Raw genomic sequence first — 115,343 nt, 5'->3', positions numbered from 1 at the left:
GCCTCTTCCAGCGAGTCATTGATGTTGTATTTAATAATTTCATCACCCTATTTTTTGTCGGCTAACAACCCACAGTTTTGTGTCTGGCTATCCAATATTTCCTGAATTGATTCGAAAAAAAACATCCGTTTGATCTTCAAAATATTGTGATCGCAGGTAAAGCGAGGATTAAAGTTTGGCAGAGGAGAGCTAGCTTCCAACACATGAACCAGCTTTTTTTACGCAATCGTTGCCGGGATCGATCCCGGCAACGATTGCGTAAAAAAAGCCAATTAAATCTTGACAAAATAAAATAACGAGGTCTATCTTGCATTGATAAATAGCGATAAAGTAAGAAATAATTGACCCTTACCAAGAGTTGATAAGCGTGTTGATTTTATCCTTTTGGCCGATATATTTCAAAAAAGCGAGACACCTATACTGGTTGGAATGAAGCAGAAATCGTGATAAAAATCTAGTATACCTGCACACCGATTAAGGATTATGATTAAAAATTGGCTGGTAAAATAAATAGTAGCTGATGAAAATACGGCTTAAAAAAATTAGATATAAAATACCAGATCTACATCGGTTTATTGGCAGGACTGATCTTGTTAAATTAAACAATAAAATAATGTTCATTGCGGAATAATTAGCAATTTCTATTACCGAGATTATAGCTAAAATATCAATTATTATTTTGTTCCTTCGACTTTTTTAGGATGCAAACTCTGGCCTGTCGGACAATTATATTGATCACAAATACTTTCAAAAAGATTACTATTTTAAATATGCAATTTTATGAGACAATCAAAATTCTACAATTTCCATCGCTTCATGCTACTCTGTATCTTACTGCTCACCCCTTTTCTTCTGTTGGCACAAATGAAGGGGGTTTCGGGTACGGTGACTGACGAAAATGGGCAAGGGATGCCGGGCGTCAGTATTGTTGTAAAAGGTACCACACGGGGCGTGCAGACCGATGTTGATGGGAAATATACCATTCAGGCTGAAGCTGGGGAGGTGCTAAAATACTCGTTCATCGGCTATAAAAATGCCGAAGTTCAGGTAGGTAGTCAGGCTGTTTACAATATAGTCCTGGAAAGCGAAACAGCTTTGCTGAATGAAATTGTGGTAGTTGGTTACGGTGAACAGAAGAAATCGGATGTGACCGGCTCCATAGTCAGTGTAAGTTCAGAACAATTAAATGAAAGGCCCGTGGCGAACGCCCTGCAAGGGTTGCAGGGCCGGGCTGCCGGAGTTGACATTTCCTCAAATGAACGCCCGGGGCAATTGGGAAGTATCAATATCAGAGGTGTTCGTTCATTGACAGCTTCCAATTCTCCATTGTATGTCGTAGATGGTATCCCTCTGATTTCAGGAGGTATTGATAACATCAACCCTAATGATATTGAATCGATTGACGTTTTAAAAGATGCATCGGCAACGGCTATTTACGGTTCACGCGGAGCAAATGGGGTTGTAATAATTACGACTAAAAGAGGTAAGAATGGCAAATTTACGTTGAGCCTTAACTCAGCAGTAACGACCGAAACACTGCAAAACAGGTCGCAGTTGATGAATGCTGCTGAATATATCGAATACAGAAGATGGGCAAAGTATTATTCGAACCCAGCGGTTTTCCCTCGTGGCGACCAGCCTACACAAACCAATGACTTTACAATATTCTTAGGTTCGTCGGACCCTTCCGCCTGGAACAATATCCTGAAAGGCTGGGCAGGTGGGACCTGGGATGCCTCGAAGGTTGAAACAACCGATTGGGTTGACATTGTAACCCAAACCGCCATTACTCAGCAACATACGTTGAGTGCCAGCGGGGGTACCGAAAAAATGAAAGCGTATGGTTCTTTTGGTTACCTAAGTAATCAGGGTACTATCGTTGGGCAAGGATATAACCGGTATACTGGAAAAGTAAGTGTTGATATCAAAGCAACCAACTGGTTGAATTTTGGCGGAAGTTTGAGCACTACCTATGGTGTAAACGAATACGGACAGTCAACGGTCGGCAGAAACTCCTTAGTAAATACGGCAGGTTTATATGAAAGTGCAAGGGCTATTTTCGCTTATACTGTGCCGTATGATGCGGATGGCAATAGAGTTGAATTCCCGGGTGGGGACATTGCGGTAAAGACAGTGGTCGACGAAGCCATGTATTCGCAAGATCAGCGTGTAAATATCAGAGCTTTTGGAAGTTTGTACTCTGAAATAAATTTCGGCTCTTTCGCGAAGTTTTTAGAGGGTTTGAAATACAGAATGAATTTCGGGCCGGATCTTTCCACAAATCGTGATGGTGTATTCCTCGATTCGAAATCGGTTGTCAGGGCGGGTTCAAGCTATGCTTCCTTAGCAAAAGAACAGTCTTTGTCATATACCTTAGACAATATACTTTATTATAACAAAGTATTCAATAAGCATCAGATTGGAATCACTGCGCTGCAAACGCAAACACAATATCGCTTCGAATCGAGTTCGATGGGAGCCGATAACATTCCGTTTTCCAGCCAAAAATGGAATGCTCTTTCCACTAGCAATTTAGCTCTTTCATCCTGGAACTCAGGATTGGTAGAACGTCAGTTACGTTCGTATATGGGGCGTGTAAATTATGACTTTGATGGCAGATTCTTAGTCACTGTATCTGGGCGTTATGACGGAGCTTCTCAGCTTTCTGCTGGTCATAAATGGGCATTTTTCCCAAGTACTGCTTTGGGTTGGAGATTGGACAGGGAAAACTTCTTTTCGGGCATGAACTGGATAAACTTACTTAAACTGCGCGCTGGTGTAGGGGTGACGGGTAACGCAGCCATTGACCCTTATTCTACAAAAGGTGGTTTAAGTCCGTTATTCTATCCATTTAATGCAACGTTGGGAGCCGGTGTCGCAAACTCTTCCACGATGGCAAATCAGGATTTGACATGGGAAAAAACAAAGCAGTATAACTTTGGCACAGACTTCATTCTATTTGGAAAAAGAATTTCAGGTAGTTTGGATTACTACACTTCTCAAACAACCGACTTATTATTAAAGAAAACGATTCCTTCTGTAACGGGCTTTATTGATACTTATGCAAACGTAGGCAAAACAGCCAGCCAAGGCATTGACTTGACGTTGAATACGCTTAATATCAGTAAAGGTGGTTTTGAATGGAATACTACATTCAATGGTTCATGGCAGGACAACCATATCATAACTTTGGCGAATGGTCCACAAGACGACATCAACAATGGCTGGTTTATTAATCAAAGTCAGAGTGTTATTTATGGGTATGAATCGAATGGAATCTGGCAGGAATCAGATGCCGAAGAAATGGCAAAATTCAATGCCAACGGACACAATTTTTCAGCGGGTAATGCAAGACCTGTTGACCAAAACGGCGATTATAAAATTGATGCGAATAATGACCGTGTGATTATAGGAAGTACAATTCCGAAGTTTTTGCTCGGTCTGACCAATTCTTTCGATTATAAAGGTATTTCTCTTTCCATTTTCTTGTATGGACGTATGGGTTATTATTATGATACAGGAGGTGAGGGGCTTACCGGTCGTTTCAACCAGCGTTTGGTTGACTATTATACAATTAATAATACCAATTCAGACTATCAAAAACCGATATATACCGAAGCATCAGGCGACCCATTCTATCCTATCCTGGGCTATAGAAGTGGCTCGTTCCTCAAAATCAGAAATATTTCTCTAGGCTATTCAATTCCGGATAAAATTTCAAAAAGCATTGGATTGAGCCACTCTCGTATTTATGTGCAAGCTTTAAATCCAGGTATGGTTTTCAACAAAGTTGACTGGATAGATCTTGATCTGAGAAGCTCTGCGTGGAATAGAGGCTTTACAGCGGGTATTAACATTGAGTTTTAATCTATAGGTAGCTGACAGCTATTAGCCTCATAAAACTCAATGAGAAGTATTTTATAAAAATTTCAATGCAAACCAGGTTTGCTTCAGTCCTTTAAACATCGAAATAATGAAGAGAATATTCAATAAAAACATAAAAGCAGGGATGATAGCAATGGCTTTGCTGGCTATGACTTCCTGCAATGATGACTTTCTGAACGAAGATCTTACGACCCAACGAAGCACCGATTTTTATAATACAGAAGCAGGTATTCAGTCTTTGGTAATAGGTGCCTACAATAAAGTTTTTGCCATCCCTTTTAGTAATGAGGTGCAATTTGCTACAACTAATTATGGAACCGACGAGTTTCATGTGGGTGGTGACGGCTCAAATGCGCCCTGGAACAACTACGACGGAGCCTTTCAGTCTATCGTAACAACCACCAATTCGAATACTGTTGCAGCTAATGCTGCCTGGGATAACTATTACGTAGGTATAAGCCTTGCCAATCAGATCATAAAAGCAGCAACCGAAATTAACTCTACCAGCAATGCCATCAAAAAAACGGCATTGGGAGAAGGCTATTTTATGCGTGGATTCAATTACCTTCATTTGGTGCGTCAATATGGAGGGGTACCCTTGAAATTGGATGTAAGTACTACCGTAGAATTGGAGTTTACCCGTGCCACAGCCGAAGAGGTTTACAAACAGGTAATTGCTGACTTGACACAAGCCTACGAGCTTTTGGATAATACGGCTGGGGCTCCCGCCAGAATTACAAAAGATGCAGCAGCTCACTATTTGGCAAAAGCCTTACTTTCCAGAGCCAGTGAAATAAACGATTCGTGGAATTCTTCGACTAAGGCCGCCGACCTCGCCAAAGTAGTAAGTTTAGCGGATGAAGTGATTGCCCACCACCCACTGGCTGCAAATTTTGGTGATATTTGGAATTATACAAAACCAAATGGGACTAATGAAACCTTGCCTGAGCTCATACTTTCAGCCCAGTTCACAAGCGACCTTTCTTCCACTACTTTCAACTTTTCTCACGTTATATTTACCGCTCGTTACGATGATCTGCCTTATATGCAGCGCGATTTGACCGGGATGCGTCCATATAGTAGGTTATCCCCCACGTACTTCACGTACGACATTTATAATCATGTGAATGATTCTCGTTTTTGGAAAACTTTCAGGACAAAGCATAGACTGAATAAAGGAAGTGGTATTTATGCAAATGGTGATTTAGGTGTTATTTATATTATCAATAGTAAAAATGATACCCGTTTTGCTAAAACCAAACTTTCAGGAGAGTACGTTTATGAAAAGACAAAAAAGACTGTCCCTAATGCTTATGTGGCTTATGCTGCTGACGGAATTGGATTAATGGTCGAACCTCGTTTCCCTTCATTGACCAAGCACTTCGATGCAGCTCGCATTGCTATTAATGACAATCGTGGGATGCGCGATGAGATCGTGGCCCGTTCGGCTGAAACCTATTTAATGGCTGCCGAAGCAAAAATTCGGCTTGTCAAGCTTGGTCAGGGTTCATACAGCGATGCACTGCCCTATATCAATGCTTTGAGAAAAAGAGCGGCCTATAAGTCAGGTGAAAACAGATCTTCTTATACCGATGGTGCTGCTGCTTATGTAGTTTCTCCACTAAATCAAAACGTAGATCTGAATTCATTTATGACTGAAAATTCATACTATGAATCAAATAATATCCCTGTAACTACTGCGGCAACTGATTTGGAAATTTCAAGCATTTCAAATCTTCCAGAAGAAGACCAAGCTGTAATTACAAAACTGGGTTTATCTAGCGATTATGACAAGATGCTTGCCCTTATTTTAAATGAACGTACACGAGAACTTTGTGGAGAATTTCATCGCTGGGAAGATTTGAGTCGTACGAAAACATTAGTATCAAGAGCCAAAGCATATAACCCTGGAGCTGCTCAATATATTAAAGATTATCATGTTTTAAGACCCATACCGCAAACGTTCCTTGATGCAATTTTCAGTAATGGAAATGCGCTGACTTCAAGTGAAAAACAGAATATGCAAAATCCTGGATATTAAAATAGAATAGTCAGAAAAATCTTTAACAAGGTTGCCCCAATTGGGTCAACCTTGTTTTTTTAAAAACTATACTTTTTCGATTGTAATAGTAAAATTTATAATCGAGGTTTTGGATCTAATAAATCTAGATATTAGTATGTATCAATTCTGCTCAGAACTACTAAAACCCGTCCACCCGAAATCTATACACTGATGCCGCTTTGGCCACTTACAAATGGGAAACTTGCTTTTTTTACGCAATCGTTGCCGGGATCGATCCCGGCAACGATTGCGTAAAAAAAGTCAATAAAATCTTTCTTTAATCAAAGAATGGCGTCCATCTTGCGTAAGGAATAAACATCCGTCAGACTCTTGGAAGGTAGTTGTTTTTTGTTTCTAGTTTCTCTGGAAAGTAGAAAATCCGGAGCGTAAATGAACATTACGGGGGCCCATTTCGAATGCTCTTTAAAATTCCGGGCTGTGGCTTCCCTCAACAATTATTGTTTAGATTATTTCTCCGTATTTAATAACTCCAAATGCCTGACCGCAGCAGGCAATCCTGGCCAGATACCGGCGACCTTAAAGCTTTGTGTCTTTCTATATTCCGTACACTCGTTATCCAGTAAAAATAACAACTACTATCAATTCAACTTTTAACATCTACCTAGCATGAGTAAACCTTGTCCTTACCTGAACAGGATTGCTGCTGTGGCAATTTTGTTCTTATTAATTCTTCACACTCCCGATATGGCACTGGGGCAGGGCAAAGTGAGTGGTCTGGTGACCGACTCACAGCGAGAGGGACTTCCCGGAGTTTCGGTCCGGGTTAAGGATACAAACGTGGGCGTCATTACCGACGTAAACGGAAAGTATCAGATTACGGCCTCCGGCAACGCAGTCCTCGTTTTCTCGTTTATAGGAATGGTTTCAAAAGAGGTACCCATCGAAGGCAAATCGATCGTCGATGTAGTGCTGGAAGCTGATGTGAACAATCTGGAAGAAGTGGTGGTGGTTGACTTTGGGTATGGAACCGTCAAGAAAACGGACATGACCGGTTCGGTAGCTACCATGGGGGCCCGCGAACTCAAAAATATTCCCGTAGCCAACGCCGCCCAGGCCATGACCGGCCGCATGCCAGGGGTAAGTGTTCTTACTTCCGACGGATCGCCCGATGCCGAAGTCGTGATCCGCGTCCGGGGCGGAGGCTCCATCACACAGGACAATTCACCTTTGTACGTAGTGGACGGGTTCATCGTCAGTAGCATTCGGGATATTCCTCCTACGGATATTCAGAGTATCAACGTTCTTAAAGATGCGTCGGCCACTGCCATTTATGGAGCACAGGCCTCTAATGGCGTAATCGTTATTACCACCAAAAATCCGACCGCCGGCAAAGTGTCGGTGTCGTACAATGGCTTCATGCAGTTCAAACAATTACCGAAAAATCGCAGCTATAAGGTACTATCGCCATATGAGTACGTATTGGTCAATTACGAAAGGGCCAAACTGCGTTCGCAGTCCGACGTAAACTCTTTTGAAAAGTTTTTCGGCAAGTACCAGGATTACGATCTGTATCAGGAAAAGAAAGGTACTGACTGGCAGGAAGAATTATTCGGTAGCCCGCGGACTTCGCAGTACCACAACCTGAGCCTGAGCGGCGGCACCGAAAAAACCAAGCTAAGCCTGAGTCTCACCAACAACACCGACGAGGGGCTGTTGATCGGCTCCGGATTTACGAGAAATGTACTCAACTTCAAGCTAAACCAGAATATTTCCAAGAAACTGACTTTTGAAGCTTTTACCCGGATTACCAATACGGTGGTCGATGGGGCGGGTACCTCCGGCAATGCCCAGATTAACATTAAAGATGCGGTGCAGACCCGGCCAGTCAACGGTGTCGCCGACGAATTGGAGATCGACCTGACCAACATAAACAGCGACGACGACTACCAGTCGTTTTTGCTCAGCCTGGTGAGCCCGGTGAAGCTGGCCAAGCAGGACTGGCGGGAGCGAACTACTAATGATTATATTCTGAGTGGCGCCCTGAACTGGAATATCCTTACGAATCTGGACTTCAAAACTACCTTCACGTCTTCCCAGTCTTTTGACAAGAACCTTCGTTATTATGGCCCGCTCACCGGCGAATCGTTCAATAACGGCAGTAGCCTGCCGCTTGGGGAGAAAACGGAAAATGAATCGTTCTCCTATCGCTGGCTGAATACGCTGAATTACAAAATGCCGGACATGGGAAGTCACCGACTCGACTTCCTGTTTGGGCAGGAGCTTTATGCTTCTGGCGGGGATTATAGTTTTGTCCGGTCGGAGGACTTCCGCGAATCGATCACGCCGCAGGAACTGTTTGCGAATATGACGTTTGGCCGTACCGACCGTCATGAAACCCGCGAACTTACCAACTCCAACCGAATGTCGGGCTTTGGTCGGGTAAATTACCAATTGAAAGACAAGTACCTGGCTACGGTAACGTTTCGGGCCGATGCTTCCAGCAAGTTTGCCAAAGAAAACCGGCTCGGGTTTTTCCCGGCTGCCGCGCTTGGCTGGAAGATTTCGGAAGAACCTTTCCTGAAACAGTTCAATGCTATCGACGAACTTAAACTGCGCGTTAGTTATGGAGCTACGGGAAATGACCGGATCGACGCCACCGCCACCCAGTTTCTGTTTCAGGGATCGACGTTGCGGGGACCGGGATTTGGCAATTTTGACAATACCTACTATACCCCTTCGGGATCGACACTGTACAATCCTAATCTGGTTTGGGAAACGACCATTAACCGCAACGCCGGAGTCGACTTCTCCTTTTTCGAGCACAAGCTGGAAGGTAGTATGGACGTGTATCACAATACGACCAAAGACTTGCTGCTCCGATCGGTCATTCCTTCGAGCACCGGATTTACTACCCAATGGAACAACGTGGGTGTTACGTCGAACCGCGGTATCGAGCTTGGTCTGACGGCTTATCTGATCGATCGTCCTGACTTTATGTTATCGGCGAATTTTAACGTGGGTCGGAATAAGGCAAAAGTGGAAAAGCTCGATGGTACCGAATCCCGGTTTTTCCAGTCCAACTGGGCAAGCACTGATTTGCGGGATCAGGACGACTTCTACGTGAAAATCGGGGGTACCCTGGGGGATATCTACGGGTATGTCACAGACGGCTATTACAGTGTTGACGATTTCTCGGCTTACGACGAAGTATCAAAAAAATACATTCTGAAAGAGGGGGTACCCAATGCCGGTGGCGTGGTAGGTAACACCAATTTACGCCCTGGCTTCCTGAAATTGAAAGATCTGGATGGCGACGGCATCATTAACAGCAACGACCGCCAAGTGATCGGCAATACCCTACCGCAGGCGCAGGGAGGCTTCGGGCTCAATTCGCGCTACAAGGGTTTTGACTTTTCCTTATTCTTCAACTGGTCGTACGGTAACGACGTGTATAATACGGGCAAGCTGCAGTATAATCAGTTCAGAAGGGTAACCTACGGCAACCTGCTCACTTCCATGTCTATGGAAAACCGGTTTACCTACCTGGACGTGGACGGTTCGTACACGGGTACCCCAGGGGGTATCGTGACCGACCTGGGCCAACTGGCGGAACTGAATGCCGGGAAAAATATCTGGTCTCCGCACGGACTAGGCGATGCCCAAACCGTTATTCATTCCTGGGCGGTGGAAAACGGCTCTTTCCTTCGTTTGAACAACCTCAATATCGGCTATTCTTTCCCTAAAGAATGGATTTCCAAGCTGAAAATGTCGCAGCTACGGGTGTATGCGACCGGGAATAACCTGCACTTGTGGACCAAGTACTCAGGCTTCGATCCGGAGGTAAGTACCTCACGAAACACGGGTTATCAGGGGCTCACGCCGGGCGTTGACTACTCTTCTTTCCCCAGAAGCCGCTCGTATACCTTCGGTGTGAACATCACTTTTTAATTCTCAAAACAATGAAAAAAAGAAATATAATATTTTCCCTGGCGATCATCTGCGCTTTGTCTTCCTGCAAGGACTTTCTTGATCCGGTATCGCTTTCGACCTTTAACACGGCCTACATCTATTCCAACATTGATGATGCCAGGAAAGGGGTAAATGCAGCCTACGTCTCCTTCGGTACTGATGGTTTCCGTTCAAGGCTTTCCAACAACATGACTGGAAATACCGACATCGAACGCCAGAGCGGTTGGGGCTCTACGGGCGACCGCCATCAGATCTGGAACCTGAATGCGGTACCGGGCAACGGCGACTTGCGTCAGTTCTGGAATGCAGCCTATACATCCATCCGCGATTGCAACATTGCCATCGAAGGTATAGAAGCAAGCAGTGTGTTACAGTCATCCGATGCGGCCTCAATCAAACAGATGAACCACATGCTGGGCGAGGTGTACACCCTGCGGGCTTACTGGTACAGCATGCTGATTTATTACTTTGGCGATGTACCCAACGTGCGGGAAGCGCCGAAAGCGGGCCAGGATTTTTACCTGACCCGGGAAGACCGGAATCTGATTCTTACGCAGGTCATTGACGACTTGATCAACGTAGAAGAAAAAATGCTGTGGGCCGATCAGGCTACCTACGGCATCGAGCAAGTCAACCGGGAATTTACGTTGGGTATGATCGGTCGGCTTGCCCTGCAACGCGGGGGGTACTTTCTTACCCCGGAACTGAAAATGGAGCGGAAAGCTGATTATCTGGAGTACTACGAAATAGCCCGGAAATACACCGAAAAGCTGATCACGCTCAAAGACCGCGAGTTACCGAGAGATTTCCGCCAGGTTTTCCTGAATGAAAGCAAATTCATTACGCCCGTAAACAGTGACGTACTTTTCGAAATTCCTTTTGCCCTCGGTAACGGTGACGTTGCCTGGAACATCGGCATCACGGTGGACGGAGGTACCACGGCGGCCCACAGCTACGGTTCAGGTAATAACTACATGGGGATTCCGGTCACGTATTACTTCTCCTTCGATACCACGGACGTGCGCCGTGACGTGACGTGCGCACTTTATAAAATCAACACCAGCTTCCAGAAGGAATTTATTTCGAATGTGAATAACATTGCCCAGGGAAAATGGAGCCGCCACTTTCTTGATACCCCTCCCGGCCCCTCTACCGCCAAGGGTACCGGCATCAACTGGCCCATGATGCGTTACCCTGATGTACTGCTCATGTACGCTGAAGCCGAAAATGAACTCAACGGACCTACGGCAAAGGCGCAGGACGCTTTGAAAAGAGTCCGTCAGCGCGCGTTCGATCCCGGCCAATGGAACACAAAAGTGGATCAGTACGTGCAGGGCATTTCGGGTAGTAAGCAAGATTTCTTTAACGCCCTGGTAGACGAGCGGGCCTGGGAATTTGGCGGAGAAATGATCCGCAAGTATGAGCTGATCCGCTGGAACCTATACTCGGATAAAGTGAAGGAGACCGTGACGGAATTGAAGAAAATGGCCGACGCCGCCTTCACCGGAACGGGTGAGTACTCCAATCTGCCGGACTATATGTATTGGAAACGTAACTCAAGTGGCGAATTCGTTGTGCTGAACCCCAACCGGAAGTACATTGGTGCTCCCGATGAAAGCTGGAATCGGGTACCTTTTCTGGCTGGTTTATCCAACAGCGTAACTACCTACGCCGAATGGATTCTGAAAGACTGGGAGAATTACTACAATGGCCCCCAACCCGGCGTGGCCAGGTACATCTTCCCCATCCCGGCGGAAGCCATCACCAACAGCCAGGGTAAGCTGGACAACAGCGGCTACAGATTTCAATAAGACGGCATTTTTAAATGTATATGAAAATGAAGAATAAAAATTTTGTACACAGTTTTTTCATAATCCTGGTTGGATGCTGCCTTTTGGTAGGTTGTAAGGAAGATGAGGTATTCAAGCAGACACGGCTGTTTAGCCCGGTCCTGAACAAGGAGCTCAGCTCCGAGCTAAATACGATCATCGTGAATATGGGCAAAATGAAGCAGGTGGATTCCTACACGATTGAGGTAAGCCGCGATACCTTCCGGACGGTAGATTACACGATTACGGTCGACACCAACTATGTGGTGCTGGATGAAGCAACGCTGAACGGCGATCCGCTGTTCTGGAATACCTTGTACCAACTACGGGCCAAGGCCCACGCCTCAGATCCTCAATATGACAGCAAAGTGTCGGATTTGGGGAATGTAAGAACCCAAAAGTTTCCCAGCGTACTGCTGACTCCGGCCAAATACGATGTGATCGACAATGCCGCCAAAGTACGGTGGCAGGTGGCTGGTTTGCCGGTTACTGCCATCAAGGTATTTGCCGGTACCGACCTAAAACTCACCAAGCCCCTGCGAACCGTACCCGTGCCGGAGAGTAATCAGAAGGCGGGCGAAATTATCATTGAAGGGCTGGACCCGTTGTCGTCCTACCAGCTGGCCATTTACAGCGGTAACGAGCTACGTGGCTGGGAAGTGTATAAAACCATGAAACCCGCCGTGGATCTGACCGGTCCGAATGTGGTCGATCTGTCGAAATCCAACGATTCCACCGCTTTGGCAACTGCCGTTTCCACAGCCGCCGAAGGTGCGATCATCGTTCTGAAAAAAGGGGTACGGTACCTTACGCCCACAACGCCCCTGAACAAGTCGATCACCATCACGTCGGCCTATGGTTTTGGGGAAAAACTGGCTACGATGGTCAACTGCAACTGGAATATTGCAGACGGCTCGAGCCTCAATACGGTAAAATTTTCGGGTATTGAAATCATCGGCGGGGGAATTGGCAGCAGCTATATTTTTAACCCCAACCCGTCTGTGTTAACTACCCTGGAAAACCTGATTATTGAAGACTGCATCGTAAGTGAGTTACGGGGTGTGCTGCGGATAAGAAGCAAGATGTTTATCACCAATTACACCATTCAAAATTCCATCATCCACCGCATAGGCGGCTACGGTATCCTGACCACCGACACGGATGGTGAAGGCATGGCAGCGGTAGATAATATCCTGCTTGAAAGCAGCACTTTCAGCAAGATCAATATGTTCATGACCTCGCGGCAGAACACCAAAACGATCAAGATCAACAACTGTACCATGAGCGAGGTAGGTACCAGCGGGGGTACCCTTTTCAACTGGCGTGGTACCGCCGGTGTGCGCAGTAACGTAACGGGTGGCATCAGCATCACGAACACCGTTTGGGGCCACGCCTGGGATGAGGCCAATACCAAAAACTTTGCGGTCAGAGGCATCGCGGGTGGCCTGGAAGCGACCAACTTCTCGATTATCAACACCTACGCCACATCTGACTTTGCCTTTGTGGCGGGTTCGGAAATCGCCGGGTTCCCTTCAACTACCTATAACAAGAAGGCCGAGGAACTCTGGATAAGCCCCTACACGGGCCTCAACTTCGGTTTTAAAGATGCCGCATTTCCCGGCCGACGGGCCGCAGGCGACCCACGCTGGAGAATACAGTAAATAAAATCATTTTCACAACCAACCATATCCGGTACTCGCCGGGTGTGGTTGGTTCACTATGTAGTATGCAAAATCGTTCACTTTCCCAATGCCTGGCCCTGCTGATACTCACAGTAGCTTGCGCAAAAGCGCAGTCTCCGTCACCCTATAGCTGGACGAACCTACCCCAGGTAACCGAACCTACCTTTCGTAAGGATACTATCAATATCATGCAGTTTGGTGCCAAAGGCGATGGCGCAACCCTCAATACCCAGGCGATCAATTCGGCCCTCGTTTCATCCAGTAAAAAAGGGGGCGGTGTGGTACTGGTGCCACCCGGCCTGTGGTTAACCGGACCCGTTGCGCTGCAAAGCAATGTCAATCTACATCTCCAAAGAGGCGCTATCCTGCTTTTTACCCCCGATAAAAGCCAGTACGCGCTGGTGGAAGGTATTTATGAGGGCAAAAGGGCAGCCCGCAACCAGTCGCCGATTTCGGGTACCAATCTGGAAAACATCGCGATCACAGGCCAGGGAATCGTGGATGGCAACGGCGACGTGTGGCGGGCGGTGCACAAAAGTCAGCTCACTGAGAGTGAATGGAAGGAAAAGGTAGCTTCGGGCGGCGTTCTGAAAGACGACGGCAAGACCTGGTACCCGAGCGCGCAATTCAAGTCGGCTAGTGTGGAGGGCAAGAGCATGCTAATCGGCGAAGGGCAAAAACCGCGGGACTTCGCCGGAATGAAAGATTTCCTGCGTCCTAACCTGCTGGTGTTGAATGGCTGCAAGAAAGTACTGCTGGAAGGCATCATTTTTCAGAACTCTCCGGCCTGGTGTCTGCATCCGCTCATGTGCCAGGACCTGACAATCCGTAAAGTCACCACCAAAAATCCCGATTACGCTCACAACGGCGACGGGATGGACATCGAATCCTGCAAGAACTTCCTGATCGAAGGCTGTACCCTGGACGTGGGTGATGACGCCATCTGCATCAAATCGGGCAAGGACGAGGAAGGCCGCAAGCGGGGCATGCCTACCGAAAACGGCATCATCCGCAACAATACCATCTATAAAGGCCATGGCGGTTTTGTGGTAGGTAGCGAGATGAGTGGCGGCGCGCGGAATATATTTGTCGAGAACTGTACTTTCATGGGTACCGACAAAGGCCTGCGTTTCAAGTCGGTTCGGGGACGCGGCGGTGTGGTCGAGCACATTTACGTCCGCAATCTGTACATGAAAGACATCGTGCAGGAAGCCATTTTCTTCGACCTGTACTATTTTGTGAAATTTGCCACCGACGGCGAGCGCGACATGCGCCCGGAGGTGAACGAAGGTACCCCCATTTTCCGCAACATGCACTTCGAGAATATCGTCTGCAACGGAGCTCAAAAGGGCGTTTTTATTCGTGGATTACCCGAAATGCCGGTTTCAAATATTACCATGGAAAATATGGTATTACAGGCCGAGAAAGGAATCGAACTGATTGATGCGAGCGATATTAAGATCATCAATACCGATCTGATAACCAAAGAAACCCGACCCGTCGTGCTGGTGGATAACAGTAGCCAGCTACGTTTCGACCGTCTTCAGTACAATGCTGACACCGAAGTACTGTTCAAGATCGACGGTGCCCGCAGCCAGGCCATTGAGGTAGTCAACACCGATACGAAAAAGGCAAAAGTAAAGGCGACGTATGGTCAGGGCGCAAAAGATTTGAAGTTATAAATGTGGTACGGCCGGCCCGGCCGTCCTTCAAGATCTGATTCAAAATATCAATGGTAAAAAAATTGCTTATAGTCGCCTGTTTGCTGGCTAGCATTCAGTCAATCCGTGCCCAAACCATCCCCAACCATACCTACCCCGCCACTTTCACGGTAGCGCAGGATGGTAGCGGCGATTTCAAAACCATTCAGGAAGCCGTCAATAGTTTTCGGGACCACTCCCAGGAGCGGGTGAAGCTGTACGTCAAGAATGGTACTTACGCCGAAAAGCTGGTGATTCCTGCCTACAAACCCAATATCCACATCATCGGTGAAAGCCGGGATGGCGTCATCATCACCTGGGATGATTATTCGGGCAAAGCTTACCCGTCGGGAGTAGTGGATCGGTTTGGCAAGTCCGTGCATAGTACCTATACTTCCTATACGGTCCTGGTGGAAGCGCCCGATATAATCCTGGAAAACCTGACCATTCGCAACACGGCCGGACGCGTAGGACAAGCCGTGGCGCTCAATGTGCAGGCGGATCGGTTTGTGTGTCGAAATTGTGCCTTACTAGGCAATCAGGATACCTTGTACCCCGCCGCCGAAGGAACCCGGCAGTACTACGACAACTGTTACATTGAAGGTACTACCGATTTTATATTTGGAAAATCCATCTCGGTTTTTCAGTCCTGCACCATCAAAAGTCTGTCGAATTCGTACATCACGGCGGCGGCTACTCCCGTCTATCAGTCTCACGGATTTGTATTTTTTGACTGCAATCTGATTGCTGCTCCCGAAGCCACCAAAGTGTACCTGGGGCGTCCGTGGCGGCCCAATTCCCATACCGTATTCATCCGGTGTCAGATGGCAAACCATATTGTACCGGCGGGGTGGGACAACTGGGGGAATCCGGCCAACGAAAAGACGGCCTTCTACGCCGAATACCAAAGCACCGGACCGGGAGCGGCTCCCGACAAGCGGGTAACGTGGAGCCATCAGTTTACCGAAAAGCAGGCAAAAGAGTTGACGCCCGAAAAAATTCTTTCCATGGATTCACCCGTTTCCACCCACGAAGCAGACTGGTTTAAACCGGGTAAAACAATGAAACAATCAGCAGCAAAAAAGTAGCATGAGAAAATTTTGGCTGATTTTCATGGGATTGGGGCTGTTTTCTATTACAGCCCAAGCGCAGTCGGTACCCGCCAATATTTCAAAAGTCTGGGTGTCCGATCAGGGAGATGGTACCTATAAGAATCCGGTGCTCCACGCCGACTATTCCGACCCGGATGCCTGCCGCGTGGGCGACGATTATTACATGACGGCGTCGAGTTTCGACGCCGTACCGGGACTACCCATCCTGCATTCGAAAGATCTGGTCAACTGGACCCTGATCGGCCACGCGTTGAAACGACAGCCCCCCATTACGCATTTTGAGAAGACACAGCACGGCAACGGCGTCTGGGCACCCGCGATCCGGTACCACAACAAAGAATTCTATCTCTATTATCCTGATCCCGATTTTGGCATTTATCTGACTAAAGCTACCAATCCCGCCGGTCCCTGGTCCGAGCCGATACTGGTAGAGGGAGGCAAAGGTCTGATCGACCCCTGTCCGCTCTGGGACGACGATGGGCAGGTGTACCTGGTGCACGGCTGGGCCGGGAGCCGGGCGGGGATTAAAAGTATCCTCACCATTAAGAAACTGAACGACGAGGGTACCCAAGTAGTGGATGAAGGCGTCATCGTGTACGACGGCCACGAAAAAGACCCTACCGTCGAAGGCCCCAAGATTTACAAACGCAAAGGGTACTACTACCTGTTTGCGCCGGCGGGAGGAGTATCCACTGGCTGGCAGCTGGTACTGCGGTCGAAAAATATCTACGGCCCGTACGAGCGGAAAGTAGTGATGGATCAGGGAACTACCCCAATCAACGGACCTCATCCGGGAGCCTGGGTGGATACAAAACCCATAAATGGCAAGCCCGGCGAAGACTGGTTTCTGCATTTTCAGGATAAGGAGGCCTACGGGCGGGTAGTGCACCTGCAACCCATGAAGTGGGTGAACGACTGGCCCGTGATTGGGGTAGATATTGACGGAGATGGCAAGGGCGAACCGGTGCTTAGCCACAAAAAACCAAATCTACCCGTTTCGGCGAAAGCTACTCCCCCCGAATCAGACGAGTTTGAGACAACCAATTTGGGCTTGCAGTGGCAATGGCAGGCCAATCCGAAAGGTACCTGGCACACCACCAGCAACCTGGGGTACCTGAGGCTTTATTCGTACAAAGCCCCTGACGAAGCGGTAAATTACTGGTTTGTACCCAATCTATTGCTGCAAAAGTTTCCGGCCGAGACATTTATGGCTACCACCAAACTGACTTTTCACCCCAATCCCAAACTGGAAAACGAGCGTGCCGGCCTGATCGTCATGGGACAAGGCTACGCCGCGCTGGTGCTGCGGAGTGAAAAGGACGGAGTTAAGCTGGTACGGGTAGTTTGTAAAAAAGCCTACGACGGAAACCCTGAAGAGGAAGAAGTTATCAATTCCATGGCTGTCGGCAGTGAGGTGTACCTCCGGGTAGCAGTGACCGAAGGCGCCCAATGCCAGTTCAGTTACAGCCTCGACGGGCAAAAGTACACCAAAGTCGGGGCACCTTTTCAGGCCGAGGTGGGGCGCTGGATCGGGGCCAAGCTGGGGATTTTCTGCACCCGCACTACCCAGACCAACGACTCAGGCTACGCAGACTATGACTGGTTTCGGGTAGAGCCTATTGCTTCTGCACTTCGTTAATCTTCTCCCTCCTTTTTCCTGTGCAACTTGGTGATGCTTTATTGTCGTCGGGGATCAAAAGCAATCCTGAGCTACCCAACATGCTTTTATTATCATGTGTGGTGACTGGAAAATGTGATGCACTATTCCTTGCCCATAACCTAGAATAACAGGGACCGGCCGATTTCTCAGAAATCTAATCCACATCTTCGTCGGATTTTTTCTGCAATTATCTATTTGGTTATTCCTAGCGCCCGCAGTTCATGTTCTGCTCCTGAGGAAATAGGGTAACTACACTCTCTTCACAACCGAATCAAAAGGCCCTAATTATCACTAATTAAATAACAAAGTATAACTTTTAAATAATATTTGCAACATATGCTTTTGCCATTTATTATTGTTTGGTCGTTGGTTCATTTCGCAAAATAATAGTTGTTAATTATACAAGGAGTTAATACTATCTATTAGGAAATAGCAAAAATATTTTAGTAAAAAAATAAAACTTGACCATACCTTCTTTACTACTTTGTATGAACTATTTATATTGATACGAATAGTTAGCACATAGTTAATGCCAATAGCACTTATTACCTACGTCAAGTGTTAGCAGATTCCTCACCTACCCGTAAGAACTAAGAAAAATTTCCCAGCTTTTAATTTTAGTTTAGTATAGCGCTACTGTTATATAAATATTTAATCTATAATAATCACCCTAGTATTCATGCAGAAATTGTGAGGATTATTAATAGTATCTATTTAATAATCAGTATATTACATTTTAATTCTTTGCTTATCCATACGAAATTCCAGAAAATCAAAGGTTTGTCTGCAAGCTATTTTTGACCGCTATGCTTCCATGATAATCCATGGTTTATACGATTCATTTTACCTCGTTTTAATAAAGTAATTAAAGGAAAAGTGAATAATATATTTTCAAATCAATAGTATCGAGTTCAGTTCTTACTTACTTTTTTTCTAGTTCTTAAAATCTGGTAAAATAATAAAATCCACTATGTGGAAAATAGATCAGAAGATTTTATACCCAAGAAATGATACCTACTAACTATTGATTACTATGATGAAAAGAACACTACTCAAAAAGATGGTTGTACTTTCATTTTTTGTGGCAGGCAGTATGGAAGCCTTTGCCCAGGAAATGAAGCTGTATGCTTATCTTGACAAACCGGCCGCCGGCCGCCCGAAGTCCGTCATCTTGAAATCTCAACCCAAGCATTTGGGGGAAGTTTTTCAAATGCTGGAAAACCGCTACAAAGTTCATATCACCTCCGAAGAAGAGGGCATTTTCACAAAACGTATAGTACTACCGGTAGATGATTTTTCAAGTATTGAAACTACCCTGCGCCACGTGTTATCGCCCCTTGATTTGACCTACCGTAGGGCAGGAAACACCTATGTGATTCAGAAAAAGCCCAAAACACCAACGGCAGCCAGGGCACGACAGGTTGAGATCATGATTAAGGGACGGGTGATCTCTAAAGAAGATGGTCAGGGCTTACCAGGCGTCAATGTCATCATCAAGGATTCACAGGTTGGTACGAGTACCGACGCGGATGGTACCTACTCGATAGCGGTTCCCTCGAAGGATGCCACGTTGATATTCTCCTACATTGGCTACAACACGCAGGAAATACAGGTGCTAGACCAAACGACCATCAATGTTTCCCTCTCGACGGATACCCGGCAACTGAGCGAAGTGGTGGTAACGGCATTGGGTTTCAAGGAGAATAAAGATCGGCTGGGCTCTACCTCTTCTACCATCAAGGCCGATGATATTGTGCGTTCGGGCGAAACAGGCGTCATCAACGGACTTACCGGCCGGGCGGCCGGGGTGCAGATTTCGCGCTCGACGGGCGATCCCGGAGCGGGCTCCAATATTCAGATTCGGGGGCAGAATACCATCACGGGGTCTAACCAACCCCTCGTCATTATCGATGGCATCCCCATGAGCAACAGTACCCTCGGCGATGCCCGGGGAGGTGTGGCGCAGCAGTCGCGCCTGAACGATATCAATCCCGAGGACATCGCGTCGGTGCAGGTATTGAAAGGAGCATCGGCAGCGGGACTATGGGGATCGAGGGCAGCGAATGGGGTGATCATGATTACGACTAAAAAGGGAGCAGATGATAGTAAGATCAATATCAGTTATTCATCCACTGTTTCATTTGACAAAGTGAACGTATTGCATCCCTTGCAGGAAACCTACGGCCAAGGTACCAACGGTGCCTACACCCCTACGACTCAGTACTCCTGGGGCGATAAAATAGCGGATCGTACGGGTGGTGCCGACGAAGTAAATATGAACGGTGCCCGTTTCGAGTCGTATAATGGTCCTACCTTTTACCCCATCATTACCAAAAATTCCAAAGAAACCTACAACGATGCCCGGCGGGATGCGGTGTTCAGAACAGGTACCTACTTCGACAATAACATCAGCTTGAGCGGCGGCAACGACAAAGGCAATTTTTACCTGAGCCTCGGTAATCTTGATCAGAAGGGGATATTTGCGGGGCAAAGCGATTACAAGCGGAGTTCGGTCCGCTTCAATACGACCCGCCAGTACAACGACATAATACGGGCTTCGGCCAATGCCAACTACGTGAGAACTACCTCCAACCGGATTCAGAAAGGCGATAATACCAGTGGCCTGTACCTGGGAATGCTGCGGTCTTCGCCCGACTTCGACAGCCGTTACTGGAAGGGCTCTTACTTTGCCTCGCCCACCGCTTCGGCCATCACCAACCGCCAGCGGTCGTACCGTAATTACCTGGGTGCTTCGGCCAATCCGTCTTATAATGATCCTTTATGGACCATCAATGAGTTGACCAATTTCTCGGAGGTCGATCGGTTCATCCTTAGCTCTGAGCTCGTGATAAGTCCACTCAACTGGTTCAATATCACGGCCCGGGGAGGACTCGACACCTATACCGACCGCCGGGTGACGAACAACCCGGTATCATCGGTAGTCAATTCGGGAGCGGGGCAATACGAGCAGGAGATGATCAAAGAAATGGAGATGAATCTGGATATAATCGGGCGGGCTACCAAAAACTTCGGCTCCAACGTCACAAGTACCCTGATTGTCGGCTTCAATGTCAACGACCGGAAATACAACAGTCTGGGCGGCATCATGAATAACTTTATTCTGGAGGAGGCACCCCCCAATTTCAGCAACTCCATCAACGCCAACAACTACCCCTACAACCGCGAAACGCACCGCCGGATGGCGCGTCTGTATTCAACGCTGAACTTGGGTTTCTACGATCAGCTGTATGTGAATTTATCGGCAGCGGGTGAAGCGGGTTCCACGTTTGGCAGTGAATCGAAGTCGACGTTTTACTATCCCTCGGCCGATGTAGCGTGGCAATTCACCCACCTACCCCTGTTTGCCAGTTCAGCGCTATCGTTTGGAAAGTTGCGGGCTTCCTACGGAATCGTGGGTATTCAGCCCGAAGCATACCGGAATACCACGCCCTACGTAACAGCCTCGTTTGGCAGCTGGGCTACCAACCTGACGGGTTCGGGCTATGGCGGTGCGTACGTGCAAAGCACCAGCCAGGGTGATCCTTACCTGAAACCCGAACGGAAAACCGAATGGGAAATCGGGACTGACCTGCGCTTTTTCGACAGTAAGCTTTCCGCCGGATTCACCTACTACCAAAACCGAATTGTCGATCTGCTCCTGCAGGTTTCGGCGGCGGGTTCGTCGGGATTCAGTCAAAGGTACACCAACGCGGGTACCATGGAAAACAAGGGGATGGAACTTGACCTCAACTACAATGTGCTACAGAAAGGCGACTGGGAGTGGAACGTATTTGCTAACTGGAGCCGCAACCGAAACGAAGTCACTGATCTGGGAGGCACCGAAATCGTGACTTTCACAGGCGGGGCACTCAGCACAGTAGCCAGCGTAGGGTACCCTCTTTCGTCTTTTTACGGGGGTGTGTACAAGCGCAATGCCGACGGCACCAAAGCGCTTACCGAAAAAGGCTTCCCCATTCTTGACACTGAACTGCAGATCATCGGCAATCCGAATCCCGACTGGCGTGGTGGTTTTGGCACGAAGGTAGGCTACAAGAATCTTTCCTTTAATCTGCTGTTCGAAACATTCCAGGGCGGTGATTTTTACGAAGGTACCCGTGGGGTATTGGTCAACTTCGGTACCTATGGTGACGTAGGAAACGAAGTGACGCTGAGTCAGGACATGTATACCTACGCCGGTAAACTGATTCCGGCGGGAAGTACCGTGCGGGGTAATGTAGCCGATTTCGGAGGCGGTCCCGTGCTGTTGGAGCAGTCGTATTATACCTCCATCGGAGGGCACTCGGGGCAGCTGGCCGAGCAGTTCGTGAAGGATGGCAGCTGGACGCGGGTACGGGAAATATCGCTGGGGTACAGCCTGCGCACAGCTGGTTTTCGCCAGAAAACCAAGCTGCAATCCATCGACTTCACGGTCACGGGTCGTAACCCTTTCCTATGGACCAAAATTGTGGGGGTCGATCCCGAAACCAACGTGTCGGGCGTAGGGAATGCCCGCGGGGTAGATTACTTCAATAACCCCAACACCAAGTCGCTGGTATTCAGCCTCAAAATAAATTATTAATCGTCCAAATCTGATTCAAACATGAAAAGGATCCATAAATCGATTCTGGCCCTGATTATTGGGTTTCACCTGATGGCCTGTGAAAAAATCGTCGAGGGACTGAATACCGACCCTAACAATGCTACGGATGCTCCGGCCAAATACGTTTTCACCGGCACGCAAATCGCCAATATGGCCGCTCAGGAGGGACTGGCCAGTCGGTTGGCCATTGTCTGGACCGGCTACGGAAAAGGTACCTTTCAACAACTGGGTACCTGGTACCTGTACCAGATTACGGCCAATAATTTTGACGACGACTGGAACATTTTCTTTACCGGCGTAAACAAAAACGCGCTCATTACCATTGAAAAAGCCGAAGCCATCGGTAACCGTAAAATGGCAGGGATTACCAAAATCATCCAGGTAAATGCCCTGGGTACCGCCACCGAATTGTGGGGCGAGATCCCTTTTGAAGAGGCTGGTAAGACCGCCGAATTTCCCAACCCGAGGTTTGAGACCCAGGCCGAACTCATCCCCAAACTGGTCGCCCGTCTCGACGAAGCCATTGCCGATCTTGAATCGGGTGTGGGTACGGTAGGTAGCGAAGATGTGCATTTTGGTGGCGATGCTACCAAGTGGAAGCAGGTAGCCTACACGCTCAAGGCCCGGCTGCTGGTGGACATCAAGCAATACGACGACGCCTATACGGCCGCGACTTCGGGCGTGAGTACCTTTGCCAATTCACTTTATTCGCCCCATGGTACCATTGCTAGCACCAACGAAAACGCCAATTATAGCTTCCTGACCAACGTGCGGGCGGGTAGTATTACCGGCGAAGATTCGTACAATACCTTCATTCTGAATCCGGCCAATGCCTTGTACCGGGGTAATGCCAAGACCAATGAAACCGCGCGGTTTAAGTTTTATTACCTGGAAAAAGGGGTGAACGCGCCGGGCGTGATCGAGCCGAATACCACCACGACCACCACCAGCCGGGCTTTCTTCGCCCGGGATGCCAGTTTTCCACTCGTAACCTACCAGGAAAATCTGCTTACGCTGGCCGAAACGGCACTTCGGGCCGGGAAAGGATTTGATGTAGCCTTAGGCCATCTTAATACCTATCGTAGTTTTCTTAACTCAGGGGGGTACCTGCACGCCACTTTCAAGGTAGCGGGTACCTACCAGTACCTACCCTACGTAACGGCGGATTTTGAAGCGGGTGGGATGGAAAACAAAGATGGTATTTCGGCAATGGATGCCTTGCTGCGCGAAATTCTGGAAGAACGGTACGTTACCTTCTACGGCCAGCACATGGGCTGGAACGACGAGCGCCGGACACGCACCGAAGCTGTGGGCATAAAACTGACGCCCAACAATGGCACCCAACTACCGTGGCGTTTCATTTATTCGCAAAACGAGCTGAACTCCAATACCAACAGCCCCAGCCCCGCTCCCGGTCTGTTCGATTCGATCCCGATTTATAAGTAGGTGTTTTCTCGATGCTGGCTGATGAACTACCTGGGGTTAGTCGTCGGCCAGCATTTTCATTATATTTAAGAAAATAAAGTCCCTGATTCATGAAATCCAGATTTGGAATATTATTTATAACAGCCGCCATAGGTCTGCTGGCTTTTCCCGTTATGGGCCAAAAGCTGAGCAAAACCGAACTGGCCATTGCCAAAAACGTCGAAAAAAACTACCCCGAATCCATCCGTTTTCTGGCAGAAACGGTCAACATCAACAGCGGCTCGCAGAATCCGGCGGGCGTCAGGAAAGCGGGAGCACTTTATAAGAAATTACTGGAAGACCTAGGCTTCACGACCACCTGGGTCGATATGCCCGAATCCATGAACCGGGGTGGGCACCTGATCGCCGAGATTAAAGGTACCAAAGGAAAACGACTGCTGCTGATCGGGCATATCGACACTGTTTTCGAATCCGACAGCCCTTTCCAGAAATGGGAACAAAAGGACTCTATTGCCGTAGGGCCGGGTAGTTCCGACATGAAAGGCGGCAATATGGTGCTGATCTACGCCCTGAAAGCCCTACGCGAAGCAGGACAGCTTGATGACCGGCAGATTGTGGTGATCCTGCACGGCGACGAAGAAAGTCCCGGCTCTCCCCTCGAAACCAGCCGGAAAGACATTGTCGACCTGGCCAAACGCAGCGATATCGCGCTGGGGTTTGAAAACGGCACCGGGTTTAACTACGCCACCGTGGCCAGGCGCGGAAGCAGCGGCTGGTCACTTTCAGTCAGCGGCAAACAGTCGCATTCGTCGGGTATTTTTAGCAAGAATTCCGGCGCGGGCGCCATTTACGAAACTGCCCGGATTCTGAATGAATTTTACGCGGAATTGCAGGAGCCCAACCTTACCTTCAGCCCGGGGCTTATTCTGGGGGGTACCACGGCGCAGCTGGAAGCCTCGGGTATACAGGGCATGGCGTCGGGCAAGAGCAATCTGGTGGCGAACACGACACTTGTGAAAGGCGACCTGCGCTTTCTGACCAATGAACAGAAAGAACGCGCGCGTGAAAAAATGCGCGCGATTGTAGCCCGGAACCTACCGCTGACGCAGGCCGAAATCACCTTCACCGATGGGTACCCTGCCATGCCTCCCACCGAAGGCAATATGGCTGTCCTGAATATACTGAACCAGGTGAGCCTCGACCTGGGACAGGGCGAAGTAAGGCCCTTCGACCCCGGGCGGCGGGGCGCCGGTGATATTTCGTTTGTGGCCGAGTACGTGGACGGGCTGGACGGCCTTGGCGTGCAGGGGTCGGGCGCTCACGCCCCGGGCGAGTACGTCCACCTGACCTCCATTCAGCCCATCGTAAAGCGCACCGCCGTGTTAATGTACCGACTCACGCGTGATTCATCGAAAACTACCGCCGAATGAAAACCGTCCTTTCCCTTCTCATCCTGATTATTTTCTCGTTCTCCGGTCTGGCTCAGTCTTTTTCTCCTCAGGAAATCACGGCGCTCAGAAAACAGGCGCAGCAGGTTACCATCATCAAAGACAAATGGGGCGTTCCGCACGTGTATGCCAAAACCGATGCCGGAGCGGTGTTTGGCATGATGTACGTGCAGTGCGAAGAGTTTTTTGAAAAAGTAGAAGGTACCCTTATCAGCCGGCTGGGCCGGCAGGCCGAAGTGGAGGGCGAAGAGGCATTGTACAAAGACCTGTGGGCCCGGATGTACATTGATTCTACGAAAGCAAAAGCTTTGTACGGTCAAACGCCCCGCTGGCTCAAAAAACTGTGCGTCGCCTACGCCGACGGGATCAACTTTTACATGCTTTCTCATTCCGAGAAAAAGCCCAAACTCATTCAGCGGGTCGAGCCCTGGATGGTACTGATGAATAACATTCCTTCCATCGGTGGCAGTAATATCGACGAGGACGAATTCATCAAATTTTATGCAGGCTACGCCGACAAATCCCTCTCCTATCTACCCCCTCAAAAAGAAAAGGGAGACACCTGGGAGCCCGCCGGATCCAATGGCTGGGCCATAGGCCCCTCGCGTACCGCCAGTAAAAATGCCATGCTGCTGATCAACCCCCACTCCGAATTCTACGGTCGGATCGAGATTCAGGTTGTGAGCAAAAAAGGATTGAATGCCTACGGCGCGCCTTTTCTGGGGCAGTTCAATATTTTCCAGGGATTCAATGAATACTGTGGCTGGATGCATCCCGTGTCGCTTTCCGATGCCAAAGATTTGTACACGGAGCATATTCAGAAAAAAGAGGGGGGTACCTTTACGAATACGACGGAGCATGGCGTCCGGTGGATAGTACCAGGATTACCCTGCGCTACAAAAAAGGGAATGAACTACTCACCAAAACCTTCACGACCTACCGCACCCACCACGGCCCCGTGGTATCGGCTTACGACAACCAGTGGATTACGCTGAAAACCATCGATGCCAACATCGATCTGCTGGCCATGCATTGGAAAAAAATGAAGGCCACCAACCTGAAGGAATTCAAGGCGGCCCTAAATACCCGGGTCATGGTCGGCAGCAACATCATTTATGCCGATCGCGCTGGTAATATCGCCTACTGGCACGGCAACTTCGTCCCCAAAAAAGATCCGGCTCAGGATTGGAAACACGCGGTAGAAGGAAGTACCCCCACTACGGAATGGCAAGGTACCTACGCCCTGGACGACCTCCCCCAGTACATCAATCCCGGAAACGGCTGGGTCCAGAACTGCAACTCTACCATTCTGTACGGTACCGGCGCTTACGACTCTACCATGCGCGCCACCAAACCCCTCTACATGCTGCCCGACGGGCAAACGCCCCGCGCCTCCAGTGCGATTAGGGTACTGGAAAAACTTGAAAATGCTACGGTGGACGATGTCATTTCTGCGGCGCACGATCATTACCTTTCCGGCGCGGCCCGCCACATTCCGAACCTGCTCGCCGCCTACCAGAAGCTACCGTCGCCCCCCACACAACTCGCTTCACCCATTCAGACCCTTAGTAGCTGGAATTACGAAAGTGACACCGCTTCGGTAGCTACCACACTGGCGGTGTTGTGGATCGAAAAACTGATTCCCCTGAATCTGGCCCGGTTGCAGAAACCGTATGTCAACGAGGATCGGTACTCCATTACCAACGGCGCTACTATCGCCACCGACTTTATCCCCGCCGAAAAGCAGGTCGAATTGCTGGCTCAGGTAATCGCCGAGTTGGAAAAGGAGCACGGTACCTGGCAGGTACCCTGGGGTACCCTCAACCGTTTTCAGCGTAATGCCGACGGAGTCGCATTCAGCGACAGTAAACCCAGTTGGGCCGTACCCGCTACGCCAGGTTTCATGGGCTCGCTCAACGCCTACGTGAGCCGGAAGGTACCCGATGCCAAAAGACGCTACGGCATTACAGGGAATACGTTCGTGGCGGTAGTGGAATTTGGGAAAGAGCTGAAAGGCAAGTCTATTCTGACGGGCGGGTCGAGTACCGATCCTGCCTCCCCGCATTTTACCGATCAGGTACCCGGCTACATCAACGGCAAGTACAAAGACATTATTTTCTATAAAAAAGATGTACTCAACGGAGCCGAAAAAACCTATCATCCGGGCGAGTAGCTACCTGCCAGGCACCAACGGTTTGGCATTTCATTTGTTTAAAAGACATACGCATGAATAGAAGAAAGTTTGTTCAATTATCAGGGCTTGGCCTGGGGTCGGCGCTGCTGGTACCGGGTTTTGCGGCCGGAAAAATAATCCATCCGGAAGAGTTTATGAGTCCGGGACTGCCTCCGGCAACCAAGAAAATGTTGGCCGATGTGGCGCTCAACACTGCCACCAGCAAAGGCGCTACCTATGCCGATGTGCGAATTGGCCGCTACCTGCGGCAGTACTTTTTTACCCGGGAAAACAAAGTAGAAAATATTGTCAACTCCGAGTCGTACGGCGTAGGCATCCGGGTCATTGCCAATGGTACCTGGGGCTTTGCGGCCACGAACAATGTAACGGCGGAAGGCATTGCCAAATGCGCCCAAACGGCCGTAGAAATTGCCAAGGCCAACTCCGAAATTCAGACCGCGCCCGTTGTTCTGGCGCCTCAGAAGGGGGTAGGTGAAGTAAACTGGAAGACGCCCATCAAAAAGAATGCCTTCGCGATCCCGGTCAAGGATAAGGTCGATTTGCTGATGACGGTCAATGACAGCGCGCTCAAAAACGGGGCCGCCTTCGTGACCTCCAATCTGTTCTTTGTCAACGAGCAAAAGTACTTCGCCTCCACCGACGGCTCGTATATCGACCAGGATATCCACCGGATGTGGCCTACCTTTACTGTGACGGCCGTTAACAAGCAGGCAGGTCGGTTCAAATCCCGCGATGCACTTAGCGCGCCCATCGGTATGGGTTATGAATATCTGGATGGTCTTGATTCGGAGAAAAAGTCGGTAGTGGGTGGACCAACGGTATACCGCTATTCCTATGACATGGTGGAGGATGCCATCCTGGCGGCTAAGCAAGCGCAGGAAAAGCTGGTAGCCAAGTCGGTACCCGCCGGAAAATATGACATGCTGCTGGACCCTTCCAATCTGGGTCTCACGATTCACGAGTCAGTCGGGCACCCACTGGAACTCGACCGGGTATTGGGTTACGAAGCCAACCTGGCCGGTACCAGCTTTGCCACCATGGATAAATGGCGCTCGAAAAACTTCCAGTACGGCAGCGACATTGTAAATTTCCTGGCCGATAAAACGCAGCCCAACACAATGGGACGGGTGGGATTCGACGACGAAGGGGTACCGGCTAAAGAATGGAATCTGGTCAAAGACGGCATTCTGGTCAACTACCAGGCCACCCGCGATCAGGTGCACATGCTGGGTGAGAATGCTTCCCACGGATGTAGCTTTGCCGATAGCTGGGATTCTGTCCAGTTCCAGAGGATGCCCAACGTATCCTTACAGCCCGGAGCCGGAAAGTACGCCATCACTGACATGATCAAGGATGTAGAAAAAGGTATTTACATTTTGGGGAGAGGTTCCTCGTCCATCGATCAACAACGCTACAACTTTCAGTTCAGCGGCCAACTTTTCTACGAGATCAAAAATGGTGAAATAGCAGGTATGCTCGACGACGTGGCATACCAATCGAACACCCAGGAATTCTGGAATTCGTGCGCGGCCATTTGTGATGAGGACGACTACAGGCTGTTTGGTACCTTCTTCGATGGCAAAGGGCAACCCGGCCAGGCCAGTGCGGTATCGCACGGTTGTCCAACCAGTCGGTTCAATGGAGTCAATGTGATCAATACGGGACGGAAGATTTAGTTGACGGTTGATGGTTGACAGTCGACAATGATTGTTTGTTCATAAAACATAATCAGCGGCTTACACGCGTCAGCCTCTCATCACTTATCATTAAAAAACATGCTTACCAAAGAAGAAGCGAAAAAGATCATTGATAAGGTACTGGCTTATTCCAAAGCCGACGAAATGAGTGTGCAGTTTACGGGTACCCGGACCGGCAACATCCGGTTTGCACGAAACACGGTTTCCACGACCGGCGAAACTGAAAACCTGTCCCTATCGATCACGGCAGTACTGGGTAAAAAAGTCGGTACCTCCACCATCAATGAATTTGACGACGAATCGCTGGAAAAGGCCGTACGACGGGCCGAAGAAATCGCCCACCTGGCCCCTGAAAACCCCGAATACGTGTCTATGCTAGGCCCGCAGACCTATCAGCAAACCACTGGTTTTGTGGAATCCACTGCCGAAATGGGCCCACGCAAACGCGCTTTATTAGCCGTGGACAGCATCAAGCCCATCAGTGAAAATAAACTGTCCGGAGCAGGATTTCTGGAAGATAGCGCCCGTTTCGAAGCCCTGGGCAATAGCAAGGGGCTTTTTGGGTACAACAGGGAAACTTCGGTCAATTTTTCGGTGACCGTCCGAACTGAAGACGGCACCGGCTCGGGCTACGGGTCAGCCGACTTCAATGACGTATCCATACTTGACACCCGAACCGCCACCAACATTGCCATTCAGAAGGCCATCGCTTCCCAGAATGCACGGGCCGTAGAACCCGGCAAGTACACCGTCATTCTGGAACCGCTCGCGGGGGGCGAACTGGTGCAGTTTATGATCCGCAGTATGGAAGCCCGTACGGCCGACGAAGGAAGAAGTTTTTTGAGTAAAAAAGGCGGCGGCGTTCGGCTGGGTGAAAAACTCCTCGACGAGCGCGTCACGATTTATTCCGACCCCATGGATAGTGAAATTCCCGGCTCTCCTTTTTCGGAGGAAGGGGTACCTTATGGGAAAGTGTATTGGTTTGACAAGGGCGTGGTCAAAAACATGGTGTACTCGCGCTATTGGGCTCAGCAAAAGAATGTTTCTCCGCTGGCGCTTCCCGGTGGTTTTACGATGCTGGGCGGGGAAGATTCACTGGCAGATATGATTGCAGGTACCGAAAAAGGCATCCTCGTTACGCGGTTCTGGTACACCCGCTGGCTCGATCCTCAGACCCAACTGTACACCGGTCTGACCCGCGATGGTACCTTTTATATCGAAGACGGTAAAATCAAATACCCCGTCAAAAATTTCCGTTTCAACGAAAGTCCGGTGATCATGCTGAATAATCTGGAAGCCCTGGGAAAACCCGTGCGGGTGCGGGGTAATATGGTACCCCCAATGAAAATCCGGGACTTTACCTTCTCCAGCCTTTCCGATGCGGTGTAACGAACGGTTTGAAGAGGATCATTTTAATACACTCAAAATATCTTATTCCGGCCCCAACCATTTTTCGTATTTATAAGTACCCAACACATGCGCCGACAAATCTTTACCTTCTTTTTACTGCTGCCATATGCCAGCGCTTTTGCCCAGAACATTCCCACTCCCAAAGAACATTTCGGCTTTGCCATCGGCGACGATTACCATCTGACCAACTTCACCCAAACCGAACGCTATTTCAAGAAACTGGCGGCGGCTTCCGACCGCATGAAACTCACGACCATCGGACAGACGGAAGAAGGCCGGAATCAGTACATGTTTATCGTTTCTTCGCCCGAAAATCTTAAAAACCTGGCGCGATACAAGGAAATCTCCCAAAAACTGGCCCATGCCGAAAACCTAACCGAGGCCGAAGCCAGGGCCCTGGCCAATGAGGGCAAGGCCATCGTATGGATCGACGGCGGACTGCACGCGACCGAGACAGTGGGCATTCACCAGCTGATCGAAACGGCTTGGAATCTGGCTAGCCGAAAAGATCCCGAAACGCTGAACATTCTGGATAATGTAATCATACTGTTGACTCACGCCAATCCGGACGGTCAGGAACTGGTGAGCAACTGGTACATGCGCGACTCGGACCCCAAGAAACGTTCGCTCGAATTTTTGCCCCGTCTTTACCAGAAGTACATCGGGCACGACAACAACCGGGATTTCTACATCATGAATATGAAGGAATCCCAAAACATGGGGCGCCAGCTTTTTGTTGAATGGATTCCGCAGGTCATGTATAATCACCACCAGCGCGGTCCGGCGGGCTCGGTACTGGCGGGTCCGCCCTACCGCGACCCGTTCAACTACGTGTTCGATCCCCTGATGATGACGGGTATCGATGCCCTCGGGGCCGCGATGTACAACCGGTTGAATGCGGAAGACAAGCCGGGATTTACCCGCCACGATGGCTCAACTTTTTCGACCTGGTACAACGGCGGCCTGCGTACCACTACCCATTTTCACAACATGATCGGCCTGCTGACCGAAATCATTGGCAATCCTACCCCCGATACCATTCCGTTGGTCCCTGAGCGTCTGATTCCCAACAATAACACGCCCAACCCGGTGCTACCCCAACCCTGGCATTTCCGGCAATCCATCGACTATTCCCTGTCACTGAACTGGGCGGTGCTTGACTACGCTGCGCGCCATCACGATCAGCTTTTATACAATATCTACCACATGGGGCGCAGCTCCATCGAACGAGGCAGTAAGGACTACTGGACCCCTTACCCCAGCCGGATTGCTGCCATCACCGAGGCCATCAATGCCGATAAGAAAGATATGCGAACTGCGCAGTCTCCGTCACTGAGTTATTACGATGCCGTGCTGAAAGATCCCAAACTCCGCGACCCGAGAGGGTACGTGATTCCAGCGGATCAGACCGATTTTCCCACCGCCGTGACATTTGTCAATGCCCTGATCAAAACGGGTATTCAGGTTCATAAAGCCACCTCTCCTTTTACCCTAGCCGGAAAAAATTATTCGTCGGGCTCCTACATCGTTAAGTCAGCCCAGGCCTTCCGTCCGCACATTCTGGATATGTTCGAGCCGCAGGATTACCCCAACGATTTTCAGTATCAGGGCGGTCCGCCGGTACGTCCCTACGATGCGGCTGGCTGGACATTGGCTTACCAAATGGGCGTGAAGTTCGACCGGCAGCTCGATGATTTTACGGGACCCTTCGAGGTGATTCCGTACGGGGAAATTCAAAGGTCACAGGGTACCATGCCGACCGCCAGAACCAGCAACGGCTACGAGCTAAGCGCCGGAAGCAACAATTCGTTCGTGGCCGTAAATGACCTGCTGGCTGCCGGAATTGGGATCAGTCGCCTCACGGCTCCCGGGCCGAATCAGGGCGATTTTTATGTGCTGGCGAGCGCCAAAGCCACCACCATCCTGGAAAAATCGGCCAGGGAACTTGGCCTTAAGGTGGAGGCTGTGGCTAAAAAACCCGCTGCAACTTCCTTAGCAGCAGTCAAACCCCGCCGTATTGCCCTCTGGGACGGCTACGGCGGTTCAATGCCTTCGGGCTGGGTACGGTGGATTATGGAACAATATCATTTTCCGATCCGGCAATTATTTGCTAAGGAAATCGACGCGGGCGATCTGCGCCAAAAATACGATGTCATTGTGTTTGTGACCCGCGCCATTCCGGGAGTTACGGGCCAGTCGGTTGGGCGGGGATACTCCCGTCGTGAGCCCAAGGAAGAGGAAATCCCGGCCGAATACCATGCGACTATGGGGAGTATCTCCGCCGGAAAATCCATTCCCCAACTGAAAAAATTTCTGGAAGCGGGCGGTACCATCGTCACCATCGGGAGCAGCGCCAATCTGGCTTTTCAGCTGGGACTACCCGTGCGTGACGCGCTGGTAGAGATGACCAGCGCTGGAAAAGAGCGGCCGCTGCCCGGTGAAAAGTACTACATTCCGGGTAGCATCCTGCAGGTAGAAGTCGACACCACCCAACGCGCTGCCTGGGGTATGAATGCCAAAACGGATGTGTACTTTGACGACAGTCCGGTTTTCACGATTTCGCCCGATGCCCTGTCCAAAGGTACCATCAAGCCGCTGGCCTGGTTCCCGACCGACAAGCCGCTGCGTAGCGGCTGGGCCTGGGGGCAGGCCTACCTTCAGGGCGGCGTAACGGCCTTTGAAGCCTCGGTGGGTGCGGGCAAACTGTACGTCTACGGTCCGGAGATTACCTTCCGCGCTCAGTCGCACGGTACCTTCAAGCTCATGTTCAATCAACTGTACTCCACGGCCGATTAACGGCAAAGTACCAGGTACCTTTTTTTCAAACTTTTCTCCGATTCATGAAAAATCTAGTCGTACTCGTTTTTGCCCTGGCGCTGGGTCAGGTCAGCCGGGCTCAGGACAAATCCTCGTCTTCCCTCGAACAACAGGTAGCCGATTTACAACGGCAGGTGGAAGGCATGAAGCATAGCTTTGACAACCTGGACAAGGCCATCGACGACGTATCCTGGCACCAGCGGCTCGCCGATGTAGCCTATGTAGATAAAGTAATCATTACGGGTCCGCCCCCGGCGGTCGTAAAAAATCCGACGGGTCAGGGAGCCAAAAACCCAGTCCGGTTTTCTTCCTATGTCTTTATACCCGCCAAGCTGGACCTTAAAAAGAAGTACCCCTTACTGGTACTTCCACACGGTGGGGTACATAGTAATTTCAACACGGCCTATGCGCACATCATCCACGAACTTGTGGCGCAGGAATATATCGTGGTAGCGCCCGAGTACCGGGGCAGTACGGGCTACGGCGCGGGATTTTACCGGATGATCGACTACGGCGGACTGGAAGTGGAAGACGTGAACGCCAGCCGGGATTACATCCTGAAAAACTACGATTTTGTCGACAAGGACCGGGTCGGAATTCTTGGATGGAGCCACGGCGGCATGATCACCCTGCTCAACCTTTTCGAACATCCTGACGATTACCAGGTAGGTTACGCCGGGGTACCCGTGAGTGATCTGATTGCCCGCATGGGATATAAAAGTCAGGGATACCGCGACATGTACTCCGCTGATTATCATATTGGTAAATCGGCAGACCAAAACGTGAATGAATACCGCCGCCGCTCACCAGCCTGGAACGCGCACAAATTAAAAACACCGCTGTTGATTCATACCAATACCATCGATGAAGATGTAAACGTGCTGGAGGTAGAGCACCTGATCAAATCCTTAAAAGCGGAGGGCAAAAAATTCGAGTACGAGATCTATCAGGAAATACCCGGCGGCCACACCTTCGATCGCATCGATAATTTCGGAGCCAAGGAGATAAGGCTTAAAGTATACGAGTTTCTGGCTCAGTACCTAAAACCCAACAAGCGGTTCAAGAATGTGAATGAATTGATCATGACAGGGTACTTTCCCAAACAGTAGCAGACTTTGGTAAGGTACCCAGGTCTGCGGCCTTAGAATTTACCTCATTCTCTTGCTATTCGCTGCGCAGGCTCTTCACCGGGTTCATCAACGCAGCCCTGACGCTCTGGAAGCTGACTGTCAGCAGGGCAATGCCCACCGCCAGAAGGCCAGCCAGCGCAAAGTACCACCACGCCAGGTCGATCCTGTAGGCAAAGCCCTGCAGCCAGCGACTCATGGCGTACCAGGCCAGGGGAGAGGCAATGATCAGGGCAAGAATAACCAGCCTCAAAAAATCTTTCGACAATAGTACTACCACACTGGTAATCGATGCGCCCAGGACTTTACGCACGCCAATTTCCTTTGTCCGCTGATGGGTTGTTAGTGCTGCCAGTCCGAACAAACCCAAGCAGGCAATCAGTACGGCTAAGCCGGCAAAAATACCCACCAGTCGGCTAAGACGTTGTTCGGACTGGTAGATGGTGTTGAAGCGTTCGTCCAGAAAGGAATACTCAAACGGACTGTCGGTCTGCGCTTTCCATCGCTGCTCAATCGTATGCAGGAGGCCGCTTATATCGCTCGTTTGGATACGTAAAGCCAACTGCCCATTCTCGTGACCATAAAACACGACCAGAGGAGCTATGTGCTGCCGCATCGATTCGAAATGAAAATTCTTTACAACGCCCACGACCGTGTAGGTACGTTTGCTGCCCTCAGTGCCATCGCCGATTATGGAAATCTGTTCCCCGATGGGATTTGTGAAGCCATAGGCTAGGACCGCCGCTTCGTTAATCAGGACTTTCGACTCTTCGGCAGGAGATGTCCCCGCAAAATTTCGTCCCTGTACCAGTCGAATGCCTAGCGTAGGTAAATAATCTTCATCGACATAATACCCTTTGTTTCGGTACGTCTTGACCTGTGAACCGTTTCGAACCTGAATCCCATCGACACTTTGGTTGGATGCTCCAGCCGGCAGGAAACCCGCCATTGCTACCCGGTTGATCGAGGCCATTTTGGATAGTTCTTCCTTAAAGGCATTCAGTTTTGGCCCCATTACGTACGTATCGTGCAGGATAAGCAATTGTTCTTTGTCAAAACCAAGCTTTTTATGCTGAATGAAATGGAGCTGCTGGTTGGCCACGATGGTGGCAACAATCATGGTAATCGACACTACAAACTGAACCGTAACCAACGTGCTTCGTAACCAGCCACTTCGTGGGCCGGCTGACAAACCGCCTTTCAAAACCGCTATTGGACGGAACGACGACAGCACAAAAGCGGGATAGCTGCCCGCCAATAGGCCAATCGCCAGACAGGCCAGCACGATGCCCGGCAGCATCCTGCCACTGATGACTGCACGGTACGTGAAGTGTTTGCCGGCCAGTTCATTGAAGCTCGGCAGTAGAAATATGACGAGTACCAGGGCCAGGCCCAGCGCCAGAAACGTTACCAGAATCGACTCGGCCAGGAATTGATTGATTAACTGCTTCCGAATGGAACCGAGCACTTTACGAATGCCCACTTCTTTCGAACGCCCGACCGATCCGGCAGTGCTTAAATTCATGAAATTAATGCAGGCCAGCAGGAGAATAAACAGGGCAATAGCCGAAAAAATATAAAGATATCTACTTTCACTGTTGGCCTCCAGCTCATCGTCCAGATTGGAATGCAGGTGAATGTCGGTCAGAGGTTGGAACATAAAGCCAAACCGATTGCCTTTTTGCAAAAAATCATCCAGGGTAATTCCGAAGAACTCCTTAATTTCCGAGGCCATGTATTTATTTAGAAACCCCTGACTGACTGCCTCTACCTGACCGATAGGGTAGCCATCCCGAAGCCGCAGATACGTATACGCTCCACTAGCCATCCATTTACTGCCTGTCTTAACCGAAGGAAGGGAGGCAAACATATCGTACTGAAAATGTGTATTGGAAGGCACGTCGGCGCAGACGCCGGTTATTCGAAAAACTCCCAGATGACCCATCGTGAGCGTTTTGCCGATCGGATTGGCCTGGCCAAAATATTTCCGGGCGCTTGTTTCGGTAAGCACCAGCGTGTTCGGCTCGACCAGGGCTTTCGTCCGGTGGCCTTTCAGCATCGGAATTGTGAAAACCGAGAAGAAATTGGAATCGACAAAAGCCACGTGTTTTTCTTTGATGACATCGCGGCCGTTCTTAACCAAAAAATCGCCCTCCTTACGGAGTCGGGTTACCATTTCTATGCCCGGACAGTCGCGCAGCAGCGCTTGCCCGGCCGGTCCGGGAGCATAGGCCAGTTGCATGTCTTTTTCATCCACATGGCCATACAAGGTCATTCGGTAAATGCGGTCGGCGTGGGCATGATAGCGATCATAACTCAATTCGTGGTGCACGAAGAGAATAATCAGCAGGCAGGTGGCCAACCCCACAGCTAAACCAACCATGTTGATCGCTGTGAAAGCCTTATGATGCCACAGATTTCGAAAAGCGACAGTCAGATAATTGCGTAGCATATCCGTAGTGTTTGGGGTTGAGTAAATGGATTTGGGTCGGCGGATGAAGCGGGGTTTGACAAATCCCAGTACCTCGCGCCAGTAGCGCCAGCGGGCCCGTTTTTCCCCAACCCGTCCGACTTGGTAGTCGAACTCCTCGTGCAGGTCGCCCAGCAGGGATTCCAGCAGTTGCGGCGCTACCAGCCATTGCAGCAGGCGGTCAGCCAGGCGGGGTGGAACAGGCTTCATGGTTTATTCCGAACGAAGTGATTTGACAGGGTTCATCAGAGCGGCTTTAATGCTCTGAAAGCTCACAGTGAATAGCGTAAGGGCTACTGCTCCCGCACCCGAAACCGCAAAAATCCACCAGGATAATTCTGTGCGATAGGTGTACTTCTGCAGCCACCCCTCCATGAAATACCAGGCCAGCGGCACGGCGATTAGTAGGGCGATGAGCACCAGAAACACAAAATCTTTCGACAGCAGCCGCCACAAACTGGCCACGCTCGCACCAAGTACCTTGCGGATGCCGATTTCTTTGGTGCGTTGCTCGGCCACGTAGGAGGCCAGGCCGAACAGCCCCAGGCAACTGATCAGAATGGCAAGCAGGGTGAACATCCCTGCCAGCTTCCCAATGCGCTCCTCGGCGGCAAATTTGGCAGCGTATTCTTCATCCACAAACTTGTACTCGAAAGGTAATTGAGGGAAGTTTTTCTTGAAAACGCTTTCGACAGTAGCGATGCTTCTGCTGGCACTTTGATTGGGAGTGAGTCGGAGATGGTAAAAGCGGACAGGCCCCCTGTTAAAATCATACACTGAGGGCTTAACAGGTTCGTAGGGAGAGTCCATCACTATGTCGTCCACGATACCAATCACTTTCATCCCCCTGCCGCCCTCTTCCCGTAGTGTTGTACCGACCGGGTCTGAAAGCCCCATGTATTCCACAGCAGTTTTGTTCAGCAGTATTGCGTTGGAGTCGGATGGGAAGTCAGGCGAAAAGTCCCGGCCTGCGATAATTTTCATGCCAAGCGATTTAACATAGTCGGGCGAAACCCAGATCCAGGAGAAACTAGCCTGAAAATCGTCCGGCATGCCTGCCCACTTGAAGCCGCCGCGACCATAGTATACCTCCGTCGTCGGGTTGCTGGTCGCGGACATATCTACGACAGCCCCAGAATTAATGAGTTCGTTGCGGATGAAGGCATATTTTCCACCGAATGCGCCCTCAGTCAACGGGATTTGCACCAGTCCGGCACGGTCATAGCCGATGGGACGGTTTTTGGTAAACTGAACTTGCCTGAAAACCGTCACCGTGCCTATAATCAAAGCCACCGACACCGTGAATTGCAGCACGACCAGCACTTTGCGTGGTAAAGCAGCGTAGCGACCTACTCTAAAAGTACCCTTCAAGACTTTTACGGGCTGGAAAGAGGATAGGTACAAAGCCGGGTAGCTGCCGGACAGCATCGCCGTGACAACAATGAAGAACAAGGAAATACCCCAGAAATAAAGATTTTCCCAGGGAAAAGTAATTTGTTTGTCCGCCAAAGTATTGAAAGCAGGAATAGAAAGAAGTACCAGCAGCACAGCGATCCAAAACGCTAGTCCGACCACCAGAAACGATTCACTCAGAAACTGGCTCACCAACTGCGAACGTACTGACCCCACCGCCTTGCGGATGCCGACTTCCCGCGCACGTTTCTCGGAACGGGCAGTGCTGAGATTCATAAAATTGATGCAAGCCAGCAACAGGACAAACGCCCCGATGAATCCGAACAGCCAGACGTTTTCAAATCCCCCACCCGACTGCACACCGTTCTCGAATGTGGATCTCAGATGCCAGTCGTTCATCGGCAGTAGGAGGAACTGCGGATTTTGGTCAGCGAGTTCGGGATTAGCCTTTAATTTTATATCTTTTATCTTGGCACTTACTTCCGACATTGTCGCATTATCGGCAAGCTGCACAAATAGCCGGAACGAATTATTACCCCATTGGTCAGCAGCGTTCCTTATCCATTCGGTATTGGCCACTAGATGCTCCCAGGGAATGATAAAGGTAGTTTCGTTGAAAGAATCGCTGGCTGGAATATCGGCAAAAATGCCCGTCACTTTCAAGTTATGCTCGTTGTCGAACCTCACGATCTTCCCAATCGGGTCTTCATCGCCAAAAAGCCCCTTCGCCGTGGAAGCTGCCAGCATGATCGAGTTAATCTCCTGTAAGCCGTCCTTTTGACCCGCCAGGATTTCCAGACTCAGCATCTCGGGAGCGGCAGGTTGCATATAGTTGCCTTCTTTCACTAATTGTGTATTGCCATACGCTACGACTCCGCGTAGCGTCCAGCTACTCATCACGATATGGTCGAAATAGTCGGAATACTCATTGCGCAACGACATTTCCAGCGGTCTCGGTACGGTGATGCGCGTTGTTATTTCGCCATTGCTAGTGCGGCTCTGCCATACTTGCGCGATACGGTCGTGGTTTTCATGGTAATGGTCGTACGTCAATTCATCCCACACCCAAAGGCCGATGAGCATCGCGACGGCCATACCTACGGCCAATCCACCAATGTTGATAGCCGAGTAGGCTTTGTTCTTAACCAGGCCCCTCAGGGCGATTTTCAAATAATTGCGTAGCATGTCTGTAGGGTTTGGGGTTGAATGAATGGATTTAGGTCCGCGGATGAAGCGGGGTTTGACAAAACCCAGTACCTCGCGCCAATAGCGCCAGCGGGCCCGTTTTTCCCCAACCCGTCCGACTTGGTAGTCGAATTCCTCGTGCAGGTCGCCCAGCAGGGATTCCAGCAGGTGTGGGCCCACCAGCCATTCCAGCAGGCGGTCGGCCAGGCGCGGGGGTTTGGGGGTGTTCATAGGTTTAAGGCTGGATGGAAGGGTACCTGCATACGGCTCCAAAGGCTTTCGCGGACGGCCTGAATATCCCGAAGGGTACGCTGCCCGTAGGCCGTGATATTGAACAGCCGCTTGCGTCGGCCACCGCGCTCGGGCGTTGGTTCGCCCATGTGCGATTTCACCATGCCTTTGTCTTCCAACCTTTGCAGGGCCGCATGCACCTGATTCAACCGGACCGAGCGGCCCGTTTCCTCGATAATCTCGTGGGTAATCGCAACACCGTAAGCATCGTTTTGCAAGGCCAGCACCGCCGCTGTCAATAGTACTATTTCTTCAAATTCGCCCAGATATGTCCGTTCCATTCGCAAACCATTAGTTCTACTTTTGCTGATCAAATGTAATGCCAGCAAATGGAAAATGTGTTTCAAGCATCCTGAGCCCTTTTTAGTCTGAACGAACATGCCGAAACTGTCCGATAGCGGACAGTGGATGTACGCTTTAGAACGGCACTAATGAAGATAATGGAGTAGGTGGGAATCGGAATATTTGTCCCGAATAGCACACTGGACGGATGACAGGTCCTTCCTAGGTACTAATACCCAGGAGGTCTATTCGCTCTGTTCGCGTTTTTGCCGGATGAAGTACTCGTTATTGTCGTAGGCAGAAGCGGCCGCCCATTTGACATTCACCGCGGGTAAAAACTTTTTGAGCCGAGCTTTCACCGGGGCGTATTGGGGTTGGTCGGCTACATTCTGCCATTCGTTCGGATCGCTTTTCTCCAGGTACAGTTCCTCGGTCCCGTCTTCGTAGCGGATGTAGCGATAATCTTTGGTTTTTATCGCATGATTATTCCGGCCCCAGGTTGTAACGGTAGGATACGGCCAATTGGTCCGGGGCTGTTTCAACAACGGTTGCAGGCTGCGGGCCTCGAGATTTGGGGCGGGAGCCAGTCCGCACAGGTCCGTGAGGGTGGGATAAATGGAAAAGAGCTCAATGGGCGCAGCAATGCGGGTGTTTTGTGGCAAGCCAGGACCGGCGAAAATTAACGGGGCCGTGGTGGCCCGGTCCCACAGGCACACTTTGGCGAAGGTACCTTTCTCACCCAGCCGGTACCCATGATCCGACCAAAGCACGACGATAGTATTCCGGGCGTGTGGACTCTTTTCCAGCGCATCCAGTACCTCACCGATGTAATGATCCACGAACGAAACACTGGCCAGGTACCCCTGAAGAATATTCTTCCACTGCTGGTTTTCGATGGCCCAGTCGGTAGTGGGCATCATGGGCAGGTCGTCGATGGCCAGGGCTATGGCGGGCAGGTCCTCCCGGTCCGATTTCAGGTAGGGTGGCAAATGCAGTTTATCCGGATCATACAGATCGAACCACTTCTGAGGTACGTACCAAGGTACGTGCGGCCTCAGAAAACCTACCGAGAGAAAGAACGGCTTATCGTAGGTCCGGCCAAGCCGCTCGATGGCCCACTGCGCCGACTTATAGTCGGGCATCTGCTCATCCTGCAGCGGAAAAGCGCCCCAATCCGTAGAGGTACCCTTTTTGTTCCAGTGGAAGTGCCGGGCTGGCGAAGGACCGAAGCCCGGTACGCGCCCGCCGCTTTCGTCCAGCTGACCTTGGGGAGCATGCTCATGGAAAAGCTTGCCGACGCCCATAGTATAGTAGCCCTGCGACTTAAAGTACTGGTACATCATATCCGTACGCCGGGTAGCCGCGTTGGTTTCCTTGACCAGGTCATCGTCGATAAAACCATAAATTCCCGTTGTGGAAGGACGCAGGCCGGTCATGATGGCTGCCCTCGACGGACTACACATAGGCGATTGGCACTGGGCGTTGGAAAATAACACGCCCCGACGAATCAACTTATCCAGATTGGGCGTGATGGCGTCGGGATGGCCCATAGCGCCGATAAAATCGTTCATGTCGTCCACAGCAATCATGAGTATATTGGGTGGCCCGGACTTTTGGTCCTCGGCTTCCTGTGGACTACCGGCCGCCAGAACCAGCAGTGCTGACAGTAAAAAAAGAATCGGTTTCATAGGCACTTCACGTATTGCGTCAAATTGGTCTACAGATCAGGAAAATTTCAGGTACCCATCCACCGGTTAAGTAAAAATCACCTAGGTTCTTCCTGTTCAGCGCGGGTCAGGGCCTGGCTACGCTGAATGTAAATTCGTGCTTACCGCCCAGGGCGCGAGATTTTGCTACCAACGCCAGACGGTAAATCGCCTTTTCCCAGTTTCGGGTCTCGCCACTCTCTCGCCTCAACTCGTCTTCTTATAATTCAAAACCGCCCAGCCGTTGAATAGTAGCGCAAAGCCCGTTATGACCAGGAAATGAAGTTTGATGTCCGAAAACCGGCTTCCTTTCAGCACTAACATCCGCATCACATCGATGAAGTAGGTGACCGGATTGCCATACGCAATCACCTTGGCCCAGCCGGGCATACTGTCGATTGGGGTGAATAGCCCGCTCATCAACAGGAAAATCATCATAAAGAAAAAAACCACGGACATGGCTTGTTGCTGCGTGTCGGCATAGGTTGAAATCAGCAAGCCAAAACCTAGCATGGCTACCAGATACAGGGCCAGAAAACTATATAATAACGCCACGCTGCCTAACGGCACGATGCCATAAACCAGGCGTCCGACGATGAATAATCCAACGGAAAACACAAACATGCCGATCACCCAGAAAGGAATCAGCTTACCCAGGATGAAGTGGTACTTGCGAATGGGCGTGACGTTGATCTGCTCGATGGTACCCACCTCTTTTTCCTTCACGATATTGAGCGAACACATATAGGCACAGACCATCGTGACCAGGATGGCCAAAATGCCGGGTACCATAAAAAAACTATAATCCAGGAAGGGATTGAACCAGTTGGATGAAGCTACCTGGATCGTGGGCATGGGCGCAAAACGCTGTGGCGGAATCCAGTCCAGCCGGATGTCGGCGTTGAAATCTGCGATAATCCGACCCAGGTACGCCCCGCCCAGATTGGCCTTAGTACCATTGATGGCGTTGACGGCGATGAACAGTTTCTGCTTATTCTCCCGCACCAGATTTTTCTCAAATTCGGCCGGAATTTCCAGAATCAGGTCGGCTTTGTCTTTTTCAATTTGTCCATACGCCTGTTTATACGAATGCCCGTAACCCGCCAGCCGGAAATAGCCCGAAGCGGTGATTTTGGAGGTCAGTTTTTGGGAGTAGGGCGAGCGATCGTGGTCCACGATGGCGATGTTGATGTTTTTCACCTCGTAGTCTGCCGCCAGGGGCATCACCAATAATTGGATAATGGGCATGGCGAAGATGACCGGCAACAGCGATTTGTTACGAAAAATCTGCCGGAATTCTTTCTGAAGTAAGAATTTGAGTGTACGCATGGTACTTAGGATAATCTGATTTTGAAGCGCTTGAAACTTATTACCAGCAGGAACGTAGTCATACCCGCCAGAATGAGGGTTTCTTTCCAGATGGCCCCGAAACCAAGGCCCTTGATCATGATGGATTTTACGATGATGTAGTACCATTTGGAAGGTACCGCGTTGGCGATGACCTGCAACGGCAGGGGCATGTTTTCCAGCGGAAACATGAAGCCCGTAAATAGCATGGTGGGAATCAGCATGCCCATGAGTGAAATGAGCATGGCGGATTGTTGCGAATCGGTGCTGTTGGAAATCAGCAGGCCCAACGAAAGCGACGTCAGGATCAGCAAACTGCTTTCAGCAAAGAGCAATAATACGCTCCCGTTGAAAGGCATATCGAGCAGAAAAACACTAAGTAGCAAAATGACCGTAAGATTCACCAGCGACAGCGCAAAATAGGGTACCGCTTTGGAAATAATGACCAGAAAAGGATTGAAGGGCGACACCAGCAATACTTCCATGGTACCCAGTTCTTTCTCGCGGACAATGGACACGGAGGTCATCAGCACGCACACCAGCATGAGTACCAGTGCCATCACGCCCGGTACAAAGTTCGTAGCACCTTTCAGCTCGGGATTGTACAGCATCCGGGTTTCAGGGACGATCTGGTAGGGCAGCGGATTAGTCGGAGCAAGCTCTTTCTGGTAGTCCAGCACAATGTTGTTGACGTAATTGGTGAGCGTGGTGGCCGTGTTGGGGTCCGATGCGTCGGCAATGACCTGGATTTGGGCTTTGTTGAAACGCTGCAAATCATCGTTGAAGCCATCCGGAAATACCACCACCAACTTTATGGTACCTTGCCGAAAAGCATCCTCGATTTGGCGGTGGCTGAGCAGGGATTGCTCGATTTCGAAACTACTGCTCGCTTCCAGGGCCTGAATAATGCGCTGCGAGGCAGCATCTTTGGCGTAGTCGCACACCACGATTTTCGAGTTCTTGATCTCATTGGTCAAGGCAAAACCGAAGAGTACAATCTGAACGATTGGCAGTCCAAACAGCATCAGCAGGGTCTTCCGATCCCGGAAAACATGATAGAATTCTTTTCTTACGAAGGCTAAAAACTTTTTCATTTTTCTTACGCTATTAGCTAAAAACAGCTATTCCCCCCTCACGGCACCACGCGCCAGTTCATAAAAGACCTCATCCATGGATTCGGCGGAAAATTGCTTTTTCAGATTTGTCGGGGTGTCGAGTGCTTTCATCACGCCATCTACCATCATCGAAATACGGTTGCAATACTCGGCCTCGTCCATGTAGTGCGTGGTAACAAACACGGTGATTCCCCGGCCAGCGGCATCGTAGATCAGATCCCAGAATTGCCTTCTCGTGACGGGATCGACGCCGCCCGTCGGCTCATCCAAAAAAACAATTTTCGGCTCGTGCAGTATAGCCACCGAGAATGCAAGCTTTTGCTTCCACCCCAGCGGCAGCGAACCCACGAGTTTTTTAGCTTCCTGATCCAACCCCAATTGCCGGATCAGCACTTCGCTTTTCTCGTCGATCTGGGCGTCGGATAATCCGTAAATACCGCCGAAAAAAGTAATATTTTCCCGCACGGTCAGGTCTTCATAAAGCGAAAATTTCTGGCTCATGTAGCCAATGTTTTTCTTAATCTGTTCGGTCTGTTTGTACACATCAAAACCGGCAATGCTAGCCTCCCCCGACGACGGTGTCAGCAATCCGCACAGCATGCGCATGGCGGTGGTTTTTCCGGCTCCGTTAGCACCCAGAAATCCGAATATTTCGCCCGCATACACCTCGAACGTGATGGCATCCGTCGCTACGAAATCACCGAAGCGTTTGGTCAGTTTGTCGGTTTTGATGACGATGTCGTTCATTTGTTTAGTGGACAATTGACGGTGGACAGTTATTTTTTTATTTGGGTACCCAATTAGTTACCTTCCATCAGATCAATGAAGCAATCTTCGATGGTCGGGGTGGTAGGCTGTATTTCCAGATTTTGGTGGCCTTTTGTTTCAAGGTACCCCAGCAACTTTTCACTTTCTCCGTCGCTATCGTCTTTGAAGGCAATATGGTGGTACTCACCAAAGGCATTGCAGCTTTTGATGGCTTCGTACTGCCGCAAATCGTGCAGCAGTTTGCTCATGTTTTCGGCCTTGATGGCATATAGTTTTTCGGGATACCGCTTCGTGATATTTGCGGGCGTATCGATGGACATAATCCGCCCCTTCTGGATCAGGGCGATGCGCTCGCAGAGGGTAGCTTCGTCCATGTAGGGGGTCGACACCAGGATGGTGATGCCCTGCTGTTTCAGACGTTTCAGCATTTCCCAAAACTCCTTCCGCGACACGGTATCTACCCCCGTGGTAGGTTCATCCAGAAACAGTACGGTAGGTCGGTGGATCAGCGCGCAACAGAGCGCGAGTTTCTGCTTCATACCGCCCGAAAGCTTGCCCGCCCGCCGGGTTTTGAAAGGCTCGATCTGCACGTAAATTTCCTTGATAAGATCGTAGTTTTCGGCGATCGTAGTACCGAAAATAGTTGCAAAGAAATTCAGGTTTTCCTCCACGGATAAATCCTGATACAGCGAGAACTTACCCGGCATGTACCCCACCTGACTCCGGATAGCTTTGTAGTCTTTTACTACATCCAAACCATTTACGGTGGCGCTTCCGCCATCGGGTAACAAGAGCGTTGTCAAAACACGAAAAATGCTCGTTTTGCCCGCTCCATCCGGCCCGATCAGCCCAAAGAGCTCACCCTTTTCTACCGAAAAAGACACGCGATCCACCGCGAGGGTACCTCCGTCGTTGTAGGTTTTCGATATGTCGGTAAGCGCAACCATTTTTTTAATTGATACCGGGTCGCCGGTGCGATGGATTATTGAAAAGATTTTAAGTTGTGTAGTCGGAGGTGCGCTTTGCTTTTTACATATTTATCAAGATGTTAGTGAATTTCTCACTGTCAACCGTCAACTCTCCACTGTCAACTAAAACTTAACTTCTCCGTACATGCCAATCTTGAAGGTACCGTCGTTGGGTACCTTGATTTTGGTGGCGTACACCATGTTGGCGCGTTCGTCTTTGGTCTGGATGGTTTTGGGCGTAAATTCTGCCTTATCGTTGATCCAGATAATAGTACCCTGAGTCTGAAGGTACCCCCCTTTGCCATCGTCGGTCAGTACCGTCACTTTTTGGTTCAATTTGACCACTGGCAACTGGTTGCCCGTGATGTAAGCCCGCAGAATCATAGTAGACAGGTCGGCGATTTTGTAAAGCGGCTTACCGGGCGAGGCCATTTCGTTAGCCTCGGCGTATTGCGTCAGCACGGTACCTTTCATGGGGTTCACGATCCGGCACTTGGCGAGTTGGTCATTCAGCTGGTCGATCTGCGCCCGCAAGGGCAGCACATCGCTACTCAGCGACGACGACTGCGTGCGCAGGGCCGATACCTGCGCTTCTTTCTGACGACTGATAACCAGCAGTTCTTTCTGCGCTTCATCGACCTGGGCGTTGATGTCGTCGAGTTGCTTTTGGGTGGCGGCATCGGCTTTCACCAGACTTTCAAATCGTTGCTGTTCTTTCAACAGATTGTTGAGCCTACTTTGGGATACGGCAGCCTGCTGGGCATAAAAACCCGTTTGGGCTTGTATGTCGGGCGTGCGGCTGCGGGTAGCTTTCACCTGGGCTTCCAGTTGCTTCTTTTTCAGGAACAGCTGTGTGCTGTCAATGTACCCTACCACCTGCCCTTTTTCCAGCACCTGCCCCTCTTCAATAGCAAATTGCAGAAGCGCACCGGCGGCTTCCGCCGAGATGATGGTTTCCTCCGCTTCAAACGCTCCCGAGGCATCGAAGTCGTTCTCATCTTTGTTACAGGAAAATAACAGGACAGCTAGTAGCTGAGAACTAATCGCTAATAGCTTGGTACATTGTTTGAGTTTTTTGGAGGACATATTCGTGATCGTTTTTCTTTTTCAAATCTTTAAGTTCAACAGGCTGATTTTATTAATAATGGGCGTTTGCAACACGAATTCGCCGCTGCTGACGGGTCCAAAATTCACTGTCACCTGATCAATTTCCCGTCGTCACCGCGTACGCGTACTGCGCCATCAATAGCTGGATCTGATGGAGCAGCAAATTCTGGCGGGCCTGATCCTCGGCATTCAGGTAGGTGAGGTAATCATTGACCGTCAGCGTCCCGAATTCCAGTTGGGTGTTGGCGGTGGTTTTCACCTGGTCGCGGAGGGCGATAATCCGGTTATCGGTATCGATCAGGGCTTGATATTTATTTATCTCGCTACCTTGTTGCTTCAGCGAAATACGGGTGTTGAACAAAAACGTTTCGCGCTGTAAATCAACGGTGCTGCGGTTGATGGTCAACAGTTCACGGTCGTTTTTCAGGGTATAAAATGCGTTTAAGTTCCAGTTGAGACGTACCCCGCCCAAGGCATAAAAATCGAAGGTATTGCTCAGCAGATTGAGCGCAGGACGGCCATAGCCACCCTGCACGAACAAGCTAAGCCGCGGATTGAGCCGGGCCGAAAGCAGCCGGTTCTGTACCTCGAAACTCTTTTGCTGTACTTCGTATAAACCCAGTTCAGGACGGTTTATATCCGGCGAAAGTCCGGGCACGGGTGGGGTTTCCAGCACCGTGCTTTCCTCCACAGGCTGGTTGATCAGCAGCGCCAGCATATCCGCGTACCCCTGGCGATTGGCCCGCAACTCGATGCGCCGCTGCTCGGTTTTCAACAGTTCGGCGTTCAGAATATCGGCGTTACTTTTTAGGGCGGTGCCGTTGGCAATGGCGGCTTCGGTTTTATTCAGACCTACCCTGATGTCGTTTTCCAGCAATTCCGTTTGCTTAATCTGCGCTTCCAAGAGCAAAATGCCGAAGAAAAGCTGGTTCACCCGCTCCCTGAGCTTATAGAGTTCCACTTCCACTTTCTGAGTTTCGGCGGCGGCACTCACGCGCGCCAGTTCCTTTTGTTGGCTTACGACCGGCCCGTCGGTCAGCGACTGGCTGATTTCCCCAAAAATCTTGTATTGATCCTTGCTGAGGGTAGGTATGTCCAGGCCGGGTACCTCGATCGGAATCCGGGTCACCGCCGATTGGTAGGTCGCCTGCCCGCCCACGCTCAGCTGCGGCAGGGTACCTTTAGCGGCATTGCTTACTGTAAAGTCCCGCATTTTTTCGATGAGCGCCCGTTGTTTTACCATCGGATAGTTCTGCCGGACCAACGTATAGCATCCTTCCAGCGTCAGCACCTGAGCCGAAATCCTAGGTACCATCAGGCCGAAGATTATTAGCTGACAGCCAACGGCTTTTATGATTTTAGTGGCGAGCTGCTTTTTCCACGTATTCATTTATTATTTTGATTTAAAAATTTGATTAAACATCAAGCAAAAAAATAGCTACCCCACAGCCATGATCGCTTTTACCCACTTCGGAACCAGCGCTTTCCGCTGCTCTACCAGGCGATTAAAGTCCTCATCCGACAGGTCTCCCAAATGAGAAAGAATGGGCTTGGCGATGAACGGGAAAACGGTCAGGCCCATGATATTCATGATAAAATGCAGAGGATTGATGGGCGCGATTATACCCTCTTCCACGGCCTGTTGCAACTGTTTCATCAGGTACGATTTCATCAAAACTTCTTTCACCTTTATTTTGGATACGAGTTCCTGCGGATTATTCCTCAACTCACTCAGAATGAATAGCGGAATGTCCGGTTCTTCGGTCAGCAGGTCGATGTAATTACTGACCAGCAGTTCAATTTTTTTTTCCAGTGACGTTTCGCGATCATTGAACATGCCCGTCATGGACGTCAAGAATTGCTGCATACTTTCCAGCATGATCAGGTCGAAGAGCTTTTGCTTGCTCCGGAAATAGTAATTGAGCAAGGCGAGGTTCAAGCCCGCTTCCTCAGCAATGTCCCGGGTTCGGGTAGCGGCGAAGCCTTTTTTATGAAAAATCGTCCGCGCCGCGCTCTTGATTTTCTCCTCCGTACTGGAATCAGTTTCCTCCTTGGCTTTCTTTCCGGTCATCCGCTAGTCTGATTGATGGACAAAGATAATAATACAAACGATTTAATCAAATGATTAATAAAAAAAATAAGAAGACTCACTTCTTTTTAACTCACAGGGTACCCTGCACGCCTACCCACGCTCCAACGTAAATACGGTAATTTCCGGCCTGACGTTGAAGCGCACCTGAATCAGATGCCCCAGCGCCCGATTGATATACAGCGTACGTCCATCTTCCAAGTCCTTCCGCCCCTGGTCGTACCGTTTGTTATTTACCGGCAATAAAGGTGCGCGCAAAAAGGGCGGCTTGCACTGTCCGCCGTGGGTGTGGCCCGACAAAATCCAGCCCCGGTAGCCATTCCAGACGGGTAGGTCGGTCACGTCGGGGTTGTGGCAGAGGACTACGTGGGGTAGGTTGGGATCGAGGCCGCTGAGTACCGATTCAGGTTTAAAATTGGTCGCCCAATAATCATCTAGCCCGACGATATTGAGACCTCTGACGGTAGCCTGCTGGTTCCGTAATATCTGGATTCCCTTCCCCGTCACGATGTCCGTTACGCGATCGGCCACCTGATCTTCCCGCCAATCTTTGCCATAATCGTGGTTACCCAGAATCCCCAGGGTACCTAGCTTGCCGTGCACGGCGTGGTCATACACCTCGCTGAGCTGATCAAACTGGGATTTGTCTTCATAATTCACAAAATCGCCCGTGTACACCACAAAATCGGGATTCATGGCCTGGGCTTTCTGAAACGACTCGACGAGGTAGCTACGGGGAAAGCGGGTACCTACATGCGTGTCACTGATTTGCATGAGCGTTTTGCCCACGAGCTCCTCCGGTAAGTTGCGGACCGGCATCGGGTGCTGGGTAAATTCCAGCCAGAAAGGTTCTACTTGCCAGGTATACAGGCCGGTAATCACTCCGGCCCCGCCCGCCGCTGCTATTCCTTTTAAGAAGGTTCTTCTTTTCAAATCTGCTTTATTTTATCAACAAGCCCTGTCTTAGTAAGTACGAATTTTCAAATGTAAGCCGAAGCAAGGTACCCCGGCCCGATCAGGGCGTAGATTTTTGTTTTTTATAAAAGGGAGAAGGCAAGGGTTTCTTTTTGAAGATAAACCGCAACCAATCCACATAGGTGGCCGGGTACACCAAAACCCTCAGACGGCCATAGGGTCCACTCAGATTTTCGGCCGCAGCAAAGCGAATGAGGTTCTGGCGGTAGCCTGCCTGCAAACCGATGCCTACCCAGCGGGTAGCTTTCCACTCTCCATAACCCGCCAGCTGCAGAGGCAGAATGGTAGAGGTAAGTGCCTCGGCCGGAAGGGGTTCATCCAGCAGTGAATGGGGGCGGGCGGTAGCTTTGCCCACACCCAGTTCGATGGGAAAACCCCATTTCCAACGCCGGGTGTTATGCACGATGTGCCAGTACCCCACATTCACGAAGCCCGCTTGTACGGAGTTATAGGAATCCAACGCTGATTCGCGGGCTAGTTCCTTTTCAATTTGGCCCAATTGCCGATTGCCGCGCGCACCCAGCCAATGGTACCCTACGGTCAGCTCGCGCTCGTAAGGCCCCCATACATAGCCTGCGCTCACCCCCCAGGTTCCTACCAGTGAGCCTTCGGCCAGCGAAAACCGCGATTGCAGGTGTAGTTTCCAGGGAAATAGTTTGGTGGAATCGCCTTGGGCGCTGGCTACTCCGGTAGCCACGGTACCCAGGAGGATGAGAAACGTGCGAAGTAGTACACAATATTTTTTCATGAAGAAAGTTTTCGGGCAAATAGCAAATTCTTGAAGTAAGAAAGCCGTACCGAACCCTTTTTCATATAAGAATTGTACCGGGCCTTTATCCCCAACTTTCCCATGCAGCGTCGCGATTTCATTCAAATCAGTACCCTTAGCGTGGCCGGGCTCCTGGCCATTCGACCCGATTGTAAGGGTACCCCTCCCCTTAAAGGTATCGCCATAATCGATCCCGCAGGGGTCGCTGGAAGCAATCAAGGCAGTTCGTACCCGTCGGAAGCCACTGCGGGTGCCGCCGTAATGCTGCGGGAAAGCGGGCTTTCGTTCGAGGTTGTCAATCAGACCGCCCACTTTTCTTCGTACAAAGTACTTATTCTTCCCGATAGCGTACTGTTCAGCCCTATTTTTACGAAAAAAATCGAGACCTACCTACAGCAGGGCGGAGCCATGCTGGCCTCCTGGCGGTCGGGCTTGACACCCGATGGCGCGCAGTTTGCGACGCCTGCTTTTGGCATTCAACGGGTAGGAGAAGCTCCGTACAGTCCCGATTTTATCGACACCAGAAACAGTGAAATTGGGCAGAATCTGGCGAGCAGCGAACTAGTCATGTACCTTAGAGGTATCGAAGTACGACCCAGCAATGCTACGGTACTGGCCCCTACCCTGCCTCCTGTTGTGGGCACAGACCACTACCCCGCCGTTACAGAAAACGGGAAAGTCATCTACTTCATGCACCCGATTTTCACCCAATACCACCGAAGCGCTCCCCGCTGGTGCCGGCGACTAGTACTAAATGCCCTGGATAGACTTGCACCGGACGTTGCCGCATCTAAAACTGGCGGCATCCACCCGGGAATCGTGAGCTGATACAACATTGGTCACCCTGGGCAAGTTATAGGAGGGATGAAAACGCACCCAATGAAACGATTTCTCCTGCCGCTAATTCTTGCATTAATACTCTGTGTACCTCGCATCCAGGCGGGGATTATTATCACTTCCCCTGCCCAACATACCGTAATTCAACGGGACCAGGACAATCAGGGGCGGCTACAGATCAGTGGGATCTATACTATTCCGTACCAAACCCTGGAAGCCCGGCTTATTTCGCTTCCCGAGCAATCGGAAGGTACAGGTACCTGGGTACCTTTAGATGTTCCCGGGCAGCAGGGAATTTTTCTAGGTACGCTGGTAGCACCCGGAGGCTGGTACCGGCTGGAAGTCAGGGGTATTATGCCAGATAATGAAGTAGATACGGTTTCGGTGCAGCCCGTAGGTATTGGGGAGGTGTTCCTGGTGGCCGGGCACTCCAACGCCATGGGGTTGCCTGATCTGGGCGCCAAATCTCCCTCCGAACGGGTGATATCCTTCAATGCTCTGAACAAATACCTCAACGGCGATAACATCACCGTAGCGCCGGACATCCCGATGCCGATTCCACATTTTGAGCCACTCAAAGCCGAGAACCGGATTTTTCCCTCGGGCGAATCGGCCTGGTACTGGGGAGAACTGGGCGCGAAGCTGGTGGCACGGCTGGGGGTACCCGTCCTGTTTATGAATGCCGGCTGGGCGGCAGCCAATTCGATCAACTGGCGCGAGAGCGCCGAAGGCCGCAACACGCTGAACATCTATGTAGGTAAGGATTGGCCCAACCGGCAGCCCTATTCAAATCTCATCAATACGCTGCGCTCCTACCACTCGTGGCTGGGCCTCCGGGGGATACTTTGGTTTCACGGAGAAAATGACGCCGCCCATCTTAAAATTTCGCAAGCCGACTATTACAACAATCTGCATCGGATGTTCCAAATCGCCCGGCACGATTTCGGGTATCCCCTCAACTGGGTGGTGGCGCTATGTTCGGTGAGTTTTATCATCGATCCCTATCTGCCCGTACTCGATGCCCAAATTCAGCTTGCTGCCGAACTAGGCAACTGGCGCGGTCCCTACACCGACACGATTCAGGTACCCCGCCCCGATCACGGGCACTTCGAGAATGTCCCGGGAGGTACACAGGGCCTCACCCAAATGGCTCAGGCCTGGAACCGGGCGCTGTCCGATACATTCTTCGCGCAGCGGCCGGCCTACACTCCTACGGCCTTCATCAATACCGGCTTGGTACCGCGGGAGGCAGCGCCGGGCCAGTCTTTCCTGCTGCCTTATGAAGTGATTGGCCAAATACCGGATACCGCCAAAATCGCTGTCCAATTGCTGGATTCTCAGGGAAATTTCCTGGCGACAGTCGGCTCCGGCCTGCAAAGTCCGGTGCGCGTAACCCTACCTACCCCCTTGCCCGTGGGCGGCTACCGACTCCGGGTGGTGGCACAAAATCCTGTTCTGGTGGGAACGGCCTCGGAAGTTCTGACCCTAAAAAACGGCTTGGGTACCCCCCAGGTGATCCGGTCGCTGGAAGCGCGGGTGCTGGATCATTCCATCGAGATACACGCCTTGGCAGCCCCCACCCCAGGTACCTTATCGATTACCCTGGAACGCAGCGACGACCGCGCGGCTTTCCAGGCGGTGGGCACGGTTCCCGCTTTTGCGGATGACCGTTCGTCGCAGCTGTATTCTTTTATTGATACAAACCCTTCCCCCCAAACCGCCTACTACCGCATTCGGCTGGATTATCCTGATGGCACCAGCCAGTATTCGCCGCTGGTGGCCGTTTTTCGGGGCGAAACGCCGTCGGTGCTTACTGCTTTTCCCAATCCGGCATCGTCCGGTGCTCCCATTTACCTGCGTACCGATTTTGAAGAACCATTCCGTTACCAGCTGTTCAACGCGCAAGGGCAGCTTATACCCGCCGAGATCGGCGACAGTGGCATCCGTGGGCTATCCGTTTTACAGACTCCGAACCTTCTGCCGCCGGGTGTATATTTATTAAAAACAGAACGGAATGGGACGAGGCAAACCCAGCGGATCATGGTCCGTTAACAGGCTCAACAAGAAAAAGCCCGAGGGTACCCTCGGGCTTTTATTATATTATATAGGTAGTGGCAGCGGTATATAGGCTACACCTTACCCATCACATACATTTCTTCCATGGTCGGATTGGGGCTTCCGCCTTCTTTCTCTAAGGTAATCGCAAAGGCCACGGCGTTGGGGCTGCTGGATTTCATATGGAGCAGCCGGTTGGAAAATTCCTGATCGAGCATCCCCATATCCACGGGTTTACCATCCACAATCGTCCATAGCTGGTACTGCTTCCCGGCGGGAGCAACGGGCAGATTCTGTACGTCCAGCAGTACGTCGTTGGTTTTCTGATTCCACAGGGCCACCACGATGCTTTCGGGCGCTTTATCAAGACCCGGCATTCTGACCACCTTCACGTCTGGATTGCGATAGTTGGCCGCCAGGGCTTCGTTGTACTCGGCACGTTGCCTCAGCTCCGACATTTCGGCGGCCAGCTGGTCGTTCTGTGCACGGGTCTGGCTCATCTGGTAGGCTGCCCAACCGGCAAAAATTGCCAGAAGCACCGATGCGGCTACGGCCATCATGGCCCATAGAGGACGCACCGCCGCAGTAGGCCCGGGCTGGATTTCCGTACTTCCGCCCGGCATAGGCCTCACGTAGGTTTCCTGGATATCAGCAGCTTCCTGGGGTTCAGCTATGGAGCCAAATGTCATCTGGGCAAAAATATCGTTCTTCAACCGGGCTGGAACCGGAGTTTGGTGCAGCAGCGCGTACTGTTCGAGTGTTTCTTCCAAACGAGTCAACTCCGCTTTTACCTCTGGGTAAACTTTGGACAGGCATTCAACCTCTTGCCTCTCCTGGGAAGAAACTGCACCCAGCACATATTCTTCTAGTATGCCTGACTCTATGTAGTCTCGGGTATTCATAGTTTAAAATAAAGTTTAAGATCCTGCAACGCGGTCCGAATGCGCGATTTAACGGTACCCAGAGGGATGTCCAGTTCTTTGGACGCTTCCTCCTGGGTATAGCCCTGGAAGTACACCAAATCAACCAGAACTTTACGTTCGGGGCGCAGGGTGTCAACCAGTGCTTTCAGATCTAACGTAGAGGTGGAGGGTTGGTACGTCGCGTTTTGGTCCGTACGGTCGGGGTTCTCGGTAATGTCATCCATACCCGGTTTCCGGCCCTCCGACCTGACGGCGTCAATAGCACTATTCCGTGCTATGTTCAGCATCCAGGTGAACAGCCTTCCTTTGGCAGGGTCATAGGACGTAATGCTTTTCCAAATCTTTAGAAAAGCGTCCTGTAAGACATCTTCCGCTTTCTCATTGTCTCGTAAAACCTTGCAAATCACATTAAACAGAGCTCCGGAGTAATGGTCGTATAGATACTCAAATGCTACGCGATCATTCTGTTTAAGCGATTCTACCAGGTCTTCTTCCGAATAGTTGGGTCTTTGGGTCGCCAATGGTATGATTATTTTTTTGGAGAGGGGCAAGCTACTAATTTTTTCGAAAGGAATAAATCAGTCAGCGGCAATTTGTTCTGAATTAGAGAATGAAGTTTAGGCGACATGCTTCCTTCTCCGCTTTGTTTTTCGAAATACTGAAATGTTACATTGGCTATCTATTTTGTGTGCATAGAAAGTGGCCCGCTTTCTCTTCCATATACGTCGCTCCATTTGGTTTGGATTATGGTAATAAAATTAATTTGCCGAATTCTGTCGAATGAACGTTGCCGATTGGGCTGATAATCCCCTGTGAATTGCGTCCGCCTACTTTCTTCCTGTTGAAAAATGGTTTTATTTGTGCGCTCTATCTGATTTACTAACCTAAACGAACATCTATGAGAAACTTTACGCTGGGATTACTCTGCATTCTCCTCAGTCTGGGCACCACCCACGCCCAACGTACGCTGCTGCACTGTGGAAACCTACTCGATGTCAATAAGGGAGAGATGCGTCCCGAGATGACGGTCATTGTCGAAAAGAATAAGATTACCGCGGTTGAAAAAGGGTACGCTCAGGCAAAATCGGGCGATAAAGTCGTCGATCTTAAAAAGAGTTACGTACTGCCTGGCCTGATTGACATGCACGTGCACCTGGAAAGCGAAACCCGCCGCGGCGGTGCCTACGACCGCTATACCCAGAATCCGCCCGATGTAGCGTTCCAGGCGGCCAAATATGCCAAGACTACCCTCATGGCAGGCTTCACCACCGTCCGCGACCTGGGAGGCAGCGGCGTGAATGTAGCCCTGCGCAATGCCATCAACAAAGGCATTGTCGATGGCCCCCGCATTTTTACAGCGGGCAAGACCATCGCCACCACCGGCGGCCATGCCGACCCCACCAACGGCTACCGCCGCGACCTCATGGGCGACCCCGGCCCACTGGAAGGAGTGATCAATGGCGTGGACGATGCCCGCAAGGCGGTGCGGCAGCGCTACAAGGATGGCTCCGACCTGATCAAGATTACCGCCACCGGGGGGGTACTTTCCAACGCCAAGGATGGTCAGGGACCGCAGTTTACGGAAGAAGAAGTGAAGGCTATTGTAGAGACTGCCAAGGACTATGGCTTCACTGTGGCCGCCCACGCCCATGGAGCCGAAGGCATGAAGCGGGCCATCCGGGGCGGGGTGCAGACGATTGAACACGGTACCCTAATGGATGATGAGACTATAGAACTGTTCAAGCAGTATGGTACCTACTATGTACCTACCATCATCGCCGGGCGCACCGCCGCCGATTCGGCCCGGATTATGGGATATTACCCTCCCCTGGTGACGCCCAAGGCGCTGGCCATCGGGCCCAAAATCCAAGCCACATTTGCCAAAGCGTATAAAGCCGGAGTCAATATTGCTTTCGGTACCGATGCGGGGGTTTATCCGCATGGCTACAATGCCAAGGAATTCGAGTATATGGTGGAGGGCGGTATGCCGGCGGCGGAGGCGATCCGGTCGGCCACGGTGACCAATGCCATGCTGCTGGGTATGAGCGACTCGCTGGGCAGTCTGGAAATCAATAAACTGGCCGATCTCGTAGCCGTGGAAGCTAATCCTCTCCAAAATGTTAAAACGCTGCAAAATGTAACGTTTGTCATGAAAGACGGCGTAATCTATAAGAATAAAAACTAGCGCTTGCTGCGTTGTTTTGTATCCTGCTCATTTTCCTGCACACATGCGAGGACCTAGGCTTCTGTTTAGGTCCTTGTATGTTTATTGTCCCAGGTACTCTCTGACGTATAGGGTACCTGTGCTTTCCATTTATTCCACTACGTTCCGGTATTATCTCCAACTGGCCTCCTGAACGGAACCTCTTAGACCACGCTTCCCATCTCATTGGCGTTCTTCCACTTTTTTTCAAAATTTTATATTATCAGTAACTTTTGGCATCAATATTGCCAATAATTCATTTACAAATCTAGTATAGATTAGCACTAATTAGTATTGTATATGATTTTTATGAGTAACTTTTATTACTTAAAATAAAATGAATCATACTCCAACAAGGTTCTCCTACTGGGACCGAGTGGGTTTAAGTATTTTAGCTAGCAAAATTGAATCTGTTTCACATTATATCAGGCTCTTATCATTAAATACAGCTTATTGACAAATATTTTTAGCAAATGATTTTACGCAGAGAGGCCCAGGCGTGGCACTATTTTTATAGGATTATAAGGCATCAAATTGCGCTTAAAGTCAGGTAGTGTAAAGAAAAAGAGTAATGACAAATGATCGTAATTTAAATAGTGTAGTAACATTAAAATATTTTGTATCCATTAATATTATTTAATCACTAATAATTTAAATTAATATGTCACTGATTTTGTAATTCAAATTTTCGTTTTGTATGTTTGACCATAATTCAGTGTAACTATAACAACTACGCTGTTACTCCTCCCCTCCCTCGATAGAAAATTACCGAATTCGAATCCACCTAAATTCAGTTCCTATACTCAACCTTTACTTGTATAATCATGATAAGTCTTGCACCGCAATCCCGGCGAGAGACCCATACTCTGTGGGTTCGCATCCTTGCCTTCCTTATTAGTCTCTATTCTTTTAATTCATTTGCTCAAAACGGTGCACCTTGCTATAAGCCACTGATTGGGCCAGGCACCACAGCAACAGCTGTACAGGGTAGTGGGATCACGGTAGGTTTCACAACCGGAAACGGCGTTGAAAACCTAAACAACGGCAACACGGCCGATTATGCGGAAATTGCTAGTACGCTGTCACTTGCCGCGGATCAGGGTGTGAGTGTCACAGACTCTATTAATACTTATCCGGCTGGCTACTACGCAGGTTACGTTGTGGAGCTCGATAATAACCAAGGCACGAGTGCCCGTGTCCTAGAAGGCATTCAGGTACAGACCTATAATAATGGGACTTTGGCCGAAACCCGTACATTTTCCAACGGTTTGGGGACAGCCTTGCTTTCCGATGACTCTACCAGAATATACCTTACTTTCAAGACCACTCAACCATTTGACGAGATCCGTCTAATTAGAAGTACGCTAGTTAATTTATCTGTTGATAATTCTCTCAGGATATACTATGCCACGGCTTTTGATCCCGCCTGCGGTACTCTCGACGTCAATGGAATCTGTGAAGATCAAATAGCGGGCAATCAGACGGTAGTGAATTATAATCCGGGAGTTTTAAACGCGCTGACTACACTAGAAGATCCTGAGAATATAGTAGATGGGGATAAAAGTACCTTCGCTACTCTAATATTACCCGCAGGTACGAATTTGGTTTCTTCTCCCCCCTTCGTGGGCGTCAAAAGCCTACAAACGATTTATCCGGCAGGCGGACGAGTCGGCTTTGTCATTCAGCAAGCTGGTGGTCTTTTAACTACCAACGTTCTAGGTCGATTGCGTATTCAGACGTACTTACATGGCGAATTGCAGGATAGTGTCCGTCTGAATGACAATGCAGTCTTGGTTGGAGCTACCTTACTGGGTGGTACAGATCCAGCCCAAAAGGTATCGATCACCACCACCCTACCGTACAATGAGGTTAGGCTGGTATTGGCACAAAATGCGTCCGTAAATGTGGGTACCCTACGGATTTATTATGCCTTTGAAAGCGCAGCCTCCTGCACGGAATGCAATGATCTGCTCACAGAAGGCCGTGCCTACCCTGATGCGAGTATCGTAGGGGACCGCACCGGTGGCGGATTGTGTGGGCTAGCTACCGTCAACGTAAATAACGCGGTCCGTGTTACGGATGCGGATACCACAAACTTCGCCAGAATTAATTATACAGGTACTGTAGGCATAGGCTGTGAAGGCAGTATCTCAGTACGCACCACATCTAGCGCTCCTTATACTGTAATTCCCGCCAATGCATTCGCTGGCTTTGTGATCAGTAAGAATAACACTCTGGCCGATTTGGCTTTGTTGGGGGGACTACGGATCAGAACTTACCTGAACGGAACGCTGGCCGACGACTCCGACGAAGCAGGTATTTCCCTGGTGGGGTTATCGCTCTTTACAGGAGGCAATGCCCGCACCAAAGTAGGCATTCGGACCACTCAACCTTTTGATGAAATTCGAATTACCGCAGATTTCGGAGTGCTCAGTACCTTCTTAACTACTGATGATCTTCGAGTATACTATGCTTTCGTACAACGTGACGACGACAATGATGGGGTACTGGATTGTAATGAAGTGTGCGGGCTAGGACAGGATGACTCTATCGACTCTGATGGTGACGGCACTCCTGACGCCTGCGACGCCTGTAGCACCGCAAATGATAAATCTGCCTCAGTAGATACCGACAGCGACGGCCTATTCAACAACTGCGACCCCGATAGCGACAACGATGGCATTCCCGACGTGGTGGAAGACACCAACAACGATGGTGATCCCAACAACGACGACCAGGACGGTGACGGCATACCTAACTACCTTGACCTCGACAGCGACAACGACGGCATCCTGGATCTGTACGAATCGGGCCTGACGCCTGCCCAAATTAGTGCCAATGATCCGGATGGAAACGGAGTACTGAACGGACAGAATCCAATATCAGTTACAACTCCAAGAGATACAGATGGCGATGGTGTGCCAGACTACCTAGATCTGGACAGCGACAATGACGGAATCAAGGATCTGACCGAAAGCGGTCGAACAGGCCTTACCGATGCCAATAACGACGGAGTAGTAGATGGTCCCGATACCGACAATGACGGCGTACAAAACAGCGCAGATGGCGCTCCCACTCTCTTTGGTTCACCCGGCACAGGGACGATCCGCAATACCGATGGCGATAATTCTCCCGATTACCGTGACCTCGACAGTGACAACGACGGCATCAAAGACCTGACCGAAAGTGGCATTACCGGTGCCACCGACGCCAATAACGACGGTGTGGTAGACGGACCCGATGCTGACGGAGACGGTATAAGAGACAGCGTAGACAGCGATGATGTCATCTTTGGTTCACCCGGTGTTGTTGTACTCACCGACACTGACAGCGATACGGTACCCAACTATCTTGATCTCGACAGCGATAACGACGGCATCAAGGATCTGTACGAGAGCGGTCAGACTGGATTTGCTGATACCGATGGCAATGGAGTCCTGGACACGGGAGCAGGCACCGACGACGACAATGACGGTATTCAGAACAGCGTCGATACTGAGGATGGTACTTTTGGTTCGCCCGGTGGCCCTGCCCTGAAAGATACCGACAGCGACACGGTACCCAACTACCTCGACCTCGACAGCGATAACGACGGCATCAAGGATCTGTATGAGAGTGGCGTACCCAACCCAGGTGCCGTTGATACCGATGGCAATGGTGTGATTGACACGGGTGCCGATACGGATAAGGACGGTGTTCAAACCAGCGTGGATTCCAATGACAATCTGTTTGGTTCAACGGACCTGGCAGCCCCCTCGATACGGATGGCGACAACGTACCGGATGTGAACGATCTGGACAGCGACAACGACGGCATCAACGACATCATAGAGAATGGCGATCCCGCCATCACCGATGCGGAAGGAAACGGCATGGTAGAGGGTGCCGATAATGACAAAGACGGCATTCTGGGACCTGCTGATACCAACGATGGTGTATTCGGCTCACCAAATGGTCCCGCTCCGCTGAATTCGGACAATGATCCCTTGCCTAACTTCCAGGATCTGGATAGTGACAACGATTCCGTGAGTGACCTGGTGGAAAGCGGAGATCCCAATGCTGTCGACAACTCGCCCGAAGATGGAGTAGTAGACGACTCCCCTGATACGGATGGCGACGGTATTCAGGATAGCGTGGACAATGCACCGGGTACTTTCGGCGACAATGGTAGCCCAGCTCCTCAGAATACGGATGGCGCGGATACCCCCGACTACATTGACACCGATAGCAACAACGATAGTACCAACGACATCGTGAGTAATGGCAACGGCGGTCTCGACGGCAACAATGACGGCATGGTGGACAACCCGACTGACCCCGACAATGACGGCATCGCCAACAACGGCGGGCTGGATGAGAAGCCTACCGAATTTGGCGGACTGAGCCAGCAGGCTGGTACTCCGGATCTGACGCCATCGGTATTCTCGAATGGGGGAACCTATAATGTCAGTGAGCAGAAAGATATCGTGATTGTTATCTACAATACTGGAGACGGAGCTACCTCAGGTCCGGTTACCTTTGAGCTCAACAAGCTGACTCCATCGTTCACCATAGCCATAGATCCGAACGCTACTACCACTAATGTGACAGCGCCTGCCGCAACGATGCCGCCAACGGTCAACAATAGTGAATGGACATTTACGGAGCAAGCCACACGCTATGTAGTGACTCTGAAAGATGGCTTCTCGATTCCGGCAGGGAGCAACAAGAAAATTGTGATTCAGGTCACTGCGACCAATACTCCCAATGCGGCGGCCACCATTACGGCCAGGGTCTTCAACGGAACCGGCGGGGGCGAAACCCCAACCACCAACAACAGTGCCGTGTATCGGATAAGTATCAATGATTCAAACAATTAATTCACGTCTAACGATAATCAACATGAGAAAGCGTATTTTAAATTATATGCGGCTGGCTGTGTTCATCAGCGCATTTGCCTCTGCGGGTGTTACTCTGGGGCAAGATGTGGTGGACCCCCAGATTGCTGCCATCCAGGTGGCACCGAACGCCATCCCCGTTGGAACAACGGCCACGGCCTCTGTAAACTTCTCCGTGGGGGGCAGGGGAACACCACCGCTCCGGTTGGTTCGGTTATTATTCAGATTTCATTTCCGAACTCCTACAGGCCGGTACCCGAGGGCACTCCTACCATTACGCAGACCACTCCGCTGTTTACCTTTACCTACGATGCGCTAAACCGTACGTTTAACGGGACAAACAGCGTAGCTCTGGCACCTGGGGACGGCACTCAGATCGACATCACTGTCGGGGGGTACACAGCTACGGCCGGCGCGACTACTGTGGCCAACCTTTCGTACGCCCCCCAGCCCCCAGGCAACATTACCGAGAATGACAACCGCTCGACCACGGCAAGCGTCACGGGTGCCCCGAACCCCGTTTCCCTGATCAGCTTCACCGCCCAGAAGGAGGCCCAGACGGCCGTCCTGAGCTGGGCCACGGCCGAGGAGGTCAACAGCGACCGCTTCGAGGTGGAACACAGCCTCAACGGCAAGAACTGGCAGATGATCGGCAGCGTTGCCGCCAGAGGCAACAGCAAGAACACGCAGTGGTACACCTTCACGGACGCCAACCCGGCCGACGGCTCCAACCTCTACCGGCTGCGGATGGTGGATAGGGACGGTACCTTCGATTATACCCGCGCCAGGAGCCTGGAATTCGACATCAAGCTCGAGACGGCGCTGTACCCCAACCCCGTGTCCGAGCGGCTGCTTTTGAAGGCGGGCGACCTGAGCCAGATCCGCCGGGTGGAGCTCTACAACGCGTCTGGGAAAAGCGTGCTGGAGTCGGACAGCGTTACCGCCAGCGGCATCGATGTGAAGGGCCTGCCCACGGGCTTCTATGTGGTCAGGGTTACGCGTACCAATGGCAGTACGGACACATTCAAGGTTCTGAAGCAGTAGGGTACCCTATACGCAGCTGTTAATCCCATTCATCTCCTAAAACAGACATTCCCATGAACGCATATACATCCAAGAACGCAACGACGCCCGGGGGCAAGAAGTCATACGTGAAGCCGACGCTGAAGAAGATCGGCTCGGTGGCCAGGCTGACGCTGAAAGGTGGATCGCAGACCGATGCCTTTTCTACCTATACGCCTTAATACGTCCGTAGGTACCTCAGCAAAAAAACCAGTCTTCCTCGTGGCAGGCTGGTTTTTCAATTTAAATTCAGTGTTCATTTGGCCCAATCACTATGAATACCTCCTGCCTCATCACCCCACACTTTTCGGGTCTACTCCGTTTCGGTCCGGCGGGGTACCCTCCCCTACCCACTCGTATGGAAGAATCCTCCGGCCAACGGTTCGAGTTTTCCGGAGGCAACCTGACCGCCAGTTCATCAGAATCCGTCCTGATCGATACCGATCTGCTCGTGGTGACCGACATCCACTTGCATAACGAACAGGAAATTCGTTCCCGACTAGGTGGCTCGGGGCAGGAATACAGCGATGCCCAGCTTATCGCCCGGGCCTACCAGCAGTGGGGCGAGAAAATCTCGGAACAACTCACGGGTGAGTTTGTCTTCCTGATTTGGGATCGACGAACCGAACAACTACTTGTCTCGCGTGACCGCTTTGGGTTCAAAAGTTTTTATTACGATTATCGGCCCGGTGCCTATTTTGCCTTTGCCAATCGGATCAGTCACCTACCTACCTTCAATCAGTCGATTGATTACAGCAAAGTCCGTGATTTTCTGGTACCTCAAAATGCACATCGCAGTTTTGAAGACCGCACATTTTACAAGAACACCAAAGCCGCTCTGCCCGCTCACCAGCTGACGATCCATCAGGGCAAGCTAACGCAGCGATGTTACTGGCGGGTCAATCCAGACCGCTATCGGACCATCCGCCGGGAGGAAGAGTACATTGAGTTATTCCGTTCCTATTTTTTCGATTCCGTTAGGAAATGTACCGAAGGCTATGATATGCCGGGCGCGCACTTAAGCGGCGGCCTCGATTCGTCATCGGTTGCCTGTACGGCCCACCATTTCGGGGGAGAAATTGCCACCTTTTATGTTAATCCCGACCTTAAAACCACCGATGAAACATCCTTTGTCCGGGCAGTACAGCAACGGATTCAGTCCCGGCATTTCGAGGGACGCCCTGATGCGGATGTGTACGGATCACTGGCCCGACTCGGCCGGTTGTTTGACCGGCCCGAGCATTTCCCCCTACCCTCTACCTTCCATTTCGCCGCGGCCGACCAGATACATCAGGCAGGTTGCGATGTGGTACTGACAGGCCACGACGGCGATTCAGTGGTAGGGCACGGCAACGGCTTGCTCCAGACCTACCAGGAGGCGGAAGACTGGCCGTCCCTGAAACACGCCATTTATCAGTACGCCCAGGAGCGTGATCTTTCTTACCTGAATCCTGATTGGCTTACCCTACCTTCGACGGAGAGACAGACCCAGTATGCCCGCCATTACCTGACCACCGAACTGTGGGCCCTGATGAGACAGAAAAAGGTAGGTAGTTTCTTTAAAACCGCCCGGGCTTTACACCCCGAACTTGCTTATTCCTATCGGGATTTTTTGTACTCAGGACTTGACAAACTCACCGCACGGCTCAAATTCCCGACTCCCAGCCACCTGCTGACGCATGATTTTGCCGCGCAATGGGACAGAACCCCGGCCAGCGCCGATGAACTGTATACGGGCCTGGCCACTGACTACCGGGATCAATTCCGCGAAATCACCCACAAATCCTACGTCGATGCCACCGAGCAACTTCATCATATCGGCTTGCATTATGGACACCGCTACGCGCATCCTTTTTTCGACGAACAGCTCATCGAATTATCGCTGGCTATCCCCGAAAGCGTTAAATTTGGCGCTGGAAAAGGCCGAGACACCATCCGAAGAGCTCTACGGGACATCCTGCCGCCGGAGGTTTTAAATAGGGGTAACAAAACGAGCTTCAGCGAATACGGTCTGCTGAGCTTTCAGATTCTGTACCTCCAGTCGTTGCCCATTTTTGGCAATGGGCACGCACTTTGGGACCTGGTGGACAAGAAGAAATTCGACAAGGTGGTGGAGGTACTTTTCAATGCCTCTATTCCACTCAATAAAAAATCGAGGTACTACACCCTGGCCAGCCGAGCGCTTTTCCTGGGCGTATGGCTGGAAGAAATGAAAACCCATGAAAAAAAGTAACGTTCTGTGGTACGGTTTGCTTGTGCTAGTAATGGCGGCCTGCCAAGCACCCGATGCTGTGAATCAGGAGGGGGCGGGGTACACCTATTTTCCGTTGGAAGCGGGGCGCTTCACAGAATACGAAGTAAACGAAATCCGCTATACCGTCACCTCCCCCACGCCGAAATCGACTACCTACTATCTGAAGGAAGTCTGCGGGCAGCCCTACTCGGGTTTGACCGGCGTCGAACAATTTCCCATCGAACGCTATAAGAAAGGTACCCTGGAAGCGAACTGGGTGCTGGATTCGGTCTGGACAGCCTACCGGCTCCCCGATCGGGCGGTGAGGATAGAGAATAATACGGCCTTTGTGAAGTTAGCTTTTCCCCTGGTTGAGGAAGGTACCTGGAATGGAAACCTGCTCAACACCCAACCCGAAGAAGCTTACAAAGTCCATTTTGAGGTACCTTTCCCGGCCCAAAGTGATTTTCCGGGAAGCCTGACCGTGGTACAGCGGCAGGATTCCAGTATTGTTTCGCTTTATAAACGCCATGAGGTATATGCGCCCGGGGTAGGACTAGTGTATAAGGAAGACACCGCGTGGGAATACTGCCAGGAACCAGCCTGCATCGGCAGCGGCAAAATAGATACGGGTACCCGCCGGATTATAAAAATTACGAAACACGGTGTAGAATGACCTACCTCACCATGATTTTTCCACTGTACCCCCGGCCATTCGCCTGAATTTTATACACATACAGGCCGGCGGGCTGCCGCACGAGCCAGTAGAATTCGTTGTCGCCCGGATGCGCGGCAAATTCTAGTTGTTCCAGAAGCTGTCCCGTCAGCGAGTAAATGTCGAGGTTGATGGTACCCCCGCCCGTAACATTGGCCATAGGTATGGAGAATTTGGCATAGTAGCTCGCCGGGTTGGGGCTGACGCTTACGCCCGGTATTTCCAAATTTCCCTCCACAATCCACCGAATGCGGTACGGCTCCCCTACCCGATTTCCGCTTGCATCTTTTCCCTGTACCAGCAGCGTGTACGTCCCCGGTCCGCCCGAGACCTGATGGGTGGCCCGCAGGCTGTTGGGAGAATCAAGCAAGTAGGTGATTTGTGAATAAGGTACCTTACTGTAATCGCAGCTGTCGCAGGTTTTCAGATATAGTTCAATCAAACTTGTGTCAAGCGCCATCGGGTTTTCATCCGTCAACACGACCATAATGGTAGGATTTGCAGTCAGATGGGCGTCGTTGACGGGTACCTTGCCATTGATACTGACCTGCATGGTAGGATTCAGTCGGTCGGGCCGGGCCGAGGTGGGGTACACCACCGACCCCGCCGCGCGCTCCCAATCCAGGGCGAGTGTGGCCGTATTGTTGTCTTTCCGAAGTTCATCAATTTCGTTCTTATCATCCACCAACACCTCCACCTGAGTGAGCGGCCCGCTGTTTGGAAAAGTCAGGTAGATCGTATCGCGCAGCGCCGGGGCCCGGACAATATAATTCAAAATTACCGCCGCACCAGTGTTGGGCGTTCTTTTCACTTGGAGACTGATGCTGCGGCCTGCCTCCGACTTGCCCACATTGCTCAACACCACCCCTACCTGGAGCGAATCGGCTTTACCCAACGCCAGCGTAGGATTTTTACTTTGGAGAAAAATACGGCTGGCATGAATCGAGTAGTCAGGCTTGCTGATCCGGAACACGACCAATGCCGGATCGCCCAGCAGAATGAGCTGGTGGATATTGGCAATATCGTACGCATCGGGTGAGTCGGTGGCAATGCCGTGGCTTACTTTCTGCAAAATCTCGCCGATAGGTTTTCCCAGCGTTTCTTCTTCGGTAAACAAAGCTTTGTACAGCGCATTGAGGTACCTTCCCGACGTGGGCGCGTAGCTCCAGAACGAGTTGGAAAGTACCCCGATTGCCCCTCTGTCCGGCGCCATGAGCCAGTCCGTGGCCAGTGTTTCGTAGCGATAAAATACATTACCTACCCCGCAGCCATTGAAGTACATGAAGGGGTACTGTCCCTTGTTGCTCAGCTGGGAGGTAGGCGACGAAGCAAAGCCAATATTCAGGTCGGGTACCGTGGGCGAGGCGTGGCCCATAAAAGTGATCATGCCCAGTCCGGCATTCACTTGGGGAGCGATGCTCACATCCTCCACCGGATCAGTGGTGCGCTTCACTACCGTTTCGACCGATCCCTTCAGGTAAGAATCTTCGGCCAGAGGCTCTATATCGCCCAGGATCGTCTGGAGCCGGGCAATCTCCTCCACCGACTTACCTCCGCTCAAGTGCAAGATTTTCTTGGCCGAAAGATCGGCCTCCGTTGCTTCGGTTTCCCGTACTTTTGCGAGGTACGCGAGTACCTGCTGGTTGGTGGAGGCACTCAGGCGACCAGTTCGGTAAGCCTCGCTATCCGACTGGGCACCTCCCAGTCCCGCCGACAGCAGCACGTCCGAACCCGGATACCCGAAGGTAGGTACGAAGTCGCGATCCTGCCAGGTTTTCAGTACATCCGGAAAACTCACTCCATTGCCGACCAGCAGCAGATACTTGTCTTTCTTGCCATCCTGAAGCTGATAGTCCAGAAAATTACGAATTCCCAGCGGTCCCCTTTCTCCATAATTGAACTGATCGTACAAATCCTTCGTGTCGACCACCAGCACGTTGTACCTACCCCCGGCTTCCGAACGACGGTAGTCGGCGTAGGCTTGGGCCGAACTTTCGAGTTGTGCGTGGGTGACAACCAGATAATTAAAACCCGTCGGGTATGGTTTAAAATCTACCTTTTGCAAGGCTTTAACTGAGGTTGGCTGAGTCGCTACAAATAATGTCCGGCTGGTAGCCGTACCGGAAACCGTCATTTTCAACTGGCCGTTTTCGTAGCGACTTTCCACATGGCGGGGGGTACCTGCTTCTGTCACATCGTATACCAAAGCGGTATTTCCCTCCGCTTCTGCCAATCCCTGTACGGCAATAGTAGAAACACCGGAGGCATTGGGAAGCAGGTAAAAATATTTGGTACCTGGCCCCGTCATTACAAACTTCTGGGGGTAGGTTACTTCGTAGCGGGTAAGCGAATAGAGTTCCAGCGGACTTTTGAACTGCGACTGCATGGCCCAGGTGAAGGTACCCTGGGCATCCAGCTCGTTTTCGGCCAGGGTACCCTCCACGGTGCGGTGGTCGAAACCACTGAATTGTAGACTTTCAAATTTTCGGGTACCAATAAAAAATTGGAGCGGATGATTGACTTCAAAGCGGCCATTGACCAGAGCTTTCAATCGAACGGGATAGGAAGTACCCGGCACCCGATTGACGAGGGTCACCGCAACCTTGGCCAGCGAATCACTCTTGATCATTTTCCCGGTCCAGCCTTCCCCCCGCTCGTAGTAGCTTTGCTGCAGGTTGGGTACCAGGCCACTGGTATTGTTGAACGACCATTCGTCCTGATACTCTTTCACCTGCCGTTCGAGGTGAAAGGCTTCCGGGGTAGCGGCCGGGTTGGCAAAGGTAATTTGCGGCACACGCTTCCCTTTCTGCGTAGGGCTAACGGTCAGGAAATAGTAGCTGTCGTCGCTGTACAGGCTGTACGACGTAGGCGGCCGCGCCGAGGCCGGACGGTACACCAGGCTGTCCTGTGCGCCTGTATTGCCGGGTGAGAAGAATTCAATGAAATCCGTCGCACCCAGTTTGCCATCTGTTCCCTTACTGATTCGCAGGGGTACCTCTTTACCCCGATAAAAAAGCTGGATGTTGTCGGTCTGCGTCGTTGCCACCGGGAAGCCCGACTCCGTGAGTTGCGCGCCGGTAAGCCGATAAATGCCGGCTTTCGGAATGGTGATTTTTACATAGGGCTGATCGTAGTTGATCCAGGAGTTTGTGTAGGGAGCTTGCCCCAAGGCTGAGGATACACCGATCAGCAGGAAGAAGAGTATGTTTTTTATCATGCGTAATTTCAGCTCATGGATAGCACCGTACCGCATAGCCCCTTGCCCCAAACCTGCACGGGCTATCCGAATATTTTGTAAAATAGCAAAATAAGGCTACATAAAAATCAGAGTATGGCAGATAATTCAGCCTTTGATTTTCACTTGTTCGTAAGCCGAAGGAAAATCATCCCGATCAGATTAACCTATCTTGCACAAATTCCGTGCTAAATTCGGTATTTGCCGACAAATCAGTTAGCCCGGTCCATTGGCCGCGTTTACAGTCAATGATGAAAACTTAGAACGAAAAAGGGTTATATCAAAATACTTAACTATTGCATTATAAGCGAATCCTAGCTGGAAAGGCCATTGGGAAACGTAGTTTGAGAATCCAAAACAGTATGTAAGTTCCGTCACATTCTTTATCTTCCGAACCAAAATAACCTTTTATACCATGAGCACGCGTCGTACTTTTCTACATACTTTGGGCTTGGGAGCGGGATTATCCGCCCTGGCCCCTACCCTTCTGTCCGCTACTCCCTCAAAAACCGCCGCTGGCCGGCCTGCCCAAAAACTTCGGGTGGCCATTATGGGCCTGGGGAGCTATGGTACCCGCGTAGCTGAGGCCATGAAATCGTGTACCTCGGCCGAACTGGTAGGTATCGTAACGGGCAGTCCCGAGAAGATTCCCGTTTGGAAAAGCAAATACAACATCCCCGATAAGAATGTCTACAACTACGAGACAATCGGGCAAATGAAGAACAACCCGGACATAGATGCCGTGTACGTCATCACGCCCAATTCGCTGCACCACAAGCACGTCATGCAAGTGGCGGCGGCAGGCAAGCATGCGATTTGTGAAAAACCGATGGCCGATACCGCAAAACACGCCCAGGACATGATCGATGCTTGCGAAAAAGCGGGCGTCAAGTTGCTCATTGGCTATCGACTGCACTTTGAGCCCTACACGCGGAAGGTCATCGAAATGCTGCGGGCCGGCGAAATGGGCAAGATCATGCACGTGGACAACTACCAGGGGTTTAAGATCGGCGATCCGACCCAGTGGCGTTTGAAGAAGAATCTGGCGGGTGGTGGTGCCCTGATGGATGTGGGCATCTACTGCCTGAATGCCGCTCGCTACCTCACCGCCGAAGAACCCGTGTGGGTGACGGCCCAGGAAACCAAGACCGATCCGGTCAAATTCGCGGAGGTAGATGAAACGATCACGTTTCAACTGGGCTTCCCGAGCGGAATCATCGCCACCTGCGCGACGACTTACAATTTCAATTTCGAGCGGCTGTATGTGGTAGGCACCAAAGGTTTTGCCGAAATGAGTCCGGCTTACGGGTACGGACCACTCAAAGGCCGTACCCACAAAGGTCCGCTTGAAGAACCCGTGGTTACGCACCAAACCCTGCAAATGGACGGCATGGCGGACATCATCCTGAACGGCAAAACCGTTACTCCGGCCGTAGATGGCTACGAAGGTTTAAAAGACATGAAGGTGATTGATGCGATCTATAAATCGATCAAGGAAGGCAGCAAGAAAGTCATGCTGGGGTAAAATAATTCTGTTTTTTGTTGAATTGTTGAATTGTTGAATTGTTGAATTGTTGAATTGTTGAATTGTTGGAAAGAAGGTCAACATGAGATCAACCTACTGATTATCAGACAATTTAACACATTTAATAAAAAGCAATTCAACAATTCAACAACCATCACCTTCGAAGTGCTCCCACGCGCCAATAGGTAAGTACCAGAAAGAAGACAATCAGGCTGAGGAGGTACACGACATTGCGCAGGTCTACTACACCGCGACCAAGCGCCTGATATTGCTGGTCGAGGGCGGCGGCGGAGAAAAACAGAGCCAGATCGCCCGAACCCAGGAGTTGGGACAGGGCACCGAAACCGCTGTACCACACAAAGCCCAGGAATACGCCGATGACAAAGGCCACGATCTGATTGTCGTTCAGCGAGGAAGCCCAGAGTCCCATGGCGGTCAGCACGCCGCTCAGCAGCAACAAACCGATATAAGAACCGAACACTGCGGCGGAGTCGATGTTGCCTGGCGGATTTCCCAATTGGTACACACTGACATAGTACAGTAAGGTGGGTAGCAGCATCAGGGCTACCAGCAGCCAATTGGCCAGAAATTTACCTACCACCAGTGAAACGTCGCTCAGCGGCTTGGTGAGCAACAGCTCCAGGGTACCCGTCCGGCTTTCTTCGGCCAGCGACCGCATCGTGACCGCCGGAATCAGAAACACCAGTACAAAAGGAGTGAGGTTAAAAAAAACACTCAGGTCGGCGTAGCCATAATCCAGTACGTTGGTGTCCGGAAATACCCATACAATTAGCCCAACTGCCAGCAGGAACGCTGCCATGACGATGTAGGCGATCAGGGAATTGAAAAAACTACTGACCTCTTTTTGAAAGATGGGATACACTTTTGAATGGGAAGTTGGTTGAATGAGGGAATAGGGAATCAGTATTCATGCATCCCCTATTCACTTAATCACAATTAATTTACTCAAATACAGGCTTGTTTCGGCGCAGGATGGCTGCCACGATCAGGGAAATAATGAATCCGATGAAAATCGAAAAGAAAACTCCCGTGGCGAACATAATACCCGGCGACATCATTTTTTCTGAGAATTGCATCGCTCCGTCAATTTGCGCATCGCTCATGCCCCGTTGCTCCATATCTCCGCGGGCGGTATCCAGCGTTTTTTGCATAAAGTTCGTATCGATGAACTGGGTATAGAACATCATGAATGTGGCACCGATCAATCCCGAAATTGCTGAGATCAGGGTACCTATGCCCAGACCTTGCCCGTAGGACATATAGCCGGCGTTTTCGGTCTTGAACTCCCGCATCGCGTACACCATCCCTACCACCAGAATGATCAATCCGAGGGACGAGAGTGCCTGATTCTGGTTTTTTTCGGTAATGATAAGAATGACATTGTATACGATCGAGGCGACGCCAGTAATGACACCGTACTTCAGGGCAATGCGGGCGGTAGAAGGTTGTTCTTGCATGAGGATTTAGGTTTAGAAGGGGTTTTGACTGGAAACGAACTCAAGTAAAAGTAGGCCTATTTGCAAAAATAATCAAGCATCCACCCGGGACTCAGGGATGAGCGGTTTCGGGAGCCTGCCGGCGGAACAACAAGGAGATGATCAGAATGGGCAGTACGGCCAGCACCGTTTTCTTACTCAGTTCGTCAGTGATGAGTTCGCCCGGTTTGGTTTGGCTCACACTTTTTAACATGGCCTGGAATTCCACTTCTCCGATTCTCTTGACCAGCTCGGGTTTGCCCTGCATCAGCAATTGTTTCATCTCGGCCAGGTACCTCACAAATAGACCCGGATCGATCCAGGCAATGAAAAGGTACACCAGCCAGCCCGACACAAAAGCGCCCACGGAATTGACCACGTACCCAATGGTGAGTCCTTCCCAGAAGTGCATGTAGCCGTGGCCCACTTTCTTACGGTAATACCAGCAGGCTGAAATCATCATGATCAGGTAGATCCCAATGTCAAGGGTCCGCTTGTTACCTAGCGGCATGACACCAATCAGGTACAGGCCCAAAAAAAATAGAAAAGCCATGACACCCGTGGCAGCCCCGAAAATGAGCGGAATTTTGAGCAGGGGTTTATTGAAGTAATTTAGAAATGAACTCATTCCAGACTGTGGTTCTTGGTTTGTTTGTTTGTTGCGTTGAGTAGTTTTTAGAAATCGAAGTTGCAGCACGCTGCCCGAATATCTTTTTAGACAAACCAGCGCGCATGGCCGTCGTTAATCACACCCATTACTTTTCCCGTAAGGTTTTGTCCCAGAAAGGGGGTGTTCTTGGAAAGGGACGCCGTTTTTTCATAACGCCATGCTAAGTCCGGGGCAAAGAAGGTGAGGTTGGCCGGTTGGCCTTCGATGATATTGGCTACGGGCAAACGCAGAATCCGGCGCGGACGGCTGGTAAGTTTCTCTATGATATCTTCCACAGGCAAACCGCTATGCATCAGGCTCAAAGAAAATGCTGTTTCCAGGCCAGTAATCCCGAAATCCGCATGATCGAATTCCAGGTTCTTGCATTCTTCGTCGTGTGGGCTATGATCCGATACCAGACAATCGATGGTACCATCAGCCAGTCCCTGACGCAGGGCTTCGCGATCGGCAGGCGTGCGAAAAGGGGGGTTCACTTTCAGGTTCGTGTCGAAACCGAGCAGAGCGCTGTCGTCAAACACCAGCTGGTGGGCCGCCACGTCACACGAAACCGGTAGCCCGGCCGCCTTAGCTTCCCGGATCAGCGCCACGGCGCGCGCCGTAGAAACCAGGGATACATGCAGCATGGGCAGCGTGTCAGAATGGGAGTGATCCTGGGGCAGAACCGCCTGTTCCAGGGCATAGGCCAGCAATTTCAAATCGCGGCTCAGCATCATTTCCTCGGCCAGTGCAGGCATTCCTTTCATACCCAGCAGGGTACTGGTAACTCCCTCGTTCATTTGCCCGTACAAGGTCAGTTGCCGGTCTTCGGGACGGTTGATGAGCAGGGCATTCAAAGGGCGCAGGTACAGCAAGGCTTTGAGCAGAATGTCCGCGTTCTGGATCGGATTTTCACCATCCGTAAATGCGACTGCGCCCGCCCGGTGCAGATCGATCATCTCGGTGAAATCCGTACCCTCGGCTTTTCGTGTTACTGCGGCGGTCACGTGTACCCGTACAGGCCCACCCAAAGGCCGACGCACATAGTTGAGTGTGTCCTTGGCATCCACCACCGGACTGGAATTAGGCAGTAGTACGATTTCAGTAAATCCTCCCCGCAAAGCCGCTTCGCGCACGGAGTCGAGATCCTCCTTGTGTTCAAAGCCGGGGTCGCGCGAGGCTACCCGCAAGTCTAGCCAGCCGGGCGACACACACCAATGATCCGCCTCCACGACCTGGGCTTCGTTCGCTGTCAGCGACTCGCCAATCTGCGCAATCCGGCCCTCTTCTATCAAGATATCCCGAACCTGACCGTCGAGCGGCGAGGTCTTATCCATGATCCGTACGGAACGTACGAGTATTTTCATCCAATTGATTGGGGGATCGGCCCCCTATTTTTGTCGAGTAGGTACTTTCATTTCAATGCATTGCATAAAAAAAGCCCCTTTCGGAGCTTCGCGGGGGGCCTTTCAGGCACCCACGAACTTCTTGTAATCATCAGCCGACATCAGGCCGTCCGCTTCAGCGGGATCCGATACTTTCATACGAATAATCCAGCCTTCGCCATAGGGATCGTTGTTCACCGCCTCAGGAGCGGAATCCAACGCCGGATTGATTTCAAGTACCTCCCCCGCTACGGGCAGAAACAGATCCGAAACGGTCTTGACTGCCTCCACCGAGCCGAATACTTCATTTTGCGCAAGCGTATCGCCCAGGGTATTGATGTCGATGTATACAATATCGCCCAGTTCGTGCTGTGCGTGATCCGTGATGCCCACCGTGGCCATATCGCCTTCCAGGCGCAACCACTCGTGGTCTTCGGTGTATTTCAATTCTTCGGGAAATTTCATAGTAGCGATAGAGTTAGCGATGGAAAAGCAGACTTTAGGCAAATCTAGCAATCATTCGCCCAATCTCTCCTTTTGGGGTTCAAAATTAATTCACTTCCTGCAAAATACAGGTTGCCAGCCCGGATTTCCAAACCCAGGCGACCAGCCTACTGACGTTCAAAAAAATAGGTACGTTTTTCGTCGAGGTCGTCATACGTGAACATAGCTTTCTTACGGTTTTTCCAGGCGTGGCCTATCAGGATAAAATCACCCATACAGCCTAACATGTGGAGTAGGAAAATAATCATCCAGGTCGCTTTCAGTCCCGGTACCCCTACCCAACAGATAAAGAGTAGCAGCGAGATAAGCAGGAAAGGCATGGCAGCCACGAGTGCATTCTCCGGAAGGGACATCACGAACCGCTGTGCGTAGGCATATACCATGAGGCCCTTTTTCGAATAGCCAAATCCCACTTTTCTGGCACCCAGTATTTTAAAAAACAGGGCGTGGATGCCTTCATGAACAGGTAGAATTACCAGAAAAAGCCCCACTACGCCTAGTACCAACTGCCAGCCCAGGGGTAGCAGGGGTGGAGAAACCATGCCTTTGATGGAAAGGCCCAAGAGTGCCCCGAACCCCGCTCCAAGCACAAAGAGTACGGCAATTGGTACCCACTTTGGAGTAGCTTTTTTTTCAGGTTGTCCGGCCAGGGGTACCCTGGCGAAACCTGCTTCCCGGGCCAGAAACTGGGGCATTTCGTCGATCGTGAACGATTCGACCAAACGGTACTCTCCGGAATCGTATAGGGTGGCTACGCTGGGGCGGGGCATAGAAGAACGGGCAGCAACTACAACCGGATGATTTCGGCCCCAATGGCATTGAGGCGGGTGTCGATGTGCTGGTACCCGCGGTCGATCTGCTCGATATTGTCGATGATGCTAACCCCACGCCCCGACAGCGCCGCGATGAGTAGCGCCACCCCGGCCCGGATGTCGGGCGAGGTCATGCGGATACCCCGCAACTGGGTTTCGCGGTTCAGGCCAATGACCGTGGCGCGGTGGGGATCGCACAGGATAATCTGGGCACCCATTTCGATGAGCTTATCCACAAAGAACAGGCGGCTCTCGAACATTTTCTGGTGAATCAGCACGGTACCCTGCGCCTGAGTGGCGGTCACCAGCACTATACTGAGCAGGTCGGGCGTAAAGCCCGGCCAGGGGGCATCCGCCACGGTGAGGGTAGAGCCATCGAGGTAGCTGTCAATGCGGTAATGGTCCTGAGCCGGCACAAATATGTCGTCGCCCCGAATTTCCAGCTCGATACCCAAACGCCTGAATACATCGGGAATAACTCCCAGCATAGGTACCTGGCAATTCTTGATCGTAATTTCGGATTGGGTCATGGCGGCCAAGCCGATGAAACTACCGATTTCGATCATATCGGGCAGCATGGTATGTTCGGTACCATGAAGTTTGTCTACGCCTTCGATGGTGAGCAGGTTGGATCCTACCCCCGAAATTTTGGCGCCCATGCGGTTGAGCATCAGGCAGAGTTGCTGCAGGTAGGGCTCACAGGCGGCGTTGTAGATGGTGGTGGTACCCTCCGCCATGACGGCCGCCATCAACAAGTTGGCCGTACCGGTCACGGAAGCCTCGTCCAGGAGCATGTAGGTACCTTTCAGATTTTTAGCATCCACCCGGTAAAACCCACCATCCTCTTGGGTGTAGCTGAATTCAGCCCCCAGTTTCTCAAAGCCCAGAAAGTGGGTATCCAGGCGTCGGCGGCCGATCTTGTCGCCTCCCGGACGCGGAATGCGCCCCTTACGGAAACGCGCCAGCATAGGTCCCAGCAGCATGACCGAGCCCCGCAGCGCGGCGGCTTTCTGCTTGAATGATTCCGACTCCATGTAGTCGGTATTGACATCGCTCGCCTCGAAACGGATGGAGGAGTCGCTGAGCAAGGTACGGCGAACGCCCAGATCGCCCAGCAGATCAATGAGCTGGTTGACGTCCCGGATCGAGGGTATATTATGAATCGTAACGGGTTCGGGGGTCAGAAGTACCGCGCAGAGAATCTGCAACGCTTCGTTTTTGGCACCCTGGGGTATTATTTCGCCTTTCAGGTGGCGGCCACCCGTAATTTTGAATGAAGCCATTTGGTAAGTTGAGAGTGGAAAATGAATAGCGGATCGGAACTGCTTACATGCCTTGGCAGGCAAACATCTCCCGGGTCGTATACCTCGCCCGACAAATCATCAGGCCTTATCAACTACCTATTCATTTCCGGCGGTTGCGGTTATTATTATTGTTATTCCGGTTTGAAAACTTATTGGAATTGCGGTTGCGTGAGTTGCCGCTGGTATTTCCCGCATTACTTGTGTTCTTAGCCCGGTCGTTATTAAAATTGGTCTGAGCCTTATAGCCCGTCACCGTGTTGCCACGGCTGCGATCGACGTTGCTGTTGCGATCCTTGGGCGAGGCTTCGATGGGGCCATTCTGACGGATGTATTCTATTTCGGCCTGCAATTTCCCATCCGATAGCTCCATCAGGTGCTCCAGCAGTACCACATCCTCGGGATTGTCACGGTTCCAGGCATTATAGAACGAGCGCATCAGCCGGTACAGGTACGAAACAAACGCTAGCCGGTCGTCGGGATCTTCGGTTTCGATGGCTTTCTCTACCAGCAATTCGATATTCTTGCCGTAGTGATGGTAATTCAGCTTATGCTGATTGTAGCCAACCTTCTGAGGTTTCTTACCCAGCGATTCTTTGGAGGGTGGCGGAAAAGGTCCATCCACTTCCAGTTCGAAGCCTGAGATAATGAAGAGGTCGTCCCAGAGCTTGTTATAATAGTCCTGATTGTCCCGCATACCCGGATGGATCTGGCGCATGAGTTCTACCAGGATGTGCGCATAGAGGGTGCGCTTCGCGGGATCTTCCATCTGGACGATGTGATCGGCGAGTTTCTGTACGTTGCTACCGTATTCTTTCAAAAGCGTGAAGATTATTTAAGATTGACAAAATTAAGAAGTTTTTATCATAAAAAGGCCATTGTCCATTCGGGCAGGCAGGCCGGACAAAGGGGATTTGCTACTTTTGCAAACTCCAAAATAACACTCTGCCTGCTTTCTCACTATGTACCCCCTTCTACGTCTCTTCCGTCAGGACCTGCGCGAAACGCTCCGGCTTAGTGTTCCTATCGTCATTGCCCAGCTGGGTGTGGTACTGATGGGGGTTACGGACAACCTGATGATCGGTCGCATGCTGGGAGCGGTTCCTTTGGGGGCCGCTGGCATAGCCAATTCTGTCACATTCATGATTGGCAGCATCGGCTTCGGTGGCCTGCTGATCGTATCGGCGCTGATCTCGCAGGCACAGGGAAAAGGCAATCCCGGCGAAGTCAACCGGCTCTATCGTGCTGCTATCCGGGCAGCCTGGTTACTAGGCTTGGTCTTAGGGGTGGTATGTACCCTGATGGCCTGGCAATTCCAGATTTTCGGCCAAACCCCCACCGTGACGCGCATGGCCAGGCCCTTCGTCCTTATCCTAACGCTTTCCAACGTACCTTTGTTACTTTTCATCGCCATTCGGCAGTTGTGCGATGGCCTCTCCCGCCCCAAAGTCACAATGTACATCACACTGTCGGCTCTGGGGTTGAACGCAATACTGAATTATTTTCTGATTCACCACCTGGGCTTGATCGGTGCGGCCATAGGTACCCTGCTGGCGCGCTGTTACATGGCGTTGGCGATCTGGATTTACGTAAAAAGAGACTCCTTCTTTATCCCCTACCTTAAAACGCAGGGTACCCTCCCGCTCACACCGCTGATTACTAAAATCCTGCGCCTGGGTCTACCAAGCGGCTTTCAGTTTTTTTTCGAGATCGCAGCCTTTTCCCTGGCGGTAATCATGGTAGGCTGGCTGGGCGAAGCCCAACTGGCAGCCCATCAGATCGCGATCAACATGGCCTCCACTACCTACATGATGGCCACAGGCATTGCCGCTGCGGGTAGCATCCGGGTAGGCAACGCCGTAGGGCGCAGAAACCGACCGGCCGTGCAGCGGGCCGGGACGGCGGCCTTTCTACTGTCTATAGTATTTATGGCCGGATGCTGCGTCCTGTTTCTCACGGCCCATGAATGGCTGATCGGTTTATATATCCGTGATAATGTCCGGGTAACTGCTATTGCTACCACTTTGGTCATTATTGCCGGTTTTTTCCAACTTTCCGATGGCGTACAAGTGGTAGGGCTTGGGGTACTTCGTGGTATTGCGGATGTGAATGTACCTACCCTACTGACCCTCATCGCCTACTGGGTGGTGGCCTTACCGCTGAGCTATGTGCTGGCTTTCCCGCTGGGCATGGATGCCACGGGCGTCTGGATCGGGCTTCTGGCGGGCCTCACCGTGTCGGCGGCTTTGCTCACCTACCGGTTTTACCATAAGCTACCCCGCGTTAAGCTGGATGAAATTGAACCCGAGGTAGCGCATGTTTGAAACCTCAACCGCGCCGTTTAAGCTTGACTCAGTTGAATTACCACGGGTACCAGATTGAATAACGCGTGCTGAACAATGGCTTGAGCAAACCCAAACCTCATCCGGACGTAGCCGTTGAACAACCCCAGCAGAATCTGTTGAAATGTGATCAAGAACGCCAGGCTTACGACCGTGGGGTTTATTTCACGGACATTAAAAATGTGCATCAGGCCGAATGACAGCGAGGAGACGTAGAACACCCAGCCAAAATTTCTTTTCCACCAGTGTCCTACCTTATGTTCAAAATAGGGAATCCGCAATAGGGCATACGTGGTCAGTCCCGTTACTACGGCCATACCAACCATGAGATAAAAACCAGGCGCGGCCAACACCCGCGTGATGGTGGTGGAGTAGGTACCCCCATAGGGCAGCCAGTAAAAAACGATCAGACCCAGCGATACGGCCGTACGGACCGGACTGAATTGTAGTCCCCAGCGGTAGGCGGTTTCTTCGAGCAACGGAGCCGACAACAGTGCGCCAATCAACAGAGGTATTATTCCAAAATCGGGGTGCTGCTGTTTTTGTAATTCGTGTCCGGTAAAATAAAGCACCAGGGGATGGAAACCATTCATTTCCAGAATAATACCCAGAACGCGAATTATAAAAAAACCGATAAACAGCTTGAAAGCAATAAGTAGCGAAAAGCTGTAGGTATGCTCAGGGTATCCTGGCCTTATTAAAAAGCCCCAGAAATCACGCAGAATGAATTGGATGGTAGTGGAGTTTTCATCCATAGAATCGACTTGCAGCATGAATCATCAAAAGCAAGGCGGTCGCTCAATGTATAGAGCGACCGCCTTTTCTGGTTTTCATTAAGAATTTCAGCTTTCAGGAAAACTGAGCGCAAATAGTGGAAAGCTTAACGCTTTTTCTTGGTTCCAGCCAGTGCGGGTTCGTTGGTGATCGTCACCAAATCAGCTACGATACGGCTGGTTTCAGTCAGATACACATCGTTTTTCTTTTTAACGGGGGTAGCTTTGGCCACGGCCGTAGAATCACTCCCACTTTCTTCATCATCATCGGCTTCATCCCCAAAGTCCTTGAGCGCGGCACGCTTCTTCTCAGCTTCGGCGCGCTCCTTCCGGCGTTTGTCAATCTGCAACGATACCATTTTATCCTCACGGGCCTTCCGGAAAGCTGCCATGTCCTCAACAAGCTTTTTCAGTTCTTCGTCCGACTTCAAACGCTGGTTGTGCTTATCGCGCAGTTGAGCCACCAGCTTGTCCGTAATGTTATCGGTTACTTCATACCGCGACGAAGGGATTTGATCCCAGGGCAAGGCACTGGGCTGGGAAGCTTCCCCGTATTCGTCGGCTTTGTACGGAGTGGGCAACTCCAAATCAGGAGTAACGCCCCGCAACTGGGTACTGCTACCATTGATGCGGTAAAACTTAGCCACGGTCATTTTCACCTCACCCAGCGGATCACTTTCCTTAGGCATCCATTTGTTAAGCTCGATGAGCGTTTGCACGGTACCTTTCCCGTACGACTGTTCGCCTACGATAATACCACGCTTATAATCCTGGATGGCAGCCGCGAAAATCTCAGAAGCCGAAGCACTGAAACGGTTCACCATGACGGCTAAGGGGCCGTCATAAGCGATCATCGGATCGGTATCGGACTGTACCTCTATTTCGTCACCGGATTCCTTGACCTGCACTACGGGGCCCTTGTTGATAAACAAACCGGTGAGCGAAATGGCCTCAGTCAGCGAACCACCGCCGTTATTGCGCAGGTCGATCACGATACCTTCTACCCCATCCTTACGGAGCTGATCCATGAGGTTCTGTACATCACGGGTGGTACTTGAAAATTCTTTCTCGCGTTTCTGAGCGCCTTCAAAATCGCGGTAGAACAGTGGGATATCGATTACTCCTACCTTCATGGGCTTACCGCCATGATCCACAGTCACGATTTCACTTTTAGCGCGTTGTTCTTCCAGTTTGATCTTCTCACGCACGATCCGGAGTTCACGGGGCGGCGTATTGGGTAGCGCGTTGGCGGCCAGTACCTGCAGACGCACTACGGTACCCTTCGGGCCTTTGATCAGCTTGACAGCATCGTCCACAAACCAACCCACGATATCCACGAAGTTGCCGTCATCGCCCTGAGCTACCCCCATGATGCGGTCTTCTTTTTTCAGTTGCTTACCCCGGAAGGCCGGGCCGCCGGGAATCACATCCACAATTTTAATATAGTTGTCCTCTTCACGCAGCAAGGCACCAATTCCTTCGAGTGATTGGCTCATGTCCTGCTTGAATCGGTCGGCCGAAACCGGGCCCAGGTAATTGGTATGCGGATCAAGCGATTCGGCAAAGGCGTTCATGTACATCTGGAACACCTGCTCGGTACGGATGCGGGCTAAGGCGCGATCACGGGTTTTGTAGCGATCGCGCAGGGTTGAGATGACGGCCGTATCGGCCTTTCCCGCCAACTTCAGGTCCAGGGCTTCACTCTTGATGTACTTGCGCCAGGTATCGTTCAGTTCCTCGGTACTTTTGGCCCATGTAGCTTTCTCACGGTCAGTATTCAGACTTTCCTCCGTCATGTAGTTGAACGGCTCAGGCTTTTCTAACAGACTCTGGATGTAAGCGCTACGCTCCTGATACCGCTTGCGGAATACATTATAGATATCGAAGGGTACCTCGAGCTCGTCGTTCTTCAGGAAGTCATCAAATGAATTCCGGTATTTTTCAAACTGGTTCACATCGGATGCCAGGAAATAGAGCTTGCCGTGGTCGATGTCGTCCAGGTACTTGGAAAATATGGCGGACGACAGGGAGTCGTTCAGTTTGGTTTTCCGATAGTGGTAGTTGGTAAGAATGCGGGTCACCAGTGCTTCGGCCCTGAACTGCGCCTCGGTGGGCTTCAGATCCTCCGTGAGCGCTCCTCCTTCCAGAGCAATGCTCTCGTCAATCCGAACGGCGCTTTGGGGTTCGGGGCCTCGCTGCCAGCTCAGCAGCACTACAGGTATTAGAGTGATCAGGTATTTTCTCATAGCGAAATTTATTTTAAGATATCCAAAAGCTCCACATCAAATATCAACGTGGAGTTGGGGCCTATGGTAGGCCCGGCTGCACGCTCACCGTATGCTAAATCCGAAGGAATGTACAATCTGAATTTTGAGCCAACCGGCATCAGTTGCAGGGCTTCCTGCCAACCTTTGATAACTCCATTGACCGGAAATTCCACCGGTTCGCCCCGTTCCACCGAACTGTCGAATACCGTGCCGTCAATAAGTGTGCCATGGTAGTGGGTCTTGACGCGCGAAGTATCGGCAGGCTTGGGGCCATCTCCCATTTTCAACACTTCATATTGGAGCCCGCTGGCTGTTGTGGTAACTTGGGGCCGTTTCTTGTTTTCTTCCAAAAATGCTTCTCCCGCCTTCCGGTTAGCATCCCCTTTGACGTTGGCTTGTTTCTGAAAATACTCACCGATGAACTGGTTGGCCTGGTCGGGGCTTAGCAGGGTGGAGGTACCTTTTAAAGTTTCATTGATGGCCTTCACCAGCAAATTGGTATTGATATCGGCCAGGCCCTGGGCTTTCAGGGAGCCTCCCACGCTCAGGCCGATCGAATAGGCAATCGAGTCAAGGGCGGTTTTAAGGACGGGAGCGGCGACTGCGGCAGTCGCGGTGGGTTTTGGGGTACTCTTGGTGGGAGCTTTAGCAGTCTGAGCATCAACCTCCGAAGCCATCATTGCAGCGCAGATGACAACGGCAAAAACATTCTTTGCGTTACGAAACATTCGGTTTGAAAAAGACAAGTAGGGATGAATTTTTGGTAAGATTGTTAAAAAACGAAAGCATTCGGCTAATAAACACACCTGACCCCCAAAAAAGTTTGGCCGCGCCCCTAAAATAGCCCCGGAAGCGTATTTCCATATCCTGGGCGGGTTCGGCCTCCCTACCTTAGAAAAATCTAATTTCTGGCTTGTAGTTTTTTTAGAATGAATACCGGAATTAAAGAATAAAACCCTAAATTTGCGGCTGTTTTCGAGAATACTAAACTTCAACATTCACAATACGTAACTAAATAACATGGTATCTGTTAGACCGGACGAGGTTTCAGCCATTCTGCGCGAGCAACTTGCGGGCGCTAAATCGGAGGCGGAACTCGAAGAAGTGGGTACGGTGCTACAAGTCGGCGACGGCGTGGCGCGTATCTATGGGCTTTCCAAAGTACAGGCAGGTGAGCTGCTCGTGTTTGCAAATGGCCTCAAAGCGCTTGTACTTAACCTGGAAGAAGACAATGTGGGGGCGGTATTGCTGGGCGAATCGAGTGAAATCAAAGAAGGTGACACGGTAAAACGTACCAACGAAATCGCATCCATCCAGGTAGGTGACAAAATCGTGGGCCGCGTGGTGAACACCCTGGCCGAGCCTATCGACGGCCTGGGCCCCATTCAGGGCGAGCTGTTCGAAATGCCTTTGGAACGTAAAGCACCGGGTGTAATCTTCCGCCAACCCGTAACTGAACCTCTGCAAACCGGAATTAAGGCCATCGATGCCATGATCCCCATCGGGCGTGGTCAGCGTGAGTTGGTCATTGGCGACCGTCAGACCGGCAAGACGGCGGTTTGTATTGATACCATCATCAATCAGAAAGAGTTTTACGATCGCGGCGAACCCGTTTTCTGTATCTACGTAGCCTGCGGCCAGAAAGCCTCCACCATCAAGCAGGTGGAAACCACGTTGCGTCGCTATGGTGCCATGGATTATACCGTGATTGTAGCGGCCGGTGCGTCAGACCCCACTCCCATGCAATTCTTTGCGCCCTTTACGGGAGCAGCCATCGGTGAGTACTTCCGGGATACGGGACGTCCAGCCCTGGTAATTTACGACGACCTTTCGAAGCAGGCTGTATCGTACCGCGAGGTATCACTGCTGCTACGTAGGCCTCCCGGACGCGAAGCGTATCCTGGCGACGTATTTTACCTGCACAGCCGCCTGTTGGAGCGGGCCGCCAAAATCGTGAATGACGATTCCATTGCCCAAAATATGAACGATCTTCCCCCTTCTTTGAAAGGCAAGGTAAAAGGGGGTGGTTCATTGACGGCTCTGCCTATCATCGAAACACAGGCAGGTGACGTATCGGCCTATATTCCTACCAATGTGATCTCGATTACAGACGGGCAGATATTCCTGGAAACGAACCTGTTTAACTCGGGTATCCGTCCGGCCATCAACGTCGGTATCTCGGTATCGCGGGTAGGAGGAAACGCCCAGATCAAATCCATGAAAAAGGTAGCGGGTACCCTGAAGCTCGATCAGGCGCAATTCCGCGAACTGGAAGCCTTCGCCAAGTTCGGTTCTGACCTCGATGCCGCCACGCAGCTGGCGATCGACCGCGGACGCCGCAACCAGGAGGTATTGAAGCAACCTCAATATAGCCCCGTGGCCGTGGAGCAGCAAGTAGCCATTATTTATGCTTCCACCAAAGGCCTGATCGACAAAGTTCCCGTGGACCGGGTAAAGGAATTTGAATCGGAATACCTGACGGTACTATCCGGTCAGTATAGCGATACGCTGAAAGCGCTGCAGGCGGGCAAATTCGACGACAGCCTGACCGGCGTTCTGGAAAAGGTAGCCAAGGAAATTTCAGCCAAGTACATTTGAGTGTCAGGTCTGGTTGGTAGGCGAGCCTAACAGATCGCTTACCAACCGGACAACTTCGGCCAAAAAACATCGAGAAGACAAGTTTATGCAATAAGCTGACAGTTAGAAACCAATCCTTTCAACTCTCAACTTCAACTCTCAACTAAACAAGTGGCAAGTTTAAAAGAAGTACGTAACCGGATCGTTTCGGTCAACTCTACCCAGCAAATCACCAAAGCCATGAAGATGGTGGCGGCGGCCAAATTACGGCGCGCGCAGGACAACATCATTCAGATGCGTCCTTACGCTCAGAAACTGGGCGAAATGCTGGCGACGGTATCGTCAGGCAGCGAGAGGGGCTCAGACAGTCCTTTTAAGAAAGCGAGGCCCGTAGAGAAAGTACTGATGGTGCTCGTCACCTCAGACCGCGGCTTGTGCGGAGCGTTCAATACGAACGTAATTAAGGCCGCCATGGCCCATATCAACGCTAATTATGCCGATTTGGCACGACGTGGGAACGTTGAGGTACTAGCCATCGGTAAGAAAGGTGCCGAAGGCATGGCACGCCGGGGATTCAAAGTCACCACCACATTTCAGCATCTTTTTATGAAGCTCAGTTTTGTGGAGGTAAAGGAAGCTGCCGAATACATCATGGATGCTTTTGCGCAGGGACGCTACGATCGGGTGGATTTGGTTTTCAATGAGTTCAAAAACGTGGCTACCCAGATAATCCGTACCGAACAGTACCTACCTATTGCGGATAGCCCCAACAACACCCAAACCGGTCGGACCAATATCAACTATATTTTTGAGCCCGAGGAAGAAAAGATCGTGAACGAACTGATCCCCAAATCGCTCAAAATTCAGTTGTACCGCGCCGTACTCGAATCGAACGCTTCGGAACATGGAGCCCGCATGACGGCCATGGACAAGGCTACCGACAACGCACAGGAACTGTTGAAAGAACTACGGCTGGTGTACAACCGTACCCGGCAGGCCGCTATTACTAAGGAAATCCTTGAAATTGTAGGAGGAGCCGAAGCACTGGTATAGGGTACCCCTCAGATAGAACCAGCAGGAACGGGAACAGGCTATTGGCCGGTTCCCGTTCTTTTTGTGCCGAGTGAATCCAGATCCCGGCTTAGCTGCCGGGCCACCCTTTCGTACACCTGGGGGGCAGGGTGGGCATTGTCGAAAGGCAGCATGTTCGATTCGATGGACATCAGTCCGGAATAATCGAAATAGTGGATGCCCTTTGCTTTAAAAAGTCGCTCGGTTTCGGCAGAAAGCGGATTTCCCGGAAAGACTACCACATAAAAACGGTTGTTTCCGAAATGGCGGGTATACTCTTCCTCTGATTTCTTGATAATATCGACCAGCAACTGGTAATGGGCGTCGGTATGGGTGCGGGGGTACCCCCATTTCATGATTTGCTGAAGACCCGTACCCTGGAAGTTCAAAACCGCCTGGGTATACAGGCGTCTTTTATCGGCAAAAATACCCTCGGTATGCATCGTTTTTTTATCCAGATAGGGAAACCTGCCCTGGGTAAGTTCGATCCACCGTGTGGCCGGAATAACGCGATCGAGATGGTCATTGATGAGTGTAAAAACCGCAAAACCGTCTTTCTGTGGAATTTGCCGTTCCAATGCTCCCTGCTGGAGCAGGGCCAAAGTATGTAGAGGTGAGTAAGCCATGTACCCATAATTATAGGCACGGTAGGTGGGCGACAGGGCCTGAAAATAGTAGGGCAGCGTTTGGGTATCCGATACCCCATCGCCGTAGGTGTACGAGCAGCCCAGGAACAGGGCGTAGCGCGGACGGGGCAGAGAATCGGGCAGAGGCGTAGCCCGGCGACCAAGCGAATCCGTTGATATCGTGACGGTATCATACCGGACATTGTCTTTCAGCGGTACCCATCTGATATGCCAATTGGGTCGGGCCCGTACCCCCAGGGTATCGCTCATAACAGACGGCTCGGTGTGGTCGGGCCGGAGGAAAGGCTGTGCTTGAGCCGTACCGAGAGGCTTGGACTGATTACGGTTCACGAGCCAGAGACTGGCTTTTTCCAATCCCAGCAATAGCAGTAAAGTCAGTATTAGAGTACCCAGTACGCCCTTTATCCAATTGGGTCCGAAGAATAGGCCATACATAAGCAGGCCAAGTCCGGCCAGTATTACTGTGGCCTGATAGGTACCCTGTACCACGTCGATGTCATGCCAGACCCCGTCGGCATTCCCATAAATAAATTCAAAGGCCAGTATGCCGAAGGAAAGCAGCAGAATGACTATAAATAAAAGACTTACGACCGCCAGAAAACGCAGGCGGGCAGAGCGGGCATCATTTCTTCTTCTTGGCATTCAATGACTGATTTGGCACGCTGATTCCGGGAAATCAACGAATCGGCGAAACGCAGAGGCCCGCCGGTAGCGGGTGAATGGATTGTAAAATTGGGCAAATATAGCAACTTGATGGGAAGAGAAGGTAGGTAAATCATGCGGCTGAACCGCTTATACTATATTTGCCCGGAGGAACGTTATTCAGGGCTAGTTTTGTACTTCACTCCATTCACTTATTCCAAACCGATTTTTGTATGCGCAGTCAATCATTCTTAAAACTTCTGGTCATGATGGTGTTGGCCTTCATCATCCAGTCGAAAACCGTCCAGGCTCAGAGTGTGGATGAAATTATCAACAAGCATGTGGCCGCCATGGGCGGTGACAAATATACGGGCATAAAAAGTATCAAAATAGAATCGTCGGCCCAAATCATGGGCATGGACCTACCCTCAAGCACTACCATTGTGCAGGGACGAGGGCTTATCAGCAAAACGACCGTGCAGGGATCCGATATCGTACAGGCCATCGATGGCAAAACCGGTTGGATGATCAACCCCATGGCGGGTCAGAGCGGCGCTACTCCCCTCACAGAGGACCAGGTGAAAATGTCGGCGGGCCAACTCGACCTGACTGGCTTGCACAATTATAAGTCAAAGGGCTACACCGCCGAGCTAACGGGCGAAGACAAAGTTGAGGGAGCGCCGGTGTACGTGGTGAAAGTCGATATGGGCAATGGTACCGTGGCAACCCACTATATCTCCAAGGATACCTACTACATTCTGAAATCCGTAATGAACACTACTGCCCAGGGTCAGGAGGTAGAACTCAAAACTAATTTTTCTAACTTTAAGCAGGTCGACGGCATTACGTTTCCTTTCACGACGGAAGTAGAGTCACCCGCCATGCCGGGCGTTATGACCATGGTAGTGAAAAATGTAGAGGTGAACCCGACCGTGGATGAAAGCATCTTTGCGATGCCCAAAAACTAATCGCCTAACGTTTTAACGTTCAGTAGCCGCTTCTCAGAGAGAGAAGCGGCTTTTTTATTCGTAAGGGTACCCATAGAGTTTTTTCCACATTTCCGGTAAGAAACCGCTCTAATAAAAATGGAACGGTTCTTTTGGGGTACCAGACATAGAATTATTTAAAACCTAAACCATACCTACCATGGCACGTAAAAGAGGAGAACCCGCAATACCCGGTACCGGAAAAGAACTTCTGGAACCACCCGTATATCCGTCATTCCCCAGGAATACCCCCAATACCACCCCACCCGCTGAAAATCCCGATGGGGTACCCGGAAAGGAGCCTGACCGGGATGCAGACCGCGAAGGAGGAATTTGAAATATCCTCCTTAAAATATCCGATGCCGGAATGCATCGGATATTTTTTTGCTTTGGATTGAACTCTTTTGAATTTTTAAATGTATATACATTAAATGTCAGCACATATACATAACATTCATTCAGAAATCAAAACAAGACATGGAAACGGCAACGAAAACAGTTTGGACCATCGATCCTACGCATTCAGAAATTCAATTCAAAGTAAAACACCTGGTCATTTCGACAGTAACAGGTCATTTCCGGAAATTTGAGGGTACCGTAGAAACCCAGGGCGATGACTTCGCCACGGGCTCTATCCACTTTGAGGCCGAAACGGCCAGTGTGGACACCAACCAGCCCCAGCGGGACGAACACCTGCGTTCGGCCGATTTTTTTGACGCGGAGCAGTATCCTAAAATGACGTTCCAGTCTACCAGCGTGGAAAAAATAGACGATGAAACCTACAAGGTTATCGGTGATTTGACTATCAAAGGAACTACCAAGTCCATTGAATTGAAAGCGGAGTTTGGAGGTAGCATGACTGACTTCTACGGCAACTATAAGTCGGGTTTTGAAATAACCGGAAAAATTAACCGCAAAGAATTTGGCCTTACCTGGGACGCCGTGACCGAAGCAGGCGGCATCGTGGTAGGCGACGAAGTAAGGCTGGCTCTTAATGTCCAGATCGCACGGCCCGCCTAATTCGCTGTTGTTTAATATAAATTAGCCAGGCAGGGAAGAACGAATCCAATCGTTCTTCCCTGTTTTTTTTGCATACATCCAGTTACTATTTCTTTCGATTACAGCATTTTTGACTGGGATCTAATCCCAGTCAATTCGAAATTTATTAGTAATATTGGCAAAAAAATACCGCATCTCCTTGATCATCGAAACGCGTGCTTATGCCCGGGCCGGACTATTGGGCAACCCCTCGGATGGATTTTTTGGAAAAACGATTTCCATTTCAGTGCGCAACTTCGGCACGTCTATTTCGCTTTATGAATCGCCCGAGCTACATATCGAGCCACAACCCCAGGACAGTAGTACCTTCAAGAGTATGTATCACCTGCGCGATTCGGTAAGCATGCTGGGCTACAATGGCGGCATTCCGCTGATCAAAGCAGGAATCAAGAAATTTGCTGACTACTGCGAGCAGCAAGCCATCCGGCTGCCCAACCGCAACTTCACGGTACGGTACCGATCGTCCATCCCGCGCCAGGTGGGCATGTCGGGTTCCAGCGCCATTGTGGTAGCGCTGTTTCGGGCTTTACTGCAATTCTATAAAGTAGACATACCCCTCGAAAAACTACCTCAGCTGGTACTTACCTCCGAAACCGAAGAACTCGGTATTACGGCGGGTTTACAGGACCGGGTGATTCAGTGCTACGAAGGCTGTGTGTACATGAATTTTGATCAGAAATTGATTGAAAAACAAGGGTACGGCCACTACGAACGGCTGAACCCTACCCTACTCCCCAAGCTTTATGTGGCTTACAATACACAACTCAGCAAGGTTTCCGGCAAAGTGCACAGCGATGTGCGGGCCCGCTTCGATCGGGGTGAAGCCCAGGTGATCGAAACCCTGGGCAATATTGCGCAATGTGCCGAGGAAGGACGGAAGGCCCTTTTGGAAGATCGGCCCGACGATCTGCACGAATTGGTCAATCAAAATTTCGATTACCGTTGTCAGATCTATAATGTTTCAGAATCCAACAAAGCACTGATCAAGGCGGCTCGCGCCTGCGGCGCTTCGGCCAAATTCGCCGGATCGGGGGGTACCATCATTGGCACTTATCGCGACGACGACATGCTCAACCGGCTTTTTGTAGAGCTGAAAAAGTATAACGCCCGCGTAGTGAAACCCTTCGTGGTGTGAAGACAAGCCGATAGCTGTTGGCTGATAGCTATTGGCTTTTTGAATGAAATCAGAACACAAATTCATCTGGCCATAATGGAAGCTATCAGCCAATAGCTAACAGCCATCAGCTCAAAAAAAATGATTCGTAAAGCCGTTATACCCGCCGCGGGACTAGGTACCCGTTTTCTGCCTGCTACCAAGTCAATGCCCAAGGAAATGTTGCCCATTATCGACATTCCGACCATCCAGTACGTGGTGCAGGAGGCTGTGGATTCGGGCATTGAGGATATTCTGATTATCTCGGGTAAAGGTAAACGGGCGATTGAAGACCACTTCGATCGGAATTTTGAGTTGGAAGCCCGGCTGGAAGAAAAAGAAGATCAAGCCTGGTATACCGAAATGCGCCGCCTGGCCGATATGGCCAATGTCCACTTTGTGCGCCAAAAGGAAGCCAACGGCCTGGGCGATGCCATTTACTACGCCCGGCACCATGTCGGTAACGAGCCCTTCGCCGTTCTGTTGGGCGACACCATTATGGATTCGGTGATTCCGGTTACGCAACAGCTTATGGATACCTACGAGCAGTACGGAGGCTCGGTGATTGCCGTAGAGGAGGTACCCTCCGATAAGGTAAACCGCTACGGAATTGTGGGAGGAAATGCGTTGAGCGACACCATTCTGGAGCTCACCACCCTGATTGAGAAGCCCGCCATTGGCGCCGCTCCTTCCAATCTCGCTATTGCGGGGCGGTACATACTGGCGCCCGACATCTTTCAGGCTATCGAACAGACTCCCAAAGGCAAGGGCGGCGAGATTCAGCTTACCGATTCGATGCTGCTGTTGCTGCGTCGCGATAACATCTACGCCCACCGCATCGAGGGTCAGCGGCACGACATCGGCAATAAGCTCGACTTTCTGAAAACTACCGTCACCTTCGCTCTGAAACGCAAAGAGTTTGCCGCGCCCTTCCGTAAGTTCCTGGAAGAAATCCTAGAAAAAAACTGATTCCCAATTTTTTGCTGGAATATACTGTCTCCTCCGGTCATGAAAAAACAAGTCCAACCGGTAGGGGGAAATTACGCACGGATTGTCACTGCATTGGAGAATTGATTTCATGTAAAGTACGTGATCTTTATTGGTTGTTCTAAACTACCTGATTCAGATGAAGACGATTAAAAAAATTACAGTCAGAAAGACCGTGGCGATGGGTTTAGCCGGTTCAATACTGTTTTCAAGCTGCAGCAGCGTAACCACCATTCAGTCCAATCCCAGTGGAGCGAAAGTCTACCTTAACGAGGAACCGGTAGGAACGACGCCTTATACGCACCGTGACTCGAAGATCGTAGGCTCTACAACGTCAGTCCGGCTCGAGAAAGAAGGCTACGCTCCCTTGATCACTTCATTTTCCCGTAACGAAGAGGCCGATGTGGGAGCAATTATCGGGGGCGTTTTTTTGCTGGTCCCTTTTCTGTGGACCATGAAGTACAAGCCACTCCATACGTACGAACTTCCTACGGGTGGTACCCAAGCCAATCAATATGTACCTGGAGCCCAGTCCTTGACTCCGGTCAAAACGAAAACCGACCAATTAAGAGAACTAAAACAACTTCTTGACGAAAAGGTGATAACTCAGGAAGAGTTTGAAGCAGAAAAAAAGAAGATATTAGAGGGTAACAAATAGATAAAAAGCCCTATACCTACCTTTGAGGGAAAGCTGTAGGGTACCTATCCTCTTCACCGCTGGCAGTGGATGAGGCAAAATGCCTGGAAACTCACCTCGGACCTACTCGTTGCGTCAGGTAGTTTCACCGTCAATGGGCGAAAGGTACTGCAAAATCGAGCATCTTTTTTTATCTGATTCCAGCCGTTATCCCATAATACACCTAAGGTACCCCCTACGGCCCCACCAGGAGGAAAGCCATACCCAGCACTACATAGACCGCGATAAGCAATACCCCCTCGAACCAGGTAGTTTCGCCATCGTGAGCAATAGCATTCACGATGAAGGCCACGGCAGCAATGGCGATCAGCTCGAGCGGATTGGCAAATACCAGGTTCATCGGCGCTCCGATGAGGTAGGAAATAATCACCAGCAGCGGAGCGATGAGAAGCGCTACCTGAATCGTGGAACCCACCGTGATACCCATTACGGTGGTCATCTGGTTCTGACGGGCGAAGTAAATCGCCGCTACGTATTCTGCTGCATTACCGATAATCGCCAGCACCACTACGCCCAGAAAAAAAGTGGAAAGGCCAAGGCCCTCCGCCGCTGCCTCCAGCCCGCCGGACACGATCTCCGCTTCCCAGGCCGTGAATGCCGTACCTACCACCAATACGGCCACAGCTACCCACTTAGGCCAAGGCTTTTCGTCATCAGGTTCAGGTGTTTCGGGTTTGTGATGCCCCGCGCTTTCAAAAACATCCCGGTGGGTTTTGAGGGTATACACGAGATTGGCCAAGTACACCACGATCAGCACCACCGACACGCCCAGGCTCAGTTTTTCTTCCAGATCACCCGTAGTGGCCGGACCGGCGATGCCCCGTTCGGTATAGTGAAAGAGTGCGGGTAGCAGCAGGGCAATCACCGACAGAATCAATAAACTCGATAGCTGTCCGGCGCTTTCCTTATTGAAAGTCTGTTTGGAGCGTCCCCAGGTACCTACCACGATGGCCAGGCCCAAACCGAGCAGGCTGTTGCCAATGATGGAACCCGTGATTTGTCCTTTAACCACATCGGTCTTCCCATCCATGAGTACGAAAATAGCCAACAGCAACTCGGCCATATTGCCAAAAGTCACGTTGAGTAATCCGCCGATGGTAGCGCCCAGCTGATCGGCCAGTTGCTCGGTCGCCTGGCGTATCCACTCCGCCAGCGGAATGATGGCCAGAATGGCCACTACGAAATTGACTAACGGGGGTACTTCAAAAAAATACTGCAGTCCGAGTGAAATAGGAATCAGGAGTAGTAGCCAGCGAAAGATCATGGTTTTAGATATGAGTTTTGAGTTATGTGAGAGGGTACCCTGCAAAAATATATTTTCCCAACTTGACCGACCTCTTGGTCAAGAAATTTGTGCCAGAAGATTATAGTCCATCACCTTACCGCAGCCACTCCGCTACGGCAAAGCCCAGGTAGGTACCCAGGCCATTGCCCAGGGTACCTACCAGAATCGCCGGAAGCTGTAGGTCGGGCCGACCCAGGCTGCGGGCCAGCGCCAGCGCCGAACTCGACCCGCCGATATTGGCCTGTGATGCTATGGCTATCACATCCGCATCCTGTTTCAGTAATTTGCCTACCCCAATGAGCAGCACGGCGTGAACCAGTACAATGATGCAGATCATCACCAGCAGCCAGACGGCCAGGGTACCATCTTGCAATAGCGCGGGTACGTCGCAATAAGCCCCGATGACCGCCAGAAAAAGATAGATCATGAATATGCCTAACGTACGGCTCCCGCGCAAACGGCTTATCACCGGAAACTGGGCCAGTACCAAAGCCACCGTCGTGATGGTGAGGATGGTGGGGACTACCGGATAGAGCGAAGAAACCCAGTCGGCCAGGGACACCGCCCCGAAAGCCAGCGACGTCAGCAAGCCCACATCCATCGGATTGATCGTCTCCTGCTCATCGAACGTATCCGTTTCTACGTTCGGTCCGGCTGCCGGGGCAATCGTTTTTTTACTTTTCCCCCGCAACAAAGCAGGCAACGCCAGCGTCGCCACAATCCACAAAGCCGTTATGATGTTGTCGGCGGCAGTCGTAGCGGCGTAGAGGGTACCTTCGCGGGCCATGCCATAATGCAGGGCTACGGCATTGAAATTGAGACTACCGCCAATGTAGGTACCCGTCAGCATGCCGCCCAGTGCAAAGTAATTCTCGCCCAGCAGTGCCGCTGCGTCCAGCAGTTTGAAAGCCACCGCTACCCCGACCACCGTCCCGACGGCCCCCACCAGAAATAGTCCGATCATCGCCGGACCAGCGCGGCGGATGCTTTTCAGATTCACACTCAGCATGAGCAGGAAAATGGAGATTGGCGCTACGTAGGCAAAGATTCCGTCATACACCGGCGAGGGTGGCGAAGAAGCCGGGATGATACCCAGATTGGCCACAATCGCCGTGAGCAAAATGACCATCAGCGCGGTGCCAAGGTGCCGGAAGTAGGGTTTGGTAGCCAGCCAATCGCAGATGACGACATTGAGACAAAGTACCGCGAGGACAAAAAGCGGGTGCGTGGGCATCTTACAGACGGAGGGATAGAGCGATGAAGCACCAATATAGGAAATAAAGTGTGGTCTACTAAGCCCGGTGAGCCAACAATGTTCCCTGCGCGGCCAATGGCTCACCGCCGTTTGGTAGTATCGGTAAATACACCCTACTTTGATTTCCGATTCAATGCCCTGAATTTTATTCAATCTTCTTTACCGATGAAGTACCTATCCCTCCTTGCGTTGCTGCTGGCCTTCCTGTGCTTTTCCGCCCGCGGGCAGCAGAAAATTGTGGTGGAAAAAGCCGGGCAAGGCGGCAAGAAAGAACTCGACTTTTCTAAGATCAGAAGCGGCATTGCTCAAAATCCCGATCCGGTTCCGGGTCTGAACGACGACATGCGATTTAACCAGATTATTTCCATGGAAATCCTGAGCCTGGAAGGCAGCATGGTTGTGGAAGCGTACCTCAATAGTACCAACGGCGTGTTTGGCTATTCGGGCGAAATGATGCGCGTAGGCTGGAAAGGGATGGCCCAAACGGAAGAGACCGACCACATCAAGTTCGTAACCTTCCTGCCCAATGCCGACGCGCTGATGTACACGGAAACACCCGAAACTGGCAAAATTGCGGCCAAGATGGGAAGCGGCGTTTCGATGGTTTCGGCCCATTTCGACCGCTGGAATAATTCGCAGATGTTCTGGAATGGAGCGCGTAAAACGGGTAACAGCCGCCGCTGGCCCTACGAGCAGGGCCTCGTGCTGGAAGAATACAAGTACAGCAGCGAAGGGAAAAACTACACCTTCTGGATGCACGACTGGGGCGTGATGGCCGATCGCCCTCTGGCCAAAAACTACGTGGCGACGGCTTTCGGGGTGGGGTACCTCTACAACGAAAAAAACCGGCACCTTTTTTACCTGCACGAAATAAGCGATGGCGTCAATGGCATCGCCGTCCGGAACATCATTCCGCTGGATGCCTCGGCCCCAAAAGGAAGCTATCTGAGCCGGGTACCTTTTTCGGGCCAAGGCTACAAACCCATGGGCGAGTACCTGGCCAAAGAACTGGCTCTGAGCAACGCCCAAATCGATGAAAATGTAGCCCGAGAAAGGCAGAATGCTTCCGAAGAAGAAAATGCCGAACTGCGCCGCATTAAAATGCAGCAGGCCGAAAAGATCGGCGATATATCGGAAAACCTGAAACAGAATAACGGCGATTTTCTACAGACCAGCGATCTGGCCGATTTGGCCAAAGCTTACACCAACCCCGAAAATCAGGTTTCGATGTGGCAAATTATGGACTTACAGTTTCAGGCCCGCAACGAAGAAATCCAAAACGAACTGAGCGACCGCAACCTTACGCCCGAAAAAAGGAAGGAGCTGAACAAACAGAAGGCCTGCCTCACCAACCAGCAGCGCGTGCTGGAAACGTTCAGAACCCGTGAGAAGAATATCAAAAAGAAATACGAGACGGGCGATCCCGACGATAAGCAGGCCGACGAAATAGGTACCTTGTACCAGCAGTACGCCGCGGAGAGTGCCAAAGCCTGCCCTGAGTAACCATATCGGTATTCAGTACCCAACTAGTTTGCCAAAGCCGGGCGGAAGAGTCGATTGATTCATTCGCCCGGCTTTGGGTTTTCAGGGGCAAATCTCTACCTTGACGGAAAGTTGTAAAAACCTACCTATCTCTTTCCAAAACAGCTTTTTATTTCAGTTTTTTATTCAAAAACAATATGAAAAAACGCTTACAAAATCTTGGGGCCGCAGTACCATTCCTCTTTGTCATCCTGAGCGTAGCCGAAGTACCTTCCCTTTTCGCCCAAAACCGCGCGCCAATCCCGGATGCCAGCGTCGAAACCAAAGACGCCGTCACGATCAAAGGCAAGCGGGTACCTTACACCGCCTCCGCCGGTACTCAGCCCGTGTGGGACGAAAACGGCCAGCCCATCGCCAGCCTGTTCTACGTATATTACGAGCGTTCCGATGTCAGTGACCGTACGACGCGGCCTTTGGTAGTTTCCTTCAACGGTGGGCCGGGTGCGGCTTCCTGCTGGATGCACCTCGGTTACACCGGTCCCAAGCGCGTGCTGATCGACAGCGAAGGGTACCCTGTCCAGCCCTACGGCATTCAGGACAATCCCAATTCGATTCTCGACGTGGCCGATATCGTGTACGTCGAGCCCGTCAACACCGGATTTTCGCGGATGCTATCCGATACCATTGACAAGAAAAAGTTCTTTGGCGTCAATGCCGACATCAAGTACCTAGCCGGGTGGCTCAATACCTTCGTGGGACGCAAGAACCGCTGGTCGTCGCCCAAGTACCTTGTGGGTGAAAGCTACGGAACCAATCGCGTGTCCGGTCTGGCGCTGGAACTCCAAAACGCGCAGTGGATGTACCTCAACGGCGTGGTACTTGTCTCGCCGACCGACCTCGGCTTGCCGCGCGGCACCGTGGTGGATGCCGCCAGCTTCCTGCCCTATTACGCCGCCACGGCCTGGTTTCACAAGAAACTACCTACTGACTTACAGCAGAAAGATCTCGTGGACATGCTCCCCGAAGTGGAAACCTTCACCATCAACGAACTCATTCCCGCTCTGGCCAAAGGGGGGTACCTCGACCCCGCCGTGCGGAAGCAACTGGCCGCCCGCGTGGCCCGCTACGCCGGAATCTCGGAAAAAGTGGTACTGGAACACAACCTAATGGTACCTGCGAATTTTTTCTGGAAAGAACTGCTGCGCGACCAGGGCTATACCATCGGGCGGCTCGACTCAAGGTACCTCGGCATCGACCGCGCCGCTACCGGCGACCGTCCCGACTACTCGCCGGAATATACCTCCTGGCAGCACTCGTTTACGCCCGCCATCAACTACTATCTGCGGGAAGTACTCAACTATAAAACCGACCTGAAGTACTTCATCGCCGGACAAACCCGCCCGTGGAGCCGTGAAGGTGCCGACGCCGACCACACCGGCGAAAACCTCCGGCAGGCGATGGCCCAGAACCCGTATCTGAATGTCCTGGTGCAGTCGGGCTATTACGATGGCGCCTGTGACTACTTTAACGCCAAGTACGACATGTGGCACCTCGATCCCAGCGGCAAGCTCAAAGACCGCATGGATTGGAAAGGCTACCGCAGCGGCCACATGATGTACCTCCGTGACGACGACGTCGTGACGTCCAATGAGGATATCCGGCAGTTTATTTTGCGGACACTGCCGAAGGCGGATCAGCCGGCGAAATATTGAACTTAGTCTATAACTTTAAATAACATGTCCACAATGAAAAATCTAGCTTTCGTAATTCTTATTTCTTTGAGTGTCAAATGTTTCTCTCAAAGTACCGACAAATTCAATTTGAATTTTGAGAAATACGCCCCGGGTCAAAACTTGAACCAGGGCGGCTGGTTCCAGTGGGGGGGATATGAACTCGGTCTTGACTCCACCACGGTCCATTCGGGGAAACACGCGGCGAGTATTACGTCCGACCCGAAGGGAGCGGCGTTCGGTAGTGTTGCTTACAGAATTCCAGCCAATTATGAAGGGAAAAGCATCACCCTGGAAGGATACATGAAGACACAGGGCGTGGAGAACGGCCACGCCGGATTGTTGATGCGCGTCGACAGCAATGCTAAGGTGCTGGCTTTTGACAATATGCAAAATCAAAAAATAACGGGCACGAATGATTGGAAAAAGTACAGCATTACCTTGGCCTATCCCGCAAACGCCGAACACATTTACGTGGCTGGGATTCTGGTGGGCAAAGGCAAAGCCTGGTTCGATGATTTCGTCTTAACCATCGATGGGCAGAACATTCAGACTTTAAAGGAAAAAGAAGGCCCGGTTTTCAAAGCTAATTCCGATCATGAATTCGATGCGGGTTCAAAAGTATCCATTGCTAATCTTGACGAAAAAAAGGTAGGAAATCTGGCTTTGCTGGGTAAAGTTTGGGGCTTCCTGAAATACTACCATCCCGAAGTAGGGAAAGGAAATTACAACATGGACTACGAACTATTTCGTGTTCTGCCTGACTACCTGCAAGTCAAGAATGATCAAAAAAGAGATCAAGTACTACTGAGCTGGGTGAATGGTTTTGGTAAAGTACCGCTGTGTGAGAAGTGCGAGGAAACCCCGGAAGATGCGCCGTTAAAACCCGATTTCTCGTGGATTAGCGATAGCCAACTTGACCCAAAATTAGAAGAAGCTTTACGGTATATTTATAAGAACAGAAACCAGGGCGAGCATTATTACATAAAGACAGCTGGTGTGGGCAATCCGCAATTCATGAATGAAAATTCGTACGCTAATCAACCTTATCCCGATGCTGGTTTTCGGTTGTTGGCGCTTTATCGATACTGGAATGCAATCCAGTACTTCTTTCCCTACAAACCTCTGACAGACAAGGATTGGAAAAATGTCTTGAAAGAGTATATCCCTACGTTTATCGACGCCAAAACCGAGTTGGAATACGAATTGGCAGCGCTCCAGATTATTGGCGAAGTGAAGGATACCCACGCCAACTTGTGGGACGGTGGTAATGCTATCAATGCTTCGAGAGGAAAATTTTATCCGCCATTCTCCCTGCAATTTGTTGAAGACAAACTGGTCGTGGCCGATTATTATAAAGATGGTTTGAAAAGCGCAGCGGGGCTATCGGTCGGCGATGTAATAACGCATATCAACGGCGCATCAGTCGAGCATTTGGTAGATAGTCTCAATGCGTACTACCCTGCCTCCAACCAACCTACAAGATTGCGGAATATCAGTATGCAGATACTGCGTTCAAAGCAAAACGTGGTGCCCATCAAGTACTTTTCAGCTAGTGGAAGTGGAGAAAAAGAATTGACTTTATATCCCGTTGATCAATTGGAAATGAAGAAATGGTATGAAAAATCTATTCCTCCAAAAAGCTACAAGCTCCTGGAAAATAATATTGGCTACGTTACGCTGAAAACCATCAAGGAGCAGGACATTCCCGTTATCAAAGATTCTTTGAATAACACGAAGGGGATTATTATGGATATTCGCAACTACCCCTCCACTTTTGTCCCCTTTTCTCTGGGTACTTACTTTATTTCCAAAGCCACTCCTTTTGTAAAATTCACGGGCGGAAATGTCAATAATCCCGGCGAATTTAGTTTCTCACCACCCGTTGTTATTCCAAAAGAGAATCCCGCCGAAACCTATAAGGGGAAATTGGTAGTACTTGTCAACGAGCAAACGCAAAGTCAGGCAGAATACACGGCCATGGCGTTTCGGGCGGGAGACAACACCACGATCATGGGCAGCACCACGGCGGGTGCCGATGGAAATGTTTCCAACCTGGTTTTGCCAGGTGGATTGGGAACTATGATTTCAGGTCTGGGCGTGTACTATCCCGACGGTACCGAAACCCAACGCGTTGGTATCATCCCGGATATTGAAGTAAAACCGACGATCGAAGGCATTAAGAGCGGCAAGGATGAATTGCTCGAACGCGCCATTGAATTTATTTTGAAATAAATCCTATCCCATGGTCTGAGGAGATTCAGACCTGGACACAAAGTAGCTCACCAGCAAGCTTGACCAAAATCTTAATCTCATGAAACCAACTACAAAAAAAATCACCAATCTTATCCGTCAGGCAATCAATCAGGTGGACGATAAGGCGGAAGTAATCCTCTTCGGCTCGCGCGCTCGCGGAGACGAGCGGAAGGATTCCGATTGGGACATTCTGGTACTCACTGATTATCCAGTCGATCTCAACCGAGAGCACGAGTTTCGCTATGTTTTATGTGATTTAGAGTTAGAAACCGCTGAGTCCTTTTCCTTATTTGTATTTTCAAAAAGTGAATGGAAAACCAAGCACCGGGTTACGCCATTTTATAACAGCATTAGTCAGGAAGGGGTACGCTTATGAAGGAAGACGAAAAGCAAGCGTATGTGCTTTACCGATTGGAATCAGCACACAAAGCTTTGGCCGCCGCCAAAGCCTGTGCAGACATTGGCTTATGGAATTCAGCTATGAACAGGCTGTATTACGCAGTGTATTATGCTGTCAGCGCATTATTATTCATCAATGACATCCAAGCAAAAACGCACTCAGCTACAAAAAGTCAGTTTGCCCAATATTTCGTAAAAACGGGAATTTTTGATCAAAAATATAGTAGGCTATTGGCTATACTTTATGATGGTAGACAAAAGGGAGACTATGAAGATTTCTTTGAGGCAGACAAAGAAACAATTCAAATATATTCGGTGTCTGCCAAAGAAATGATCGAAGCTATCGAAAGTAAAATAAAGTCCGAATAAAATTTCTCTGTTACAAAAACTTCAACGCCAAAAATACTATGCAGAAATATACCCTCCTCCGATCCCTCGTACCGCTCCTTGTCATCCTGAGCCTAGCCGAAGGGCTCTTCGCCCAGAAACCCACGGCGACCATTAAGTCCAACCTCACCGCCACTGCCGCGCCCAATGTCCTGAAACTGGACATGGACTCGACGATTACGTCGTCGCATACCGTTACGATCAAGGGCCAGAAGGTACCCTACACGGCGCAGGTCGGGACGCAGCCCGTGTGGGACGAGGCAGGCAAGGTCATCGCGGGCGTGTTCTACACCTACTACGAGCGCACCGATGTGAAAGACCGGGTGAACCGTCCGCTGGTGATTTCGTTTAACGGTGGGCCGGGTACCGCTTCGGTGTGGATGCACCTGGCCTACACGGGTCCCAAGCTGCTCAACGTGGACGCCGAAGGGTACCCGCTGCAACCCTACACCATCAAGGACAACCCGAACTCGATTCTGGATGTGGCCGACATTGTGTTCATCGACCCCGTCAACACGGGCTACTCGCGCATGGCGGGTAAGGAAACGGCGAAGGAAAAAGCCAAATTTTTCGGGGTGAACGTGGACATCAAGTACCTAGCCGACTGGCTCAATACCTTCGTGAGCCGCCACGACCGCTGGCGCTCGCCCAAGTACCTGATCGGCGAAAGCTACGGGACCAACCGCGTGTCGGGCCTGGCGCTGGAACTGCAGAATGCCAACTGGATGTACCTCAACGGCGTCATTCTGGTGTCGCCGACCAACCTCGGACTGGATCGCGAAGGGCCGCTGGGCGCGGCCAATATGCTGCCCTACTACGCCGCCACGGCCTGGTACCATAAGAAACTACCCGCCGACCTACAGCAGAAAGACCTCACCCAAATGCTGCCCGAAGTGGAGAACTTCACCACCAACGAACTGCTGCCCGCGCTGGTGATGGGCGGGTACCTCGACCCCGCCAAACGGAAAGCGCTGGCCACCCGCGTGGCCCGCTACTCGGGGCTGTCTGAAAAGGTAGTGCTGGAACACAACCTGCAAATCCCGACGAACTTCTTCTGGAAAGAACTGCTGCGCGAGCAGGGCCGTACCATCGGGCGGCTCGACTCGAGGTACCTCGGCATCGACGCGCAGGACGCGGGCGAGCGCCCCGACTACGCGCCCGAGCTGACGTCCTGGCTGCATTCCTTCACGCCGCCGATCAACAAGTACTTCCGCGAGGAGCTGGGATACAAGACGGACTTGAAGTACTACATGTTTGGCCCGGTGTACCCCTGGTCCCGCTCGGGCGAGAACGCCGACAACACCGGCGAAACCCTCCGGCAGGCGATGGCCCAAAACCCCTACCTGTACCTGCTGGTACAATCGGGCTACTACGACGGGGCCTGCGACTACTTCAACGCGCAGGCCAATCTATGGCAGATGGACCCCAGCGGCCGCCTCAAAGACCGCATGGACTGGAAGGGCTACCGCAGCGGCCACATGATGTACCTCCGGCAGGAAGACCTCGTGCAAGCCAATGACGATTTACGGACGTTTATTTTGAAGGCCACGCCGGGCAAGGGGATGGCGGCGAAGTATTGAGGGGTAGGTAGTTTTTCGTTGACAAATCTCTTTGCATATATTGGTAAAATAAATGCGAGATGATGCAACTCTCATTGCAAATTGAAATCAATGGGGTATTCTACATAATCACAAAATCGCAGCATACTTTCCAAATATATGATAGAAACAATATTTCTACAGCTAGACTCAACTCATACAAATGCAGATTTTGTCTTTTTTAAAGAGTGGGCCGATTATATAATTGGAATTCCTACATTTATTATTTCTACATTACTTGCATTTTGGATTTATAAAAAACAATCTTTCAAAAAGGAGCTAAGTTATTTTGTAAAGGACAAAATAAGCCTAATAAATATAAATTCAGAATATAGAAATAGATTTAAAATTCAATTTGATAGCAAAATCATTAATGATTTATCTCTCATAACAATTGAAATTATAAATACAGGGAATCAGCCAATTCTCAAAAGTGATTTCGAGAATGATATTGAGTTAGATTTAACTCAACCTTTAAATAAAAAAATAGATATACTTTCATATGAAATTATAGATAGATCACCTATAAATATATCTAACTCTTTAATAAAAAAACATGAAAAACTATACATTTCTGCTGCGCTTCTGAATCCAAAAGATAATTTTAAAATTCAATTATTAACAGATTTTGAAGAGATAGCGTCTATATCTATTAAAATTAATTCCAGAATTTCTGGAATTAATCAAATTAATCAAATTAATCAAACTATTGGAAATGATAAAAGTCTAATGGATAAAATTTTACGAGAAGTGACCCAGGCCAGCATTAAATTGATTTTAGTATTGTCTATCTCTATTATTTCAGGAACAAAGTTATTTCAAGAATTACTTGAATGGATTGTAATTCTTTTCAAATCATCCCCTCAATAAATAACCTGCTAAACAAGATTTTCGAACAAGACTAACATCGATTTTAAGTCGGTATTAGCGAATAATATCCATAAGTTTCATTATAAAATAAAAAATATGTCATGGCAAATAAAGAACAAGTTGATTTGATTAAAAAAGGTGTATCATATTGGAATAATTGGAGAAAAAATAATATGCATATATGGCCAGATTTGGTTGATGCTGATCTAAGGGATCTAAATCTAAGAGGTATAAATTTTTATACGGCAGATTTGCGTGAGGCTGATCTGTCTGGTTGTGAGTTGTCGTATGCAGATTTTGCTGGATCTATATTAATAAGAACAGATTTAAGAAATTCTAACTTACAAAATGCTAATTTTTACATAGCGAATCTGAACGGAACACAGCTTAGAGGAGCAAATATGAGTTATTCAATTATGGGCGTGACCATCCTTGTAGACAATGATTTATCCGAAGTAATTGGGCTAAATGATGTACAGCACCTTGATCGATCTCATATGGGTACAGATACTTTACAAAAATCAAATGGAAAAATTCCTAGCAGTCTTTTAGTGAATTGTGGCATTTCTGCTGAAATGCAGGATTATCTAAGTATATTTCAGCAAAAAAGTATCAATTATTATTCTTGCTTTATTAGTTATTCAAGCTTGGATGAGCAATTCGTTAGAAAATTACACACTTATCTAGATCATAATAAGATTGATTGCTGGTTTGCACCAGAGGACATGAAAATTGGAGATAAAATTCGTTCTTCAATAGATTCAGCTATAAATATACATGATAAAGTAATACTAATAATATCAGAAAATTCTATCAATAGTCAGTGGGTTGAGCAGGAAGTTGAAAAGGCCCTTGAAAGAGAGCGCAGGGAAAATAGAATTGTATTGTTTCCCTTAGCTATCGATGAAAAGGTATTCTCGATAGACGTTGGATGGGCATCATACCTTCGTAATAATCGAAATATTGCTTTTTTTTCGAATTGGCATAGCAATGATCACTTTACGAAAGCAGCAAATCGTGTAATCAAAGATTTGAAGTTTTAACAAAGCCCGCTAACACCGATTTCAAATCGGTGTTAGCAAAATTAATTTACATAACTCAAACAAAAACACCCTTCTGAAACATGAAGATCACGCCCGAGCACAAGGAGCGAATGGCAAAAATGACTTTTGCCTCGGTGTACCCGCACTACCTTATCAAAGTCGAGCGCAAAGGCAGGACCAAAGAAGAACTACATCAGGTTATCACGTGGTTGACTGGTTTTGACGATAAAAAACGGCAAGCGTTGATGGATGAGAAAGCGACTTTTGAAACATTCTTCAACGAAGCAGAATTGAATCCGGGGGCGGAGTTGATTACGGGCGTCATCTGTGGCTACCGGATCGAAGAAATTGAAAATCCACTCACCCGGAAAGTAAGGTACCTTGATAAGCTGGTGGACGAACTGGCGAAAGGCAAAAAGATGGAAAAGATTTTAAGAACCGCGTAGAAGAACGAAAAGCAGTTCGTACTCTCCGGCCTTCCTACCGTCATTTTCCTTATATTTGGAAAGTCTTTCTACAAAAAAACCATTATGCTCACAACGATCGAAGGAATTTATGACAACGGCGTGGTGAAGTTTACCGAAAACCCACCTGCCCACAAAAGGGTGAAAGTACTCGTTACCTTTTTTGAAGAGGAATCTCCGGCTATTCTGCCTGCAAAGGAACGCGTGGCCGGCGGGCTAGCGGGGCAAATCTGGATGGCCGACGACTTCAACGAGCCATTGGATGATTTGAATGACTACATGTGATTCATGAGATATTTGGTTGATACGCAGGCACTGATCTGGTTTGCTGATGATAATTCAAGGCTTTCCAGTCGTGCCAAAGACTTGATTAAAAATCCTGATAACGAAATTTTCGTCAGCCAGTTCAGCTACGTTGAAATTGCCATCAAAATAGCGGTTCGGAAAATCAGCCTTGAAAAAGGATTGATATCTCTGATTGAAAACAGCCAAATCCAAAGGATAATGACGCTGGCTATTGAACACTCTCACATTTTGGCGTACAGTGAAATTCCTTTACTTGAAGATCACAAAGATCCATTCGACCGCATGATTCTGGCGACGGCCTTAGTCGAAGGCTTGCCAATAATAACTTTCGATGAAAAGTTTAGCTGGTACCCTGATTTGATCAAGGTTGAATGGTGAGCGTATCATCTCCCGCTAACCTTAATTTGCAATCAGTGTTAGCGAGTTTACGCAATTCTAACAAAAAGACATTTTTGGAAAATGAATATTGCGCCCGAGCACAACGAGCGAATGGCCAAAATGACTTTTGCGTCGGTGTACCCGCACTACCTCACCAAAGTCGAGCGCAAAGGCAGGCATGAACGTCCAAAACTTCTTTACCTCCCTAAATAACGCTCGCCCAGCAGCTTCTCCATCACAAAATCCTTATTCATCCGGCTGATGGGGATTAGGTCTTCTCCGATTTTTAGTTCGGAATTTTCAAAGCGGGTGACTTTGGCAATAGCTACCAAATATGACTTATGCACCCGCAAAAACTGTTCGGCATCGAGGTTTTCTTCCAGCGATTTGAGAGACATCAGCGTCATGAATTTGCCTCTATCCGTATGGATAATCACGTAGTTTTGCAGCGACTGTATATAGTTGATCGCATCGGTACGGATTTTTTCATATTTACCCTCGCTTTTAATGAAGAAATAATCGGGTTCGGGGGGAGTTATCGGCGTGTGGGGCAATTTCTGATTTTTCAGGAGGTACAATTCTCTGGCTTTTTTGACGGCTTTAAAGAACCGGTTAAAGGTTATGGGTTTCAGAAGGTAGTCTATCACGTCAAACTGAAAGGCTTCCAGAGCATAATTGGGATAGGCCGTGGTTAAAATCACCATGGGCAGTGCGTTTTTCAGATGCAGTAATTCCATACCGCTCATTAACGGCATTTCTATATCCAGGAAAATCAGATCAGGCTTTTCGGTTTCCATGAGCTGATCCAATTCCACAGGGTTTTGCACCACCCCGATTAGCTCCAGATAATCCACCACCTTTATGTGCCGGGCGAGTCCTTCGCCGGCCAATGGTTCATCGTCGGTGATGATGCATTTTAGTTTCACCCCAAATCCAGTTTTAGTTCTATCTTAAAGATATCATTTTTGTCCCTGATTTCCAGGTCATGCTTTCCCGGATAAATCAACTCTAGCCGGCGTTTCACATTGGCCAGTCCAATGCCCGATGATTCATTTCCACTGCCTTTTTCTTTGCTGTTTTCCAGTCTCAAGTGCAGTTGATTTTTATCGCAGACCGACAGCTGCATGTGGATGAAATTGGCCCGGATTTTATCCCTGGAAACGTGTTTGAAGGCATTTTCCACAAAAGGCAGCAGGATAAACGGAGCAACCCTTAGATGCTCACTCACCTGCTGACTCAGGTCAAAAGCCAGTTCCGTCTGATCATCGTACAGCCGCAGACTTTCCAGCTTGATGAAATCTTCCAGAAAATTCAGCTCCTTGCGCAGGAGAATATACGAATCATTGCATTCGTATAGCTGATACCGCAGCATGTCTGAGAAAGAAGCCAGCGACTCGGAAGCCAGATCAGCATCTTTGTGAATCAGCACATAAATGGAATTAATGGTATTGAACAGAAAATGCGGGTTAATCTGTGATTTCAGGTACTTCAGTTCAGTCTCCAGATTCTCCTTTTGCAGCGTCAGTTTTTCCCGCTCGGTTTGCAGCCAGTTTTTGGCCAGTTTCACACTCATGGCCAGGGTCATGCTGGCGGCGGTGGAAGGCAGACACATGCGGGAGAAAATGTACAGGAAATCAGAAGGAGGCCTGCCAAAAAGCTCCTGAAAAGTGAGATCTGAAAGATAAGCGTTCAGGTAATATCCGCTGGTAATCAGAGCTGTACAGATCAGGATGGTAAGTACCACGCCAATAAAATAAAGGCCGTAACGCCCCTCGGAAAGAAAGCGGGGAATCAGAAAATAGAGGTTGAAATAGGCCCCGGCAGCCTGAAAAATGATGTATCCCAAAAACTTCACCGGCACCTCTCCGCCAAAAAGGTAATGCCAGGAATTATGCAGTCCATCGGTATTGATCAGCAGCCACATCAGGTGGTAAGCCACCCAAAACGGAATGTGGTATAGCTTGTATTTTAAAATCCACTGCATCATTCAAAAAGAAAAATCGTCGCGAAAGTAGGGCCTGAACGGTTCATCGGATCAACTATATTGACCAATGGCAGGAATAAATTGACCAATGGGGAAGGACCACCAAAACTGCCGATTATCAAATTAATACTACTGAAAATCAAGAATTTCTGCAAGACTCTTTTCGGCTTCCTTTCTTTGAAGCCAAAAAAGACATGCGCAGATTCTTCTTCCTTTTTCTCACTTCAACAGCCTGTTTGCCAACTTGGGCACAATTGAGCGGACTACTGACCGATACCCAAAATAAGCCTGTCCCTTTTGGCAACGTTATTTTGCACCGCCTGCCCGATAGCAGCTATGTGTCCGGGCAGGGGACCGATGAGGAAGGTCGCTTTCGTATCCCGGCCGTTTCTCCCGGCCGATACTTTCTGAAATGCAGCAGCATTGGTTATACCGACTATGTACTTGCTTTGGAACTGTCGGATTCCCTGAATCTGGGAGCGATTGTGCTGGAAAATGAGAGCAGCCAGCTGGAAGAGGTGGTAGTCTCGGCCCGCCGTGATCTGGTGCAGCAAACGCCCTTTGGCAAGGTGGTGAATGTGCAAAACAGCCTGCTTACCAAAGGCAGCAATGCCCTGCAACTGCTGGAACGCCTGCCCGGTGTAATGACTGACCGACAAAACGGTCAGTTCAACCTGAACGGGCTATCGGGTGTGACGGTCATGATAAACGGCCGCAAGGTAATGATGAGTCAGCAGGAGGCGATGGGCCTGCTGGAAAACACCCTGGCCGATAACATCGAAAAAGTGGAGCTCATCACCTCTCCCTCTGCCTGTTACGATGCCGATGGAGGTGCAGGGATCATCAACATCATCATGAACGAAGCTGACAGTAAAAAAAGCCGTTTTGGTTTTACGATTATGGGCGGGTACGGCTTTGGAGAAAAAGCCTCACTGGCCATGAACTATCAGAAAAACTGGCAAAAAGTGAGTTTGACCGGCAGCTACGGCTATGCACGGGATGTGCGTCGCTCGGGTTTTGAGGGATTTGGAACGAGCCAGAAACCCTGGATACTGGGTGGCCGTGGAAGTGCGGAGTTCTCTACCTTTGGTAAGGAAACACAGAACGGCCATACCCTAAATCTGGCCGCTGAGTATCGTCCCAAAAATGGCTTCAGTCTAGGTACCGACTGGATTTTGTCCCTCGCCCAAAACCATAACTTATCCAATAACAACGTCGCCTGGGATACAGAGGCCTTTGGTTATTTATCCCTGAAAGGACTTTCTGATGGCCACAGTAGGCGGTCCAACCTCATCGGTTCGTTGTATATGAACAAAAACTGGGGAGAAGGAAATACGCTGGGCCTCGACCTCAGTGTGCTCACCTATCTGAACGACAGTCCGACTACGATCGATTCGAAATATTACGACCGCAACGGCGAGCCTGCCGTTTCTCCCTCCGCCATTTATACCAGCGGAAACCGCGGGCAGAGCCTCTCGAACATCCGCGTGGGAGTGGCCAAAATGGATTATGAGAAAACCTTTAGCAAAAAGTTGCGGGGAACCTTCGGAGTCAAAGCCAGTTGGTCTAACAACGAAAACGACAGCAGCATCAAAAGCCTGATCGATGGTGTATGGCAACCCGATACCCGTTCCCAAAGTCTGATTTTTGGGAAGGAGAAAGTGCTGGCGGCGTATTCGCAGTTTCAGTTTCAGTTGGGACCCAACATCCAGTTGCACGGCGGTTTGCGGTACGAATACTGGCGAAGAGACCTGAACGCCGAAGAGCAACCCTTCCGCATTACCGGCTTTTTTCCTTCCTTTTTAGTAAACAAAGAGTGGAAAGAAAGCTACCGCTGGCAACTGGGCTATACCCGACGCATTACTCGACCGCTCTACACCGATTTGGTTTCCAACCTGTTCTATAATGACCCCACCTTTGTTTTCTCCGGAAACCCGAAGCTGAAACCGGCCATCAATAATCAGATCAAAGTAGAATTGAACGTCCCGGTTCTGAGCACCAGCCTTGCTTTCCAGCATGAATTGCACCCTATTTTGCGGCATCAGATTACTACCAATTCCGAGCAGAATATAGGTATTTCTTCGCCTCAAAACCTGGATTATATAAAGAGCCTCACACTGTTTCTCACTGTCCCGCTGCGGCTGGTCAACTGGTGGAATCTCTCGGTGAGCAGCACCACTTCTTTGAGGAAATATCAGATCTCGTATACACCTTCGGTGGCGGCGAAGGCCTATGTTTTTCAGGGCATTAGTTTCAGTTCTAATTTCAAGCTACCGTTTGCTATGGAGCTGGAGCTGAGCGGCTGGCGAAACCTGCCGGTGTATGACGGGCATAACCGCGCCAATGGCTTCGGAATAGTAAACCTGGGCCTCGCCAAAAAACTGAAATATAACAGAGGTAGTTTTCAGCTTACCCTACCCGATTTGTTTCAAAGTATGAAAGTACACACCCACATTAGCGGCATGACGCCCATTGTGTTTCACATCAACACGGTCTCCGACTGGCGGGATGAATCCGCCCTCTACCGCATCATCAAAATCTCCTATTCCAGAACCCTGGGTGGCAAAATTGACAGTAATAAACGTGGTGAGATCGAGGAGATGAAGCGTGTAGGGAGGTGATGGATTATCAAATCACTTCCATCTCATTGCAGCGGCAGATGCTGCAACACTTTGCTTACCCAGGTAAGCTTGAGGCGAACGTGAAGGAATATAGGTTCTGGCAAGATGGAAATCGGGACAAGGAGTGCCACTCACCCATTTGTGCGGCCGTCTGCCCTTTTTGGGTAGTTCTTCCCGGTCCAGACAGGTACCTTGTGGTCTAATCGCCTGACTACCAAACCCTCATTTTTAGCTATCCAAACGGCCTGTCTGTATGAAGCCATTCGTTTACACCCTGTTCCTGGTCGCCTACCTGCTGGCCGGCCCTTGCTCGGTCCAAGCCCAAACGCCACCACTGTCTGCCAAAGCAGACTCTCTCTTTACGGAATGGAACAAGCCTGGTATGCCGGGAGCATCCGTGGGCGTGGTACACCAAGGGAAGCTCATATATGCCAAAGGATTCGGCGAAGCCGACCTGGAAACGGGTGCGCCCATTACCCCCGAAACGATCTTCCACGTGGCATCAGTATCAAAGCAGTTCACGGCGTACGCCATTGTGCTGCTGGCGCAGCAGGGTAAACTAGCGCTGGACGACGACATCCGGAAGTATGTGCCGGAGGTACCTGACTTTGGCAAAACCATTACCCTCCGGCACCTGCTCAACCACACCAGCGGCCTGCGCGACCAGTGGAACCTGCTGGCCATGTCGGGCCGGGGGCTGGATGATGTCATTACCAAAGACCATATTTTTAACCTCATCAAGCGGCAGCGGGAGCTGAACTTTGAACCTGGCTCAGCCTATGCCTACTGCAATACGGGCTATACCCTGCTGGCTGAAATCGTCAGCCGTGTTAGTAAACAAACATTCCCGGACTGGATGCAGCAGAACGTGTTCCAGCCGCTGGGCATGAAGAGTACCCTGTTTTATGATAATAACGAGCGCCTGGTCAAAGGACGGGCCTACTCGTTCCACCGGACGCCGGGCCTGGGTACTTTCAGCAAGAGTCCGCTAAATTACGCCAACGTGGGCGCTACCAGTCTGTTCACGACAGTTCAGGACCTTGCCCGCTGGGTTGACAACTTCCGTACGCCAAAGGTGGGCGCGCCGGGTACCATGGTCCAGATGCTGGAACGGGGACGCCTTACCAATGGCGACACCCTGGCCTACGCCCTGGGCCTAACCCACGGCCAGTACCAGGGAATTTCCTACTATGGACACAACGGGGCTGATGCGGGATTCCGGTCGGCCCTGGCGTATTTTCCGAAAGAAGACTACGGCTTTATTGTCCTTAGTAATCAGGCCGAGTTCAATTCCGATCGAAAAGCCATGGAATTAGCCAGCCTGTACCTGGCCCCGTACCTCAGAGAGGAGAAAAAAGCTGCCCCGCCCGTTGCTAATGGGGATTACAAGTTTGACTCCACGCTGTTCAGAAACTACACCGGCTCGTACGAACTGGCCGAAGCCTCCGGTTTTATCCTCAAATTCCGGCGCGAAGGCGACCGCTACTTCACCCAGGCCACCGGCCAGTCGGAAGTGGAGATGTTCCCCTCGTCCGATTCGACTTTTTTCCTGAAAGTGGTAGAAGCGTCGGTAATCTTCCATCGTACCAAGGCAGGACCGGTGAGCCGCATAACCCTACAGCAGAATGGAAATCATCCAGGTACCCGTGTACAACCTACCGAAGCGCCCGAAGTGAAGCGGGAGCAAATCGTAGGCAAGTACTATAGCCCCGAATTAGAAACTATCTATACCATTGTCCAGGAGGGCGCTACGCTCAGACTGATCCATGTGCAGCACGGCGAAGTACCTCTAAAAATAGTAAGTAAAGACAAGCTGCAAGCTCCGTGGTGGTTTGTGCAGAATATTGAACTGGTGCGTGACAGCGCCGACAAAGTAGTAGGCTTGCGCATGTCGAACGGGCGTGTGCAGAACCTTTGGTTTCAACGCCTGAGCGACGACTTCGCGGCAGAAATGCCACCCGGAAAGGGTAAGTAGGTAGCGATCTGCCGGTGCTTACACCAGCTGCCAGACTACGCGCTACCCCCAATAAGCAACGACGGTTGAAAACCGGTACTGGAAAGTACCAGTCTATTTACTCAACCGTTTGGCAAATGTCCACAAAAAGCAAAGCAAAAATCAACTAGCGCAGTACTTCAAAAAGCCAGCCATAACTTTTCCCTTCATCAAAAAAAGACTCTGGGCTCCATCAGTTCATTCCCGGCCTCCTCGTCCAATTGATATTTTTGTCGGATGTTAGCTAATGTCATTAATTCCGCGAAGTAACGCCGGCTTTCCAGGATGAACCTTACCTCAGGACCATAATGGTCATAGACCAATGCACCTTTGTTGGCATAGGCACCGCTGGCTATGCCGGGACGACCGAGCGTAGCAATCGCCTGACTTACGTGGAGAAGATCTGATCTTACAGCGTTACGGGCCACCATGCCCTCTTCCTCGGTGGTGGCGTCATGGGCCAGAAAATAGATCCGCAGATAATCGTGGAAGAACGATTTTACGGTTTCCTGCCCGGCCAGCAGATCGTCCGTGAGTAGGCCGCCGATGGTTTTTCGGAAGCAGGAAAGAAGGGAATACCCTTCCAGTGTATAATCGAGGGGCTTATGCGGAATCTCCGACTGGAAGTAGTATTTCAGATTGCCCGCACCTAGCACAGATTTCATGTTACTGTAGGCTCCAAGGGGTCCATAGTACACCATAGAAGCATCCCCTACTTTTAAGGTATGTTGGGGCGGGCGCAGCACCACCTGCAGCTTCTGGCTCAACTTTTCAAAGCCTGCTTCCCGTACAAACCAGAAATAAATTTCCTGCTGGGTCGGGATGTGAAGGTGGCTCTCGTGCCGGGCTTCCATCAAAGCCTCGTAAGGCAAAGCCGAAAAATAAGGCAGTACATCTGCCGGTGAATCGAACTGTTTCATGGGTAGTCCTGGGGTAAGCTGAGTTTACCACGAAAAGGTGACCTTGTGGCTGAACTACTAGTATAGGGTACCTTGTAAATGACTAGATTCCAGCTCCCAAGCAACCCCGCCACTTTAGGCCGGGCCACTTTCAATTTGAAAGCGGTACTGTTTACTGCGTGACTTCCCATGAACTACCATAGGTAGGTTCGGCTTTTGTGACGGTATGATTTTTTTCTTTCCTACCCATACACAGTAGTATAGATACTCTTTTTTTAAAGGCCTATTTCCCATCAGGCACATGCTACTAGTACTTATTAACCTACCTATGTCATGAAGAAATTTAACCAGGATGATCATTTGGAAGAGAGGCAGTTGACAGAAGATGAAAGTAGAATTCTTGATCAGCTGGGGCTTTTCGGGGAATCTCGTCGCCGGTTTATGACTAAAATCTCTGCTGCCGGGCTTAGCCTGTTTGCCACGCCTTTCTTCACTTCGGAAGTGTTTGGCAAAGCACCAAAACAAGAACTTCCGACTAATAATGAAGCCATGTTGAACGAAATTCAGGTGCGATTACGGGTAAATAATTCAACAAAACCCCTAAGCATCGATTCCCGAACTACTCTGTTGGATGCGCTTCGGCAACGCCTTCAGTTGACCGGCACCAAAAAGGGCTGCGATCATGGGCAATGTGGGGCATGTACCGTGATTATCGACGGGAAACGCAAGCTTTCGTGCCTTACGCTGGCGGCTAGTTGTAAAGACAAGGAAATTACGACCATAGAAGGTTTGGCCAATGACGATGAGCTGCACGCCATGCAGGCGGCCTTTCTGAAACATGATGGTTTCCAATGCGGCTACTGCACGCCCGGACAAATCTGCTCTTCCGTCGCCTTGCTACAGGAAGCTAAAAACGGGGAAGCCAGCTATGTGACGGAGGATTTTAAAAACATCCGGCAAAATATAGAACTGTCCGAAGAAGAAATCCGGGAACGGATGTCGGGCAACATCTGCCGGTGCGGAGCCTACAACAATATTGTGCAGGCCATTCAGGAAGTACAATCTGGAACAGAAACAAAACCCAAATGGGAATTTGCCACGGCGGAACAAATGCAAAAAGCCAAAGCTAAAAGCTGACCTTATTTCACTAGTCAAGTACCTGGAAAAGAAGAATCAGCGTCTTTCAACGGCTCCAACGCCACAAAATCAGTAACCAATGAGACCTTTTGTATATACCCAGCCGCAGAATCCGCAGGCCGCCGTATCGGCCGCTGCGGCCAACAAACAAGCCAAGTACCTGGGTGGCGGTACCAACCTGATCGATTTGATGAAGGAAGACGTGGAACGTCCTACCGAGTTGATCGAAGTGGCGGACCTGAGTTTCAACGACATTAAATCGAACAATGCAGGCGGCTACACGCTGGGCGCCATGGCCAGCAATTCCGATACCGCCAACCATCCCGACATCCGAAAAAACTACCCTCTGCTTTCCATGGCGATGCTGTCGGCGGCTACGGCGCAGATCCGGAACATGGCGACCAACGGCGGCAACTTATTGCAACGTACCCGTTGCCCCTACTTTTTCGAAACGTCGATGCCCTGTAACAAGCGGGAACCAGGCACGGGTTGTGGAGCCAGGAAAGGCATGAACGCCCAGCACGCCATTTTCGGGTGGAGTGACGAATGCGTAGCCGTCAATCCTTCCGATATGTGTGTGGCTCTGGCGGCAATCGGTGCTACGGTACACGTGCAACAGCCTGGCGGTAAATCCAGAACCATTGATTTTGCCGATTTTCATCGCCTGCCGGGCGATCAGCCGGAGAAAGACAACACGCTGCAACCCAATGAACTCATTACGGCGATTGACCTACCCAAGCCTATTTTTACCGATCACTATTACTACCTGAAAATCCGGGAGCGTTCCAGCTATGCTTTCGCGCTCATTTCGGTCGCGGCCGGATTACAAATGGAGGGCGGTACCATTGCCAAAGCCGGTCTTGCCATGGGTGGGGTGGCGCACAAACCCTGGAAACTGACCGAAGCCGAAGCCTTTCTGAGCGGCAAGAAACCCACTCAGGACAACTTTCAGCAGGCCGCGGAACTGGCCATGCGCCCGGCCCGCACTCTGTCCGACAATGAATATAAAGTTGAAATGGGCAAAAAAGCCATTGTAAGAGCGCTTACGCAGGCTTTTGAGAAAAACGCGTAAAGACATTTTTGATCAGGTAAGACATTGATCCGGGGATTTATTTTCCCCATTAATATAACATAGTATGGACACATCAATAGGAATAGGCAACCCGATCGACCGGGTAGAGGGG

85 protein-coding genes and 1 pseudogene (1 of these 86 cut by a window edge) are annotated in these 115,343 nt (G+C 50.5%); 53 read left to right on the top strand and 33 right to left on the bottom strand.

From position 1 onward, the window contains the following. The first annotated feature begins 780 nt into the window (after positions 1-780). From GBK04_RS18090 to GBK04_RS18015, 17 genes are all read left to right on the top strand, one after another. Entirely contained in the window at positions 781-3,867 is a 3,087-nt protein-coding gene (locus GBK04_RS18090) for a SusC/RagA family TonB-linked outer membrane protein (RefSeq protein WP_152762052.1), read from the top strand. A 106-nt stretch (positions 3,868-3,973) separates the two neighbouring features. Further along, on the top strand, positions 3,974-5,926 hold the full coding sequence (locus GBK04_RS18085) for a RagB/SusD family nutrient uptake outer membrane protein (RefSeq protein ID WP_152762050.1): 1,953 nt from the start codon (positions 3,974-3,976) through the stop codon (positions 5,924-5,926). A gap of 648 nt (positions 5,927-6,574) precedes the next feature. After that, entirely contained in the window at positions 6,575-9,856 is a 3,282-nt protein-coding gene (locus GBK04_RS18080; RefSeq protein WP_152762048.1) for a SusC/RagA family TonB-linked outer membrane protein, read from the top strand. Positions 9,857-9,867: 11 nt separating this feature from the next. Continuing rightward, positions 9,868-11,688 (top strand): RagB/SusD family nutrient uptake outer membrane protein, encoded by a 1,821-nt coding sequence (locus GBK04_RS18075; RefSeq protein WP_152762046.1) that lies wholly within the window; start codon positions 9,868-9,870, stop codon positions 11,686-11,688. Positions 11,689-11,714: 26 nt separating this feature from the next. Continuing rightward, a complete protein-coding gene (locus tag GBK04_RS18070; RefSeq protein WP_152762044.1) occupies positions 11,715-13,367 on the top strand; it encodes a DUF4957 domain-containing protein in 1,653 nt (550 codons plus the stop codon). Positions 13,368-13,432: 65 nt separating this feature from the next. Next, a complete protein-coding gene (locus GBK04_RS18065; protein WP_152762042.1) occupies positions 13,433-15,070 on the top strand; it encodes a glycoside hydrolase family 28 protein in 1,638 nt (545 codons plus the stop codon). 50 nt (positions 15,071-15,120) lie between these two features. Continuing rightward, positions 15,121-16,176 (top strand): pectinesterase family protein, encoded by a 1,056-nt coding sequence (locus GBK04_RS18060; RefSeq protein WP_152762040.1) that lies wholly within the window; start codon positions 15,121-15,123, stop codon positions 16,174-16,176. 1 nt (position 16,177) lies between these two features. After that, positions 16,178-17,839 (top strand): glycoside hydrolase family 43 protein, encoded by a 1,662-nt coding sequence (locus GBK04_RS18055; protein ID WP_152762038.1) that lies wholly within the window; start codon positions 16,178-16,180, stop codon positions 17,837-17,839. A gap of 1,054 nt (positions 17,840-18,893) precedes the next feature. Next, positions 18,894-22,439, top strand: a complete 3,546-nt coding sequence (locus tag GBK04_RS18050) for a SusC/RagA family TonB-linked outer membrane protein (protein WP_373331088.1) — start codon at positions 18,894-18,896, stop codon at positions 22,437-22,439. A gap of 21 nt (positions 22,440-22,460) precedes the next feature. Further along, positions 22,461-23,906, top strand: a complete 1,446-nt coding sequence (locus tag GBK04_RS18045) for a SusD/RagB family nutrient-binding outer membrane lipoprotein (RefSeq protein WP_152762037.1) — start codon at positions 22,461-22,463, stop codon at positions 23,904-23,906. A gap of 89 nt (positions 23,907-23,995) precedes the next feature. Continuing rightward, positions 23,996-25,315, top strand: a complete 1,320-nt coding sequence (locus tag GBK04_RS18040) for a M20/M25/M40 family metallo-hydrolase (RefSeq protein ID WP_152762035.1) — start codon at positions 23,996-23,998, stop codon at positions 25,313-25,315. Next, positions 25,312-26,328 (top strand): penicillin acylase family protein, encoded by a 1,017-nt coding sequence (locus GBK04_RS30745; protein ID WP_373331087.1) that lies wholly within the window; start codon positions 25,312-25,314, stop codon positions 26,326-26,328. The genes GBK04_RS18040 and GBK04_RS30745 overlap by 4 nt, the downstream gene beginning before the upstream one ends. Further along, positions 26,217-27,506 carry a penicillin acylase family protein gene (locus tag GBK04_RS30740; RefSeq protein WP_373331466.1) on the top strand — a complete coding sequence of 430 codons (1,290 nt, stop codon included), beginning with the start codon at positions 26,217-26,219 and terminating at the stop codon, positions 27,504-27,506. Before GBK04_RS30745 ends, GBK04_RS30740 begins: the two co-directional genes overlap by 112 nt. A 53-nt stretch (positions 27,507-27,559) precedes the next feature. Then, positions 27,560-29,203, top strand: coding sequence for a TldD/PmbA family protein (locus tag GBK04_RS18030; protein ID WP_152762033.1), 1,644 nt, complete (start codon positions 27,560-27,562; stop codon positions 29,201-29,203). A gap of 99 nt (positions 29,204-29,302) precedes the next feature. After that, a complete protein-coding gene (locus tag GBK04_RS18025) occupies positions 29,303-30,613 on the top strand; it encodes a TldD/PmbA family protein (protein WP_152762031.1) in 1,311 nt (436 codons plus the stop codon). Positions 30,614-30,700: 87 nt separating this feature from the next. Continuing rightward, positions 30,701-33,430, top strand: coding sequence for a M14 family metallopeptidase (locus GBK04_RS18020; protein ID WP_152762029.1), 2,730 nt, complete (start codon positions 30,701-30,703; stop codon positions 33,428-33,430). A 44-nt stretch (positions 33,431-33,474) separates the two neighbouring features. Beyond that, complete coding sequence (locus GBK04_RS18015) at positions 33,475-34,560, top strand: alpha/beta hydrolase family protein (protein ID WP_152762027.1); 1,086 nt, start codon at positions 33,475-33,477, stop codon at positions 34,558-34,560. Positions 34,561-34,615: 55 nt separating this feature from the next. On the opposite strand, the gene GBK04_RS18010 is transcribed toward GBK04_RS18015, so the two are convergent. From GBK04_RS18010 to GBK04_RS17950, 13 genes are all read right to left on the bottom strand, one after another. Then, complete coding sequence (locus GBK04_RS18010) at positions 34,616-37,258, bottom strand: ABC transporter permease (protein ID WP_152762025.1); 2,643 nt, start codon at positions 37,256-37,258, stop codon at positions 34,616-34,618. 3 nt (positions 37,259-37,261) lie between these two features. Further along, positions 37,262-39,877 carry an ABC transporter permease gene (locus GBK04_RS18005; RefSeq protein WP_373331086.1) on the bottom strand — a complete coding sequence of 872 codons (2,616 nt, stop codon included), beginning with the start codon at positions 39,875-39,877 and terminating at the stop codon, positions 37,262-37,264. Then, positions 39,874-40,218 (bottom strand): PadR family transcriptional regulator, encoded by a 345-nt coding sequence (locus tag GBK04_RS18000; protein ID WP_152762023.1) that lies wholly within the window; start codon positions 40,216-40,218, stop codon positions 39,874-39,876. The genes GBK04_RS18005 and GBK04_RS18000 overlap by 4 nt, the downstream gene beginning before the upstream one ends. A gap of 246 nt (positions 40,219-40,464) precedes the next feature. Next, positions 40,465-41,907, bottom strand: coding sequence for a sulfatase (locus GBK04_RS17995; RefSeq protein WP_152762021.1), 1,443 nt, complete (start codon positions 41,905-41,907; stop codon positions 40,465-40,467). Between the two features lie 225 nt (positions 41,908-42,132). After that, complete coding sequence (locus GBK04_RS17990; protein ID WP_152762019.1) at positions 42,133-43,254, bottom strand: ABC transporter permease; 1,122 nt, start codon at positions 43,252-43,254, stop codon at positions 42,133-42,135. Between the two features lie 5 nt (positions 43,255-43,259). Continuing rightward, positions 43,260-44,366 carry an ABC transporter permease gene (locus GBK04_RS17985; protein ID WP_152762017.1) on the bottom strand — a complete coding sequence of 369 codons (1,107 nt, stop codon included), beginning with the start codon at positions 44,364-44,366 and terminating at the stop codon, positions 43,260-43,262. 27 nt (positions 44,367-44,393) lie between these two features. Next, positions 44,394-45,134, bottom strand: coding sequence for an ABC transporter ATP-binding protein (locus GBK04_RS17980; protein ID WP_152762015.1), 741 nt, complete (start codon positions 45,132-45,134; stop codon positions 44,394-44,396). A 53-nt stretch (positions 45,135-45,187) separates the two neighbouring features. Continuing rightward, the gene (locus GBK04_RS17975; RefSeq protein WP_152762013.1) at positions 45,188-46,102 is read right to left on the bottom strand and encodes an ABC transporter ATP-binding protein; all 915 of its coding nucleotides are present in this window, start codon (positions 46,100-46,102) and stop codon (positions 45,188-45,190) included. 144 nt (positions 46,103-46,246) lie between these two features. Further along, positions 46,247-47,209: an HlyD family secretion protein gene (locus GBK04_RS17970; RefSeq protein ID WP_152762011.1), complete on the bottom strand. Its 963-nt coding sequence runs from the start codon at positions 47,207-47,209 to the stop codon at positions 46,247-46,249. A 118-nt stretch (positions 47,210-47,327) separates the two neighbouring features. Then, entirely contained in the window at positions 47,328-48,620 is a 1,293-nt protein-coding gene (locus GBK04_RS17965) for a TolC family protein (RefSeq protein ID WP_373331085.1), read from the bottom strand. Between the two features lie 48 nt (positions 48,621-48,668). Further along, a complete protein-coding gene (locus GBK04_RS17960; protein WP_152762009.1) occupies positions 48,669-49,301 on the bottom strand; it encodes a TetR/AcrR family transcriptional regulator in 633 nt (210 codons plus the stop codon). A gap of 111 nt (positions 49,302-49,412) precedes the next feature. After that, positions 49,413-50,252, bottom strand: coding sequence for a metallophosphoesterase (locus GBK04_RS17955; protein WP_152762007.1), 840 nt, complete (start codon positions 50,250-50,252; stop codon positions 49,413-49,415). An 82-nt stretch (positions 50,253-50,334) separates the two neighbouring features. Next, on the bottom strand, positions 50,335-51,042 hold the full coding sequence (locus GBK04_RS17950) for a hypothetical protein (protein WP_152762005.1): 708 nt from the start codon (positions 51,040-51,042) through the stop codon (positions 50,335-50,337). Between the two features lie 102 nt (positions 51,043-51,144). Between GBK04_RS17950 and GBK04_RS17945 the strand changes: the two genes are divergently transcribed. Then, a complete protein-coding gene (locus tag GBK04_RS17945; protein WP_152762003.1) occupies positions 51,145-51,891 on the top strand; it encodes a beta-galactosidase trimerization domain-containing protein in 747 nt (248 codons plus the stop codon). 51 nt (positions 51,892-51,942) lie between these two features. Then, positions 51,943-53,952, top strand: a complete 2,010-nt coding sequence (locus tag GBK04_RS17940; protein ID WP_373331084.1) for a T9SS type A sorting domain-containing protein — start codon at positions 51,943-51,945, stop codon at positions 53,950-53,952. A 77-nt stretch (positions 53,953-54,029) separates the two neighbouring features. Here GBK04_RS17940 and GBK04_RS17935 read toward each other — a convergent pair whose 3' ends face one another. Beyond that, positions 54,030-54,857 (bottom strand): anti-sigma factor, encoded by an 828-nt coding sequence (locus tag GBK04_RS17935; protein WP_152761999.1) that lies wholly within the window; start codon positions 54,855-54,857, stop codon positions 54,030-54,032. Then, on the bottom strand, positions 54,854-55,399 hold the full coding sequence (locus GBK04_RS17930; protein ID WP_152761997.1) for an RNA polymerase sigma factor: 546 nt from the start codon (positions 55,397-55,399) through the stop codon (positions 54,854-54,856). Before GBK04_RS17930 ends, GBK04_RS17935 begins: the two co-directional genes overlap by 4 nt. 377 nt (positions 55,400-55,776) lie before the next feature. Here GBK04_RS17930 and GBK04_RS17925 point away from each other — a divergent pair, with 377 nt between their 5' ends. From GBK04_RS17925 to GBK04_RS17895, 7 genes are all read left to right on the top strand, one after another. Then, the gene (locus GBK04_RS17925) at positions 55,777-57,063 is read left to right on the top strand and encodes a metal-dependent hydrolase family protein (RefSeq protein WP_152761995.1); all 1,287 of its coding nucleotides are present in this window, start codon (positions 55,777-55,779) and stop codon (positions 57,061-57,063) included. An 842-nt stretch (positions 57,064-57,905) separates the two neighbouring features. After that, positions 57,906-60,869, top strand: coding sequence for a hypothetical protein (locus tag GBK04_RS17920; RefSeq protein WP_152761993.1), 2,964 nt, complete (start codon positions 57,906-57,908; stop codon positions 60,867-60,869). After that, a complete protein-coding gene (locus tag GBK04_RS17915; protein ID WP_152761991.1) occupies positions 60,866-61,939 on the top strand; it encodes a hypothetical protein in 1,074 nt (357 codons plus the stop codon). Before GBK04_RS17920 ends, GBK04_RS17915 begins: the two co-directional genes overlap by 4 nt. A gap of 441 nt (positions 61,940-62,380) precedes the next feature. Further along, entirely contained in the window at positions 62,381-63,001 is a 621-nt protein-coding gene (locus GBK04_RS17910; protein ID WP_152761989.1) for a T9SS type A sorting domain-containing protein, read from the top strand. A 53-nt stretch (positions 63,002-63,054) separates the two neighbouring features. Next, complete coding sequence (locus tag GBK04_RS17905; RefSeq protein ID WP_152761987.1) at positions 63,055-63,201, top strand: lasso RiPP family leader peptide-containing protein; 147 nt, start codon at positions 63,055-63,057, stop codon at positions 63,199-63,201. A 92-nt stretch (positions 63,202-63,293) separates the two neighbouring features. Continuing rightward, positions 63,294-65,252 carry an asparagine synthase-related protein gene (locus tag GBK04_RS17900; protein WP_152761985.1) on the top strand — a complete coding sequence of 653 codons (1,959 nt, stop codon included), beginning with the start codon at positions 63,294-63,296 and terminating at the stop codon, positions 65,250-65,252. Next, a complete protein-coding gene (locus tag GBK04_RS17895) occupies positions 65,239-65,928 on the top strand; it encodes a hypothetical protein (RefSeq protein WP_152761983.1) in 690 nt (229 codons plus the stop codon). The genes GBK04_RS17900 and GBK04_RS17895 overlap by 14 nt, the downstream gene beginning before the upstream one ends. A gap of 1 nt (position 65,929) precedes the next feature. On the opposite strand, the gene porU2 is transcribed toward GBK04_RS17895, so the two are convergent. Continuing rightward, positions 65,930-69,184, bottom strand: coding sequence for a putative type IX secretion system sortase PorU2 (gene porU2, locus GBK04_RS17890; RefSeq protein ID WP_373331083.1), 3,255 nt, complete (start codon positions 69,182-69,184; stop codon positions 65,930-65,932). A gap of 433 nt (positions 69,185-69,617) precedes the next feature. Here porU2 and GBK04_RS17885 point away from each other — a divergent pair, with 433 nt between their 5' ends. Then, positions 69,618-70,727 carry a Gfo/Idh/MocA family protein gene (locus tag GBK04_RS17885; protein ID WP_152761979.1) on the top strand — a complete coding sequence of 370 codons (1,110 nt, stop codon included), beginning with the start codon at positions 69,618-69,620 and terminating at the stop codon, positions 70,725-70,727. 154 nt (positions 70,728-70,881) lie between these two features. On the opposite strand, the gene gldF is transcribed toward GBK04_RS17885, so the two are convergent. The 8 genes from gldF to GBK04_RS17845 form a co-directional block, all read right to left on the bottom strand. After that, on the bottom strand, positions 70,882-71,610 hold the full coding sequence (gldF, locus tag GBK04_RS17880; protein ID WP_373331082.1) for a gliding motility-associated ABC transporter permease subunit GldF: 729 nt from the start codon (positions 71,608-71,610) through the stop codon (positions 70,882-70,884). Positions 71,611-71,689: 79 nt separating this feature from the next. Beyond that, on the bottom strand, positions 71,690-72,205 hold the full coding sequence (locus GBK04_RS17875; RefSeq protein ID WP_152761975.1) for a DUF4199 domain-containing protein: 516 nt from the start codon (positions 72,203-72,205) through the stop codon (positions 71,690-71,692). Positions 72,206-72,296: 91 nt separating this feature from the next. After that, complete coding sequence (locus tag GBK04_RS17870) at positions 72,297-72,851, bottom strand: DUF4199 domain-containing protein (protein WP_152761973.1); 555 nt, start codon at positions 72,849-72,851, stop codon at positions 72,297-72,299. Positions 72,852-72,937: 86 nt separating this feature from the next. After that, a complete protein-coding gene (locus GBK04_RS17865; protein WP_152761971.1) occupies positions 72,938-74,236 on the bottom strand; it encodes a dihydroorotase in 1,299 nt (432 codons plus the stop codon). A 102-nt stretch (positions 74,237-74,338) separates the two neighbouring features. Next, positions 74,339-74,719, bottom strand: a complete 381-nt coding sequence (gcvH, locus tag GBK04_RS17860) for a glycine cleavage system protein GcvH (protein ID WP_152761969.1) — start codon at positions 74,717-74,719, stop codon at positions 74,339-74,341. A gap of 146 nt (positions 74,720-74,865) precedes the next feature. Next, positions 74,866-75,528, bottom strand: coding sequence for a DUF3267 domain-containing protein (locus tag GBK04_RS17855; protein WP_152761967.1), 663 nt, complete (start codon positions 75,526-75,528; stop codon positions 74,866-74,868). Between the two features lie 17 nt (positions 75,529-75,545). Continuing rightward, entirely contained in the window at positions 75,546-76,853 is a 1,308-nt protein-coding gene (murA, locus tag GBK04_RS17850) for a UDP-N-acetylglucosamine 1-carboxyvinyltransferase (RefSeq protein WP_152761965.1), read from the bottom strand. A 121-nt stretch (positions 76,854-76,974) separates the two neighbouring features. Continuing rightward, positions 76,975-77,691, bottom strand: a complete 717-nt coding sequence (locus GBK04_RS17845; protein ID WP_152761964.1) for a DUF4290 domain-containing protein — start codon at positions 77,689-77,691, stop codon at positions 76,975-76,977. Between the two features lie 142 nt (positions 77,692-77,833). On the opposite strand from GBK04_RS17845, the gene GBK04_RS17840 reads away from it, so the two are divergent. Then, positions 77,834-79,195, top strand: a complete 1,362-nt coding sequence (locus GBK04_RS17840; protein ID WP_152761963.1) for an MATE family efflux transporter — start codon at positions 77,834-77,836, stop codon at positions 79,193-79,195. A 17-nt stretch (positions 79,196-79,212) separates the two neighbouring features. Here the strand turns inward: GBK04_RS17840 and GBK04_RS17835 are convergent, their stop codons facing one another. The 3 genes from GBK04_RS17835 to bamJ all read right to left on the bottom strand — a co-directional run bounded on the left by GBK04_RS17835 (position 79,213) and on the right by bamJ (position 82,981). After that, a complete protein-coding gene (locus GBK04_RS17835) occupies positions 79,213-79,986 on the bottom strand; it encodes a CPBP family glutamic-type intramembrane protease (RefSeq protein ID WP_152761962.1) in 774 nt (257 codons plus the stop codon). 107 nt (positions 79,987-80,093) lie between these two features. Then, the gene (locus GBK04_RS17830; RefSeq protein WP_152761961.1) at positions 80,094-82,232 is read right to left on the bottom strand and encodes a carboxy terminal-processing peptidase; all 2,139 of its coding nucleotides are present in this window, start codon (positions 82,230-82,232) and stop codon (positions 80,094-80,096) included. An 8-nt stretch (positions 82,233-82,240) separates the two neighbouring features. After that, the gene (bamJ, locus tag GBK04_RS17825) at positions 82,241-82,981 is read right to left on the bottom strand and encodes a BamJ family beta-barrel-assembly machinery protein (protein ID WP_152761960.1); all 741 of its coding nucleotides are present in this window, start codon (positions 82,979-82,981) and stop codon (positions 82,241-82,243) included. A 292-nt stretch (positions 82,982-83,273) separates the two neighbouring features. On the opposite strand from bamJ, the gene atpA reads away from it, so the two are divergent. Next, positions 83,274-84,851, top strand: a complete 1,578-nt coding sequence (atpA, locus tag GBK04_RS17820) for a F0F1 ATP synthase subunit alpha (RefSeq protein WP_152761959.1) — start codon at positions 83,274-83,276, stop codon at positions 84,849-84,851. Positions 84,852-85,001: 150 nt separating this feature from the next. Then, the gene (gene atpG, locus GBK04_RS17815) at positions 85,002-85,883 is read left to right on the top strand and encodes an ATP synthase F1 subunit gamma (protein ID WP_373331081.1); all 882 of its coding nucleotides are present in this window, start codon (positions 85,002-85,004) and stop codon (positions 85,881-85,883) included. Positions 85,884-85,921: 38 nt separating this feature from the next. Here the strand turns inward: atpG and GBK04_RS17810 are convergent, their stop codons facing one another. Then, positions 85,922-87,190, bottom strand: a complete 1,269-nt coding sequence (locus GBK04_RS17810; protein WP_152761958.1) for a hypothetical protein — start codon at positions 87,188-87,190, stop codon at positions 85,922-85,924. A 233-nt stretch (positions 87,191-87,423) separates the two neighbouring features. Here GBK04_RS17810 and GBK04_RS17805 point away from each other — a divergent pair, with 233 nt between their 5' ends. From GBK04_RS17805 to GBK04_RS17785, 6 genes are all read left to right on the top strand, one after another. Beyond that, positions 87,424-88,158 carry an outer membrane lipoprotein-sorting protein gene (locus tag GBK04_RS17805; protein ID WP_152761956.1) on the top strand — a complete coding sequence of 245 codons (735 nt, stop codon included), beginning with the start codon at positions 87,424-87,426 and terminating at the stop codon, positions 88,156-88,158. 178 nt (positions 88,159-88,336) lie between these two features. Next, entirely contained in the window at positions 88,337-88,513 is a 177-nt protein-coding gene (locus tag GBK04_RS30735; protein ID WP_373331080.1) for a hypothetical protein, read from the top strand. Between the two features lie 140 nt (positions 88,514-88,653). Continuing rightward, entirely contained in the window at positions 88,654-89,196 is a 543-nt protein-coding gene (locus tag GBK04_RS17800) for a YceI family protein (RefSeq protein WP_152761954.1), read from the top strand. Between the two features lie 178 nt (positions 89,197-89,374). Beyond that, the gene (locus GBK04_RS17795; protein WP_152761952.1) at positions 89,375-90,370 is read left to right on the top strand and encodes a mevalonate kinase family protein; all 996 of its coding nucleotides are present in this window, start codon (positions 89,375-89,377) and stop codon (positions 90,368-90,370) included. A gap of 120 nt (positions 90,371-90,490) precedes the next feature. Further along, positions 90,491-91,357: a UTP--glucose-1-phosphate uridylyltransferase GalU gene (gene galU / locus GBK04_RS17790; RefSeq protein WP_152761950.1), complete on the top strand. Its 867-nt coding sequence runs from the start codon at positions 90,491-90,493 to the stop codon at positions 91,355-91,357. Between the two features lie 157 nt (positions 91,358-91,514). Next, positions 91,515-92,033, top strand: coding sequence for a PEGA domain-containing protein (locus GBK04_RS17785; RefSeq protein WP_152761948.1), 519 nt, complete (start codon positions 91,515-91,517; stop codon positions 92,031-92,033). 214 nt (positions 92,034-92,247) lie between these two features. Here GBK04_RS17785 and cax read toward each other — a convergent pair whose 3' ends face one another. Both cax and GBK04_RS17775 read right to left on the bottom strand, forming a co-directional pair. Continuing rightward, positions 92,248-93,336: a calcium/proton exchanger gene (gene cax, locus GBK04_RS17780; RefSeq protein WP_152761946.1), complete on the bottom strand. Its 1,089-nt coding sequence runs from the start codon at positions 93,334-93,336 to the stop codon at positions 92,248-92,250. A 115-nt stretch (positions 93,337-93,451) separates the two neighbouring features. Beyond that, complete coding sequence (locus GBK04_RS17775) at positions 93,452-94,591, bottom strand: DUF819 family protein (protein WP_152761944.1); 1,140 nt, start codon at positions 94,589-94,591, stop codon at positions 93,452-93,454. A gap of 186 nt (positions 94,592-94,777) precedes the next feature. Here GBK04_RS17775 and GBK04_RS17770 point away from each other — a divergent pair, with 186 nt between their 5' ends. From GBK04_RS17770 to GBK04_RS17715, 12 genes and pseudogenes are all read left to right on the top strand, one after another. Next, positions 94,778-96,115, top strand: a complete 1,338-nt coding sequence (locus GBK04_RS17770) for a hypothetical protein (protein ID WP_152761942.1) — start codon at positions 94,778-94,780, stop codon at positions 96,113-96,115. A 176-nt stretch (positions 96,116-96,291) separates the two neighbouring features. After that, positions 96,292-97,806, top strand: coding sequence for a S10 family peptidase (locus GBK04_RS17765; RefSeq protein WP_152761940.1), 1,515 nt, complete (start codon positions 96,292-96,294; stop codon positions 97,804-97,806). Between the two features lie 33 nt (positions 97,807-97,839). Then, positions 97,840-100,059, top strand: coding sequence for a S41 family peptidase (locus GBK04_RS17760; RefSeq protein ID WP_373331079.1), 2,220 nt, complete (start codon positions 97,840-97,842; stop codon positions 100,057-100,059). A gap of 79 nt (positions 100,060-100,138) precedes the next feature. After that, positions 100,139-100,456, top strand: a complete 318-nt coding sequence (locus GBK04_RS17755; RefSeq protein WP_152761936.1) for a nucleotidyltransferase domain-containing protein — start codon at positions 100,139-100,141, stop codon at positions 100,454-100,456. Beyond that, positions 100,453-100,848: a HEPN domain-containing protein gene (locus GBK04_RS17750; RefSeq protein ID WP_152761934.1), complete on the top strand. Its 396-nt coding sequence runs from the start codon at positions 100,453-100,455 to the stop codon at positions 100,846-100,848. Before GBK04_RS17755 ends, GBK04_RS17750 begins: the two co-directional genes overlap by 4 nt. 38 nt (positions 100,849-100,886) lie before the next feature. Beyond that, positions 100,887-102,446 carry a S10 family peptidase gene (locus GBK04_RS17745; RefSeq protein ID WP_152761932.1) on the top strand — a complete coding sequence of 520 codons (1,560 nt, stop codon included), beginning with the start codon at positions 100,887-100,889 and terminating at the stop codon, positions 102,444-102,446. A gap of 138 nt (positions 102,447-102,584) precedes the next feature. Continuing rightward, positions 102,585-103,334 (top strand): hypothetical protein, encoded by a 750-nt coding sequence (locus GBK04_RS17740; protein WP_152761930.1) that lies wholly within the window; start codon positions 102,585-102,587, stop codon positions 103,332-103,334. Positions 103,335-103,435: 101 nt separating this feature from the next. Then, on the top strand, positions 103,436-104,377 hold the full coding sequence (locus tag GBK04_RS17735; RefSeq protein ID WP_152761928.1) for a toll/interleukin-1 receptor domain-containing protein: 942 nt from the start codon (positions 103,436-103,438) through the stop codon (positions 104,375-104,377). A gap of 80 nt (positions 104,378-104,457) precedes the next feature. After that, positions 104,458-104,823: a DUF2200 domain-containing protein gene (locus GBK04_RS17730; protein WP_152761926.1), complete on the top strand. Its 366-nt coding sequence runs from the start codon at positions 104,458-104,460 to the stop codon at positions 104,821-104,823. 84 nt (positions 104,824-104,907) lie between these two features. Then, entirely contained in the window at positions 104,908-105,126 is a 219-nt protein-coding gene (locus GBK04_RS17725; protein WP_152761924.1) for a DUF2281 domain-containing protein, read from the top strand. Between the two features lie 3 nt (positions 105,127-105,129). Then, the gene (locus GBK04_RS17720) at positions 105,130-105,525 is read left to right on the top strand and encodes a type II toxin-antitoxin system VapC family toxin (RefSeq protein ID WP_152761922.1); all 396 of its coding nucleotides are present in this window, start codon (positions 105,130-105,132) and stop codon (positions 105,523-105,525) included. A gap of 81 nt (positions 105,526-105,606) precedes the next feature. Next, positions 105,607-105,702 (top strand): annotated as a pseudogene (locus GBK04_RS17715) (DUF2200 family protein); the annotation flags it as partial. Positions 105,703-105,722: 20 nt separating this feature from the next. Here the strand turns inward: GBK04_RS17715 and GBK04_RS17710 are convergent. After that, positions 105,723-106,451 carry a LytR/AlgR family response regulator transcription factor gene (locus tag GBK04_RS17710; protein WP_373331078.1) on the bottom strand — a complete coding sequence of 243 codons (729 nt, stop codon included), beginning with the start codon at positions 106,449-106,451 and terminating at the stop codon, positions 105,723-105,725. Continuing rightward, positions 106,448-107,509 (bottom strand): sensor histidine kinase, encoded by a 1,062-nt coding sequence (locus GBK04_RS17705; protein ID WP_373331077.1) that lies wholly within the window; start codon positions 107,507-107,509, stop codon positions 106,448-106,450. The genes GBK04_RS17710 and GBK04_RS17705 overlap by 4 nt, the downstream gene beginning before the upstream one ends. A 236-nt stretch (positions 107,510-107,745) precedes the next feature. Between GBK04_RS17705 and GBK04_RS17700 the strand changes: the two genes are divergently transcribed. After that, the gene (locus tag GBK04_RS17700) at positions 107,746-110,130 is read left to right on the top strand and encodes a TonB-dependent receptor (protein WP_373331076.1); all 2,385 of its coding nucleotides are present in this window, start codon (positions 107,746-107,748) and stop codon (positions 110,128-110,130) included. A 253-nt stretch (positions 110,131-110,383) separates the two neighbouring features. Next, positions 110,384-112,105 (top strand): serine hydrolase domain-containing protein, encoded by a 1,722-nt coding sequence (locus GBK04_RS17695; protein ID WP_152761916.1) that lies wholly within the window; start codon positions 110,384-110,386, stop codon positions 112,103-112,105. Between the two features lie 188 nt (positions 112,106-112,293). Here GBK04_RS17695 and GBK04_RS17690 read toward each other — a convergent pair whose 3' ends face one another. Continuing rightward, complete coding sequence (locus GBK04_RS17690) at positions 112,294-113,043, bottom strand: hypothetical protein (RefSeq protein WP_152761914.1); 750 nt, start codon at positions 113,041-113,043, stop codon at positions 112,294-112,296. Positions 113,044-113,355: 312 nt separating this feature from the next. Between GBK04_RS17690 and GBK04_RS17685 the strand changes: the two genes are divergently transcribed. The 3 genes from GBK04_RS17685 to GBK04_RS17675 form a co-directional block, all read left to right on the top strand. After that, positions 113,356-114,159 (top strand): 2Fe-2S iron-sulfur cluster-binding protein, encoded by an 804-nt coding sequence (locus tag GBK04_RS17685; RefSeq protein ID WP_152761912.1) that lies wholly within the window; start codon positions 113,356-113,358, stop codon positions 114,157-114,159. A gap of 79 nt (positions 114,160-114,238) precedes the next feature. Continuing rightward, a complete protein-coding gene (locus GBK04_RS17680) occupies positions 114,239-115,231 on the top strand; it encodes an FAD binding domain-containing protein (protein WP_152761910.1) in 993 nt (330 codons plus the stop codon). A gap of 64 nt (positions 115,232-115,295) precedes the next feature. After that, positions 115,296-115,343, top strand: partial view of a xanthine dehydrogenase family protein molybdopterin-binding subunit gene (locus GBK04_RS17675; RefSeq protein WP_152761908.1) — the start only. The gene runs 2,115 nt beyond the window's last position; only the first 48 of its 2,163 coding nucleotides appear in the window; its start codon is at positions 115,296-115,298; its stop codon lies off the right edge, out of view.

Origin of the sequence: Salmonirosea aquatica (assembly GCF_009296315.1) — a bacterium.
Lineage (GTDB): Bacteria > Bacteroidota > Bacteroidia > Cytophagales > Spirosomataceae > Salmonirosea > Salmonirosea aquatica.
The sequence above is the reverse complement of the archived record's forward strand: the minus strand, read 5'-3'. Positions and strand labels throughout refer to the sequence as shown.

Coding starts and splice junctions, on each gene's coding strand:
- GBK04_RS17970 (WP_152762011.1), bottom strand. CDS start 47,209: ATGTCCTCCAAAAAACTCAAACAATGTACCAAGCTATTAGCGATTAGT.
- GBK04_RS17735 (WP_152761928.1), top strand. CDS start 103,436: ATGGCAAATAAAGAACAAGTTGATTTGATTAAAAAAGGTGTATCATAT.
- GBK04_RS17980 (WP_152762015.1), bottom strand. CDS start 45,134: ATGAACGACATCGTCATCAAAACCGACAAACTGACCAAACGCTTCGGT.
- GBK04_RS18025 (WP_152762031.1), top strand. CDS start 29,303: ATGCTTACCAAAGAAGAAGCGAAAAAGATCATTGATAAGGTACTGGCT.
- GBK04_RS17810 (WP_152761958.1), bottom strand. CDS start 87,190: ATGCCAAGAAGAAGAAATGATGCCCGCTCTGCCCGCCTGCGTTTTCTG.
- GBK04_RS18090 (WP_152762052.1), top strand. CDS start 781: ATGAGACAATCAAAATTCTACAATTTCCATCGCTTCATGCTACTCTGT.
- GBK04_RS17840 (WP_152761963.1), top strand. CDS start 77,834: ATGTACCCCCTTCTACGTCTCTTCCGTCAGGACCTGCGCGAAACGCTC.
- GBK04_RS17740 (WP_152761930.1), top strand. CDS start 102,585: ATGATAGAAACAATATTTCTACAGCTAGACTCAACTCATACAAATGCA.
- atpA (WP_152761959.1), top strand. CDS start 83,274: ATGGTATCTGTTAGACCGGACGAGGTTTCAGCCATTCTGCGCGAGCAA.
- murA (WP_152761965.1), bottom strand. CDS start 76,853: ATGGCTTCATTCAAAATTACGGGTGGCCGCCACCTGAAAGGCGAAATA.
- GBK04_RS18080 (WP_152762048.1), top strand. CDS start 6,575: ATGAGTAAACCTTGTCCTTACCTGAACAGGATTGCTGCTGTGGCAATT.
- GBK04_RS17935 (WP_152761999.1), bottom strand. CDS start 54,857: ATGAATACCCGAGACTACATAGAGTCAGGCATACTAGAAGAATATGTG.
- GBK04_RS17925 (WP_152761995.1), top strand. CDS start 55,777: ATGAGAAACTTTACGCTGGGATTACTCTGCATTCTCCTCAGTCTGGGC.
- GBK04_RS17865 (WP_152761971.1), bottom strand. CDS start 74,236: ATGAAAATACTCGTACGTTCCGTACGGATCATGGATAAGACCTCGCCG.
- GBK04_RS17805 (WP_152761956.1), top strand. CDS start 87,424: ATGCGCAGTCAATCATTCTTAAAACTTCTGGTCATGATGGTGTTGGCC.
- GBK04_RS17950 (WP_152762005.1), bottom strand. CDS start 51,042: ATGAAAAAATATTGTGTACTACTTCGCACGTTTCTCATCCTCCTGGGT.
- GBK04_RS18070 (WP_152762044.1), top strand. CDS start 11,715: ATGAAGAATAAAAATTTTGTACACAGTTTTTTCATAATCCTGGTTGGA.
- GBK04_RS17745 (WP_152761932.1), top strand. CDS start 100,887: ATGCAGAAATATACCCTCCTCCGATCCCTCGTACCGCTCCTTGTCATC.
- GBK04_RS17965 (WP_373331085.1), bottom strand. CDS start 48,620: ATGAATACGTGGAAAAAGCAGCTCGCCACTAAAATCATAAAAGCCGTT.
- GBK04_RS17750 (WP_152761934.1), top strand. CDS start 100,453: ATGAAGGAAGACGAAAAGCAAGCGTATGTGCTTTACCGATTGGAATCA.
- GBK04_RS18040 (WP_152762035.1), top strand. CDS start 23,996: ATGAAATCCAGATTTGGAATATTATTTATAACAGCCGCCATAGGTCTG.
- GBK04_RS18065 (WP_152762042.1), top strand. CDS start 13,433: ATGCAAAATCGTTCACTTTCCCAATGCCTGGCCCTGCTGATACTCACA.
- GBK04_RS18005 (WP_373331086.1), bottom strand. CDS start 39,877: ATGAACACCCCCAAACCCCCGCGCCTGGCCGACCGCCTGCTGGAATGG.
- gcvH (WP_152761969.1), bottom strand. CDS start 74,719: ATGAAATTTCCCGAAGAATTGAAATACACCGAAGACCACGAGTGGTTG.
- GBK04_RS17760 (WP_373331079.1), top strand. CDS start 97,840: ATGAAAAATCTAGCTTTCGTAATTCTTATTTCTTTGAGTGTCAAATGT.
- bamJ (WP_152761960.1), bottom strand. CDS start 82,981: ATGTTTCGTAACGCAAAGAATGTTTTTGCCGTTGTCATCTGCGCTGCA.
- GBK04_RS18085 (WP_152762050.1), top strand. CDS start 3,974: ATGAAGAGAATATTCAATAAAAACATAAAAGCAGGGATGATAGCAATG.
- GBK04_RS18000 (WP_152762023.1), bottom strand. CDS start 40,218: ATGGAACGGACATATCTGGGCGAATTTGAAGAAATAGTACTATTGACA.
- GBK04_RS30745 (WP_373331087.1), top strand. CDS start 25,312: ATGAAAACCGTCCTTTCCCTTCTCATCCTGATTATTTTCTCGTTCTCC.
- GBK04_RS17835 (WP_152761962.1), bottom strand. CDS start 79,986: ATGCTGCAAGTCGATTCTATGGATGAAAACTCCACTACCATCCAATTC.
- GBK04_RS17990 (WP_152762019.1), bottom strand. CDS start 43,254: ATGCGTACACTCAAATTCTTACTTCAGAAAGAATTCCGGCAGATTTTT.
- GBK04_RS18020 (WP_152762029.1), top strand. CDS start 30,701: ATGCGCCGACAAATCTTTACCTTCTTTTTACTGCTGCCATATGCCAGC.
- GBK04_RS17875 (WP_152761975.1), bottom strand. CDS start 72,205: ATGCAAGAACAACCTTCTACCGCCCGCATTGCCCTGAAGTACGGTGTC.
- GBK04_RS18060 (WP_152762040.1), top strand. CDS start 15,121: ATGGTAAAAAAATTGCTTATAGTCGCCTGTTTGCTGGCTAGCATTCAG.
- GBK04_RS17870 (WP_152761973.1), bottom strand. CDS start 72,851: ATGAGTTCATTTCTAAATTACTTCAATAAACCCCTGCTCAAAATTCCG.
- GBK04_RS18015 (WP_152762027.1), top strand. CDS start 33,475: ATGAAAAATCTAGTCGTACTCGTTTTTGCCCTGGCGCTGGGTCAGGTC.
- GBK04_RS17995 (WP_152762021.1), bottom strand. CDS start 41,907: ATGAAACCGATTCTTTTTTTACTGTCAGCACTGCTGGTTCTGGCGGCC.
- GBK04_RS17885 (WP_152761979.1), top strand. CDS start 69,618: ATGAGCACGCGTCGTACTTTTCTACATACTTTGGGCTTGGGAGCGGGA.
- GBK04_RS17765 (WP_152761940.1), top strand. CDS start 96,292: ATGAAAAAACGCTTACAAAATCTTGGGGCCGCAGTACCATTCCTCTTT.
- GBK04_RS17830 (WP_152761961.1), bottom strand. CDS start 82,232: ATGAGAAAATACCTGATCACTCTAATACCTGTAGTGCTGCTGAGCTGG.
- GBK04_RS17940 (WP_373331084.1), top strand. CDS start 51,943: ATGAAACGATTTCTCCTGCCGCTAATTCTTGCATTAATACTCTGTGTA.
- GBK04_RS30735 (WP_373331080.1), top strand. CDS start 88,337: ATGGCACGTAAAAGAGGAGAACCCGCAATACCCGGTACCGGAAAAGAA.
- galU (WP_152761950.1), top strand. CDS start 90,491: ATGATTCGTAAAGCCGTTATACCCGCCGCGGGACTAGGTACCCGTTTT.
- GBK04_RS17945 (WP_152762003.1), top strand. CDS start 51,145: ATGCAGCGTCGCGATTTCATTCAAATCAGTACCCTTAGCGTGGCCGGG.
- GBK04_RS17770 (WP_152761942.1), top strand. CDS start 94,778: ATGAAGTACCTATCCCTCCTTGCGTTGCTGCTGGCCTTCCTGTGCTTT.
- GBK04_RS17975 (WP_152762013.1), bottom strand. CDS start 46,102: ATGGTTGCGCTTACCGACATATCGAAAACCTACAACGACGGAGGTACC.
- GBK04_RS17785 (WP_152761948.1), top strand. CDS start 91,515: ATGAAGACGATTAAAAAAATTACAGTCAGAAAGACCGTGGCGATGGGT.
- GBK04_RS17900 (WP_152761985.1), top strand. CDS start 63,294: ATGAATACCTCCTGCCTCATCACCCCACACTTTTCGGGTCTACTCCGT.
- GBK04_RS17705 (WP_373331077.1), bottom strand. CDS start 107,509: ATGCAGTGGATTTTAAAATACAAGCTATACCACATTCCGTTTTGGGTG.
- cax (WP_152761946.1), bottom strand. CDS start 93,336: ATGATCTTTCGCTGGCTACTACTCCTGATTCCTATTTCACTCGGACTG.
- GBK04_RS18075 (WP_152762046.1), top strand. CDS start 9,868: ATGAAAAAAAGAAATATAATATTTTCCCTGGCGATCATCTGCGCTTTG.
- GBK04_RS17755 (WP_152761936.1), top strand. CDS start 100,139: ATGAAACCAACTACAAAAAAAATCACCAATCTTATCCGTCAGGCAATC.
- GBK04_RS18010 (WP_152762025.1), bottom strand. CDS start 37,258: ATGAAGCCTGTTCCACCCCGCCTGGCTGACCGCCTGCTGCAATGGCTG.
- GBK04_RS18055 (WP_152762038.1), top strand. CDS start 16,178: ATGAGAAAATTTTGGCTGATTTTCATGGGATTGGGGCTGTTTTCTATT.
- GBK04_RS17920 (WP_152761993.1), top strand. CDS start 57,906: ATGATAAGTCTTGCACCGCAATCCCGGCGAGAGACCCATACTCTGTGG.
- GBK04_RS17690 (WP_152761914.1), bottom strand. CDS start 113,043: ATGAAACAGTTCGATTCACCGGCAGATGTACTGCCTTATTTTTCGGCT.
- GBK04_RS17680 (WP_152761910.1), top strand. CDS start 114,239: ATGAGACCTTTTGTATATACCCAGCCGCAGAATCCGCAGGCCGCCGTA.
- GBK04_RS17685 (WP_152761912.1), top strand. CDS start 113,356: ATGAAGAAATTTAACCAGGATGATCATTTGGAAGAGAGGCAGTTGACA.
- GBK04_RS17960 (WP_152762009.1), bottom strand. CDS start 49,301: ATGACCGGAAAGAAAGCCAAGGAGGAAACTGATTCCAGTACGGAGGAG.
- GBK04_RS17905 (WP_152761987.1), top strand. CDS start 63,055: ATGAACGCATATACATCCAAGAACGCAACGACGCCCGGGGGCAAGAAG.
- GBK04_RS17695 (WP_152761916.1), top strand. CDS start 110,384: ATGAAGCCATTCGTTTACACCCTGTTCCTGGTCGCCTACCTGCTGGCC.
- GBK04_RS17985 (WP_152762017.1), bottom strand. CDS start 44,366: ATGAAAAAGTTTTTAGCCTTCGTAAGAAAAGAATTCTATCATGTTTTC.
- GBK04_RS17730 (WP_152761926.1), top strand. CDS start 104,458: ATGAAGATCACGCCCGAGCACAAGGAGCGAATGGCAAAAATGACTTTT.
- GBK04_RS17720 (WP_152761922.1), top strand. CDS start 105,130: ATGAGATATTTGGTTGATACGCAGGCACTGATCTGGTTTGCTGATGAT.
- GBK04_RS18030 (WP_152762033.1), top strand. CDS start 27,560: ATGAATAGAAGAAAGTTTGTTCAATTATCAGGGCTTGGCCTGGGGTCG.
- GBK04_RS17725 (WP_152761924.1), top strand. CDS start 104,908: ATGCTCACAACGATCGAAGGAATTTATGACAACGGCGTGGTGAAGTTT.
- GBK04_RS17855 (WP_152761967.1), bottom strand. CDS start 75,528: ATGCCCCGCCCCAGCGTAGCCACCCTATACGATTCCGGAGAGTACCGT.
- GBK04_RS17895 (WP_152761983.1), top strand. CDS start 65,239: ATGAAAAAAAGTAACGTTCTGTGGTACGGTTTGCTTGTGCTAGTAATG.
- porU2 (WP_373331083.1), bottom strand. CDS start 69,184: ATGATAAAAAACATACTCTTCTTCCTGCTGATCGGTGTATCCTCAGCC.
- GBK04_RS18050 (WP_373331088.1), top strand. CDS start 18,894: ATGATGAAAAGAACACTACTCAAAAAGATGGTTGTACTTTCATTTTTT.
- GBK04_RS17800 (WP_152761954.1), top strand. CDS start 88,654: ATGGAAACGGCAACGAAAACAGTTTGGACCATCGATCCTACGCATTCA.
- GBK04_RS17775 (WP_152761944.1), bottom strand. CDS start 94,591: ATGCCCACGCACCCGCTTTTTGTCCTCGCGGTACTTTGTCTCAATGTC.
- GBK04_RS18045 (WP_152762037.1), top strand. CDS start 22,461: ATGAAAAGGATCCATAAATCGATTCTGGCCCTGATTATTGGGTTTCAC.